Source organism: Methylobacterium gnaphalii, from assembly GCF_007992215.1.
Classification (GTDB): domain Bacteria; phylum Pseudomonadota; class Alphaproteobacteria; order Rhizobiales; family Beijerinckiaceae; genus Methylobacterium; species Methylobacterium gnaphalii.
The window spans coordinates 1-115,343 of record NZ_BJZV01000001.1 but is presented as its reverse complement, the minus strand read 5'-3'; the positions used below and the strand labels follow the sequence as shown (position 1 = coordinate 115,343).

General features: G+C 67.1%; 95 protein-coding genes (1 of these 95 running past the window's edge). 44 read left to right on the top strand and 51 right to left on the bottom strand.

Translation table 11 applies throughout. From position 1 onward, the window contains the following. Together MGN01_RS00465 and MGN01_RS00460 are read right to left on the bottom strand one after the other, a co-directional pair. Nucleotides 1–380, bottom strand: partial view of an acetate--CoA ligase gene (locus MGN01_RS00465; protein ID WP_238257685.1) — the 5' portion only. 1,243 nt of this gene lie to the left of the window's left edge; 380 of the gene's 1,623 nt are visible here — the first part of the coding sequence; the start codon lies at nt 378–380; its stop codon lies off the left edge, out of view. A 22-nt stretch (nt 381–402) separates the two neighbouring features. After that, a complete protein-coding gene (locus MGN01_RS00460; protein ID WP_147044603.1) occupies nt 403–1,005 on the bottom strand; it encodes a nitroreductase family protein in 603 nt (200 codons plus the stop codon). A 151-nt stretch (nt 1,006–1,156) separates the two neighbouring features. Between MGN01_RS00460 and MGN01_RS00455 the strand changes: the two genes are divergently transcribed. Together MGN01_RS00455 and MGN01_RS00450 are read left to right on the top strand one after the other, a co-directional pair. Then, the gene (locus MGN01_RS00455) at nt 1,157–1,945 is read left to right on the top strand and encodes an enoyl-CoA hydratase (RefSeq protein WP_147044602.1); all 789 of its coding nucleotides are present in this window, start codon (nt 1,157–1,159) and stop codon (nt 1,943–1,945) included. 142 nt (nt 1,946–2,087) lie between these two features. Next, a complete protein-coding gene (locus MGN01_RS00450) occupies nt 2,088–2,807 on the top strand; it encodes an endonuclease/exonuclease/phosphatase family protein (RefSeq protein ID WP_373319152.1) in 720 nt (239 codons plus the stop codon). On the opposite strand, the gene MGN01_RS00445 is transcribed toward MGN01_RS00450, so the two are convergent. The 4 genes from MGN01_RS00445 to MGN01_RS00430 all read right to left on the bottom strand — a co-directional run bounded on the left by MGN01_RS00445 (nt 2,698) and on the right by MGN01_RS00430 (nt 7,019). Beyond that, on the bottom strand, nt 2,698–4,134 hold the full coding sequence (locus MGN01_RS00445; RefSeq protein ID WP_147044600.1) for a phospholipase D-like domain-containing protein: 1,437 nt from the start codon (nt 4,132–4,134) through the stop codon (nt 2,698–2,700). The two genes, MGN01_RS00450 and MGN01_RS00445, sit on opposite strands and share 110 nt — an antisense overlap. Before the next feature lie 208 nt (nt 4,135–4,342). After that, nucleotides 4,343–5,101 (bottom strand): anti-sigma factor family protein, encoded by a 759-nt coding sequence (locus MGN01_RS00440; protein WP_147044599.1) that lies wholly within the window; start codon nt 5,099–5,101, stop codon nt 4,343–4,345. 59 nt (nt 5,102–5,160) lie between these two features. Beyond that, the gene (locus MGN01_RS00435) at nt 5,161–5,823 is read right to left on the bottom strand and encodes a sigma-70 family RNA polymerase sigma factor (RefSeq protein WP_147044598.1); all 663 of its coding nucleotides are present in this window, start codon (nt 5,821–5,823) and stop codon (nt 5,161–5,163) included. Nucleotides 5,824–5,891: 68 nt separating this feature from the next. Continuing rightward, nucleotides 5,892–7,019, bottom strand: a complete 1,128-nt coding sequence (locus MGN01_RS00430; RefSeq protein WP_147044597.1) for a patatin-like phospholipase family protein — start codon at nt 7,017–7,019, stop codon at nt 5,892–5,894. Nucleotides 7,020–7,417: 398 nt separating this feature from the next. Between MGN01_RS00430 and ispG the strand changes: the two genes are divergently transcribed. The 6 genes from ispG to MGN01_RS00400 all read left to right on the top strand — a co-directional run bounded on the left by ispG (nt 7,418) and on the right by MGN01_RS00400 (nt 14,575). Beyond that, nucleotides 7,418–8,758 carry a flavodoxin-dependent (E)-4-hydroxy-3-methylbut-2-enyl-diphosphate synthase gene (gene ispG, locus MGN01_RS00425; protein WP_147044596.1) on the top strand — a complete coding sequence of 447 codons (1,341 nt, stop codon included), beginning with the start codon at nt 7,418–7,420 and terminating at the stop codon, nt 8,756–8,758. 220 nt (nt 8,759–8,978) lie between these two features. Beyond that, nucleotides 8,979–10,988, top strand: a complete 2,010-nt coding sequence (locus tag MGN01_RS00420; protein ID WP_147044595.1) for a potassium transporter Kup — start codon at nt 8,979–8,981, stop codon at nt 10,986–10,988. Between the two features lie 217 nt (nt 10,989–11,205). Beyond that, entirely contained in the window at nt 11,206–12,003 is a 798-nt protein-coding gene (dapB, locus tag MGN01_RS00415) for a 4-hydroxy-tetrahydrodipicolinate reductase (RefSeq protein WP_147044869.1), read from the top strand. Nucleotides 12,004–12,154: 151 nt separating this feature from the next. Further along, the gene (locus tag MGN01_RS00410) at nt 12,155–12,784 is read left to right on the top strand and encodes a 2,3-bisphosphoglycerate-dependent phosphoglycerate mutase (RefSeq protein ID WP_147044594.1); all 630 of its coding nucleotides are present in this window, start codon (nt 12,155–12,157) and stop codon (nt 12,782–12,784) included. After that, entirely contained in the window at nt 12,781–13,482 is a 702-nt protein-coding gene (locus tag MGN01_RS00405) for an alpha-ketoglutarate-dependent dioxygenase AlkB family protein (RefSeq protein WP_147044593.1), read from the top strand. Before MGN01_RS00410 ends, MGN01_RS00405 begins: the two co-directional genes overlap by 4 nt. A 73-nt stretch (nt 13,483–13,555) precedes the next feature. Next, the gene (locus MGN01_RS00400; RefSeq protein WP_147044592.1) at nt 13,556–14,575 is read left to right on the top strand and encodes a hypothetical protein; all 1,020 of its coding nucleotides are present in this window, start codon (nt 13,556–13,558) and stop codon (nt 14,573–14,575) included. A gap of 55 nt (nt 14,576–14,630) precedes the next feature. Here MGN01_RS00400 and MGN01_RS00395 read toward each other — a convergent pair whose 3' ends face one another. Next, entirely contained in the window at nt 14,631–15,140 is a 510-nt protein-coding gene (locus tag MGN01_RS00395) for an OsmC family protein (RefSeq protein ID WP_147044591.1), read from the bottom strand. A gap of 248 nt (nt 15,141–15,388) precedes the next feature. After that, nucleotides 15,389–16,174, bottom strand: a complete 786-nt coding sequence (locus MGN01_RS00390) for an ABC transporter ATP-binding protein (protein ID WP_147044590.1) — start codon at nt 16,172–16,174, stop codon at nt 15,389–15,391. Between the two features lie 128 nt (nt 16,175–16,302). On the opposite strand from MGN01_RS00390, the gene MGN01_RS00385 reads away from it, so the two are divergent. Continuing rightward, nucleotides 16,303–16,587: a hypothetical protein gene (locus tag MGN01_RS00385; protein ID WP_147044589.1), complete on the top strand. Its 285-nt coding sequence runs from the start codon at nt 16,303–16,305 to the stop codon at nt 16,585–16,587. Nucleotides 16,588–16,655: 68 nt separating this feature from the next. Here MGN01_RS00385 and MGN01_RS00380 read toward each other — a convergent pair whose 3' ends face one another. Together MGN01_RS00380 and MGN01_RS00375 are read right to left on the bottom strand one after the other, a co-directional pair. Next, nucleotides 16,656–17,414 (bottom strand): ABC transporter permease, encoded by a 759-nt coding sequence (locus MGN01_RS00380; protein ID WP_238257694.1) that lies wholly within the window; start codon nt 17,412–17,414, stop codon nt 16,656–16,658. Nucleotides 17,415–17,541: 127 nt separating this feature from the next. Continuing rightward, nucleotides 17,542–18,516 (bottom strand): aliphatic sulfonate ABC transporter substrate-binding protein, encoded by a 975-nt coding sequence (locus MGN01_RS00375; RefSeq protein WP_147044588.1) that lies wholly within the window; start codon nt 18,514–18,516, stop codon nt 17,542–17,544. A 191-nt stretch (nt 18,517–18,707) separates the two neighbouring features. Between MGN01_RS00375 and MGN01_RS00370 the strand changes: the two genes are divergently transcribed. Both MGN01_RS00370 and grpE read left to right on the top strand, forming a co-directional pair. Beyond that, nucleotides 18,708–21,494, top strand: coding sequence for a [protein-PII] uridylyltransferase (locus MGN01_RS00370; protein ID WP_147044587.1), 2,787 nt, complete (start codon nt 18,708–18,710; stop codon nt 21,492–21,494). 85 nt (nt 21,495–21,579) lie between these two features. Continuing rightward, nucleotides 21,580–22,173: a nucleotide exchange factor GrpE gene (grpE, locus tag MGN01_RS00365; RefSeq protein ID WP_373319154.1), complete on the top strand. Its 594-nt coding sequence runs from the start codon at nt 21,580–21,582 to the stop codon at nt 22,171–22,173. 61 nt (nt 22,174–22,234) lie between these two features. Here the strand turns inward: grpE and MGN01_RS00360 are convergent, their stop codons facing one another. Further along, a complete protein-coding gene (locus MGN01_RS00360; protein ID WP_147044585.1) occupies nt 22,235–23,161 on the bottom strand; it encodes an oxidoreductase in 927 nt (308 codons plus the stop codon). Further along, complete coding sequence (locus MGN01_RS00355) at nt 23,161–24,660, bottom strand: peptidoglycan-binding protein (RefSeq protein ID WP_147044584.1); 1,500 nt, start codon at nt 24,658–24,660, stop codon at nt 23,161–23,163. Before MGN01_RS00355 ends, MGN01_RS00360 begins: the two co-directional genes overlap by 1 nt. A 210-nt stretch (nt 24,661–24,870) precedes the next feature. Here MGN01_RS00355 and MGN01_RS00350 point away from each other — a divergent pair, with 210 nt between their 5' ends. The 3 genes from MGN01_RS00350 to MGN01_RS00340 all read left to right on the top strand — a co-directional run bounded on the left by MGN01_RS00350 (nt 24,871) and on the right by MGN01_RS00340 (nt 32,986). Next, the gene (locus MGN01_RS00350; RefSeq protein ID WP_147044583.1) at nt 24,871–30,183 is read left to right on the top strand and encodes an alpha-2-macroglobulin family protein; all 5,313 of its coding nucleotides are present in this window, start codon (nt 24,871–24,873) and stop codon (nt 30,181–30,183) included. Nucleotides 30,184–30,267: 84 nt separating this feature from the next. Further along, nucleotides 30,268–32,328 (top strand): penicillin-binding protein 1C, encoded by a 2,061-nt coding sequence (pbpC, locus tag MGN01_RS00345; protein ID WP_238257696.1) that lies wholly within the window; start codon nt 30,268–30,270, stop codon nt 32,326–32,328. Nucleotides 32,329–32,392: 64 nt separating this feature from the next. Next, on the top strand, nt 32,393–32,986 hold the full coding sequence (locus MGN01_RS00340) for a histidine phosphatase family protein (protein WP_147044581.1): 594 nt from the start codon (nt 32,393–32,395) through the stop codon (nt 32,984–32,986). Here MGN01_RS00340 and MGN01_RS00335 read toward each other — a convergent pair. From MGN01_RS00335 to MGN01_RS00325, 3 genes are all read right to left on the bottom strand, one after another. After that, nucleotides 32,969–33,691 (bottom strand): hypothetical protein, encoded by a 723-nt coding sequence (locus MGN01_RS00335; protein WP_147044580.1) that lies wholly within the window; start codon nt 33,689–33,691, stop codon nt 32,969–32,971. The genes MGN01_RS00340 and MGN01_RS00335 overlap by 18 nt on opposite strands. A 69-nt stretch (nt 33,692–33,760) precedes the next feature. Further along, nucleotides 33,761–34,777 carry a nickel/cobalt transporter gene (locus MGN01_RS00330; protein WP_147044579.1) on the bottom strand — a complete coding sequence of 339 codons (1,017 nt, stop codon included), beginning with the start codon at nt 34,775–34,777 and terminating at the stop codon, nt 33,761–33,763. Then, nucleotides 34,768–35,427: a DUF1007 family protein gene (locus MGN01_RS00325; RefSeq protein WP_147044866.1), complete on the bottom strand. Its 660-nt coding sequence runs from the start codon at nt 35,425–35,427 to the stop codon at nt 34,768–34,770. The genes MGN01_RS00330 and MGN01_RS00325 overlap by 10 nt, the downstream gene beginning before the upstream one ends. A 186-nt stretch (nt 35,428–35,613) precedes the next feature. Between MGN01_RS00325 and glyS the strand changes: the two genes are divergently transcribed. The 3 genes from glyS (at nt 35,614) to MGN01_RS00310 (ending at nt 40,319) form a co-directional block, all read left to right on the top strand. Next, entirely contained in the window at nt 35,614–37,827 is a 2,214-nt protein-coding gene (glyS, locus tag MGN01_RS00320; RefSeq protein ID WP_147044578.1) for a glycine--tRNA ligase subunit beta, read from the top strand. Nucleotides 37,828–38,020: 193 nt separating this feature from the next. Continuing rightward, nucleotides 38,021–39,229, top strand: a complete 1,209-nt coding sequence (locus MGN01_RS00315; RefSeq protein WP_147044577.1) for a L,D-transpeptidase family protein — start codon at nt 38,021–38,023, stop codon at nt 39,227–39,229. Nucleotides 39,230–39,419: 190 nt separating this feature from the next. Continuing rightward, entirely contained in the window at nt 39,420–40,319 is a 900-nt protein-coding gene (locus MGN01_RS00310) for an MBL fold metallo-hydrolase (RefSeq protein ID WP_147044576.1), read from the top strand. A 13-nt stretch (nt 40,320–40,332) separates the two neighbouring features. Here the strand turns inward: MGN01_RS00310 and MGN01_RS00305 are convergent, their stop codons facing one another. Both MGN01_RS00305 and MGN01_RS00300 read right to left on the bottom strand, forming a co-directional pair. Beyond that, a complete protein-coding gene (locus MGN01_RS00305; protein ID WP_147044864.1) occupies nt 40,333–42,465 on the bottom strand; it encodes a protein-disulfide reductase DsbD family protein in 2,133 nt (710 codons plus the stop codon). An 80-nt stretch (nt 42,466–42,545) separates the two neighbouring features. Beyond that, the gene (locus tag MGN01_RS00300) at nt 42,546–44,423 is read right to left on the bottom strand and encodes an AsmA family protein (RefSeq protein WP_147044575.1); all 1,878 of its coding nucleotides are present in this window, start codon (nt 44,421–44,423) and stop codon (nt 42,546–42,548) included. Nucleotides 44,424–44,713: 290 nt separating this feature from the next. Here MGN01_RS00300 and MGN01_RS00295 point away from each other — a divergent pair, with 290 nt between their 5' ends. The 3 genes from MGN01_RS00295 to MGN01_RS00285 all read left to right on the top strand — a co-directional run bounded on the left by MGN01_RS00295 (nt 44,714) and on the right by MGN01_RS00285 (nt 46,886). Next, entirely contained in the window at nt 44,714–45,451 is a 738-nt protein-coding gene (locus tag MGN01_RS00295; protein WP_147044574.1) for a CoA transferase subunit A, read from the top strand. Between the two features lie 167 nt (nt 45,452–45,618). Continuing rightward, nucleotides 45,619–46,278 carry a 3-oxoacid CoA-transferase subunit B gene (locus tag MGN01_RS00290; RefSeq protein ID WP_147044573.1) on the top strand — a complete coding sequence of 220 codons (660 nt, stop codon included), beginning with the start codon at nt 45,619–45,621 and terminating at the stop codon, nt 46,276–46,278. Between the two features lie 200 nt (nt 46,279–46,478). Further along, nucleotides 46,479–46,886 (top strand): HET domain-containing protein, encoded by a 408-nt coding sequence (locus MGN01_RS00285; RefSeq protein WP_147044572.1) that lies wholly within the window; start codon nt 46,479–46,481, stop codon nt 46,884–46,886. Between the two features lie 134 nt (nt 46,887–47,020). Here MGN01_RS00285 and hisN read toward each other — a convergent pair whose 3' ends face one another. From hisN to zwf, 4 genes are all read right to left on the bottom strand, one after another. Then, nucleotides 47,021–47,812, bottom strand: coding sequence for a histidinol-phosphatase (gene hisN, locus MGN01_RS00280; RefSeq protein ID WP_147044571.1), 792 nt, complete (start codon nt 47,810–47,812; stop codon nt 47,021–47,023). A 113-nt stretch (nt 47,813–47,925) separates the two neighbouring features. Further along, nucleotides 47,926–48,351: a SufE family protein gene (locus MGN01_RS00275; protein WP_147044570.1), complete on the bottom strand. Its 426-nt coding sequence runs from the start codon at nt 48,349–48,351 to the stop codon at nt 47,926–47,928. Nucleotides 48,352–48,436: 85 nt separating this feature from the next. Further along, nucleotides 48,437–49,489, bottom strand: coding sequence for a sensor histidine kinase (locus MGN01_RS00270; RefSeq protein WP_147044569.1), 1,053 nt, complete (start codon nt 49,487–49,489; stop codon nt 48,437–48,439). A 169-nt stretch (nt 49,490–49,658) separates the two neighbouring features. Next, a complete protein-coding gene (gene zwf / locus MGN01_RS00265) occupies nt 49,659–51,137 on the bottom strand; it encodes a glucose-6-phosphate dehydrogenase (RefSeq protein WP_147044568.1) in 1,479 nt (492 codons plus the stop codon). Nucleotides 51,138–51,478: 341 nt separating this feature from the next. Between zwf and MGN01_RS00260 the strand changes: the two genes are divergently transcribed. Continuing rightward, nucleotides 51,479–53,047: a L,D-transpeptidase family protein gene (locus MGN01_RS00260; protein WP_373319156.1), complete on the top strand. Its 1,569-nt coding sequence runs from the start codon at nt 51,479–51,481 to the stop codon at nt 53,045–53,047. A gap of 193 nt (nt 53,048–53,240) precedes the next feature. Next, the gene (locus MGN01_RS00255; protein ID WP_147044566.1) at nt 53,241–54,167 is read left to right on the top strand and encodes a peptidylprolyl isomerase; all 927 of its coding nucleotides are present in this window, start codon (nt 53,241–53,243) and stop codon (nt 54,165–54,167) included. Nucleotides 54,168–54,293: 126 nt separating this feature from the next. On the opposite strand, the gene MGN01_RS00250 is transcribed toward MGN01_RS00255, so the two are convergent. The 4 genes from MGN01_RS00250 to MGN01_RS00235 all read right to left on the bottom strand — a co-directional run bounded on the left by MGN01_RS00250 (nt 54,294) and on the right by MGN01_RS00235 (nt 60,618). Further along, nucleotides 54,294–54,980, bottom strand: coding sequence for a DsbA family protein (locus MGN01_RS00250; RefSeq protein ID WP_147044565.1), 687 nt, complete (start codon nt 54,978–54,980; stop codon nt 54,294–54,296). Between the two features lie 50 nt (nt 54,981–55,030). Continuing rightward, nucleotides 55,031–56,341: an AmpG family muropeptide MFS transporter gene (locus tag MGN01_RS00245; protein WP_147044564.1), complete on the bottom strand. Its 1,311-nt coding sequence runs from the start codon at nt 56,339–56,341 to the stop codon at nt 55,031–55,033. Between the two features lie 109 nt (nt 56,342–56,450). Continuing rightward, complete coding sequence (locus tag MGN01_RS00240; RefSeq protein ID WP_147044563.1) at nt 56,451–57,050, bottom strand: PadR family transcriptional regulator; 600 nt, start codon at nt 57,048–57,050, stop codon at nt 56,451–56,453. Nucleotides 57,051–57,198: 148 nt separating this feature from the next. Beyond that, nucleotides 57,199–60,618 carry an acyl-[ACP]--phospholipid O-acyltransferase gene (locus MGN01_RS00235; protein ID WP_147044562.1) on the bottom strand — a complete coding sequence of 1,140 codons (3,420 nt, stop codon included), beginning with the start codon at nt 60,616–60,618 and terminating at the stop codon, nt 57,199–57,201. Between the two features lie 333 nt (nt 60,619–60,951). Between MGN01_RS00235 and MGN01_RS00230 the strand changes: the two genes are divergently transcribed. After that, nucleotides 60,952–61,509, top strand: a complete 558-nt coding sequence (locus MGN01_RS00230) for a TetR/AcrR family transcriptional regulator (RefSeq protein ID WP_147044863.1) — start codon at nt 60,952–60,954, stop codon at nt 61,507–61,509. Between the two features lie 70 nt (nt 61,510–61,579). Here the strand turns inward: MGN01_RS00230 and MGN01_RS00225 are convergent, their stop codons facing one another. Further along, nucleotides 61,580–62,602 carry a gamma carbonic anhydrase family protein gene (locus MGN01_RS00225; protein WP_147044561.1) on the bottom strand — a complete coding sequence of 341 codons (1,023 nt, stop codon included), beginning with the start codon at nt 62,600–62,602 and terminating at the stop codon, nt 61,580–61,582. Nucleotides 62,603–62,709: 107 nt separating this feature from the next. Here MGN01_RS00225 and MGN01_RS00220 point away from each other — a divergent pair, with 107 nt between their 5' ends. Next, nucleotides 62,710–63,165 carry a molybdenum cofactor biosynthesis protein MoaE gene (locus tag MGN01_RS00220; protein ID WP_147044560.1) on the top strand — a complete coding sequence of 152 codons (456 nt, stop codon included), beginning with the start codon at nt 62,710–62,712 and terminating at the stop codon, nt 63,163–63,165. Between the two features lie 79 nt (nt 63,166–63,244). Then, on the top strand, nt 63,245–64,405 hold the full coding sequence (locus MGN01_RS00215; RefSeq protein ID WP_147044559.1) for an AI-2E family transporter: 1,161 nt from the start codon (nt 63,245–63,247) through the stop codon (nt 64,403–64,405). Between the two features lie 76 nt (nt 64,406–64,481). On the opposite strand, the gene MGN01_RS00210 is transcribed toward MGN01_RS00215, so the two are convergent. Together MGN01_RS00210 and MGN01_RS00205 are read right to left on the bottom strand one after the other, a co-directional pair. Beyond that, nucleotides 64,482–65,702: an LL-diaminopimelate aminotransferase gene (locus MGN01_RS00210; RefSeq protein ID WP_147044558.1), complete on the bottom strand. Its 1,221-nt coding sequence runs from the start codon at nt 65,700–65,702 to the stop codon at nt 64,482–64,484. 157 nt (nt 65,703–65,859) lie between these two features. Further along, entirely contained in the window at nt 65,860–66,219 is a 360-nt protein-coding gene (locus MGN01_RS00205) for a hypothetical protein (protein WP_147044557.1), read from the bottom strand. A 136-nt stretch (nt 66,220–66,355) separates the two neighbouring features. On the opposite strand from MGN01_RS00205, the gene MGN01_RS00200 reads away from it, so the two are divergent. Both MGN01_RS00200 and MGN01_RS00195 read left to right on the top strand, forming a co-directional pair. After that, entirely contained in the window at nt 66,356–68,152 is a 1,797-nt protein-coding gene (locus MGN01_RS00200) for a PHA/PHB synthase family protein (RefSeq protein ID WP_238257689.1), read from the top strand. Between the two features lie 231 nt (nt 68,153–68,383). Continuing rightward, a complete protein-coding gene (locus tag MGN01_RS00195) occupies nt 68,384–68,809 on the top strand; it encodes an organic hydroperoxide resistance protein (RefSeq protein ID WP_147044556.1) in 426 nt (141 codons plus the stop codon). A gap of 126 nt (nt 68,810–68,935) precedes the next feature. Here the strand turns inward: MGN01_RS00195 and MGN01_RS00190 are convergent, their stop codons facing one another. Next, nucleotides 68,936–70,471, bottom strand: coding sequence for an aspartate ammonia-lyase (locus MGN01_RS00190; protein WP_238257747.1), 1,536 nt, complete (start codon nt 70,469–70,471; stop codon nt 68,936–68,938). Nucleotides 70,472–70,617: 146 nt separating this feature from the next. Further along, nucleotides 70,618–71,322, bottom strand: coding sequence for an RlmE family RNA methyltransferase (locus MGN01_RS00185; protein WP_147044555.1), 705 nt, complete (start codon nt 71,320–71,322; stop codon nt 70,618–70,620). Between the two features lie 274 nt (nt 71,323–71,596). On the opposite strand from MGN01_RS00185, the gene MGN01_RS00180 reads away from it, so the two are divergent. The 3 genes from MGN01_RS00180 (at nt 71,597) to MGN01_RS00170 (ending at nt 74,177) form a co-directional block, all read left to right on the top strand. Next, nucleotides 71,597–72,766 (top strand): multidrug effflux MFS transporter, encoded by a 1,170-nt coding sequence (locus MGN01_RS00180; protein ID WP_238257755.1) that lies wholly within the window; start codon nt 71,597–71,599, stop codon nt 72,764–72,766. A 117-nt stretch (nt 72,767–72,883) separates the two neighbouring features. Beyond that, complete coding sequence (locus MGN01_RS00175) at nt 72,884–73,561, top strand: metal ABC transporter permease (protein WP_147044554.1); 678 nt, start codon at nt 72,884–72,886, stop codon at nt 73,559–73,561. Between the two features lie 103 nt (nt 73,562–73,664). Beyond that, nucleotides 73,665–74,177, top strand: a complete 513-nt coding sequence (locus tag MGN01_RS00170; protein ID WP_147044553.1) for a DoxX family protein — start codon at nt 73,665–73,667, stop codon at nt 74,175–74,177. Here the strand turns inward: MGN01_RS00170 and MGN01_RS00165 are convergent. Then, nucleotides 74,134–75,606, bottom strand: coding sequence for an MFS transporter (locus MGN01_RS00165; protein WP_147044552.1), 1,473 nt, complete (start codon nt 75,604–75,606; stop codon nt 74,134–74,136). The genes MGN01_RS00170 and MGN01_RS00165 overlap by 44 nt on opposite strands. A 262-nt stretch (nt 75,607–75,868) precedes the next feature. Between MGN01_RS00165 and MGN01_RS00160 the strand changes: the two genes are divergently transcribed. Next, complete coding sequence (locus MGN01_RS00160; RefSeq protein WP_147044551.1) at nt 75,869–76,756, top strand: DUF3313 domain-containing protein; 888 nt, start codon at nt 75,869–75,871, stop codon at nt 76,754–76,756. 290 nt (nt 76,757–77,046) lie between these two features. Next, the gene (guaB, locus tag MGN01_RS00155; RefSeq protein WP_147044550.1) at nt 77,047–78,537 is read left to right on the top strand and encodes an IMP dehydrogenase; all 1,491 of its coding nucleotides are present in this window, start codon (nt 77,047–77,049) and stop codon (nt 78,535–78,537) included. Here the strand turns inward: guaB and MGN01_RS00150 are convergent. After that, a complete protein-coding gene (locus MGN01_RS00150; RefSeq protein WP_147044549.1) occupies nt 78,522–78,794 on the bottom strand; it encodes a hypothetical protein in 273 nt (90 codons plus the stop codon). The genes guaB and MGN01_RS00150 overlap by 16 nt on opposite strands. Nucleotides 78,795–78,858: 64 nt before the next feature. On the opposite strand from MGN01_RS00150, the gene panE reads away from it, so the two are divergent. Together panE and MGN01_RS00140 are read left to right on the top strand one after the other, a co-directional pair. Then, nucleotides 78,859–79,803 carry a 2-dehydropantoate 2-reductase gene (gene panE, locus MGN01_RS00145; RefSeq protein ID WP_147044548.1) on the top strand — a complete coding sequence of 315 codons (945 nt, stop codon included), beginning with the start codon at nt 78,859–78,861 and terminating at the stop codon, nt 79,801–79,803. 112 nt (nt 79,804–79,915) lie between these two features. Further along, complete coding sequence (locus tag MGN01_RS00140; RefSeq protein ID WP_147044547.1) at nt 79,916–80,191, top strand: hypothetical protein; 276 nt, start codon at nt 79,916–79,918, stop codon at nt 80,189–80,191. 9 nt (nt 80,192–80,200) lie between these two features. Here MGN01_RS00140 and MGN01_RS00135 read toward each other — a convergent pair whose 3' ends face one another. Then, nucleotides 80,201–80,389 (bottom strand): hypothetical protein, encoded by a 189-nt coding sequence (locus MGN01_RS00135; protein ID WP_147044546.1) that lies wholly within the window; start codon nt 80,387–80,389, stop codon nt 80,201–80,203. Between the two features lie 162 nt (nt 80,390–80,551). Between MGN01_RS00135 and MGN01_RS00130 the strand changes: the two genes are divergently transcribed. Beyond that, nucleotides 80,552–81,853 (top strand): RsmB/NOP family class I SAM-dependent RNA methyltransferase, encoded by a 1,302-nt coding sequence (locus MGN01_RS00130; protein WP_147044545.1) that lies wholly within the window; start codon nt 80,552–80,554, stop codon nt 81,851–81,853. A gap of 629 nt (nt 81,854–82,482) precedes the next feature. Here the strand turns inward: MGN01_RS00130 and MGN01_RS00125 are convergent. The 11 genes from MGN01_RS00125 to coxB all read right to left on the bottom strand — a co-directional run bounded on the left by MGN01_RS00125 (nt 82,483) and on the right by coxB (nt 92,477). After that, the gene (locus tag MGN01_RS00125) at nt 82,483–82,713 is read right to left on the bottom strand and encodes a hypothetical protein (protein WP_147044544.1); all 231 of its coding nucleotides are present in this window, start codon (nt 82,711–82,713) and stop codon (nt 82,483–82,485) included. A gap of 228 nt (nt 82,714–82,941) precedes the next feature. Further along, entirely contained in the window at nt 82,942–84,234 is a 1,293-nt protein-coding gene (locus tag MGN01_RS00120; RefSeq protein WP_147044543.1) for a M16 family metallopeptidase, read from the bottom strand. 7 nt (nt 84,235–84,241) lie between these two features. After that, nucleotides 84,242–85,654, bottom strand: a complete 1,413-nt coding sequence (gene thrC / locus MGN01_RS00115) for a threonine synthase (protein WP_147044542.1) — start codon at nt 85,652–85,654, stop codon at nt 84,242–84,244. Nucleotides 85,655–85,766: 112 nt separating this feature from the next. Beyond that, on the bottom strand, nt 85,767–86,537 hold the full coding sequence (locus tag MGN01_RS00110) for an SURF1 family protein (protein WP_147044541.1): 771 nt from the start codon (nt 86,535–86,537) through the stop codon (nt 85,767–85,769). Continuing rightward, complete coding sequence (locus MGN01_RS00105) at nt 86,537–86,905, bottom strand: DUF983 domain-containing protein (protein ID WP_238257749.1); 369 nt, start codon at nt 86,903–86,905, stop codon at nt 86,537–86,539. The genes MGN01_RS00110 and MGN01_RS00105 overlap by 1 nt, the downstream gene beginning before the upstream one ends. 127 nt (nt 86,906–87,032) lie before the next feature. Continuing rightward, entirely contained in the window at nt 87,033–87,893 is an 861-nt protein-coding gene (locus MGN01_RS00100) for a cytochrome c oxidase subunit 3 (RefSeq protein ID WP_147044540.1), read from the bottom strand. 134 nt (nt 87,894–88,027) lie between these two features. Next, entirely contained in the window at nt 88,028–88,642 is a 615-nt protein-coding gene (locus MGN01_RS00095) for a cytochrome c oxidase assembly protein (RefSeq protein ID WP_238257751.1), read from the bottom strand. Continuing rightward, the gene (locus MGN01_RS23370; protein WP_170245817.1) at nt 88,639–88,803 is read right to left on the bottom strand and encodes a cytochrome c oxidase system small membrane protein; all 165 of its coding nucleotides are present in this window, start codon (nt 88,801–88,803) and stop codon (nt 88,639–88,641) included. The genes MGN01_RS00095 and MGN01_RS23370 overlap by 4 nt, the downstream gene beginning before the upstream one ends. 8 nt (nt 88,804–88,811) lie before the next feature. Then, on the bottom strand, nt 88,812–89,768 hold the full coding sequence (locus MGN01_RS00090) for a heme o synthase (protein WP_147044539.1): 957 nt from the start codon (nt 89,766–89,768) through the stop codon (nt 88,812–88,814). Between the two features lie 168 nt (nt 89,769–89,936). Further along, the gene (ctaD, locus tag MGN01_RS00085; RefSeq protein ID WP_147044538.1) at nt 89,937–91,562 is read right to left on the bottom strand and encodes a cytochrome c oxidase subunit I; all 1,626 of its coding nucleotides are present in this window, start codon (nt 91,560–91,562) and stop codon (nt 89,937–89,939) included. Nucleotides 91,563–91,640: 78 nt separating this feature from the next. Then, the gene (gene coxB / locus MGN01_RS00080; protein ID WP_147044537.1) at nt 91,641–92,477 is read right to left on the bottom strand and encodes a cytochrome c oxidase subunit II; all 837 of its coding nucleotides are present in this window, start codon (nt 92,475–92,477) and stop codon (nt 91,641–91,643) included. Nucleotides 92,478–92,760: 283 nt separating this feature from the next. Between coxB and fdhD the strand changes: the two genes are divergently transcribed. Then, nucleotides 92,761–93,621, top strand: a complete 861-nt coding sequence (gene fdhD / locus MGN01_RS00075; protein ID WP_147044536.1) for a formate dehydrogenase accessory sulfurtransferase FdhD — start codon at nt 92,761–92,763, stop codon at nt 93,619–93,621. Nucleotides 93,622–93,682: 61 nt separating this feature from the next. Here the strand turns inward: fdhD and MGN01_RS00070 are convergent, their stop codons facing one another. Further along, nucleotides 93,683–94,879 carry a hypothetical protein gene (locus MGN01_RS00070; RefSeq protein WP_147044535.1) on the bottom strand — a complete coding sequence of 399 codons (1,197 nt, stop codon included), beginning with the start codon at nt 94,877–94,879 and terminating at the stop codon, nt 93,683–93,685. A 629-nt stretch (nt 94,880–95,508) separates the two neighbouring features. Here MGN01_RS00070 and gltB point away from each other — a divergent pair. Together gltB and MGN01_RS00060 are read left to right on the top strand one after the other, a co-directional pair. Then, the gene (gltB, locus tag MGN01_RS00065) at nt 95,509–100,206 is read left to right on the top strand and encodes a glutamate synthase large subunit (RefSeq protein ID WP_147044534.1); all 4,698 of its coding nucleotides are present in this window, start codon (nt 95,509–95,511) and stop codon (nt 100,204–100,206) included. Nucleotides 100,207–100,305: 99 nt separating this feature from the next. Beyond that, entirely contained in the window at nt 100,306–101,739 is a 1,434-nt protein-coding gene (locus tag MGN01_RS00060) for a glutamate synthase subunit beta (protein ID WP_147044533.1), read from the top strand. A 99-nt stretch (nt 101,740–101,838) separates the two neighbouring features. Here MGN01_RS00060 and MGN01_RS00055 read toward each other — a convergent pair whose 3' ends face one another. Both MGN01_RS00055 and MGN01_RS00050 read right to left on the bottom strand, forming a co-directional pair. Then, nucleotides 101,839–103,203 carry an SGNH/GDSL hydrolase family protein gene (locus tag MGN01_RS00055; RefSeq protein WP_147044532.1) on the bottom strand — a complete coding sequence of 455 codons (1,365 nt, stop codon included), beginning with the start codon at nt 103,201–103,203 and terminating at the stop codon, nt 101,839–101,841. Nucleotides 103,204–103,323: 120 nt separating this feature from the next. Further along, nucleotides 103,324–104,007 carry a GntR family transcriptional regulator gene (locus tag MGN01_RS00050; RefSeq protein WP_147044531.1) on the bottom strand — a complete coding sequence of 228 codons (684 nt, stop codon included), beginning with the start codon at nt 104,005–104,007 and terminating at the stop codon, nt 103,324–103,326. 361 nt (nt 104,008–104,368) lie between these two features. Here MGN01_RS00050 and frc point away from each other — a divergent pair, with 361 nt between their 5' ends. Further along, nucleotides 104,369–105,649: a formyl-CoA transferase gene (frc, locus tag MGN01_RS00045; RefSeq protein WP_147044530.1), complete on the top strand. Its 1,281-nt coding sequence runs from the start codon at nt 104,369–104,371 to the stop codon at nt 105,647–105,649. 131 nt (nt 105,650–105,780) lie between these two features. Next, nucleotides 105,781–105,966 (top strand): hypothetical protein, encoded by a 186-nt coding sequence (locus MGN01_RS00040; protein ID WP_147044529.1) that lies wholly within the window; start codon nt 105,781–105,783, stop codon nt 105,964–105,966. Between the two features lie 36 nt (nt 105,967–106,002). Here the strand turns inward: MGN01_RS00040 and MGN01_RS23365 are convergent, their stop codons facing one another. The 4 genes from MGN01_RS23365 to MGN01_RS00025 all read right to left on the bottom strand — a co-directional run bounded on the left by MGN01_RS23365 (nt 106,003) and on the right by MGN01_RS00025 (nt 108,885). Next, nucleotides 106,003–106,164 carry a hypothetical protein gene (locus MGN01_RS23365; RefSeq protein ID WP_170245816.1) on the bottom strand — a complete coding sequence of 54 codons (162 nt, stop codon included), beginning with the start codon at nt 106,162–106,164 and terminating at the stop codon, nt 106,003–106,005. Between the two features lie 179 nt (nt 106,165–106,343). Continuing rightward, nucleotides 106,344–108,134 carry a DEAD/DEAH box helicase family protein gene (locus tag MGN01_RS00035; RefSeq protein ID WP_147044528.1) on the bottom strand — a complete coding sequence of 597 codons (1,791 nt, stop codon included), beginning with the start codon at nt 108,132–108,134 and terminating at the stop codon, nt 106,344–106,346. 33 nt (nt 108,135–108,167) lie between these two features. Further along, a complete protein-coding gene (locus MGN01_RS00030; protein WP_147044527.1) occupies nt 108,168–108,449 on the bottom strand; it encodes a hypothetical protein in 282 nt (93 codons plus the stop codon). A 40-nt stretch (nt 108,450–108,489) separates the two neighbouring features. Then, nucleotides 108,490–108,885: a CBS domain-containing protein gene (locus MGN01_RS00025; RefSeq protein WP_147044526.1), complete on the bottom strand. Its 396-nt coding sequence runs from the start codon at nt 108,883–108,885 to the stop codon at nt 108,490–108,492. A gap of 419 nt (nt 108,886–109,304) precedes the next feature. Here MGN01_RS00025 and oxlT (MGN01_RS00020) point away from each other — a divergent pair, with 419 nt between their 5' ends. From oxlT (MGN01_RS00020) to MGN01_RS00005, 4 genes are all read left to right on the top strand, one after another. Further along, on the top strand, nt 109,305–110,588 hold the full coding sequence (oxlT, locus tag MGN01_RS00020) for an oxalate/formate MFS antiporter (RefSeq protein WP_147044525.1): 1,284 nt from the start codon (nt 109,305–109,307) through the stop codon (nt 110,586–110,588). Nucleotides 110,589–110,899: 311 nt separating this feature from the next. Continuing rightward, a complete protein-coding gene (oxlT, locus tag MGN01_RS00015) occupies nt 110,900–112,228 on the top strand; it encodes an oxalate/formate MFS antiporter (RefSeq protein ID WP_147044524.1) in 1,329 nt (442 codons plus the stop codon). Nucleotides 112,229–112,401: 173 nt separating this feature from the next. After that, nucleotides 112,402–114,144 (top strand): oxalyl-CoA decarboxylase, encoded by a 1,743-nt coding sequence (gene oxc, locus MGN01_RS00010; RefSeq protein WP_147044523.1) that lies wholly within the window; start codon nt 112,402–112,404, stop codon nt 114,142–114,144. An 87-nt stretch (nt 114,145–114,231) separates the two neighbouring features. Then, nucleotides 114,232–114,954 carry an alpha/beta hydrolase gene (locus MGN01_RS00005; RefSeq protein ID WP_147044522.1) on the top strand — a complete coding sequence of 241 codons (723 nt, stop codon included), beginning with the start codon at nt 114,232–114,234 and terminating at the stop codon, nt 114,952–114,954. Nucleotides 114,955–115,343: the final 389 nt, after the last annotated feature.

Below are 115,343 nucleotides of genomic sequence, written 5' to 3'. Positions count from 1 at the left end.
GCGCCGGAATCCGTGAGCCGGTAGCGCAGGGCCTCCGCACCGAACAGACCGGCCAGCGGCAGGGCGATGGCACCGAGCCGATAGGCCGCGAGATGCGCCACCACCACCGCCGACGATTGCGGAAGCAGCACCGCGATGCGGTCTCCAGGCCCGATACCGCGCGCGGCAAGCGCGTTGGCGAGACGGTTGGACTCGTCCCGCAGGCGCCCGTAGCTTACCGGAGTGATGGTGCCCTCCGCCGAGACCTCCATGATCGCCGGGCGATCCGGCTCCGGCACCGCCCAGCGGTCACAGACGTCGGCCGCGATGTTGTAGCGATCGGGGATGTCCCAAGAGAACCCGGTGACGAGCGCCGCATAGTCGGTAGCAGGGGTCAACACGTGCGTCGGGCTCAGTCGGGCTCTACTCGCCCTCGCGCGGCGGAAAACCGCCCCTGAACGCGAAGTCGGTGATCGGGCGACGGCCGTTCGGCTTGGCGCGCTCGCGCTGCTCTTCGGTGAGGCGGTCATGCGGCGTCTTGCGGCCGATGGCGATGGCCGCCTCGATGCGGTGATCGGCCGGCAGGCGCAGGACCTCCGGAGCGCGCTCATGATCGAAGCCAACCATCGCATGTGCGTGCCAGCCCTGCCGGATTGCCTGCAGCGCGAGGCTCTGCCAGGCGGCGCCGGCATCGAAGGAATGGCTGTAGGACGGTTTGATCTCGTCGCCGACCTTCATGTTCTTGTTGGATGCGAGGAACAGGATCGCGCCGGTATCCTGCACCCATTTCTGATTGCCGGGCACGAGCAGGTCGAAGAAGGTCTGCCAATCGGGCGTATCGCGCAGCGCGTAGACGAAGCGCCAGGGCTGCGAGTTGTAGGAGGAGGGTGACCAGCGCGCGGCCTCGAACATCCGCAGCAACTCCGCCGCCGCCAACGGCTCGCCGGTGAAGGTGCGCGGCGACCAGCGCTCAACGAAAAGCGGGTCGATGTCGTGATCGGGCTGGCGCGGGTTCGGCTCTGTCACGGGACGGGATCTCCTCCGCACGGGCGGTAAGCGCACCTATGCCACGGAGAAAGCCGGCTCGACAGGGGCACTTTCGAGCGGTGTCCTTGCCCTCGGCGAGGCGCGGCCCAAGTGTCGGGACAGCGAACGCAATCGACTGGGAAGGCACCCGATGACCGATGCCGCGGAAGCCCTCGTCCTCCGCTCGGACCGGGACGGGGTCGCGACCCTGGTGCTCCATCGCCCGCGAGCGCGCAACGCCCTCTCGCTCGCCCTGCTGGAAGCCCTGCGCGATGCCTTCGCGCGCCTCGCGGCGGACGACGGCATCCGCGCCGTGGTGCTCGCCGCCGAAGGGCCGGCCTTCTGCGCGGGCCATGATCTGAAGGAGATGACCGCCTTCCGCGCCGAGCCGGACAAGGGCGCGGCGCGCTTCGCCCATCTGTTCGAGCTCTGCTCGGCGGTGATGATGGCAATCCCGGCCCTGCCGCAGCCGGTGATCGCCGCGGTCGAGGGCATCGCCACGGCGGCCGGGTGCCAGCTCGTGGCCTCCTGCGATCTCGCCGTCGCGGGCGAGGAGGCACGCTTCGCGACACCCGGCGTGCAGATCGGCCTGTTCTGCTCCACGCCGATGGTGGCGCTCTCACGCAACCTTTCCCGGAAGGCTGCGATGCAGATGCTGCTCACCGCCGAACTCACGGATGCCGCCGAGGCGAAGGCGCTTGGCCTCGTGAACGAGGTGGTGGCGGCGGGGACCGCGTTGGCGGCCGCGCAGGAACTGGCCGCGGGGATCGCCCGGCGCAACGCTTATACCGTCCGTGTCGGCAAGCGCGCCTTCTACGAGCAGCTGGAGATGCCGCTGGCGGAGGCCTATGCCCATGCCGGCCGTGTCATGACCGAGAATATGCTCGCGCGTTCGGCGGAAGAGGGCATCGACGCCTTCCTCAACAAGCGCGCAGGCTGAGCCGCACATGGTCGCGCTGCCTTTCTCATGACACTCGGGGACGAAATCTGCCCGCATGATTCGACGCTTCCGCCCCCGAGAAACCTCCGCTTCACGCGCAGCGGCCGCACCGCCGGCACCGCCACCCGGAACCCGAAAGATCGTGAGCTGGAACCTGCTGCGCCGGACCGGCGCGGCGGTGGAGTGCATCGTCGCCCTGGTCGAGCGCGAGCAGCCCGACCTCGTGCTGATGCAGGAGGCGACCGAGGGCATTGCCGCGATCACCGAGCGCATCGGCGGCGTCTTTTCCCGCGCGCCGCTGCCGGGGCGTATCCACGGTCCGGCGATCTGGAGCCGTGAACCCTGGGAGACGCCTCCGGAGGTCGTCACGCTGCCCGCCGGGATCATCGTCGACCGGGTCTGCCAAGTCCTGAATCTCGGCGAGTTTGGCATCGCCAACGTGCATCTCTCGCACGGGCAGATGATGAACCGGCGCCAGCTTCGGCGGATCGAGCAGCATCTGCCCGACCGCGCCGCGGTGCTCGGCGACTACAATATCGTCGGTCCTGCCCTGCTACCGGGCTTCCGCGACGTCGGCCCGCGCCGACCGACCCATTCCATGGCCGGGCTCGCACCGCTGCGCCTCGATCGTTGCCTGGTGCGCGGCCTCGCCTGCCATTGCCACGCGGTGCTGCCGCGCGGGCTGTCGGACCATCGTCCCATCGTCGTGCATCTCGCCCCCGCGACGGAGGACGCGCCGCAGCGCCTGCGGATCAGAGATATGGCAGCAGCAGTCGCACGGCTGCGTCGCGAAGGCGGACGGGCAATGCGCGCGCGTCGAGATCGGCAAGAGTCAGGCGAGCCGCCTGCTTCGATTGGATGAAGTCGTCGAGGCGCCCCGCGAGCGCCTCGTCGTAGACCTCGATGTTCAGCTCGAAATTCAGCCGGAAGCTGCGCGAATCCCAGTTCGCGCTGCCAATGAAGCTCCAGCACCGGTCGATCACCAGCGCCTTGGAATGGTCGAAGGGCGGATCGTCGAGCCAGATTCTGACGCCCGATTCGAGAAGCGGCGCGACATGCGCCCGCGTGGCATAGTCGACGAAATGATGATCGCTGCGCCGGGGGATGACCACGTCCACGGCGATACCGCGGGCCGCTGCCAGCCCGAGGGCATTGGTGATCAGCTCGTTGGGCAGGAAATACGGCGTCGTCAGGCGGATCGACGAGCGCGCGCAGGAAACCGCCTGCAGGATCACCGTGGCGATCTTCTCGATATCGGCATCCGGCCCCGAGGTGACCACACGCGCGGTGAGGCCGCCGGCCGGTGCCAGGGGCGGCAGCCAGCGTTCGCCCTCCAATTCCTCCCCGGCCACGAAGGCCCAATCGGCCGCGAAGGCCTGGACCAGCTGCTCGACCACGGGCCCTTCGATCCGGAAATGCGTGTCGCGGATCGGGTAGGCCGGCTTCGATGCGAGCCGATTGCCGTCGGAGATGTTGACTCCGCCGGTGAAGGCGAGACGCCCGTCGACGATCAGCAGCTTCTTGTGCGAGCGCAGATTGAGGAACGGCATCCGCCAGGGCAGTGCCGAGTGCATGAACAGTCCGGCCGGGATGCCAGCGCGGGTCAGGTGCCGCCACGCCGCGGGACGGAAGTAGCCGCTGCCGATGCCGTCGATGATGACGCGGACCTCGGCCCCGCGCGCCTTGGCGGCCATCAGCGCCCTGATGAACGCGTTGCCGATCTCGTCGTCGCGAAAGATGTAGCTCGACAGCGCGACGCTGATGCGCGCCTCCTCAATCGCCGCGAGCATGGCCGGATAGGCCTCGTCGCCGTTGCGGAAGACCGCGATGGCTGTGCCGGCGACGGTGGGCAGCCCGGTGATCGAACGCACGGCGAGGTCGAGGGCAGCGTAGGCCTCCGGCACGGCGGCCGTGGGCTGTGGCGTATCATCCATCTGCTGCGACGGCTTCCGCTTGAGCCTGCGCGCCCGCCGCTCGACCCGGTTGATGCCGAAGAGCAGGTACAGGACGCTGCCGAAGACCGGAGCCAACCAGGCGAGTCCGATCCAGCCGATCGCCGCGCCAACCACGCGCTTGCGCAGCAGCACGTGCATGGTGACGGCCATCGACAGGACGAGCCCGAGCACGGCGAGCACATCCGAACGCACGGACGCGGTCGCGGCGAGCCACCGATAGAGGACTTCTTCCAATGCACGCTCGAGCTTGCCGGGATCTCGTGCCTTACGGCAGGCGCGGGCGGTGGGAAATAGAGAGCGCGTGGCTCAGGCCCGATGCCCGGGGCGATGCACTGGAAAAGACGGGAAGCCCTGCGGCGAGGCCGGCATGGCCTCTCGCTGCAAGGGCTCGATATTTGAACGGCCGGTCAGCGGCCGGCAGCGTGCCTCACCGAGTGTACGGCTAGCGGGCGGCCAGCTTCGCCGCTGCAGCGGAGAGATCGACGCCGTCGCGTCCGGCGCTGAGCGCGTAGGCCGTCTGGCCCGAGCCCCAATAGGCGGTGGCGCCGTCGCTCGAGTGGGTGAGCACGTCCGGCCCCGACCCGCCTCCGGCCTTGCGGGTCGCGAACAGCGAGAGATCGCCGAGCGATTCCGCATTGATCGCGATCTCCACGCCCGGGCCGTTGCGCGAGGGGAAGACCTGGACGTCGCGCACGTTCCAGCCGTTCGGCAGCTCCGGCAGCGAGAGCCCGGTGGCCGCTTCGAGGTCGGCGCGATCGTAGGCGGAGACTGCGCGTTGCGAGTGGGTCCTAGCACGGACCAGCACAGCCTGGCGCGCCTGCTGCGCCTCCTCGACCAGAGCTGGATCAATGGTGGAGGCCTGGCTATCCGGCACACCGAAGGTGCCGATCTCGGTATGCGCGAGCCAGCCGGCGCCGACGAGCACAACGATGGCGGCCGCCCGGCGCAGGCGTGCGCCGACCCGCTGCCAGGCCAGCGACCGGTCGAGGCGGCGTGCCTCGGTGCGCAGCCGCTCGGGCCCCGGCCCCGGCAGGCTCGAAAAAACCTCCCGCAGCGCGTCGCGGTCGCGCAGGTCGGCCATCACCCGGGCCGCATCATCGGGATGATGCGCGAGATGATTCTCGACCTCGACCCGGCGCATCGCACCGAGTTCGCCGTCGACATACGCCGCGAGATCGCTTTCCGTGATCGGGTCGACCATCACGCCACTCCACCTTTCCGGATCGCTCCGTCCGATCGATCCACCGCCCGGATCGAGGCTCACGCCTCGCCGACCGCCTGTCTGTGTGCCACGTCTGGATTCTGCCCGGCGAACGCATCCGTATCCGGGCGCCCGGTGCTTGCGACGATGCGCAATTGCGGCCGCCCGCGCTCAGAAGGGCTCGAGGGAGGCCCCGCCTGGCCGCCGCCCTGCCCAGCTCGCGCGGGCTCGTTCTCCTCGAAGGCCCGCAGGGCCGCGCGGCCGCGGCCGAGCCGCGACATCAGCGTGCCGATCGGGATGCCGAGCACGTCGGCCGCCTCCGCATAGGCCATGCCCTCGAGCGTCACGAGGTGCAGCGCCGCGCGTTGCTCCTCCGGCAATGTCTCGAAGGCCCGGCGGATCTGCGAGAGCCTGACCTGCCCCTCCTGCGCCGGCAGCGCGACCTCATCGCTGAGCTGGACCAGCACGTCGGCGTGGCGCGCCTCGACCTTCTTGCGGCGCTGCTCATCGATGAAGACGTTGTGCAGCACCGTCATCATCCAGGTGCGCAGGTTGGTGTTGGCGCGCAGAGACCCCTTGGCCTCCAGCGCCTTCACCAGGGTATCGTGGACGAGGTCATCCGCCTTCAGCGAATCACGCGTGAGCGAGCGCGCGTAGCGCCGCAACGGCGGCAGCAGATCGACGATATCGGGTCGCTTCGAGCGTGATCGGCTGGAGATCATGATGGGTCAACGTGCGGAGCCTGGGCTTTAATCCGAGCCTGGGCTCCTGCCTTCTTAGCATATGAGTGCTATTGATACGCACTCTGCAGATCGAGCGTGCTCTCGTGCCCGACGCTGTCGAAGCGCTCGGCAAGCCAGTGCACGGCCGCCTCGCGGCCACGGTCGCGCAGGCGCTCGAGGCAACGCCAGCGGGCATCGAGCCGCGAGGCGGCGTCGTAATCGTCCAAGGCCTCGGTCCCGTCGATGCGGTGGATGAGGACGCGCTTGGCCGCCGTCCCATCGGGCGCCGTCTCGGCGAGCAGCCCGTGCATCACGTCGATGGCGCGCAATTCCCGCATCAGGTTGGCGTTGAAGGTGATCTCGTTGAGCCGGTTCTGGATCTCCTGCGGCGTACGCGGCGTCTCGCGGCGCTCGACCGGGTTGATCTGGACGATCAGGATGTCGTGGCTGCCCGCCTGTTCGCCCGCCCGCTGGTGCAGCGGATAGAGGGCCGGGTTGCCGAGATAGCCGCCATCCCAGTACGGCACGCCGTCGATCTCCACCGCCTGGAACACCGTGGGCAGGCAGGCCGAGGCCATCAGGTGGTCGGCGGTCAGGCCCTGGCGCTCGAACACCGTGAGCTTGCCCGTCCAGACATTGGTGGCCGAGACGAACACGTCGGCCGTCTCCGCAGCACGCAGCCGCTCGAAATCCACGGTCTGTTCAAGCGCCCTGCGCAGCGGGTTGATGTTGAGCGGGTTGGAGACGTAGGGGCTCGGCGCCAGCGCCTTCAGCCAGAATTCGGCGATGGGGTTGTCCTTGAACGCGCCCACGACGCCGCTGACCATCCCGCGCTGCACCGGCCAGAGGTCGCCGTCGACGCTGGCATGGCGCCAGAACGACTCGAGAGCGGCACGCGCGCCATCAGGACCTCCAGCCAGCCAGCCATCGACCAGCACCACGGCGTTCATGGCGCCCGCGCTCGCCCCCGTCACCGCGTCGAAGCCGAGCCGCCCGTCCTCGATCAGCGCGTCGAGCACGCCCCAGGTGAAGGCGCCGTGCGCGCCGCCACCCTGCAGGGCCAGCGACACCGTCTTCTCCGCCCGCGGCGAGGCCAGGGGCCGACGGCGGCCGGGAGACACAGTCGTTTCGGCCGCCCCGCTCGGGACGACCGTGGACAGAGCTTTGACATCGGAAGTCGTGCCGGTTTGATCCATCCGAACCTCGCGAGCGCATATTGCAACGCAACTCAAAAATGCTGCGTAGCAATAAATAGTGGTGATCTACGGTGGTTCAAAATAGCCGCGCGCATGGCAGCGCGGCGGCAGATTGGCTTGCCGTACCGCGCGACAGCCCAGGTCCGAACTGTCTGCCGCATCGCAGCGAGCGCTCGACATCCCGCGCGGGATGCGACATGAAGCGGGCCGAAGACCGATAGGCGTCGAGGTGACCGTCACCCATGCGCTGTACGCGGTTGACGGTGGTTGTGGCCGCTCACAGCTAAAGCGGTCGCGGGCGTTCGCGCGATCGGCTAGACTGCCACGCAGGATCCCCGCCCACGGCCACGCCCGACGAGACCGACGGAAGCGGCCACGTCTCCGAGCCAAGGTCCCAAATGGAAGCCATGGAAGCCCCTGACGCCCTCTCGAACCCGATCTCCTCCGGGAGCCTCAACATAACGGGGCCGGAGATCGCGGGCCCGTCGCCGCGCCATCGCACAGCGGGCGTGACCGTCGGCCACGGCGAAGGCGCGGTCACCGTCGGCGGCGGCGCGCCGATCGTCGTTCAGTCGATGACGAATACCGATACGGCCGATATCGACGCCACCGTGGCCCAGGTGTCGCAGCTCGCGCGCGCCGGCTCGGAGCTCGTGCGCATCACCGTCGACCGCGACGAGGCGGCAGCCGCGGTGCCGAAGATCCGCGAGCGGCTTGACCGGATCGGCTGCCACGTGCCGCTCGTCGGCGACTTCCACTATATCGGCCACAAGCTTCTGACCGACCATCCGGCCTGCGCCGAGGCGCTCGCCAAGTACCGGATCAATCCGGGCAATGTCGGCTTCAAGAACAAGAAGGATGTCCAGTTCTCGACCATCGTCGAGCAGGCCATCAAGTACGGCAAGACCGTGCGCATCGGCGCGAACTGGGGCTCCCTCGACGGCGAGCTGCTGACGCACCTGATGGACGAGAACGCCAAGCTGCCCCGTCCGATCGACGCGCGGGCCGTGATGCGCGAGGCGATGGTGCAGTCGGCCCTGTCTTCCGCCAATCGGGCCGAGGCCCTCGGCCTCGGCAAGGACAGGATCATCCTGTCCGCGAAAGTCTCGGCGGTGCAGGACCTGATCGCCGTCTACCGCGAGGTGGCGCGCCGCTCCGACTACGCGATCCATCTCGGCCTCACTGAGGCCGGCATGGGCTCGAAGGGCATAGTCGCGGCCTCTGCTGCCATCGGCGTGCTGCTGCAGGAAGGCATCGGCGACACGATCCGCTACTCGCTGACGCCGGAGCCCGGCGGCGACCGGACGGTCGAGGTGAAAGCGGCGCAGGAACTCCTGCAGACCATGGGCTTCCGCACCTTCGTGCCGCTGGTGGCAGCCTGCCCGGGCTGCGGGCGGACGACCTCGACGACCTTCCAGGAGCTGGCCCGCGACATCCAGAACTGGATCACCACGTCGATGCCGGAATGGAAGAAGACCTATCCGGGCGTCGAGGGCCTCAATGTCGCGGTGATGGGCTGCATCGTGAACGGCCCCGGCGAATCGAAGCATGCCGATATCGGCATCTCGCTTCCCGGCACCGGCGAGACCCCGACGGCCCCGGTCTTCATCGACGGCCAGAAGGCGATGACCCTGCGCGGCCCGACGCTCGCGAAGGATTTCGAGGGCATCGTCATCGACTATATCGAGCGCCGCTTCGGCCAGGGCGGTGGCTCGGGCACCCGCGACGCCGCAGAGTGACGGGGTCGGCGTGATCGCCGATTCCATGGTTCTCCCCTCGAGCCGTCTGACGCGCCTTCGTCATGCCGATCCTGCAGAACCCGCGCCTGGATCAGGCTGCGTTTTGATGGATCCGTCGAAACGCAGAAAACATGATCGATTGAAAGAGTTGGAGCAGGCTGTCCGCGAAAGCCGTCTGTTTCGCAGCCTGCTCTAGACTCTTGAGCATAGACCGGACTCCATGACCCAACCCGTCTCGCCGAGCACGCCTGCAGGCCCGGCCGCCAAGGCTGCGTTCGAGGGCGCCGCAGCGGCCGGCCCCGCTCCCGGCGAGGGCGGCCCCGTCGCCGCCTCAGCGGGCTCCGTCGACGCCTCCGAGGAATCCGCTCACGGCCATTCCAAGGCGGGTTTCTTCCCGCTCGCGCTCGGCTCGATCGGCGTCGTCTACGGCGATATCGGCACGAGCCCGCTCTACGCCTTCCGCGAGGCGCTCGCCCCCTCTCGCGCCGACGGCACGCTGACCAGCGAGGAGGTGATCGGCACCACCTCGCTGATCCTCTGGGCGCTGATGCTGATCGTCTCGATCAACTACGTCTCGATTCTGCTGCGCATGGACAACAAGGGCGAGGGCGGCATCCTCTCGCTGATGGCGCAGGCGCGCCACGCGCTCGGCGGCTCGCGCCTCGTCTTCATGCTCGGCCTGCTCGGCGCCGCCCTGTTCTACGGCGACTCGGTGGTGACCCCGGCAATCTCGGTGCTGTCCTCGGTGGAGGGCCTCAAGCTCGTTACCCCGGCCTTCGAGGAATACGTGCTGCCGATCACCGTGGCGATCATCCTCGGCCTGTTCCTAGTTCAGAGCCGGGGCACGGCCAAGGTCGCGACCTTCTTCGGGCCGATCATGGCCTGCTGGTTCCTGTCGCTGGCCATCGCCGCCGTGCCCCATGTCATCAGCAACCCGACGGTGTTCTGGGCCTTCAACCCCTGGCACGCGGTGAACTACCTGCTGAACCACGGCAGCTACGCCCTGGTGGCGCTCGGCGCAGTGTTCCTGGCCGTGACCGGTGCCGAGGCGCTGTTCGCCGATCTCGGCCATTTCGGCCGAAAGCCGATCCAGTTCGCCTGGCTGTTCTTCGTCGGCCCCTGCCTGATGATGAACTATCTCGGCCAGACCGCCCTCGTGCTCGCCAAGCCGGAGACCACCGACCCGTTCTACCAGCTCGTGCCGGGTTGGGCGCTGCTGCCGATGGTGGTCCTGGCGACGCTCGCCACCGTGACCGCCTCACAGGCCGTGATCACCGGCGCCTTCTCGCTGTCGCGGCAGGCGATCCAGCTCGGCATGCTGCCGCGCATGGAGATCCGCCATACCTCGGAGAGCCATTCCGGCCAGATCTATCTGCCGCAGATCAACATGCTGCTCGGCCTCGCCGTGGTGATCCTGGCGATCGTGTTCCGCACCTCCTCGGCGCTCGCCGCTGCCTACGGCATCGCCGTGACCGGCACCATGCTGCTCACCGCCAGCATGGCCTACATCGTGCTCTGGAAGGTGATGCGGCTCGGACCGGCGCTGGCGGCGCTGATCATGATGCCGTTCATCATCTTGGAAACGATGTTCCTGGCCTCGAACCTGCTCAAGCTGCACGAGGGCGGCTACGTGCCCCTGCTGCTCGCCGGCGGGCTGATGCTGATGATGTGGACCTGGGTGCGCGGCGTCGCGATCCTCACCAAGAAGACCCGCAAGACCGACGTGCCGCTCGCCGAGCTCGTCGGCATGCTGGAGAAGAGCTCGTCGTACCATCATGTGAAGGGCACGGCGGTGTTCCTGACCAGCGACCCCGAGATCGCGCCCGCCGCCCTCCTGCACAACATGAAGCACAACAAGGTCGTCCACGAGAAGAACGTGGTCTTGACCATCGAGACCGTCGACACGCCGCGCTTCCCCGATAGCGAGCGGGTGCGGATCGAGCCGATCGGCCCGCATTTCCATCGCGCCGTGATGAGGTTCGGCTACATGGAGACGCCGAACATCCCCAAGGCGCTGGCACTGCTGCGGAAAGAGGGCTTCAAGTTCGACATCATGTCGACCTCGTTCTTCCTGTCGCGCCGCTCGATCCGCCCGGCGGCCCATTCGGGCATGCCGCTCTGGCAGGACCGGATCTTCATCACGCTCGCCAAGAACGCCAACGACGCCACGGACTTCTTCCAGATTCCGACCGGCCGCGTGGTGGAGGTCGGGACGCAAGTGACGGTGTAGGGAGTCGCCAAGTGCTCCCGACTGGCCTTACATCCCTCACCGTCATTCCCGGGCTCGCCGAAGGCGAGAACCCGGAATCCACCCGTGATGCCGCAGGTTTGTCGTGTCGTCGTGCCCCGTCGTGGTTTTCGGGTTCCGCTGCGCGGCCCCGGAGTGACGGCAGTGGGTCTGCCACCGGCCTGACGGTGCCAAGCCAGGAGTTCCCATGAGCTCGACCTTGAAGATCGTGGTCACCGGCGCCGAGGGCCGGATGGGGCGAATGCTGATCCGCGCGGTCGCCGAGGCGGAGCACTGCGTCCTGTCCGGCGCGGTCGAACGCGAGGGCTCGCATGTGGTCGGCCACGATGCGGGGACGCTGGCCGGTCTCAGCCCGCTCGGTGTCGAGGTCAGCGACGATCCGCTGCCGGTCTTCGCCGAAGCCGATGCCGTGCTCGACTTCACCGTCCCGAAGGCGACGGTGGCCTTCGCCGAACTCGCGGCCCAGGCCCGCATCGTCCACGTCGTCGGCACCACCGGCCTGTCGGGCGACGACCTCGAAAAGCTCAAGGCGGCCTCCTACCATGCCCGCATTGTGCGCTCCGGCAACATGTCGCTCGGCGTGAACCTGCTGGCCTCCCTCGTGCGCAAGGTCGCTGCGACGCTCGGCGAGGAATTCGACATCGAGGTGCTGGAGATGCACCATCGCATGAAGGTCGATGCCCCCTCCGGCACTGCGCTTCTCCTCGGCGAGGCCGCCGCCGAGGGCCGGAAGGTCGAGCTCGCGAAAGCCAGCGTCGCGAGCCGCGAGGGCCATACCGGCGCGCGCCGCCCCGGCGATATCGGCTTTGCGACGTTGCGCGGCGGCAGCGTCGTCGGTGACCACAGCGTGATCTTCGCCGGCCCGTCCGAGCGCATCACGCTGAGCCACCACGCCGAGGATCGCGCCATCTTCGCCCGCGGCGCCCTGCGCGCGGCGAGATGGGCCTTCGACAAGTCGCCCGGCCTTTATGGCATGGACGACGTGCTTGGGCTCTGACCCCAATTAAGATGGACCAAAGTCGCAACCTATCGGCCCCTCCAACGCTTGGGACGGCGTTCGGCCTCTGCTAGGAGCCGGCCGTCACGCCGCGTTCAGGCGCGCGACGCTACCTGCCGAGACCACCACCCCTGCGCGGAGTCCCCCGTCTATGGAGCGCCTGCTCGTCCTCGCTCGCCACGGCCAGAGCGAGTGGAACCTCAAGAACCTGTTCACCGGCTGGCGCGACCCCGGCCTGACCGAAAAGGGCGTCGAGGAAGCCCGCATTGCCGGCCGCTGGCTCAAGGAGCAGGGCTACGAGTTCGACCTGGCCTACACGTCCAATCTCGGCCGCGCCCAGCGCACCTGTGCTCTGATGCTCGAAGAGATGGGGCAGACCGGCATCGAAACGATCCGCACCGAAGCCCTGAACGAGCGCGATTACGGCGACCTCTCCGGCCTCAACAAGGACGATGCCCGGCAGCGCTGGGGCAATGAGCAGGTTCGGCTGTGGCGCCGGTCCTATGACGTGCCACCGCCCGGCGGTGAGAGCCTCAAGGACACCGTCGCCCGCGTCCTGCCCTTCTACATCCAGGCCATCCTGCCGAAGGTGCTGGCCGGCAAGCGCGTCCTCGTGGCCGCGCACGGCAATTCCCTGCGGGCCCTCGTGATGGTGCTCGACGGCATGACGACGCAGACCATCGCCGGCCTGGAGATCGCGACCGGCGTTCCACTGGTCTACCACCTCAAGGCCGACGCGACCGTCGAGGCCAAGACCAGCCTCGACAAGGACATCGACTGACCGGGGCACCTCCCATCGAACTGGCACCGGGGCTGATCCACTATCCGGGTTGGCTCGACGCGCACGCGCGGGTCCGTCTCGGTGCCGCGCTGACGGCCGTCTGCGAGGCCGCGCCGCCCTACACCCCGCGCATGCCGCGCACCGGCAAGCCGTTCTCGGTACGCATGACGAATTGCGGGCAGCTCGGCTGGGTCTCCGACCGGGACGGTTACCGCTACCAGCCTCATCATCCCGAGACGGGAACACCCTGGCCGGCGATCCCCGAGACGGCGCTCGCGGCCTGGAACGCACTCGGCGGATACCCCGCGCCGCCCGAGGCCTGCCTGGTGAACCTCTACGAGGCGAGTGCCCGCATGGGCCTGCACCAGGACCGGGACGAGGACGACCTCGCCGCACCCGTGGTCTCCCTGTCGCTCGGTGCGACCGCGCTGTTTCGCTACGGCGGCCTGAAGCGCGGCGATCCGACCCGCTCGATCCGCCTCGCCAGTGGCGACGCCCTCGTGATGGGCGGCCCATCGCGGCTGATCCACCACGGCGTCGACCGCCTGATCGCCGAGCCGCCGCAGCTGTTTGCCGAGGATCACGGGTGCGAGGGCGACCGGCTCGACGCGATCCTGCGGCGCTTCCTGCCTGCCGGCGGCCGCTGCAACCTCACGCTGCGCCGCGTGTCTCGGCCTCCCGGCCCGGCCACCGCTTGACAGCAATGGCATGCGGGCGGACCCATCGCGGGTGAGCGCCCGCCCGTGCGGGCTTTCCGGAGACACGATCCCGATGCCGTTGCGTCCCGCCCTCAGCCGTCTGGCCGTCCTAGGCCTGCTTGTCGCCGGCCTGTCCTGCCCGCCCCTCGACACGGCGGGCGCGCGCGCCGACACGCCGGTCTTTCCGTCGAGCTCGCGCTTCGGCTTCCAGCCCCCCTCCGACATGGCGCCCTCGCGGCGCTTCATGGGCTTCGAGCGCCTGGAGGGCGGCGCCATGGTCTCGGTGGTCGAGCTGCCGGGCGGCGCCTACGGGGAGATCGAGAAGAGCTTCACCGACGAGAATCTCAAGAGCCAGGGCTTCGTGGTGGAATCGCGCGAGGCGGTCAAAGTGAGCGGCGGCCTGGAAGGCGTGCTGCTGGCCGGCGGCCAGTCACCGCCGCCAGCCCCGGCCGCCGATGGCGCCAACGGCACCGCGCCGGCCATGCCCGACCTGCCGACCGTTCGGAAATGGCTGCTCCTCGTGAACGGCCCGGACGTCACCGGCCTCGTCGTCGCGCAGATGACGCCGGGTGCGGAAACCGACGAGACCATGAAGGGCATGCTGCTCGGCGTGACCCTGCGGCCGCCGCTGACTCTCGATCAGCAGGTCGATGCCCTGCCCTTCCGCATCAACGATCTCGCCGGGTTCCGGCCGATCCGGGCGCTCGCCGGCAACTCGCTGCTGATGACCCGTGGCCCGAAGGATCAGCCGGTCAATCTGGAGCAGCCGATCCTGGTCCTGGCCCAGGCCGTTCAGCAGCCGCCGACGGCCGAGCAGCGGGAGGCTTTCGCCCGCGCGGCGCTCTACTCGAACCAGACCATGAAGGACTTCGTGATCGAGCGCTCGCAGAGCTACCGCCAGAATGGCGTCGACTGGCACGAGATCGTGGCCCGCGCCAACGATGTCCCCACCGGCCAGGCCGTGGTGATCACCCAGACGATCCGCTTCGCCCCCGACGGCTACCTGCGCTCGCTCGGCGTGGTGCGCGCGGACCAGCGCGACGAGACGCTGGCCCTGTTCCGGCAGGTGGTGGACAGCGTGCAGCTGCGCTGAGCTTGGCCGTCCTCACACCCGCCGCCAAAGCCTCCCTGCGACGGGAGGAGAGCCATCAGGCCTTGGTCTGCGTCACCGCCAGCTCGGGCTTATTGTTCAACGTCTGGAACACGACGCAGTAGCGCTCGGTGAGCTTGAGAAGCTGGTCGAGCTTGTCCTGGGGCGCGTCGGTGTCGAGGGCGAAGGTGAGACGGATGGCGCGGAAGCCGACCGGCGCCGTCTTGTCGACACCGAGCGTGCCGCGGAAGTCGAGATCACCCTCGGCGCTCACCGTGCCGGCGCGCAGTGGGATTTCGAGGGCGGTGGCCACGGCCTTCACCGTCACGCCGGCGCAGGCGACGAGGGCTTCGAGCAGCATGTCGCCGGAGCACAGCTCCAGGCCCGAGCCGCCGGTGGCCGGATGCAGGCCTGCCACCGCCAGCGCGCGGCCGGTCTCGACCTTGCAGGCGATGGAGGTGTCGTCGAGGGTGCCCTTGGCCTTGAGCGTGATCACCGCCGAATCCGGCGTCTCGCGATACTTGTTCTTGAGCGGGGCCTGCATCTCGCGCAGCGCATTGGCATCCATTCGGCACTCTCCTCGATCGGGCAATCGGGAGCGAGGTAGCCGGGCGCGCCCGGCGGCACAACTGCACCCGGCTCGAATCGCTACTCGCCTCCACGCTCAACCGGGCGGTGCGGAACGCCCGGGGCAACGCCATATCAACCGATCGACTGCCCCTCGGAAAAGACGAAGCTTCTCCCGGCGCACAGGAAGAGGCCGTGGGACGGCCTGGGACAGGCGGGACAACCGTCCCACGGGTGGAACATTTTCCGTTAAAACGAACCGCCGCCCGCGAAAGCCTCCACGACTTTCGGCCGCGTCTCGATCGGGCGCAGGGAGCGGTCGAGCGCCGCGAGGATGTTGCGGGTCGCAGCCTCGCTGCCCGGTGAGGTCGGGTCACGGGGACGCGCCATCGGCAGCGCCAGGGCCTCGTCGAGGCGGCCGGGCTTGGGGCGCATCACCACGGCGCGGTCGGCCAGCGTCACCGCCTCGCCGACGTCGTGGGTGACGATGAGCACCGTCGGACGCACCTCCTCCCAGAGGGCAAGCAAGTGCCTGTGCAGATCCTTGCGGGTGAAGGCGTCGAGCGCCGAGAACGGCTCGTCGAGGAGCAGCACGCGCGGGCTCGCCACGAAGGCGCGCGCGATCGAGACGCGCTGCTGCTGGCCGCCGGAGAGCTCGCGCGGCCAGCGGTGGCCGTGCTCGGAGAGCCCAACCCTGTCGAGTGCGTGGGCGACGCGCTCCTGCCGCTCCCGCCGCGGCCGGTCGGCGAGGCCGAAGCCGACATTGTCGGCGACGCTGAGCCAGGGCAGCAGCCGCGGCTCCTGGAACACCAGCCCGACCCCGGGATGCGGCCCGGCGATGGCCTCGCCGTCGAGGGTGATCCGGCCCATGCTCGGCGTGTCGAGCCCGGCGATGAGGCGCAGCAACGTGGTTTTGCCGCAGCCTGAACCGCCGATCAGCGCAACGATCTCGCCCGCCTCGACCTGCAGGTCGATCCGGTCGAGGGCGTGCGTGCCGTCGGCATAGGTCTTGGAGAGGGTATCGAGGCTGAGCATGGCCGTGCCCCGATAGCATGGCTCGCGCCCGCCGCGCAGGGGATTCCCGGCTGCCGTGTCTCCGGCGGGCCATAGGGGCGGCGCCTGCCCGGTGCTACAGGGCAGCGTCTCTCTGCCGGATTCGGGCCGTGACCGTGATTCTTCGAGGCCTCCTGCTGTCGGCTTTCCTCGCCGGCTCCGCCTCCGCCGCGGACCTGCGCGAGCAAGGCGCGAGGACCGGCCGCTTCCTCGCGACCTGCGAGGACCTCGGCCAGTTCTGCTTCGCCGATGGCTGCGGCGGCAACCAGATCGACGCCGCACTGAACTGCCGGGCTGCCTGCCCGAGCGCGGCGATCCTCAGCGTCGTCCCCGCCGCCTGCCTGCTGCCGCTGCGGGACGGGGGCGTGCGGGTGAGGCTGCGGGCGAAGGGGTAAGGCGCCTGGAGCCGTCCACACTCCTCAGGCTGAGGTTGGTGGTGGCAGGCCGCTTGCCCAACAGGCTCTCAGAGCGTCTCCCGCGCCGTGTCCTGCCAGCGTACCAGCGGGCCTGTGAGAGCAACGAGCAGCGAGTCCGCGAGCTTGCCGACGACGGCGAAGGCGATGATCGCGGCGACGATCTGGTCGGGCTTGCCGAATTGCTGGCCGTCCACCAGCAGGTAGCCGAGCCCCTCCGAGGCCCCCATCAGTTCGGCGGCGACGACGAACAGGAAGCCGAGGCCGAGGCCCGTGCGCAGGGCCGTCAGCGTCGCCGGCAGCACGGCCGGGAGCAGAATGCGGCGGGCGAGCGCCGCCTGCGACAGGCGGAAGATGCGGCCCACCTCGACGAGCTTGCGGTCGACCGAGGCGATGGCGCCAGCGACGCCGACATAGACCGGGAAGAACACGCCGACCGCGATGAGAGCAACCTTCGGCGTTTCAAGGATGCCGAACCACAGAATGAAGAGCGGCACCCAGGCGAGCGAGGGCACGGCGCGCAGGGCCTGAAGTGTCGGATCGATCAACCAGCGCAGCCAGGGCAATGTCGCTGTTGCCGTGCCGGCGAGGATGCCGGCGCCCGCGCCAAAGGCGAAGCCGAGGCCGACACGGATCAGCGTCGCCTCGACATGCGTCCAAAGATCGCCCGAGGCAGCGAGTTCCCAGAGAGTTGCGGCGATCCGGCTCGGCGGCGGGATCAGCCGGCCCTGTACGAGACCGCGGCCGACGGCAAGTTCCCAGCCCACAGCCAGGACGAGCGGCACAGCAAGACCGAGCAACCAGCGCAGCGCGGCTCCGCTGCCGCCGCCCGAGGCCTGGTTTGTGTTCGCCGTCGAGGGCGCCTCGGGTGCGAGCAGCGCGGCGGAGATGTTTCCCTCGGCAGCCAAGGCTCGAACCCAAGAACTCGTGGAAATGTTAGGGAGCCGGCGTCGGGTTGAACTGCGTGTCGATCAGCCCGTCGACGGCAGCGGCGACGTCGGTGGTCGCCGGTATCACGCCAGCCTGCTGCAAGGCTATACCGGCCGCACGGATGGCATCGGCTTGGGTGGGGCCGACGGCCGGCTTGGTGAGGTCGGTGCGCTCGAGCTGACGGGCAATCACCGGATCGGGCAGCTTGGTGGCGCTGACGAGGGCGGCCTTGAGGGCCTCCGGATTGGCACGGGAATAGGCGCGGGCCTGCTCGTAGGCGGCAATCACGGTCTTCACGAGATCCGGATGCTCCTTGGCGAAGGCCTCGCGCACGTCGAGCACGCCCCAGGTGTTGGCGGCCGGGTCACGGAAGAACAGCACGTCGTCGTTCTCGATCTCGGCGGCGGCCATCATCGGGTCGAGCCCGGCCCAGGCGTCGACGTCGCCGCGATCGAGCGCCGTGCGGCCGTCGGGATGCTGCAGGAGGACGAGCTTGGCATCCTTCTCGGTCAAGCCAGCGCCCTGCAGCGCGCGGATCAGGAAGATGTGGGGATCGGTGCCGCGGGTGACCGCAACCCGCTTGCCCTTGAGGTCGGCGACGCTGGCGATGCCGGTGTCCTTGCGGGTCACGAGCGCGGTCCATTCCGGCTGCGAATAGGCGTAGACCACCTTGATCGGGTTGCCATTGATCCGCGCCAGCAATGCAGCGGCACCTGCGGAGGAGCCGAAGTCGATCGCCCCCCCGTTCAGGAATTCCAGCGCCTTGTTGGAGCCGAGCGACTGCACCCAGCGCACCTTGATGCCCTTGTCCTTGAGCGCCTCCTCCAGGAAGCCCTTGTCCTTGAGGACGAGGCTGACCGGATTGTAGGTCGCCCAGTCGAGCCGGATCTCCTTCACGTCGGCGGCCTGAGGCGCGGTCGTCAGACCGAGCAGGGCGAGGGCGCCGGTGAGGGCCGAGAGAACGGTGCGACGGGCGAGCATGAAGGGCTCCGAAGGATCGAGAACGGCGTGGCCGCGGCGGAATTTTCGACCGCTAAGTCAAGGGCGTTCGCCTCGTCAAACGAAAATCCGCGAAAGAGAACAAAGCTCTTCAACTTTCCGCCTTGGTAGACGAAATACTCCGTCTCCCGGCGCCGCTGTCGCGCGGCCCGGAACATGCTAACGGGAGCAGCATGTTTGACGCTGCGGCCGCCCTCGACAAGGTCCTGGAATCACTCGACCGGGACGCGCGCGAGCCGACCCGGCTTCGCGCAGCCCTGGTTCCCGAACTGCGCACTATCATTGATGCCGGGCACAAGGATGCCGAGCGCCAGCTCCTCAAGGATCGCAACGGCGTCGCTTGCGCCCAGCGCATCTCGCGGCTGACCGACCTGGTCGTGAAGGCCATTTTCGATGCGGTGGTCTGGCGGCTCTATCCGAACGACAACCCGTCGACCGGCGAGCAGCTCGCGATCGTCGCCACCGGCGGCTACGGCAGGGGCACGATGGCGCCCGGCTCGGACATCGATCTGCTGTTCCTCCTGCCCTACAAGCAGACGGCCTGGTCCGAGAGCGTCGTCGAGGCGATGCTCTACGTGCTTTGGGACCTCAAGCTGAAGGTCGGCCACGCCACCCGCTCCGTGGAGGAGTGCCTGCGCGAGGGTCGCGCGGATATGACGATCCGCACCGCCCTTCTCGAAGCGCGCTTCCTGTTCGGCTCGCGCATGCTGTTCGAGCAGCTGGTCACGCGCTTCGACAGCGAGCTGGTGGTAGGCACCGCCGCCGAGTTCGTTGATGCGAAGCTGCGCGAACGCGACGGCCGCGTGGCCAAGGCGGGCTCGTCTCGCTACCTCGTCGAGCCCAACGTCAAGGACGGCAAGGGCGGCCTGCGCGACCTCAACACGTTGTTCTGGATCGCGAAATACACCTACCGGGTCCGCGACCAAGTGGAGCTGGTGAATGCCGGCTTGTTCACGGCCGAGGAATACAAGCTGTTCGAACGCTGCGACGAGTTCCTGTGGCGTGTCCGCTGTCACATGCACTTCGTCACCGGCCGCGCCGAGGAGCGCCTATCCTTCGGGCTCCAGCCTAAGATCGCCGAGCGCTTCGGCTTCGGAGGGCGGGGTGGCCTCTCGGGCGTCGAGCGCTTCATGAAGGCCTATTTCCTCGTCGCGAAGGAAGTCGGCGACCTCACGGCCATCGTCTGCTCGGAGCTGGAGGCGCGCCACGCCAAGCGCACGCCGGTCCTCGACCGCTGGATCGGACGTTTTCGCGATCGCTTTCGGGCGACGACGATGGAGGCCGAGGATTTCCTGATCGACAACGGCCGGGTCAATACGCGAAGCGAGGGCGCCTTCGAGCGCGACCCGATCAACCTGATCCGGCTATTCTGGCTTGCCGATCGCTACAACCTGCCGATCCACCCGGATGCCAAGCGCCTGGCCAGCCGCTCGCTGCGGCTGGTCTCCCAGGCTGTGCGCACCGATCCGGAGGCCAACCGGCTCTTCCTCGACATCCTGACCTCGGCCAACGCGCCGGAGACGATCCTCCGCGCGATGAACGAGGCGGGCGTGCTCGGCCGGTTCGTGCCGGATTTCCGGCGCATCGTCGCGATGATGCAGTTCAACATGTACCACCACTTCACGGTGGACGAGCATCTGCTGCGCACGCTGGGTGTGCTCTCGGCCATTGAGGCCGGGCGGCTGGAGGACGAGCACCCCCTCGCGACCCGCCTGATCGGCACGATCCAGAACCGCCGGGCGCTGTACGTCGCGGTGCTGCTGCACGACATCGCCAAAGGGCGGCCGGAGGATCACTCGATCGCCGGCGCGGCCATCGCCAGGAAGATCGGACCCCGTTTCGGCCTGACACAGGCCGAGACCAACACAGTAGCCTGGCTCGTCGAACACCACCTGCTGATGTCGATGGTCGCCCAGAGCCGCGATCTCTCGGACCCGAAAACCATCGAGAAGTTCGCCACCGTCGTGCAGAGTCTGGAGCGGTTGAAGCTGCTCCTGATCCTCACAGTCGCCGACATCAAGGCGGTGGGGCCGGGCACCTGGACGGCCTGGAAGGGCACGCTGCTGCGCACCCTCTACGACGAGACCGAGGTGCATCTCTCGGGCGGACACTCGGAGATCGCCCGCACAGACCGGGTCAAGATGATCCAGATTGCGTTGCGCGAGCGCCTCACCGACTGGGCCCCGGAGGAATTCGACGCCTATGCCCTGCGCCACAACCAGGCCTACTGGCTGAAGGTGGACGGCACGCGCCAGTTCAAAAATGCCGGCTTCATCAAGTCGGTCAACGAACAGGGGCGCACCTCGGCGACCGCCTACGAGACCGACGTGTTCCGCGGCGTCACCGAGCTGACGGTCTATTCGCCCGACCATCCGCGGCTGCTCGCGATTATCACCGGCGCCTGCGCGGCGGCCGGCGGTAACATCGTCGACGCGCAGATCTTCACCACCACCGACGGCTTCGCCCTCGACACGATCTTTATCTCCCGCGCCTTCGAGCGCGACGAGGACGAGCTGCGCCGCGCCAAGCGCATCGCAGCCGCGATCGAGAAGGCGCTCAAGGGCGAGATCAAGATCGCCGAGCTGGTGGCGGACAGGCACCCGAAGCAGCCGCCCAAGACCTTCCTGGTGCCGCCGGACATCTCCATCGATAACGCCCTGTCGAGCCGCGAGACGGTGATCGAGATCACCGGGCTGGACCGGCCCGGCCTGCTCTACGAGCTGACCACCGCGATCAACCGGCTCAATCTGAACATCGTCTCGGCGCATATCGCCACCTTCGGCGAGCGGGCAGTTGACGTGTTCTACGTGGTCGACCTCACCGGCACGCGCGTGGTGCAACCCGACCGGCTTGCCGCGATCCGCAACGCCGTGATGGAGGTGTTTGCCGGGGACGTGGCGGCGCTGAGGGCCGAAGGCCTCGATGCGCTGGTCGACTCGCCGCCGCCGCGCGAGGCCTGAGTGCCGCGAAACTTGATTTCATGGGGCCTGCGCCTGATATCAGCGCCGTTCCCAAAACGATAATGTCGACTGACGAACGGCGATGATGGCAGACCAGAACGAGTACGAGGATCAGCACAACGAGGCCGAGACTGCCTCGCAGCCCGCACCGGCCACGGTTGATGCCGAGACGCTGGCGACCGCCCTGCGCGAACGCGACGAGATGAAGGATCGCCTGCTGCGCACGCTGGCCGAGATGGAGAACCTACGCCGCCGCACCGAGCGCGAGGCAGCCGATGCCCGCACCTACGCCGTCACCAATTTCGCGCGCGATATTGTCGGCTCGGCCGACAACATCCGTCGCGCGTTGGAGAGCGTGCCCGCAGAGGCGCGTGAGCATGCTGATGGGGCACTCAAGGGGCTCATCGAAGGTATCGAGCTGACCGAGCGCGACCTCGCCAAGACGCTCGAGCGCCACGGCGTGAAGGTGGTCGAGCCCATGGGCCAGCGCTTCGACCCGAACCGCCACCAAGCGATGTTCGAGGTGCCGGATACGCAGGTCCCCAACGGTACGGTCGTCCAGGTCGTCCAGACCGGCTACGTCATCGGCGAACGCACGCTGCGCCCCGCCTTGGTCGGCGTTTCGAAGGGCGGCCCGAAACCGGAAGCCGCCAAGGACAAGCCGGTCGACGCCGCGTAAGGATCAAGCGCCCGTCACTGCAAGCGTAACGGAGCCACGACGGAGGCGGCTTGGTGCCGTCTCACAACGGCCAGCGGACCTTCGTCAGCGCTTCCGACTCTGCCCAGAGCCGGCGCGCATCGGCCTCGTCGCGCGCATGAGCGGCGATGACCGACGGTGCGGGCGCGCCCCTCATCTCCCCACGCCCGGCCGGGCCGTGATAGCTACCGCCGGCGGCTTCCGGCGCAGTCGCCGCGTAGAGCAGCGGCAGCGCTCCGCGCGCGGCGGACTGGCCGAGCAGGATCATCACGAGCTCCCCCATCAGCCGCTGCATCGGCCCGGCGGCTCCGCCGAACCGGACAATCGCGGTGCGCGTGATGCCGGGATGCGCCGCGACCGCGCGGATCTCCGAGCCGGAGGCGCGCAGCCGCCGATCGAGCTCGAGCCCGAACATCAGCATCGCGAGCTTCGACTGCCGGTAGGCGGTTCGTGCCGCGTAATCATGGAGTTGCAGATCGTCGAAATGGAGCGATCCGCGCTGGTGGGCGATGCTCGCGACGGGAACGATCCGCGAGCTCGACCCCGGCCGCATCATCGGCAGCAGCAGGCCGGCCAGGGCGAAATGGCCAAGATAGTTCGTGGCGAGCTGTAACTCGAAGCCATCCTCGCTCTCCTGCCGCTTGGGTAACCAGGCGATGCCGGCATTCAGCAGCAGAATATCGATCGGCCTCCCCTGCCCCCGCAGGCGCTCGGCGAAGGCTCGCACGGAGGACAGGCTCGCAGTGTCGAGACGAGCGATCTCCAGATCGGCGACCGGATGAACACGGCGGATCGCGGAGGCCGCGCGCTCTGCCTTGCCCTGATCCCGCGCCGCCAGCACGACTGTCGCCCCAGCCCCGGCCAGCGCCAGGGCGGCCTCGTAGCCGATCCCGCTGGTGGCACCCGTCACGATCGCGAGCCGACCGTGCTGGGACGGGATGTCGGCGCTGCTCCAGGCTTGCTTCGGCACTACCGCCCGCACTCGATGCCGAAGACGGCGCCGAGCACCGGAGCGGCGGCGGCGCCGAGACTCGCAGGAGCCGAAGCCGTGTTCGGCGGTGTCTCGGCAGCGTTGACGCCCGCCTGTGCCAGGAACGCCGCGATGGCACTGCCAGGGATGACGGCATAACTCGCCGGGGGCATCACACCGGCAATGAGCCGGGGCGCGGTGGGAACTTGCGCGACGAGGCCAACGAGGTGCCCGGATCGGTCGAGAACCGGCGCACCGCTCGCGCCGGGTTGGAGCGGCGCAACCACCCTGCCGCTGCCGGCCGTGCCGGGCGCCACCGTTGCCTGGCCCTTCCCACCTGCGGCGACAACGACGAGGGCTTCTCCGGATGATGGAGCCTCGGCGCGGATCGCGGCCAGCGGTGCGGCCGGTGCGTTGCGTGCCTCGGCCTCGAGCAGGGCGAGGCGGCCTGACGCGTCCCGCTTGGCTACCCGGGCTGGCGCGCCGCCGATGCGCGGAGCCGGGCAGCCATCAAGCGCTGCGACAGTGGTGAGGACACGCCCGTTGCCGAGGGCGAGGCCCGTCGCTGCGGCGTGCAAGGCGGAGCCGGGCATAGGCGGCGGAGTGAACGACGCGGCTGGGTTCGCGGCCGGCCGCACGCCGCCGGCATAGGGATTTGCGGTCGCCCCGGGCTTACTCTCCGGCGCCGGCGCAGCCTCGGGGAACGGCAGAAAGCTGTTGGCCACCGCGATCACGAGACGATCGAGCTCCGCGGTCAGCGCCTTGTCGTAGGCCATGGTAAAGCTGCGGATGCCCTGCGGGCCGGCCGCGTGCCGGATGTAGAATCGGCCCGTCGGCGTCTCACCCGTCACCACCAGGAAGTCTGGTTTCTTCAGCTTGTAGGTGACCTTCCGCTCGGGTGTGGCCGCCGTCGCCCGCTCGAACAAACCATCGAGATCGGTGGCACCGGCGGGGTAGGAAGTCGCGTCGAGCGTCACCCGGCCGTCGGCGCTCTGCCAGCGCGTGCCGCGCGGGAGCGAGCTCTTTTTCGCGAGCAGCTTTTCCGGCACGCCGATCACGGCGCCGCTCGCTGGGTCGGCCTGGACGGTGAAGCGGAGCGCCTTGCGCGCCGCGTCGCCCGCAGCGTCGAGGGCGGCGCGTTCCTTGGCATTGAGGACCCCGGTGGGTTCCAGGCCCTGGCGCTTCTGCCAGGCAACTATGCCTTCGTAGGTACGGCGTCCGAAGGTGCCGGCGGTCACTGCGTTGTAGTCGCCGGTCCAGACCAACGCGTCTTGGATCGCCCTGCGCAGGGGCTCGGGCAGCGCCTCGAAGGCAGTCTGCGAGGCAGCATAGGCCGGATCGGCCGCCGCTTGCGGCGGGGCCGGCGGCTTCGGCTTGACCAGAGGGGGCGCGGGTGGCCGCGCCGACGGCGGGAACGGTGAGGGAGCCTGCGCCTGCGCCGCGTGCGCCAGGGACAGGAGGCAACCGAGGGCGAACAGGCGAGCGAGTGGGATCATCATCTCCCCATGGTTGCCGATCGCGCCGGCCGAGTCGCGTATGCCAGCACACGGATCGCAGACAGCTTTCGATGCGAAGAGGCAAGAGAAATCGCGGCCCCGCCAGTATTCGCAGGATTAGGATACTCGGTTAACGAGCGTTGCGGCCGACAATGGCCGTGTTAGCGTGCCTGCGCGCCGGTTCGGCTGCTCTGATGGGGGTGGGACGTGGTCATGTCGCGGGAAAACCTCTTTGCGCGCAGCTTCGGCGCCTGCGCCCTCGTCGCCATCCTGACCTACCCGGCCCAGGCTCAGGCCCCACGCCCGCCGCTGCCGGCGCCGAAATCCGCTACCGCTCCCGTCGCCAAAAGTTACGTGAACGAGGCGCTCGCGAGCCAGGGTGTGCGGCTGGAAGCCTCGCTCAAGAGTGAGGCCCCGGCCAACGGCAAGACCGCCGCCCAGTGGCGGAAAGAGGCAGAAGCCGCGGCCGCCGACGAGTCCGAGGACGCCGATGCCGATGCAGAGATGAATGCCTACGCGGCAGCGATTTCGGCCGATCCGTCCGATCCCCGCAACTGGCTCGGCTATGCTCGCACGGCCAGCACCGCCGGCGCCGATGAGGAGCAGACCGATTACGCCGAGCGCAGCAAGCTGAAGTCGCGCGCCACGGCCGCTGCCTACCAGGCCTATCTCCGCGCAAAGACTCCAGCCGACGAAGCCAAGGCCTTGACCGTGCTCGCGGAAACCTACGTGGCCCAGTCCTCGTGGCGGCTCTCGCTCGAGGCCTACCGTGCCAGCCTCGGCATCAGGGACGATGCCGAGACCCGCGCCGCTTACGAGAAGCTTCGCGAGGAGCACGGCTTCCGTATCACCGACTACAAGGTCGATTCGGATGCCGCCGCGCCGCGGGCCTGCTTCACCTTCTCCGAAGCGCTCGCCCGCAAGACCGACTTCACGCCTTTCGTCGCCGTCTCGGGCGCGGCCAATGCCGCCGTCACGGCGGAGGGCCAGCAGGTCTGCGTCGATGGGTTGAAGCACGGCGAGCGCTACGCCTTCGTGGTGCGCCAGGGCCTGCCCTCCGTCGTCGGCGAAACCCTGCTGAAATCAGCCGATTACGAGATCTACGTCCGGGATCGCTCGCCGCAGGTGCGCTTTACCGGGCGCAACTACGTGCTGCCGCGGACCGGCCAGTCCGGCGTGCCGATCGTCTCGGTAAACGCGGTGAAGCTCGACGTCGAGGTGCTGCGCATCGGCGACCGCGGGCTGCTGCCGGCCTTGCGCTCGGAGGAGTTCCTCGGCCAGCTCAGCGGCTCGACCGCGCAGGCCATCGCCAACGAAAAGGGCGTGCGCGTCTGGAAGGGCTCTCTCGACACGGCCAAGGCCGAAGTGAACCGCGAGACGATCACGGCCTTCCCAGTCCTGCAGGCCGTCGGCAAGCTCGAACCCGGGCTCTACATCATGCTGGCCAAGCCGAGCGGCACCAGTTCGCCATCCGAGGAGGGGGATGGCGGCTACGAGCAGCAGGCCACGCAGTGGTTCGTGGTCTCGGATCTCGGGCTCACCGCCTTCAAGGGCCGCGACGGTGTGCACGTCGTTGCCCGCTCGCTGGCCTCGGCCGCGGCGCTCCCCGGAGTCGATGTCCGGCTCGTCGCCAAGAACAACGACGTGCTCGCCGCGGCGAAGTCCGATGCGAAGGGCCTCGCGAGCTTCCCGGCTGGCCTCGCCCGCGGTGAAGGCGGCCTCGCACCGGGCATCGTGGTAGCCCAGTTGGGCGAGGATTACGGCTTCCTCGACCTCAACCAGACAGCGTTCGATCTCTCCGACCGCGGCGTGAAAGGCCGCGCAGTCACGACCGGCGCAGAGGCGTTCGTGTTTCCCGAGCGTGGGGTCTATCGCTCCGGCGAGACTGTGCAACTCACCGCCCTGCTGCGTGATCCGCAGGGTGTGGCGCTCGCCGGCCTGCCGCTGACGCTGGTGGTGAAGCGGCCGGACGGCGTCGAGTATCGCCGCGTTTCGGTGGCTGACGAGGGGATTGGTGGCCGCTCGCTCTCGCTGCCGTTGATGACAGGCGCCATGCGCGGGACCTGGCGGGTCTCGGCCTATACTGATCCGAAGGCCCCAGCCGTCGGTGAGGCGAGTTGGCTTGTCGAGGATTACGTGCCCGAGCGGCTGGAGGTCAGCCTGACGCCGGAGACGCCCGCGCTCAAGAAGGGCGAAGCGGCAAAGATCGATGTCGCCGCGCGCTACCTCTACGGCGCCCCCGGCTCCGGGCTCGACGTCTCGGGCTCGGTCACGGTGCAGCAGGCGGCCGGCAGCGGGATCAAGGGCCTGGAGGGCTTCGCCATCGGCCTCGACGACGAGGCGGTCGAGGCCACCACCGCCGAGATCGACGGCAAATCGACCACGGACGCGCAGGGCCGCGTCGCGGTAACGGTGCCCGTACAGGAACTCGCGAGCCCGCGTGCGCTGGAGGCAAAGGTCACCCTGAACGTCGGCGAGCCGGGCGGACGGGCGCTCAGCCGCAGCATCACGCTGCCGATCCTGCCCTCCCAGCCGGTTTTCGCCATCCGCAAAGGCTTTTCCGGCGACCTCGCCGAAGGCGCCCCTGCGAGCTTCGACCTTGTCATGGCCGCTCCCGACGGCCGCCGCCTCGCCCAGGGTGGCGTGAGCTGGACGCTGTCGCGGATCGACAAGACCTACCAATGGTATCGCGAGGACGGCCGCTGGCAGTTCGAGCCGGTAAAGGCAACCCGCAAGGTCGCCGATGGCCGCGTCGACCTCGCCGCCGATGCGCCCGCCCGCATCACTGCCCCCGTCACCTTCGGCAACTACCGCCTCGAGGCTTCGGTCGCCGGCCAACCGCTCGCCTCCGCAAGCCTCTCCTTCACAGTCGGCTGGGGTGGCGGTGAGACGGCCGACGTGCCGGATCTCCTCGACCTCACCCTCGACAAGGCGGCCTATGCCTCCGGCGAGCACATCCGCGCCCGGCTCAACCCGAAATTCGCCGGCACCGCGACGCTAGCCATTGTGGGAGAGAAGCTCCACGAAGTCCTCGACGTGCAGGTCGCCGAGGGCGGCTCGACCGTCGACATTCCGGTCAAGGCGGAGTGGGGCGCGGGCGCCTATCTGGTCGCCACGGCCTACCGGCCCCTCGACCAAGCGGCCAAGCGCATGCCGGGCCGAGCGCTCGGCCTCGCTTGGTTCTCGGTCGACAAGGAGAAGCGCGGCCTCTCGGTCTCGATCGGCGCGCCGGAGAAGACGCGTCCGCGCGAGACCCTGACCGTGCCGGTCAAGGTCGCTGGGCTGCAGGCCGGTGAGGAGGCGCGTGTCACGCTCGCCGCCGTCGATGTCGGAATCCTGAATCTGACCCGCTACGAGGCCCCCAATCCCTTTGCCTATTTCTTCGGACAGAAGGCGCTCGGACCGGAGCTGCGCGACCTCTACGGCTTCCTGATCGATGGCATGCAAGGCACGCTCGGCGCCATCCGCTCCGGCGGTGACGGTGGGGGTGGCGAACTCGCCGACACCCCACCGACCCAGGCGCCGCTCGCACTTTATTCGGGCATCGTCACGGTGGGCGCGGACGGCACGGCGCAGGTGCCGCTTTCCCTGCCGGCCTTCAACGGCACGGCCCGGATCATGGTCACCGCATGGACCAAGTCGCGCGTCGGCCAGGCTTCCACCGACATGATCATCCGCGATCCGGTCGTGCTCACGGGTACGATGCCCCGCTTCCTCAACGTCGGTGACCGCTCGCGATTCTTCGTGGCGGTCGACAATGTCGAGGGCGGAGCAGGCGACTACACGGTCGATCTCGACCTGACCGGCCCGGTCGTGGTCGGCGGCGATGCCGTGCATTCGACGATGAAGCTCGCCGCCGGCGCCAAGGGGCAGCTTGTCATCCCGATCACGGCGGCCGGCCCCGGCACCGCGCGCCTTGACGTGAACCTGTCTGGCCCCGGCATCCAGGGCATCGCCGGCCAGAGCTTCAATCTTGCTATCGGCGCCGGCACAGGCGCGCTTGTCCGGCGCAACGTCCGGCCGCTCGATCCGGGCGCCAGCGTCGAGATCACGAGGGAGCTGCTCGCCGACATCCTGCCGGGCACCGGCGCAGTCTCGGTCTCGGCCAGCCGGCTCGCCGGAATCGACGTGCCGGCCCTGCTTCAGGCCCTCGACCGCTACCCCTATGGATGCTCGGAGCAGACGGTCAGCCGCGCAATGCCGCTGCTCTATGTCAACGCGCTGGCAGCTTCCGAAAAGCTCGGTCTCGACGGCAAGCTTGACGAGCGGGTGCGCGAGGCGATCGACCGCGTGCTCTCGCGCCAGGATTCGAGCGGCGCCTTCGGCATGTGGTCGACGGAGAACGCCAGTGACACCTGGCTCAACGCCTACGTGACGGACTTCCTCACCCGGGCCCGCGAACGCGGCTTCACCGTGCCGCAGACCGCCTTCAACAGTGCGCTGGACCGCCTACGCAACACGGTCGCGAACGCCACCAAGGTCGAGCAGGGCGGCATGGACCTCGCCTATGCGGCCTATGTGCTGGCCCGCAACGGCCGCCCGGTGATGGGCGACCTACGCTACCTCGCCGATACAAAACTCGCCGACTTTGCGACCCCACTGGGCAAGGGCCAGCTCGCCGCCGCCCTCGCCCTTCTGGGTGATCGCGGCCGTGCGCAGAAGACTTTCGGCGAGGCATTGAAGGCGCTGCAAAGCGACCGCGACAAGGGCGCCTACCGCGCCGATTACGGGTCACGCCTGCGCGACGGCGCCGGCCTCATCGCGCTCGCCGCCGAGACGGGCATGACGGGCGGCATGATGCAGCCGGTCTCGACGATCCTCAGTGAGGAGCGCGCCAACAACCGCTCCACCAGCACACAGGAGAATGCCTGGATGGTGATGGCGGCCGAGAGCCTGTCGAAGGAATCCGAGGCACTCGCGCTCAGTGTCGACGGCACAGTGGCGAAGGGGCCGCTCGCCCGCCTGTTCAAGGCCCCGGCACTCGAAGAGAAGCCGATCAAGCTGACCAATGCCGGCAGCGAGCCGGTGCAACTGGTCGTTGGCGTCTCGGGCAACCCGATCACGCCGGAGCCGGCGGAATCGCGCGGCTACACGGTAGAGCGGGGCTATTACCGGCTCGACGGCACGCCGGTCGACGCCACCAAGCCGCTCCGCCAGAACGACCGCCTCGTGGTGGTGCTGAAGGTGACGGAGGCCAAGGCCACGGCCGGCCGCCTGCTCCTCGTCGACCGCCTGCCGGCGGGTCTCGAGATCGACAATCCGAAGCTGCTCGACCCGGATGCGCTCTCGGGCCTCGCCTTCGCCAAGAGCGACGTGCAGCCGGACCACACCGAGTTCCGGGACGACCGGTTCGTCGCCTCCTACGATCGCGGCCCGGACCAATCCGCCTTCTTCTCGGCGGCCTACACGGTGCGCGTGGTCTCGCCGGGTACCTACGTGCATCCGGGAGCGATCATTGAGGACATGTACCGGCCCGAGCGGTTCGGACGCACGGCGTTCGGATCGATCGAGGTGGTGGCAAAGTAAGTGGGCACAAGCGACGATAGCTGCGGAGAGCTCCTCCCTCCGCGTGCCAGGAGAAGGGGACACGCGGCCATCATCGCTGCCTGTCTGACCGTCGTCGCGCTGACGCTCGCCATCGCCCTCACTCTGTTCGTTCAAACTCTCCCATCGCTCGACCTGACCCAGTCGAATCTTCGCTCCACCGTCATCCTCGACCGGGACGGCCAGTTGCTGCGCCCCTTCGCCACCGCCGACGGGCGCTGGCGGCTGCCGGCAGGCGCGGCAGACGTAGACCCGCGCTACCTCGCAATGCTCAAGGCGTACGAGGACCGTCGCTTCGAGGATCATCCGGGCATCGACCCGGCGGCGACGCTGCGTGCCGCTTGGCAATGGATTCGGCACGAAAAAATCGTCTCGGGCGGCTCGACGCTATCGATGCAGGTGGCCCGCCTCGTCGAACCGCGCTCCGAGCGCTCGATCACGCAGAAGCTCCGGCAGATGGTGCGCGCGGTCGAGCTAGAGCAGCGGCTCGGCAAGACGGGCGTGCTCGACCTTTACCTGCAGCTCGCCCCCTATGGCGGCCCGGTGGAGGGCGTGCGCGCGGCGAGCCTCGCCTATCTCGGACGCGAGCCGGCGCGGCTCTCCTTTGCCGAGAGTGCGCTGCTGGTCGCCCTGCCGCAATCACCCGAGGCGCGTCGGCCCGACCGGTTTCCGGTTCAAGCCCGCCGCGCCCGCGACCGGGTGCTCGACATCGCCGCCGCACGCGGCGTGATCGACCGGGCCGAGGCGGAGGCCGCCAAGGCCGAGCCGGTACCGCAGGCGCGAAAATCCTTCCCGATGATTGCGGCCCATGCGGCCGAGCAGGCGGTCGCGGCCGATCCGGACGCACGGGTCCAGCGCCTGACCATCGACAAGCGCCTGCAGGCGAGCCTCGAAACGCTCGCCGCAGAGCGCGCCTCTGCCATCGGCCCTGCCCTCTCGGCGGCAATCCTGGCCATCGACAACCGCAGCGGCGCCGTGATCGCCCAGGTCGGTAGCGCCGGCTATCTCGACACGGCCCGGGCGGGCGCGATCGATGCGACGCAGGCGGTGCGCTCGCCCGGCTCGGCGCTGAAGCCTTTCATCTACGCGCTGGCCTTCGAGAACGGCATCGCCCACCCCGAGACGCTGCTCGACGATCGGCCGGTGCGCTTCACCGCATCGTATGCCCCCGAGAATTTCGATCTCGGCTTCCACGGCACGGTGACCGCCCGCATAGCCTTGCAGCAATCGCTGAACGTGCCGGCTGTCGACCTGCTCGAGGTGGTCGGCGCCGCCCGCTTCATCGCCCGCCTGCGCAGCGCCGGCGCGACGATCCTTCTGCCGCGCGACACCGCCCCAGGCCTCCCCGTGGCGCTCGGCGGCCTCGGCATCACGCTCACCGACCTCGCGCGGATATATTCGGGCATAGCGCGAGGCGGCAGCGTGCCGACGCTCGTTCGCCGCGTACAACCCGTCATCGCGAGCGGGGCGAAGGTGGATCAGGCTGCCTCCGAACGCACCATCACAGACCCGGTCTCGGCCTGGTACGTCGCCGACATTCTTCGGGGTGCGCCGCCGCCGGAGAATGCCCTGGCCGGCCGGATCGCCTTCAAGACCGGCACCTCCTACGGCTATCGCGACGCCTGGGCCGTGGGGTTCGACCGGCGCGTCACCATCGCCGTCTGGGTCGGCCGGCCGGACGGTGCCTCGGTGCCGGGCCTCGTCGGCCGCGTTTCGGCCGCTCCGATCCTGTTCGACGCCTTCTCGCGCTACGGTGGCGAGCCGGAACCGCGGCCGCGGCCGACCGACGCCCTCGTCACCGGCACGGCCGGCCTGCCGCCGCCGCTCCGCCACATCCGACGCGACGCGCCGAAGACACTTGAGGCCACGCTCGGCACGCCGCTCAAGATCGCCTACCCGCCCGATGGCTCGCGCGTGGATCTCGGCCTCTCCGACGGCGCCAGGGCGCAGCTCGCCCTGAAGGCTCTGGGCGGCCAGCCGCCGCTGACCTGGATGGTCGACGGGCTACCTGTCTCCGAGGGCATGCGCCGGCAATCGGCCTGGAGCCCGGAGGGCGCCGGCTTCGCGCGAATTTCGGTGATGGACGCCTCCGGTGCCAGCGACAGCGTCGTGGTGCGGATCGAGTAGGCGCGAGGCTGACCTGCGCCGGTGCGTCTGGCAGCGCCGTCAGCCCGACCGTACATGCACGGGCATGGCTCCCACCCGCATCATCGGCATCCGCCACGGCGAATCCACTTTCAACGCGCATCACAGGGCCACCGGCCGCGATCCGGGACATATCGATGCGCGGCTGTCGGAACTCGGCCACCGGCAAGCCGCCGCGGCTCGCGAGGCCATGCGGCAGATCCCGTTCGAGCTGGTGGTGACCTCGCCGCTGACGCGCGCGATTCAGACCACCATGGGCATCTTCGAGGAGCATCCGGCGAAACCGCGAATGCTGGTCGAGGTACTCCATCGGGAGTGCCAGGAGAGTTCTTGCGACGTCGGCCGTGCCGCTTCGGTGCTGGCCGAGGAATTTCCGGATTTCGATGTCGGCCACCTGCCCGAGATCTGGTGGCACGACGCGGATGAGGTCCAGGCCAAGGGTTATCCAGTCGAGCCGCCGCATCTGTTCGACCAGCGCGTCGCGGGTTTTCGCGAGTGGCTGCGGGCGCGGCCCGAGACGACCATCGCCGTCGTCGGGCACTCCACCTTCTTCTACCACCTGACCGGGCAGTGGCTCGCCAACTGCGAGGCGATCGAGATCGACCTCGACGTCGAGCCGCAGCTACGCGCCTACGCTTGAGGCGCGGGCGGCGTCGAGCCGCTCCCGCGCCCGCAGCAAGTCGATCTCGGGCGCCTGCCGGCCGATCGCCAGGGCCTCGTCGAGGATCGCCACCGCCATCAGCCAGATGCCCTCGGCGAAGGGCGCTGCACCCTCGGCGACCTCGGCCGCGCAACGCGCATCCCCGAACGCCCTCACCGCAGCCGTTGCCGTACGCGACACGGCGGCAAGCCGCGCGCCCTGCAGCCAGGCTCGCCGATGGGACGCGGCCTGAGCCAGGACCGCGCCCTGGCTTTCCGCCGTGCGGGCTGCGGCCATGGCGTCGGTGGACCCGGCAGCGATCTCGCAGCGTGCGGCGAGAGCCGGCAATCCGGCCGTGTCGAGGAGCGGGGGCAGGATGCGGCGCACGCTCTCGAGCGCCAGGAACTCTGTGCGCTCCGTCTCGACCACCTCGCTGTCGGCCGAGCCCGAGAGGCGCAGCACGAAGGCCATTAGGCGCGGACGCTCTGCATCCGGCATCGCGTCGTTGATGCCCAGTGCGTAGGCGGCGAGAGGGCGAGAGAAGCAGGGTGGACAGTCTTCCGTCGCCTGGATCGCCTTGTAGGGCAGCCCGGCAGCGACGATCGCCGCCTCGTTGATGCAGGTGCCGCCATCCGGTCCCGGAAAGGCGTGCGACCCGGCGAGCAGCCGCCAGTTCAGGATGTGGTCGAAGGGGCCTGCAGTCACGGGCGCTCCTCTCAGGGATCCGAGGGGGAGACTGACAGGCAATACGAGCTTTGGCGAGTGCGCCCTGTCTCAGCCGCCGATGCCGACCGCGAGCCCGGCCAGCATCGCGACGCCCAGCACCAGCACGAAGGCCGCCGCCGCGAGTTCGAGGCCGCCGACGGCGAGCATCCCGGCCGTACCTCGCCCGCCCGCGAGGCGCAGGGCCAGCGACTTGGCGAAGACCGCGATGCTGGCAAGCGCGCCGGTGGTGAGCGCCGTACCGAGCGCCATGGCGAAGGTCGCGGCGATCCCGGCTGCGAGCATCCCCTGCGACGCCGAGAAAACGAGGATCAGGATGGCGCCGGAGCAGGGCCGCGTGCCGGCAGCGAGCACCACGCCCGCACGCTCGCGCCACGTCTCGAGCCGCGCGACCGTCTCGGCGTCCGAGAGATGGACATGGCCGCAACCGGGCTCGCAGCCGGTCGCCGGCTCGGCCGAGGCGAGTGCCACGAGCCGGCCCGCCTTACGCCACGTCACCGCGCCTCCGACCAGCGCGACGAGGGCGAAGCTCACCGTCTCGATCAGCGTCCCCGCCCGGTTCATACCGGCGGAGGTGGCGTTCAGCACCAACACGCCGACACCCACGATGGCAATGGCGACGAGCGCCTGCATCACCGCCGCCGCGAAGCTCAGACCGAAGCCGCGGCGCAGGGTGCGCTCCCCGGCAACGATGTAGCCGGCGATCACCGCCTTGCCGTGGCCGGGCCCGGCAGCATGGAAAACGCCATAGGCGAAGCCGAGCAGCACCAGCGGGCCCCATTCGCCGCCCTGCTTCAGCGCCGAGACGGCGGTCTGCAGGCTGCGCGAGAAATTCGATTGCACCGTGAGTAGCCAACCGGCGATCCCCGTCGCGGATGGCGTGGCCTCGCGAAACCCCATGCCGAAGGGCGAGCGCGGCGGTGGCGCGGCGACGCCCGGCATCACGAGCCATGCGAACAGGGTCAGCAGCGCAGCGGTCACCGCGATGGCGCCCGCGGCGAAAGCCAGGCGTAGGGCCAGCCGACTGCGCCGCGACCGAGCCGGTTCGAGCGCAATCCCTACGGACATGCAACCAGTGCCCGGTTGGCGTATTGCGCGCCGAAATCGGAGGCGGCGGTCAGCGCCTCGAAGAAGGCCTCCGACATCGGCTTGCCCGCATCCGCCGTCTGCGGGCCGTTGGATTTGGGACGGTTGATGGTGACGGCGCAGCCGGAGGGCGCGCCCCTCAGGCCGACGGCATCGGCTCCCTCGGCGAGCCCGAAGGACACGAAGTAGGTCGGATCGTAGATCTCGATCGCCGCCACACCCCGCCCCTGCGCGGCCGAGGCCTTCAGCGGCAGCAGGAAGCTGAGAGTCACCTTGTCGCCGTCCATCGCCATGCGCGGCTCGCGGGGCTCGGCGAAAGCCTGCTCTTTGCCGGCGACCTTGAGCTTCGTGAAGTAGCCGAATTCCGCGAGGTTCGTGGTGTTCTCTGTGGCGAGGCCCTGCAACTCCTCGGGGGAGAGTTTCCCGTCCTTGTTGGTGTCGAGCCCCTGCGTCACGTAGGCGGAATAGGCCGCGTCGAAGGTCCAGCTGTGCCACACACCGGCGACCTTGCCGCCCTCGTAGGCGAGTTCAGCCTTCGCCACGACCCAGACATGCGGATGCGCCAGCGCCGGGCCAGCCACCGCGATGCCAAGCACGGCGAGCGCGCAGCGAAGAAACGAGGCAGTTGGTATGCGGGTCACGGGTGCTCGTGGCTCGTGAGAGAGTGACGAAGCAGGGCGCGCGAGGGATGCCGCGGCGTTGGGGCGAAAGCGAGGCGCTTCGCGGATCTGCGATCCTCGACAGCCCACCGATGGCTGACTACACGGGCACCGCTGCGTCCGGTCCTGCCGGGCGGCCCGCCGGCTTCCGGATCGTTCATGCCTGACCTCCTCCTCGAACTCCTCTCGGAAGAAATCCCAGCCCGCATGCAGCGGCGTGCGGCCGAGGATCTGAAGAAGCTTGTCACCGACGCGCTGGTGGAACGAGGTTTTCTCTACGAGGGCGCCAAGGCCTTCGCGACGCCGCGCCGGCTGGCGCTGCACGTCGCCGGGCTTCCCGCCCGGGGCGAGGCGGTGCGCGAAGAGCGACGCGGGCCGAAGGTCGGCGCACCGGACGCCGCCGTTCAGGGTTTCCTGAGGAGCGCGGGGCTGACCAGCCTCGATCAGGCGACGACGATCACCGACCCGAAGAAGGGCGAGTTCTATCTCGCCGTGATCGAGCGTGCCGGCCGCGAGACCCTCGACGTGCTGGCCGAGATCCTGCCGCAGATCATCAGGAGCTTCCCCTGGCCGAAATCCATGCGCTGGGGCGCAGCCTCGGCACAGCCGGGCGCCCTGCGCTGGGTGCGGCCGCTGCAATCGATCGTCGCCACCTTCGGCCCCGAGACCGAGACGCCCGAGGTGGTCCCGTTCGAGGTCGACGGCATCAAGGCCGGCACCCTGACCCGAGGCCATCGCTTCCTGGCGCCCGAAACCATCGAGGTGCGCCGCTTCGACGACTACGTGCAGGCGCTTGAGCGCGCCAAGGTCGTGCTCGATGCCGACCGCCGTAAGGACATCATCCTGCACGACGCGCGGGATCTCGCCTTCGCCCGTGGGCTCGACCTCGTCGAGGACGAGGGGCTGCTGGAAGAGGTCGCCGGGCTCGTCGAATGGCCGGTGGTGCTGATGGGCTCGTTCGACGAAGCCTTCCTCGACATCCCGGCCGAGGCGATCCGCGCCACGATCCGCGCCAACCAGAAGTGCTTCGTGCTGCGCAAGAGCGGCTCCGAGGAGCTAGCCCCGGCCTTCCTGCTCGTCTCGAACCTCGTCGCCACCGATGGCGGCGCGGCAATCACCGCTGGCAACGAGCGCGTGGTGCGCGCTCGGCTCTCGGACGCGAAATTCTTCTGGGAGACCGACAAGGCCATCAAGCTGGAAAGCCGGCTCTCGAAGCTCGACACGATCGTTTTCCATGAGAAGCTCGGCACGCAGGGCGAGCGGGTGAAGCGCATCGCGGCGCTCGCCAAGGAGCTCGCCCCACTGGTCAGCGCAGATCCGGCTCTGGCCGAGCGCGCCGCGAATCTTGCCAAGGCCGATCTCGTCACCGAGATGGTCGGGGAGTTTCCCGAGTTGCAGGGCCTGATGGGGCGCAAATATGCCGCGCTCCAGGGCGAGCCGGACAGCGTCGCCGCCGCGATCGAGGAACACTACAAGCCGGTCGGCCCCTCCGACCGCGTGCCGACCGATCCGGTCTCCATCGCCGTGGCCCTGGCCGACAAGCTCGACACGCTGGTAGGTTTTTGGGCAATCGACGAGAAGCCGACAGGGAGCAAGGACCCGTTCGCGCTGCGGCGGGCAGCGCTCGGGGTCATTCGCTCGCTGATCGAGCGCTCCCTGCGCCTGTCGCTGGGCGAGATCGTCGCGCGTCAGTTCGCGATTGCCGAGCGACGCGGGGCACCGCAGGGCTCTGCCGCCGGCGAGATCCGTGAGCAGGATCTCGGCACCTCTGGCTTCCACTTCTCCGGCGTGATCGAGACCGAGGGGCAGGCCGCGCACAGTGCCGTGGCACAGCGGGTCGCGGATCTTCTTGCCTTCTTCGCCGACCGCCTCAAAGTCTACCTGCGCGACCAGGGCGCCCGACACGACCTGATCGACGCCGTCTTCGCCCTGCCCGGCCAGGACGACCTGCTGATGGTGGTCCGCCGCGTCGAGGCCCTCGGCCAGTTCCTCGGTACCGACGACGGCAAGAATCTGCTGGCCGGCGTAAAGCGCGCCTCGAACATCCTGCGCATCGAGGAGAAGAAGGATGGCCGCGCCTACGATGCCGAGCCGGATCCCGCGCTCATCGCATCCTCCGGCCAACCGGAAGAGCAGGCGCTGGCGCAGGCTCTGACGGCGGCGCGGGCCGATGCCTCGGCCGCCGTCGCGGCGGAGGATTTTGCGGGAGCGATGCGGGCCCTGTCGCGGCTGAGGGCGCCCGTGGACGCCTTCTTCGACAAGGTCACCGTCAACGCCGACGATCCGGCCGTGCGCGCCAATCGCTTAGCGCTGCTCAATGCGCTCCGCGCCGCGACGCGCGAAGTGGCAGACTTTTCGCGGATCGAAGGCTGAGCCAGCTGCGACGCGCATTCTCTCTTCCCGCACGCGGGGAGAGGGGAAGGACAATGCCGTTCAAAACCGTGCCGGATTGCGGATTGACCAAGACGCCGATCCCTCAAATCCGCCTCAAAGCACGGCCATTCATTGACAGCTCCGCCCTCACCCCGCGAAGTCTGCGCGATTCGCGCCTGTCCCGGTGCGGTGCATGCGACCCTTGAGCCGGATCCTCCTCAGCCTCCGACCGTTTCTCCGCCTCCTCGCCATCTCGCTCTGCCTCGGCGGCGCAGCGCGGGCGCAGGCGGACAAGGCGTCGGCTCCGATTCCGGCGGCGACGCTTGCGCTGATCAAGGCAAAGGGTAGCAGCGCCGAGGCGCCAATCCTGATCCGGGCCTACAAGAAGGAATCCGAGATCGAACTCTGGAAGCGCAACGGCAGCGGCCGCTTCGTCTTCGTAAAGACCTATCCGATCTGCCGCTGGTCCGGTCAGCTCGGGCCGAAGACCAAGAACGGTGACCGGCAGACGCCGGAGGGGTTCTATACCGTGGCCAAGAGCCAGATGAACCCGAACTCGCGCTACTACCTGTCCTTCGACGTTGGCTACCCGAACGCGTTCGACAAGGCACACGGCTATACCGGCTCCGCCGTGATGGTTCACGGCATCTGCTCGTCGATGGGCTGCTTCGCCATGACCGACGCCGTGGCGGGCGAACTCTTCGCCGTGGCGCGCGAGGCTTTCGCCGGCGGGCAGGCGGCGTTCCAGTTCCAGTCCTTCCCGTTCCGGATGAGCGCCGCCAACATGGCGCGCTACCGCAACGACGCGAACATCGCCTTCTGGCGCCAGCTCAAGGAAGGGTCGGACCGCTTCGATGCAACCGGCCAGGAACCCGTGGTGAGCGTGGCTGCCGGCCGCTACGCCTTCGCGCCCCTGAAGGACAAGGAGCAGGAGGCGCTGGCCAGCGCGCGGGTGAAGGACGAGGCCGCGCATGTCGCGCAGCTCGTCGAGGACGGCGCCGCCGCCATCCGCACCACCTATTCCGACGGTGGCCAGCACCCGTTCTGGGCGGCTCTGATCAACCGGGGCGTGCCCGTGGGCGAGGTCAGCCGGCCCGAGGCCTTGGCCTATGCCGGGCAAGAGGTCGTCCTGATCCCGGCGCGCCGCAAGGCGCCGCCGATCCTGCTTCTGCCGGAGGCGGTCTGGAGCGTGGCAATCGGCCCGGGCGCCCCGCTGTCGAGCATCCGCACCCCCGGCTTCATTGCGCCGCAGGACCGGCCATCGTCCCGGTTCAGCTTCGATCTGCTGCCCACCTATGGCGCTGGCCTGCCGCAGCTCGTGCGAGCCACCTTGGACGACAAGGCCTCGGCCCCCACATTCAGCGGAACCACCATCGTCGCCGATGCCGTTGCTCAATGGTGACACGGCCTGGGAATCGAGGTGGTGAGTCCCGGTGCGGTGTGCGGGCACGCACACGGACCGGAATGGCCGCCGACTATCTCTTGTCTATACATAGATCACAAAGGCACCGGCCCTCGTGGCCGCAGTTGAACCCATGTCGACGCGTCGGAAAGCGCTCACCGGAAACGGCCGGAGCGACTGGTACACACGCATGAACGAAACGAGTTCGGTCTCGGACGGCGCGCTCACCCTGCGTTTCTGGGGTGTACGCGGCTCCACGCCCGTCAGCGGACCCGACTTCGTCGAGTTCGGCGGCAACACGCCATGCCTGGAAATTCGCTGCGGCAATCGCCTATTCGTGATCGACGCTGGATCGGGCATCGGGCCCTTCGGCCGTAGCAATGCCGAGACGCTGCCGCAGGAGATCGACCTGCTGTTCAGCCACCTGCATCTCGACCACACCGCCGGCCTGCCGTTCTTCAAGCCCGCCGTGTTCGATGCGAACCGCACCATCCATACCTATTGCGGCAATCTCGACGGGGCCTGCGCGTCCGAGGCGCTCGGCCGGCTGTTCTCGCCGCCGTTATTTCCGGTCGAGCTCAGCGTGCTGCCCTGCTGCCTCGAGCATCACGGCTTCAAGGCTGGCGAGCCGCTGAGCTTTGTCGACGGCGTGCGTGTCGATACCATCCTGCTGAACCATCCGCAGGGTTCGGTCGGCTACCGCTTCGAGCATGGCGGCAAGCGGCTCTGCGTGATCAGTGACATCGAGCATTCCGATCCGTGGCCGGACGCGGCTCTGCTCGAGTTCGTCCGGGACGCCGACCTTGTCGTCTATGACGGCATGTTCACCGAGGGCGAATATTGCCGCTGCCAGGGCTGGGGTCACTCGACCTGGCAGAAGGGCGTGGAGCTGGCGCAGGCCGCCAACGCCAAGGCGCTGGCGATCATCCACCTCCACCCGGCCCATACCGACGCTCAGCTTCGGCAGGTCGAGGCGGAGATGCAGGCGGTGATGCCCGCCTCCTTCATCGCCCGCGAACGCCAGACCGTCGATGTCGGCGCGGTGATGACCTCGGCGCGTCCCCAGCTCGCGCTGGCGCTGACGGCCTGAACACTGAGCGCAGCTATCGCTGCGCCAGCCCCGGCCGCTTCTCGATCTCCGCCAGCACGATTCCCTCGGTGAGGATCTGCGGCAGCACGACCGCCTCCGCCTTGCCGCGATAGACGAGGTAGAGCGGCACGCCGCTGCGGCCGTAGCGCTCCAGAAGAGCGGTGATCTCGGGGTTCTGGTTGGTCCAGTCGCCGCGCAGCAGCGCGACGTCGTTGGCGTGGAAGGCCCGGCGGACCGCGTCGCGCGAGAGCGTGGTGCGCTCGTTGATCTGGCAGGTGATGCACCAGGCCGCCGTCATGTCGACGAAGACGGTGCGGCCGTCATCGCGCAAGCCGTCGAGCCGCGCCTGGGTGAACAGCTCGAAGCCGCCGGTCGTCAGGCTCGGGCCGGCCGTGGCGCGCTCTCCGTCGAGCACGGTGACGAGACCCGCTACCGCGAGCAGGGCCGCGAGCGCCGTCACGCGGGCAAGACCGCCGCTCCATCCGTCGAAGAACCGCGCGCGCTCCCAGGCCCAGGCTGCAAAGCCGACGAGGACGAGCCCGGCGAGGCCGGCGAGCAGGCCGTTCGGCCCCACCTGCTGGGCCAGCACCCAAACCAGCCAGGCCACGGTGGCGTAGACTGGGAAGGCGAGCACGCCCTTGAGCGTGTCCATCCAGGCACCGGGACGGGGCATCAGGCGCAGCGCGCCCGGCCACACGGTCAGCAGCAGGAAGGGGAGTGCCAGCCCCAGCCCGAGGCTCGCAAAGACCGTGAGGCCGGCAGCCGGCGGCTGCGTCAGCGCGAAGCCCACCGCAGCGCCCATGAACGGCGCGGTGCAGGGCGTCGCAACCAGCGTCGCCAGCACGCCGGTGAAGAAGGAACCCTGGTAGCCGGAGCGCCGGGTCAGCCCGTCGCCGATCCCCGCGACGCCGCCCCCGAGATGCCAGACACCCGACAGGCTCAGTCCCATGGCGAGGAGCCCGTAAGCGAGGAGCGCCACCACGATCGGCGATTGCAACTGGAAGCCCCAGCCGAGTGTCGCGCCGCCGCTCTTCAAGGCCATGAGCAACCCGGCAAGGGCGAGGAAGCTCGCCAGCACGCCCGCGGTATAGGCAAGGCCATGGATACGCACCCTGGCACGGGATTGGCCCGCCTGTTTGACCAGGCTCAGCACCTTGATCGAGAGCACCGGGAAAACGCAGGGCATCAGGTTCAGCACTAGGCCGCCGAGCAGTGCGAACCCAGCCGCGCTCCACAGCGTCAGCGTTTCTTCCGGAGCCGGTACAGGCGCGCTCGCGGGGGCAGGCTCGGCCATTACCGTTGCGGCGGGTGCAGCCGCGGGCGCCACCCCGATCACGAAGGCGCGGCGCGTGCCGTTCTCGCTGAAGGCAAGGACGCCCGGCAATTCGCTCGGCGCGGTGGCGGGATCGGAGGGCTTCAGGGCGAGATGCAGGCCCGTGTCGTCGACCGTGAGCGTCTGCGCGGCAGCGTTGTCGAGGACCGTCTCGCCGTAGGGAAAGAACGCGGCCTCGGCGACCGAGCCTGCCGTCAGGCCGGCATGGTCGAGATGCAGCACAAGCCCGTTGCCCTCACGGGTCAGGCGGGACGGCCACGGCGAGGGTATCGGCAGGGCGGCGCGGGCTTGCGCGAAAAGCGCCGCTTGGGCCGGGTCCGGCAATGGCGTCGTGCCGGGCGCGGCGACGGGGATGTCGAGGGCGAGATCGGAAGAGCCGGGAATGCAGATCTCTTCGCAGACGAGATAGGACAGCTTGCCGCCGACATGCAGTGGCTGCCCAGCGGGGATGTTCTGGGGCACGCTCAGGGGCAGGAGCAGTGTGACCTCGCCCTCGTAGCCGTAATTCATCAGGGTCTGGACCGGCAGGCGCTCGGGCACCGGCCAGTCGATCGCACCGACACGGGCACCGGGCGGCAGCTCCCAGGCCATTTCGGGCGGTAGGCCGGAATCGCCGGGATTGCGCCAGTAGACGTGCCAACCCGGCTTCATTGCCATGTGGATGCCGACCGTCACCGTCGATCCCGGCGCGACGGTCGCGGTTTCGGCGACGAGGCGTGCCCGGACGAGGTCCTTCGGCTGCTTCGGCACCAGGGCTTGGGCGCCGGTGAGGCCGGCCAGCAGAAGGACGAGCGTCGTCAGGATCCGCATCATCACTGTCATCTACCCAAACTCACCCATCAGGTGCATGTCCTCCCTACGTCCCCCGTCGCGGCGAGGTTACGCGAGATCGGTCACGGCGCGTAGGCGCGCACCTGCATCGGCAGACCGGGAGCCGGCGCCTGGGGCGCCCGCACCAGCGCGGCGAGCGGATCGGAGGCCTCGCCCTGGGCGCCCGCGCGCACGGCAACGGCGCTCCAGGGACCGGAAATCTCGAAGAAGGTGGGAGTCGTGGGCGGGCCTGCGTCCCCCGCGCCCTTGCGCGGCAGCAATGCGGCACGCGCCTGGATCGTCCGGTCGGGCAGCGAGACCCGGCCGAGCAGGCGCGCCGCCAGCACCCGTGAGGTCAGCCCGCCCTCCTCGATCTCGCCGATGCCGTCGGTGAAGGTGAGCGAGGCCGTGACGCGCTCGAAGGCGGTGCGGGCGTTGCGGCGGGCCAGTGTTCCCGGCGCTGGGGTGCCTCCGCGATGGATCACGTCGGTGAGGTCGAGCCCGGCGATGGTGCCGCCGTCAATCGCGAAGGCGGTGCGGCCGTTCAGCCGACCCATCAGCCCGGCGGCGTCGCGGCCATGCCCGTCGAAGGCGAAGCTGCCCTGCGTCGCCCCGAGCATCCAGCCCGGCTCGCCGAGATCGACCAGGAGGTTGCCGAGCTCCAGCCCGTCGAACGTGCCCTGAGTCTTGACCTCGATCTCATCGGCGGCGCCCTCCGGCGTGGAGAGTGCAAGGCGGCCCTTCAGTGACCCGCCGCGCAGGTTCGCCCGCCCCAGCGTCACGTCGACACCCTCGGCGCGCACGATCACGCTGGCGGCGAGGTTCTCGAACACGAGCGACCCGAGCCGGGCGCTGCCGCCCGACAGACGCAGGTCGAGATCGCCCCCGGTGAGCGGCCCGAGCGCCAGCGGCTGCCGGCTCCAGCCCTCGTTGCCGTCGAGGCCGGTGACGCGCATAACGCCGCCGAGGACCGGCCCGAGGTTAATTTCCGGCGCGTCGAGCGTCGCACGTATCGAGGGGCGACGGCCGCTTATCTCGGCCGAGCCCGCGCCTTCGAGTAGGGTGCTGCCGGCGCTGACCCGCATCGCAGGCATCCTGACGCTGCCTTTCGACACCTCGAAGCTGCCCTCGATCGAGAACGCATCCAGCAGGGGCGACAAGCCGACATCGCCGCCGATCCAAGCGAGAGTCTCGGGCAGCGAGCGGGTGTCCAGTCGGCCCTGGCCGGCAAGGGTCACGCCGTCCTGCAGGCTTCCGTTGCCATCCGCGCTGAGCGAACCGGCGGGCCACGTCACGGCGGCGGTGAACGGCGTCTCACGGCCGGCGACGAGATCGGCCGGCCGAAGCGAGGTCAGCAAGAGCCGCGCAGAGGCGCCATTCCAAGTCAGGCTGCCAGAGATCGAGGCCTCGGCGCTCCAGAGGGGCCAGGACAGGACGAAGTCAACGTCGCTCGCGCGCTCCGGCCGGCCATCGCGTGGGTCGCGGCCACTCACTGTGGCATGGCTGAGGATGATCCGGCGCGGATGCGGAACCTCGCCGGACAGGCTCTGGGCGATGCGCTTGGCCGGCCCAGCCCAGCGAGTGTCGTCGTCGCTGTCCGGCAGCATGACATGCGCGCCATCGAGGCTGAGCGAGACGACTTCGGCACGGCCGAGGAGTAGGGCAGCGAGACTCAGCTGCACCGTCAGGTTGCCGCCCTCGGTGAGCGCTGGACCGTCTGGCCCACCCGCACTCAGCCGCACGTCGGAGAAGCCAATGCGGGGCAGTGGTAGCAGCGAGACTTCGGTCCGGCCGCGGGCGGTCAGTCCGATGCCGTAGGCCTCGCGCAAGCCCCGGCCGACGAAGCCCGTAGCGCTCGGCAGGTCGAGGAGCCAGGGCACGCAGCCGCCGGCCAGCACGCCGATCGCGAGGCAGATCGCGGCGGCCGGGCCGAAGGACTTGAGGATACGGCGCGGCGTCATGGCACTCCGTGCAGGGTGCGCGATGGCAGGACGGTCCGGAGCGACCGACGGGGCGCCCTCACGCCGGTTTCGAGACGGCGCTCAAGACGAGATCCCTAGCGGGTTCTGGGCGCTGTGTCTCTCCGCCGGCTGTCCCGAGAGCTGCGTCTTCACAGCCTCCGGAGGATGGGACATGGCGCCTCCTCACGCGCAAATGCGTCGCAGGTTTGACGAGAACTACGCTGCGGTGCACATCAGACGCGCGCCCGCGTCATCGCATGTGGGGGACGGAGCTTTCGAGGACGGTGTCGATGAAGAAGGTTTATCCCGATCCGAAGGCGTCGCTCGAAGGCCTCTTGCGCGACGGCATGACAATCATGGCCGGCGGGTTCGGCCTCTGCGGCATTCCCGATGAGCTGATCGCCGCGATCCAGGCCTCGGGCGTCAAGGATCTCACCGTCATCTCGAACAATGCGGGCATTGACGGCGTCGGCCTGGGCAAGCTGCTCGAAACCCGCCAGATCAAGAAGATGATCTCGTCCTATGTCGGCGAGAACAAGGAGTTCGCCCGGCAGTTCCTCGGCGGGGAACTCGAGATCGAGTTCAACCCGCAAGGCACCTTGGCCGAGCGCATTCGCGCAGGCGGCGCCGGCATCCCGGCATTCTACACCAAGACCGGCTACGGCACGCAGGTCGCGGAGGGCAAGGAGACCAAGGAGTTCGACGGCCATCACTACGTGATGGAGCGTGGCCTCTTCGCCGATCTCGCCATCGTCCACGCCTGGAAGGGCGATACCGAGGGCAACCTCGTCTATCGGAAGACTGCGCGGAACTTCAATCCGATGATGGCGACCGCCGCCACCGTGACTGTGGCGCAGGTCGAGCACCTTGTTCAACCGGGTGATCTCGACGCGGATCACATCCACACGCCGGGCATCTTCATCAAGCGTATCATTCACGTGCCGGTCCGCGAGAAGCGGATCGAACAGCGCACCACCCGCAAGCGCCAGGACGCAGCTCCTGCTGCGGCCGGCGGCGGCGCGGTCTGAAGCACCTTCGTCATTCCGGGCTCGCCGCAAGCGAGTGCCCGGAATCCATACGACGCACAGCGCCCCATCGCGGATTCCGGGCTCCGCTTCGCGGCCACGGAATAACGGGGCGGGATCACGAACCGTCGGCCCGAGGCTCGGCGAAGGACGAGGGGAAAGAGCGAAAAATGGCCTGGACCCGTGAGCAGATGGCGGAGCGCGCCGCCAAGGAGCTGAAGGACGGCTTCTACGTGAATCTCGGCATCGGCATCCCGACGCTGGTGTCCAACTACATTCCCGACGGCATGACCGTGCAGCTCCAATCGGAGAACGGGATGCTCGGCATGGGCCCTTTTCCCTACGAGGGCGAGGAGGACCCGGACCTGATCAATGCTGGCAAGCAGACGATCACGGCGCTGCCGACCACGAGCTACTTCACCTCGGCCGATTCGTTCGGGATGATCCGTGGCGGCCACATCAACCTGTCGATCCTCGGCGCCATGCAGGTCGCGGAGAACGGCGACCTCGCCAACTGGATGATCCCCGGCAAGATGGTGAAGGGCATGGGCGGCGCCATGGACCTCGTCGCCGGCGTCAAGAAGGTCGTCGTGGTGATGGAGCACGTCGCCAAGAACAAGGACGGCTCCGAGTCGGCCAAGCTCCTGAAGTCCTGCGACCTGCCGCTGACCGGCACCCGCGTCGTCGACATGGTGATCACCGATCTCGGCGTCTTCACCATCGACAAGGAGGGTGACGGCGGCATGACGCTGATCGAACTCGCCGACGGCGTCACCGAGGAGGAGATCAGGAGCAAGACCGAGGCCGCCTACACGGTGGCGCTCCGCTAATTCCTGGCCGCGCCTCCCTTCGCCGAACCGTTTTCCCCCTTCGGCGGAAAGCGCCCACGATTCCCGCGCCGGGACGATGCGGGACACCCGCTGCCCGGCATGGCTAAGCAGGCATTAAGCCGACTCGGACCATTGTCTCGAACATCGGAAGGGCGCCGCACGAGCGCCTGCCGTCAGTGTTCGAGACGAAGGTGTTGCGTATGCGTAGTGCGGCGGCGACGGACAACGTCATTCCCTTTCGCCGGCCGACCGGCCTGATGGCGGGCACGGCCCGCTCCGCGGAGAGCCTGGCACTGGGAGCCCGCGGCCGCGAACGCGCCCACCAGCGCAGCCTGATGGACGCCGTCTACGCCACCGGCACCCTGGTGATCGCCGCCGATGAGCGCGACACCAAGCTCGTCGCCTCCCGCCTGCAGGTCTACGGCTTCCTCACCATCGAGGAGATCGCCGAGGACGGCACCGCTCGCCGCCTGCGCCCCTCCGAGGCCATCCGCGCCCGCGCCGAGCGCCCCTGGCGGCTCAGCAAGGCCTCCTACGGTGCCGGCCTCGCCGTGACGATCCCCTCCGTGGACGACTTCCTCTTCGAGACCTCCGGCCTGCCGGCCTGACTTTCGGCGTGGGGCGTTCGCCCTACATCTGCCGATCCCCGGCCGCCGTTCGCCTGGCACGCCCATCCGGTCCGTGCCCCGATCGGAGGCCGGATCGGGTCGGAAACGCGTGACGCTCGGCCACGCGTTTCACCTTACGGATTCAACATTGCCAGCGCCTGCTCGTGCAGCCGGCGGTCGCCTGCGGCGATGACGCGACCACCGCCGGTCGCTGGGCCGCCAGCCCACGACGTCACGACCCCGCCGGCGCCCTCGACGATCGGGATCAGCGCGACGATGTCGTAGGGCTGCAGTCCCGCCTCGACCACGAGGTCGATCTGGCCGGCGGCGAGCATGCAATAGGCGTAGCAATCGGCGCCGTAGCGCGACATCCGCACCGAGGCCTCGACCTGGAGGAAGCGCTCGCGCTCCTCGCCCTCCGCGAAGAGGCGCGGATCGGTGGTCGCCAGGATCGCGTCGGCGAGCTTTTCGGTGCGGCGGGTCCGCAGCTTGCGCTCGCCCTTCGCCGTCCGGATCGTGGCGCTGCGGCCGTCGCCCAGGAAGCGTTCACCGAGATAGGGCTGGTGCATCAGGCCGCGCACCGCCGTGCCGTTGCGGGTCAGACCGATCAGCGTGCCCCAGGTCGGCAGGCCGGAGATGAAGGCGCGGGTGCCATCGATCGGATCGAGCACCCAGACGCACTCCGCGTCGGTCCGCTCCGAGCCGAACTCCTCGCCGAGGATGCCGTGCGTCGGGAAGGTCGTGCGGATCATCCGGCGCATCACCGTCTCGGCCGCGCGGTCGGCCTCCGTGACCGGATCGAAGCCGCGGCCGGAGCCGCTCGCCTTGTCGTCCATGCCGAAATGCGCGCGGAAGAACGGCAGGATCGCCACACCCGACTGCGTGGCGAGATCCTCCATGAACCGGGCGAGATCGACGACGCTCATGCAACGCTCATCGGTAAGGCTTCGCGGCAGGCTGACGCGCCTGATCGTGCCGGCCGACGAAGGCGTCTCCGGCCGCGCAGGTCAAGCCGCCGGGCCGAAATTTCGCCGGTCTCTCACGCGGCGGCGAGGCGCCGGGCATCGTGCTGGATGCGCGCCACCATGGCGCGCACGCCGTTCGAGCGCTTCGAGGTGACGTGGGAGCCGAAATCGAGCTGCCGAAAGATGTCGAGCCCGTCGGTCTCGGCGGCATCCTGGGGCGTCTTGCCCTGGTAGAGCGCCACCATCAGGGCGACGAACCCGCGCACGATGCTGGAATCGCTGTCGCCGCGCAGCGCGAGACGCGGCTCCGGGGCGGCCTTGTCGAGGCCGACGTCGAGCCAGACCTGGCTCTCGCAGCCATGCACCCGGTTCTCCTCGGTGTGCAGCGCCTCGGGCAAGGCGTCCATCTCGCGGCCGAGCTCGATAATGTAGCCGTAGCGCTGCTCCCAATCCTCGATCAGCTCGAAGTTCTCGACGATGTCGGCGATGGGCGGAAGCATGGACGGCACGAGGCTCTTCGGGCGGAGGATACCGATGGCGATATAGGTGCTCGGGCTGCGGGACGCGACCCAAGCGCGGTGCGGATCAGCCGGAACCCTGAGCCCGTGCCTCGGGCAATTGCAGTTCGAGCGGATGCGCGCGCGTGGCATCACCGCTCACCGCGATCTCGGCCTGCGCCGCGTAGGCCGCGATCAGGCGTGGCCCGAGCTTCGGCACGCCCGGCCGGCCAGCGGCAGCGGCCTCGCCATGCCCGGACACGATCGAGAGCCTGACCGGCTCACCGAAGCCTGCGGCGATGGTGATGGACACGCTGCAGGTCACCGCATCCGTCGTGGCGTCGAGGCACTCCGCCACCACTTCGGCGACGATCATGCCGAGCGCGTTGGCGGTGCGCGGCTCGACGATGCTGGTTCCGGTCCCGTCGACGGTCACGCCGATGCGTCCGGCCCGGCGCAGCTGGCCGAGCCCCGAGGCGAGGCGGTGCAGGTAGTCGCGCAGGTCGATCGAGGCGATGTGAGGCGCCTCGTGCAGGTGCTGCTGCACCAGGGCGATGGCGCGCACCCGCTGGCCCAGCGCATCGAAGCTGCCGCGGCAGGGCTCCGGCGCGGCGCGGCCGTAGAGCCCGATCAGGCTCACCATGACCTGAAGGTTGTTGCGGACCCGGTGGTAGATCTCGGCGAGCAGGGTCTCCTTCTCGACGAGCGCCGCCTCGGCATGGTCCTCCGCATTCTTGCGGTCGGTGATGTCGAAGCAGGAACCGAGATAGCCGGTGAAGCGACCGTTCTCCGTGAGCGGCCGCGCGGTGTCGAGGACCCAGCGATAGGCCCCGTCATGGCGGCGCAGGCGGAACTCCACGCTGAACGGTTCGCGGGCCTTGAAGGCCTCGGCAACGATCTTGGCATGGCGCTCGAAGTCGTCCGGATGGAGCCCGCGGCGCCAGCCGTCGCCCAACTCTTCCTCCAACGGACGGCCGGTGAATTGCAGCCAGCGCTCGTTGTGGTGGAGCGCCCGACCGTGCTCGTCCGAACGCCACATCATCTGCGGCACGAAATCGGCGAAGCGACGGAAGTCGTCGCCCAGCCCCTGAGACGGGCTGTGGTCCGGTGTCTTGTCCGTCGAGGGTGTGTCCGAATCCATGCCCGCCGTTCGATCCACCACGCTGTGCCAGCCTGCCCTCGTTGGTTGGGACTCGCGGCGGTCAACGTGTTGTCCGTAGGGGCGTTCCGGGAGAAAAGGTCAATGTCTTGTGTGGTTGTAGACGGACTTGTTCACGCTGTACGAAGAGATCTCTTATCGCGACGCGCGATCAGCGAATTTCTTCGTGCCAGGTGCGGCCGTCGCGCTCGATCAGGGCGATGGCCGCCGTCGGTCCCCAGGAGCCTGCGGCGTAGGGGCGCGGCGGCTCGGGCCGGTCGGCCCAGGCCTGAAGCAGCTTGTCGGCCCATTCCCAAGCGGCCTCCACCTCGTCGCGGCGCATGAACAGGGTGGCATTGCCGCGCACGATATCCATCAACAGGCGCTCATAGGCGTCCGGGTAGCGCTGCTTGAAGGTCTCCTCGAAGGAGATGTCGAGGTCGGTCGGGCGCAGGCGCATACCGCCGGGGCCCGGATCCTTGGTCATCACCTCGAGCTTCATGCCCTCCTCGGGCTGAAGACGGATGACGAGGCGGTTCGGCTCGCGCCCGAAAGCTTCCTCAGGGAAGATGGAGAAGGGTGAGGCGCGGAACTGCACGACGATCTCGGAATGCTTGCTCGGAAGGCGCTTGCCCGTCCGCAGGTAGAACGGCACGCCGGCCCAGCGGGCCGAGCGCACTTCGAGCTTCAGGGCGACGAAGGTCTCGGTGCGGCTCGAGGTCTCGCCGCCGAGATCGGCCAGGTAGCTCGGGACGCTTTTCCCGGACACCGCGCCGGCCGCGTATTGCCCGCGCACCGTCACCGCCTGCACTTCCGCCGGCGTGATCGGCTTCAGGGCACGCAGCACCTTCAGCTTCTCGTCGCGCACCGAATCGGCGTCGAGGGAGAGCGGACTCTCCATCGCCGTGAGGCAGAGCAGCTGCAGCAGGTGGTTCTGCACCATGTCGCGCAGTGCGCCGGAGGTGTCGTAGTAACCGCCGCGGCCCTCGACGCCGACGGTCTCGCCCACCGTGATCTGGACGTGATCGATCACGTCGGCGTTCCAGAGCCGCTCGAAGATCGTGTTGGCGAAGCGCAAGGCCAGCAGGTTCTGGACGGTCTCCTTGCCGAGATAGTGGTCGATGCGGAAGATCTGGCCCTCCGGGAAGACCGCGCCGACGGCGTCGTTGATGGCACGCGCCGACTTCAGGTCCTTGCCGATCGGCTTCTCCAGCACGACACGAGTGTTCTCGCCGACGAGGCCGCAGCGCTCGATGTTCCGGCAGATCGCGCCGTAGAGATCGGGCGAGGTGGCGAGATAGAACGGCCGGACCTGGTCGGGCCGCTCGTCGAGCAGTGCCTTCAGCTCGTCCCAGCCGTCCGTGCCAAGGGCATCCACCGCGACGTAGTGGACGTGATCGATGAAGTTCGCCAGCGCGGCCTCGTCGAGATGATGGCTCGGAATGAACTCGCGCAAGGCCTCGCGCGCCCGATCGCGGAACGCCTCCGTCGTGAGCTCCGTGCGTGAGGCGCCGATGATACGGCTGCTGCCGGGGATCTGGCCGTCGCGGAACCGGTAGTACAGGGCCGGCAGGAGCTTGCGTCGGGTCAGATCGCCGGTGGCGCCGAACACCACGTAGTCGAAGGAGGCGACGGGGATGATGGTGGCCAAGGGCTCTTCTCCCGCTTCGGTACGAAGGCAGTCACGCCCGGCGGCGCGATGCAAGGGCGCCGCCAGGGACGGCGCTCACCTCATATGCCGAGCGAAGGCCTCAGCAAAACCCGGCTGCAGGGACCGTGCCGATGCGTTCGCGCCGAGCCTACCTGAATATGAAGATGTTGCGCCCGCCGGCATCCTGGCGAGCGTGCGTCCTCGCACACGCGAAACGGTCGCATCAGCGATTTCCTAACCATCACGCCGCATCCTGCCGGCACGACTCGTTCGAGGCGGTGATGGCGTTGCGTTTCCTTTCCCCGATCTCTCGTCATGCGCTGATCAGCGCCCCTGTCGCCATGACGATGTGCCTCGGCGTTGCACGCGCCGAGCCGGCAGCCGAGTCGAAGACCGCGCCCGCCCCGCTACCACTCTCGGTGCAACCCTCTGCACAAGAGTCCGTCCCTCCGCACCCGGTGCCCTCCCCCGTTCCGGCCATGACCGGGACGCCGCCTGCTGCCGTTGCGGCCCCCGCCCCGAAGAAATCGCGAGAGGTGCCGGCACCTGTCTACGCCAAGGTCTCCGAGGATCCGACGCCGACGCTGACGCCCGCGACCTTCCTCGCCACCATGCGCATGGCCGAGCACTACAAGGCCCTGGCCGACGCTGGCGGCTGGAGCCAGGTTCCGGCTGGGCTTACCCTGAAGCCCGGCGATCGCAATCCGGCCGTCGCGGCCCTGCGCGGCCATCTCGTGATGACCGGCGACCTCGCGGCGGATGCCACGCATTCCGACATCTACGACGACACCCTGGTGGCGGCGGTGAAATCGTTCCAGCAGCGGCATGGCCTGCCGGAATCGGGACTCGTCCAGCGCCTGACCGTCGCGGCGCTGAACGTGCCGGCGAGCGTGCGCCAGCGCCAGCTCGCGGCCACCGTCGAGCGGCTGATCGGCTCGAAGTTTCCGTTCGGTGAGCGCTACGTCGTCGTGAACATTCCTTCCGCCACCGTCGAGACGGTGGAGAACGGCGCGGTTGCGCGCCGCTATGTCGCCGTCGTCGGCAAGCCCGACAAGGCGACGCCCTCGGTCGAGACCCGCGTGACCGACGTCAACCTCAATCCAACCTGGACGTTGCCCGTCTCGGTGATCAAGAACGAGATCATCCCGACGATGCGCAAGAACCCGGGCTATCTCGTCAAGAACCACATCCGCATGCTCGGTCCCGGCGGAGTCGAGGTCGATTCCACGACCTTCGACTGGAGCGGAGAGAAGGCGGTCAACTACACGCTGCGCCAGGATTCCGGCTTCGACAATTCGCTGGGCCAGCTGCGCATCGACATGCCGAACAAGTTCGCCGTCTACATGCACGACACGCCGTCGAAGTCGCTGTTCGCCGGCAATGTCCGCTTCCACTCGCATGGCTGCGTGCGCGTCGGTCAGGTGAAGGAGTTCGCGGCCTGGCTGCTCCAGGGCACCGAGGGCCCGAACGGTCCCGGCTCGACCTGGGGGCCGATCGAGATCGAGAGCGGCATCGCCACCGGGGAGAAGCGTGACATCAAGCTGGTGAAGTCGGTGCCGGTGACCTTCGTCTATCTCACCGGCTATGCCACGCCCGACGGGCGCGCACATTTTCGCGATGACATCTACGGTCTCGACACCCCCGGCACCCCTGCGCCGTCCGCCGCCACCGACGTCGTGACGACCGGCTCGATCACGCCCCGCGCCGTCATCAAGCCGGCTCGCGCCGGGCAGCCCGCGCCGGCCGCCACCGATCTCGTGCCGGCAGCGAGGCCCGTGACGAGCACGAAGCCAGCCTCGGCACCGGCCGCGCGACCCGACACGGGCCACCGTACCCCGGCCGCCACTCCGGTCGAAGGGGCCGTCGAGCGCGCGTTCCTGCCGCCTGGCCTCGTCGGCCGGCGCGGCTGAGGAGCGCCATCCCCCAAGGGAATTCTGCAGCCGGGCTCGAAGGCGATTCCAGCGGCCACGCTTGCGTTTGGCGCGGGGAAATTCCACCTGTCTGGCCGTCTCCCGCGGCCTCTGGCCGCTTCTTCACGCTGCGCGCGCGAGCCTGTCGTCAGAGCGGGCCCGAGGCGGCGACGCCCAAGGACGGACCGCTTTCATGCCGACGTTTACCCGCTTCCTGCGCCCGAGCGCGCTCGCCCTGTCGCTCGTGCTTCCTGCTGCCGCGCTGGCGCAGGAGCCCAGCGCCGCCCCATCGGCACCGGCTGCAGCCGCGGCGACGCCGGCTGCCAAGCCCGCCCCCGACACGGTGGTCGCCAGGGTCAACGGCGCGCCGATCACCCAGGGTGACCTCACGATCGCGGGCGAGGACCCTGCCCTCTCGCTGCCCGGCGTGGACGAGGCCAGCAAGCAGGGCCTGCTCGTCGACTACATGATCGACCTGCGCGTGGGCGCCCAGGCGGCCGATGCCGCGAAGGTCGGTGAAACGCCCGAGTTCAAGCGCAAGCTCGCCTATTTCCGCGACAAGCTGCTGCTCGATGACTACCTCGAGCAGGAGGCGAAGAAGACGGCAACGCCGGACGCCGCCAAGGCGCTCTACGACCAGACCGTCAAGTCGATGAAGCCCGAGGAGGAGGTGCACGCCCGGCACATCCTCGTCGACAACGAGGCCGAGGCCAAGAAGATCGCCGCCCGCGTCAAGGGTGGCGAGGATTTCGCCAAGGCCGCCGGCGAGCTCTCGAAGGATCCGGGCTCCAAGACCGAGGGCGGCGATCTCGGCTGGTTCACCAAGGAGCGCATGGTCGCGCCCTTCGCCGAGGCCGCCTTCAAGATGAGCCCGGGCCAGGTCTCCGACCCGGTGAAGACCCAGTTCGGCTGGCACGTCATCAAGGTCGAGGAGAAGCGCACCAAGCCGATCCCGAGCTTCGACGAGATGAAGGAGCAGGTCGACCAGTACCTGACCCGCAAGGCCCAGCAGGACGTGATCCTGAAGCTGCGCGAGGCCGCCAAGGTCGAGCGTACCGACGCCGTGCCGACCGCGCCGGCTCCCATCACCGCGCCGCCGGCCGACGCGAAGAAGCCCTGAGGGAAGCCCGTCCCGTCATTGCGGGGCGAAGCCGAAGCCCTCCTGGACCCCACCCGCGACGGCGGTGCACCTGGATGGCTTGGCTACGCTCGCAGTGACGGCGGTCTGGATCGCCCCGACATCCGCCTATCCGCAGGCGATCTGGTCGCAGCGGCGCATGGCGGCGATCATCCGGGCGAGCGACTTCGGCCCCGGATGGCCGAGGATGCCGATATTGCCGAGCACATAGGACGGCGTCGCGGTGAGGCCGAGATTGGCCGCCAGGCGCATCTGCGCGGTGAGCGCCTCGCGGATCTCGTCGCTGTTGCCGATCTCTTCCAGCTCCGCACGCGGGACACCGGACTTGGCCGCAACGGTGAGAGCCTTGATCCCGTCGATCTGGCCGGGCGTGCCGAGGAGTTGAGTGTAGAGCTTGAACGCGGCCGCCGAGCCGAGCTTGCGCTGGACGGCGAGCGCCACCTTGGCGGCTTGCGCCGACATCGGCGAGAGGATCGGGTTGTTCACGAGGCCGATCCGGAGCGCCGGATCGCTGGCGGAGAGCGCCTGGATGTCCGCGGCGGCCTTCCGGCAATACGGGCAATTGTAGTCGAAATACTCGTAGAGCACGACCTCGGCATCGCGCGGGCCGATATAGGTCACGCCCTTGAGCTCCATCGCCTGGCCGGTGAGTTCGCCCGGCAGGCGCATGTTGGCGATCGGGCGCCCATCGTCGTTCTCGACCTTGAAGGTCTGCCCGTAACCCTGAGCCCAGGCCGGCCCGGCGAGGGCGAGGCCGGCGGAGACAGCAAGGAAGCGGCGGCGGTCGAAGGTCATGGAGGGGCTCGTAGGTCGAGACGATGGCTGAAGTTCGGTCGCCGAACGGCTCAGGTTACGCTCTGGACCTGCCGGCTCTGCCACCACCAGATCCAGCCGCAGAGCAACGCTACCGGAATGCCGATCACCGAGGTGCCGACGAAGAACCAGGCGAAACCGACGGCCTTGACCGCGACGCCGGAGGTCATGGCCAGCAGGTTGCCGGGCAGCGCCACCAGCGAGGTCATCAGCGCGAACTGGCTCGCCGCATAGCCGTCCGAGGTCAGCGTCGACATGTAGGTGATCAGGACGATCGAGGCGAAGGCATAGGCAAAGGCCTCGATCCCGACCGCCATCACGAAGGTCCAGTAGGCGCCGTCGTTGTGGTCCCCGTAAAGCGCGAGATAGGCGAGCGCGAGATGCGCGGCCGAGCCGAACACGGTGCCGAAGAGCAGCGTCGGCATCAGGCCGAACCGCGGGATCATCCAGCCGCCGAGGATGGTGGCGCCGAGCGCCAGCCAGAAGCCGTAAACCTTCACCACCGTGGCGATGTCGACGTCCGAATAGTGCAGCGTCACGAAGAGCGGGTTCGCCATCGCGGTGGAAACGTAGCCCGACATGCGGAATCCCGCGATCATGATCAGGATCGGGATGCCGAGCGGCCCGAGCCGGTCGAGCAGGTCCTTGATCGGCGCCCAGATCGTGGCGCCGAAATTCAGCGGCTCGCGGATCGGGTCCCTGTCGGATTTCGGTTCGGGCGCGAACCATGCTGCGATCATGCTCGGGAACATGATCGCTGCCATGACAACGTAGGCAACCTTCCAGCCGTGCTCGCCGGCCACGATGAGAGCCCCCGCCCCGGCGACGAGTGTACCCATCCGCCAGCCGATCTCAGCCCAGGAGGACATCAGCGGCAGCTCCGCCTTCGAGACCACGGCGATGCGCCAGCCATCGACGGTAATGTCCTGTGTCGCCCCGGCGACACCCAGTGCTAGGGAGAAGGCGATCGTCCACCCGAGCCAGTTGGCCGGATCTCCGAAGGCAATCCCCACGAGACCCGCCGCGACGCCAAGCTGCGCCAGCAGGATCCAGCCGCGCCGCCGCCCGAGCCAGGCGCCGATCAGCGGCGGGTCGTAGCGGTCGAGGAACGGCGCCCAGAGGAACTTGAGCTTGTAGGGAAAGGTCAGACCGAACAGCCAGCCGATCGTCTCGATCGGCACGCCCGCCCGCGTCAGCCAGACTGACTGTGTCGCGTAGATCAGCGGGAAGGCCATCCCCGAGCCAACGCCGAGGAAGAGCCCAGCCGCGATGCGGCGATCGCGAAACAACGGTTTGAGGAACGACGCGCCGCGCGCTTTGGCTTCGATGGCAGGAGCCTGCATGCGGTTCGGGCCTCGCTGTCCTTTGGCGAGACCCTGCATCGGGGATTCGGCGATGCGGTCAAGGCCCGCGATACCGTTCTCCTCCCGAGCGGGTCATCTGGGGATTCAACTAGACGCGCTCGACCGCAGTGGCCGCCGCATCGATCGCAGCCGCGACGGCATTGATCTGCTCCTCGTCCAGCGCGCCGCGCGAGAGGCGCATCCGCAGGGCCATGCGTAGGTTCTCCATGGCGCGCACGACCTGGGGAGCCGAGCTGCCGCCATGACGACGGCCGGTCTCGTCCATGCGGGCGATCAGCGCATCGAGTGTCGGACGGTGGGCATCAAGGTAGGCACGTCCTTCCTCGGTGATGGTGTGCAGCTTCTTGGCGCCCTCGCCGTCACTGACTGTCACATGCCCGAGGTCCTGCAGCATGGTCAGGGTCGGGTAGATCGTGCCGGGGCTCGGGCTGTAGGCGCCGGCGACCCGCTCCTCGATCGCCTTGATGATCTCGTAGCCGTAGCGCGGCTGCTGGCCGATGAGGTGGAGCACGACGAGGCGCAGATCGCCGTGGCCGAAGAAGCGGCCGGGAGCACCATGACGTGCATTGCCGCGATGCTGCCCGCCGCGACCGAACGGGCTGTACCCGTACTCGTCGCCACGCTCGTTGCGGGCAAAGACCCACTCGTCGCGGAGGTCGTGACCGCGGTGGTGAAAGCGTCCAAACATCTGTTATTCCGATCGTGTTTCGATATGTCGTTTATTTAGATATATCGAAACACGATCGAAGTTCAAGCGCCATGACGAATGAATTGCAAAAAGCCTGACCCGCACCGCGGATCAGGCTTTTCTGCCGTCGAGGTTGCGAGAAGCGCTGTCAGGCGGCTTCGGCCTCCGCAGCCCGCTCTTTGGCGAACTTGGTCACACCGACCTGATCGACCTTACCGGTACCTAGCATCGGTAGCCTGTCGAGGATCACCACCTCCGCCGGCACGGCGATCTCCGGCGCACCCTTCGACTTGGCGAAAGCCTGGTAAGCGGGGCGCGTCGCGCCTTTGGCCTCGGTGAACAGGATCAGCCGCTCGCCCTTGCGGGCATCGGGAACGGCGGCCACAGCGCTCGGGGCATCCGGCCAGAGTTCGGCGGCCAGCGACTCAACGGTGGCGAGCGAGACCATCTCGCCAGCGATCTTGGCGAAGCGCTTGGCGCGGCCCTTGATTGCGACGAAACCTTCCGCATCGATCGCGACGATGTCGCCGGTATCGTGCCAGCCTTGCGGAGGCTGTTCGAGCACGCCGGGTTTCTCGGCGCGGTAGTAGCCGAGCATGATGTTTGGCCCCTTCACGAAGAGCCGGCCGCCCTCGTCGATGCCAGGCACGGCCTCCAGGCGGTATTCCATCCCAGGCAGGATGCGGCCAACCGTGCCGAAGCGGTTGAACATCGGTGTATTGAGGGCGACCACGGGACCGCACTCGCTCACGCCGTAGCCTTCGAGGATGCGCAGGCCGAACTTTTCCGCCCAGGTCTTCCGGGTAGATTCCTTCACCTTCTCGGCACCAGCCACAACGTAGCGCAGCGAGCGCAGATCGTACGGGTGCGCGGCCTTGGCGTAGCCGGCGAGGAAGGTGTCCGTCCCGAACAGCACTGTGGAGTTGGTGCCGTAGATCAGCTCAGGCACGATCCGGTAGTGCAGCGGCGATGGGTAGAGATAGACCGGTACACCCGAGACCAGCGGGAGCACGAGGCCGGCCGTAAGGCCGAAGGCGTGGAAGACAGGCAGAGCGTTGAACACCTTGTCCTGGCGTCCGAAATCGATGCGCGCGGCGGCCTGGGCGGTATTCGCCAGCATGTTGCGATGAGCGAGCACCACGCCCTTCGGCGTGCCCTCGGAGCCGGAGGTGAACAGAACGGCGACGGGATCGTCGCCCCTACGCTTCACTAATGACTTGCGGGGTGCCAGCAGGCCCTTGAGCTTGTCGCCCTTGGTCACGGTGGCGCGCAGGTCCTCCAGATAGACAAGCCGCACCTTGCCTTCGAGGCCCTCGATCAGGCCGCCGAGACGGCCCTTCTCGATGAAGGCGCGTGAGGTGAGGATGGTCTCGACCTCAGCCGCCTTGCAGGCCGAGAGTACGTTGGCGGCACCGGCCGAGAAGTTGATCATCGCCGGGATCCGGCCCGCGCTTGCCAGGGCGAAAAAGGTGACGGCGGCGCCGTTCGCGTTGGGCAGCATCAGCCCGATCGTCTTACCCTCAGGGGCCAGCGGCATGAGCTTGCGGCCGAGGATGTTGGCGCCCATCACGAGGCGCGAATAGGTCATCGCGCCGGTGACCGGGTCCTCGAGGGCGATGCGGCCCCAGCCGTGGCGCTCGCCGGCCTCGATCAACGCGGACATCACGCTGCGGTCGATGTCCGTCGTATCGAAGACGAGATCCGACATGATGTCGTAGAGGGCGGCGCCCGCCGCGCGCCGACGGTTCCTGCCCTTCAGTTCCGGATCGATCTCGAGCTTCACCGGCTCCATGATCGTCACGGTCACCTTGGGCCACCAGCGGCGGCGGACCTGGCTGCGCGAGAGGCGCGAGAACGCGGTCTGTTCGAGCCCCTCGATCTTTACCGGCACGATCATCGCACCGGACTTGTCGGCGATCAGGCCAGCACCGTCATAGACCTTCATCAGGCTGCCGGTGACAGTGAGGCGCCCCTCGGGAAAGATGATCAGCGTCTCGCCGTCCTTCACCGCGTTGATCAGCGAACGGGTTGCGAGGGGCCGTGTCGGGTCGAGCGGCATCGCCTTGGTGATCTTGAGGAAGGGCTTCACCCACCAGCGCTGCGCGATGCCGTGGTCGATGGCGAAGACTGGTTCGGTATCGAGCAGCGACAGGGCGAGCGGCGCGTCGAGAAAGGAGACATGGTTGAGCGCGATGATCGCGTTCGGGCCAGCCTTCTCGACGTTCTCAAGCCCCTTGACCTTGAGGCGGTAGAAGGCGCGGAACAGGATGGAGAGGAAGTCGCGGAACGGGCTCGTCGGCATGATCTTGAAGACGATCACGCCCACGACGAGGTTAAGCACCGCGACTAGGGCTAGGAGCTGAGCCATCGACAGCCCGGCGGCCTGAAGCCCGGCCAGAGCCAGGGTGCCGCCGACCATGAAGGCGGCGGTCAGCACGTTGACCGCGCCGATCACACGCGCGCGCTTCTCCTTCGGCGTCCAGGCTTGCACGGCGGCGAAGGACGGCACAATGTAGAGGCCGCCCGCGATGGCGAGCCCGGCGAAATCGACCACGAGGCGGATGCCCGTGCCACTGCCGACGAAGGCGAGCGCGCCGATTGGCTCACCGGCAGCGGGCACGGCATGAGAGACTGTCCAAGCGAGGTCGAGGCCGAACAGACCCATCAGGATCGCGCCGACAGGAGTCGGCAGCAGGACGATACGGCCGCTGGCGAGCCAGGAGGCGAGACCTGAACCGGCCGCGATACCGATGGAAAACACGGCAAGCAGCGTCGTTGCGACGATCTCGGTGCCATTGAGGGTCTGGCGCACCAGCACCGGCAGCAGCGAGAGCACCACGACGCCAACGAGCCAGAACCAGCTCACGATCACCGAGCCGCGCCACAGCCGCGTATCGGCCCAGAGGTCGCGCAGCAACTCGACGGTGGAGCGGGCGACGTTGGCATCGACCTTGAGGTTGGGATCGCCCTCTCCCGTCCGCGGGATCTGGCGAGCGGCGAGCCAGCAAAGGACCGCGAAGGTCATCAGGCCGGCACCGAGGCCGAGGGCATGGCCGCCCATCGCCATGGCAAGGCCGGCGGTGATGGTGCCGAGCAGAATCGCGAGAAAGGTCGCAGCTTCCACCAGCGCGTTGCCGGCGGTGAGTTCCTCGCGCTTCAGATGATCGGGCAGGATGCCATACTTGATCGGGCCGAACAGCGCGGCGATCACTCCAAAGGAGCCGAGCGCGGCGAAGAGCAGCGGCACCGATTGCAGCCAGAAGCCGAGCACCGAGAGCATGGCAGCAAAAATCTCGGCGAACTTCAGACGCTTGGCGAGAACTGCCTTGTCGTAGCGGTCTGCGAGCTGCCCACCGAGGCCCGACAGAATGAAGAACGGGCCGATAAAAACGGCGCTTGCCAGCGTCACCAGCACGCCGCCATGACCGGCATCCGCGCCGCCTTCGCCGACTTTGAACAGGATCAGCAGTGCCAGGGCGTTCTTGAGAAAGTTGTCGTTGAAGGCCGAGAAGAACTGGCACCAGAACAGCGGGGCGAAGCGCCGCGTCGTCATCAGGGAAGCGAACATGGACCTCTCTCCCGGCTGGTTCATGACTGCCCGGCGATAGCTTGGGCGTCAAATCCAGCCATCTGACCTCCCGGCGACCCGAGCCATCAGATAGTTTGCACGACGTTCAAGATATTTAGTCGGAGGTAGGGCGCAACATCGATTTTGCACACCGTGCAACAGCGATAAGCCATGACGTGTGGGGGCACACGCGGATCCGCATTAGAACAACGATGCGTGCGATATCCTAACGTTCTGTTGTAACGCGATATTTGGCGTTCGGGAGGCGATGTGACCAGGGGCAAGGGGACCGCAGGGCCGCGGGGCAAACACGACCGTGAGGGTTTCACCGAGATGGTCGCCCAGGCGGCCGAGAGCCTCGTGCGCAACGAGGGCTTTCGCGGGCTCGGAATGAGACGACTCGCCGCCGCGATCGGCTACGCGCCGAACTCAATTTACAACGCGGTCGGCGACCTCGATCAGGTTATCCTACGGATCAATGCGCGTACCTTTCAGCGCCTGTACGCGACGCTGCAGAAGGCGATCGACCCGCAAAAGCCCGCAGGTGACAACGCCCTGGCGCTCGCCGACGCCTATCTTGTCTTCGTCGCCGCGGACCCACGGGTATGGAGCCTCGTCTTCGAGCACGTTGCTGCACCAGACGTGCCGTTTCCCGACTGGTATTCCGAAGCCTTGGCGGAGGCGGTCGGCCTCGTCGACCAAGTGCTGACGCCCCTGCTGCCCGATTCCATAGAACGGCGACAGGCCGTGGCAACACTCTGGGCCGGCCTGCACGGCCTCGCCTCGCTCTCGACCTCCAACAAGCTCGGGGTGTTGGTTCCGGACTCGCCGCGTGTGCTGGCGCGAATGCTGGTGGGCCGGTTTCTTGGAGATGCCCAAGCAGCGACGTAGCTGGACAGACGCGGCTTGGCTGCCTCGATCACCATGCGCCTCCGCATCGAGAGGCTCCGGATTGCGAAAGCTAAACCGCGTCGACCGCCTGCGCCTGCCGGTACTCATTGCCGTGCGCGCAATAGCCCTCGACGATCCGCGCCATCATCGTGCGCTTGGCAGCGTCGAGCGGCGCGAGGATGCGAGCCGGGCGGCCGCCCCAGAGGTATCCACTGTCGAGGAGTTGACCTGGATCAGTTGTGGCACCTCCGGCAAGCATTACGTCGTCGGCGATAACAGTGCCGGGAGCGATCACGCTGCCGATCCCGATGAGGCTGCGCGCGCCGATCCGGCAATCTGCCATGCGGACGTTGTGGGCGATCGTGGTGTCGCGGCCGATCACGACGCCCTCGCCGCGGGTGCGAATGACCGTGTTGTCCTGGATGTTGGTGTCCGCCCCGACCACGATTGGTCCAACTTCGGCGCTGAGCGCGCAGGAGAACAGTACGCTCGACCCAGCCCCGAGCATGATCCGGCCCGAGAGCCGCGCGGTACGCGCAACGAACACCGTCTCGTCCGTTTCGGGCGCATCGCCCTGTGCGGGTGCTGGAGCAGCGGCGGCGGCTTCGCGCAGACGCTCGGCGCGTTCAGCCAGGTCTTCGCCAGTGATCGGGCGCTGCTTCTTAGCGGGGCTGCCGGCGTAGACGTGGCCCGCCTCTAGACGCGAGCGCGGGAAGACCGTTGCGCCGGCCTCGATCAACACCCTATCGCCCACCACCGAGCCGTCCAGCACGATGACGTCGTCCTCAATCACCACGTCAGAGCCGACCGTGCAGGCATGCACCACAGCGTTCCGGCCGACGGTGACACGGTCGCCGATGACCGTAGGATGGGTCTCGGTCGCGATGTGGACCGTCGAACGGCTGCCGAGCCAGAAGCGGTCTCCAATGGTGACGGTCTGGCCATCAGCCCGGATCACGCTGTCGTCGCCGAGCCAAGCCTGCGCGCCGATTGTCGCCACACCGATCGCGGTGCTGCCCGTACCGCACCAGACCGGCCGCGTGGAAAACACCGGCAGCACGCCGTCGTAGGGGAGGATCAGGTCAGGAGTCACGCAAGCGTCCTCAGCGGAAGCAGACGCGCAATGGCGCCCGAGGCCGAGCAGGGACATATAGGCGCATGAGCGGCAGGGTAAGCCGTGCCTTTCGTTTCGAGGAGCCCATGAGCCGCGTCAGCATCCAGCCCGAGCCGTTCGACGTGGCCGCGGAACTCGCGCGGATCGAGGCCGAGTTGCGGGGCCGCGCCGGAGCGGTGGTAAGCTTCACTGGCCTATGCCGCGATGAGGATGGCCGGCTCGATGCACTCGAACTGGAGCATTATCCCGGCATGGCCGAGGCCGAGATCGAGCGGGTCATCGCCGAGGCCACTGAGCGTTGGCCAATCCAGGCATCCCGGGTGGTCCACCGCCACGGGCTGATACGGCCGGGCGAAGGCATCGTTCTTGTCGTCACGGCCTCGGCTCATCGCCGCGCGGCTTTCGAGGCTGCGAGTTTCTTGATGGACTACCTGAAGGCACGCGCCCCGTTCTGGAAGCGCGAGCATCTCGCAGACGGCACGACGGGGGGCTGGGTCGAGGCGACGGAGGCGGATGCGAAGGCTGCCCAGAGCTGGGCATAGCAATCGGCAGGCGGCAATGGACGCCGCCTGATTTTCCGTCCATGCCGCAGGCACCGGCGCCGCCGGCCGGAGGATGCGCATGGCGAACCACAATAACGAGACCGCCACCGCCGAACCGGCCGTCCGCCCGCGTGGCACGCGCTCGCTCGTCGGCGCCGGCCTTGCCGTGGTGGCCGTCATTGCCGCGCTGGCCCTCGCCTGGACGGCCTCTGCGACGCTCTTGCTGATCTTCGCCGGCATTCTGCTCGGCGTGTTTCTCGATGGGCTGACGCGTGGCCTCGGCCATGTGGTGCCGCTTCCGCGGGCCGTGCGGCTGACCGTCGTCAGCGTCGCCGTCGCCGGCCTCCTCCTCGGGATGAGCGCTTTCGGGGGCGCGACAATTGCCCAGCAAGCCCGCGATCTCGGCCAGACCATCCAGAGCCAGTCGGGCACGGTTCGCGACTGGCTGAAGGATCACGGCGTCGATATCGGCAAGCTCGAAACTTTGCAGGAGACCGGGGAGGCCGGGCAGGCCAAGTCGGGCGGCTATGAGGAGCAGAAGGGCGGCCTCGACAGCATCGCCTCGGGCGTGCTCAAGAGCCCGGGCTCTCTCCTCTCCGGCGCGCGTAACGTGCTCGGACCGGCAGCGGCCGTGCTGCTCGAACTGTTCAATGCCCTGGGAAATGTTCTTGTAATCGTCTTCCTCGGTCTCTCGGTAGCCGCCGATCCCAGCGCCTACCGCAACGGCGCCGTGCGCTTCCTGCCGCCGCGTCACCGCGAGCGCGGCGGAGAAGTGCTCGACGGCATGGGCGACACCCTGCGGCACTGGCTGTTCGGCCAGCTCATCACAATGGCCGTGATCTTCCTCTGCACCTGGGCCGGCCTGGCCTTCCTCGGCATCGGTGGCTCGCTGATCCTTGGCCTGCAGGCGGGGCTTCTCGCCTTCATCCCGACGATCGGCCCGCTGGTGGCGGGCGCGATCATCCTGCTGGCAAGCCTCGCCTCAGGCTTCAACGCGCTGCTCGGAGCGCTCGGCGTCTATCTCGTGGTGCAGACGCTGGAGAGCTACGGACTCACGCCCTTCATTCAGAAGCGCGCGCTGGACATCCCGCCGGCCACGATTTTCGCCGGACAGCTCCTACTCGGCGTTCTATTCGGGCTTTGGGGCATCGCACTGGCTCTGCCCCTGATGGCAGTGATCAAGGTACTGCTCGAGCAGCTCTACATCGAGGAGACGCTAGGGGAGCAGCCGGAAATGTGAGGGCCGCGCTCGTCTCAGCGCGGTCCATTCCGCGTCATCCCCCCTCCCCACGTGCGGGGCGACGGAATGACGAACCTCACACAGCCTGCTGCAGCGGCACCACGTTGTGCAGCGTTTTGTCCGCCGCATCGAAGAAGCGGCGCACGTTACGAGCCGCCTGACGGATGCGCTGTTCGTTCTCGACGAGCGCGATGCGTACGAAATCGTCGCCGTGCTCGCCGAAGCCGATGCCCGGTGCAACCGCGACGTCCGACTTCTCAAGGAGCAGCTTCGAAAAGCCGAGGCTGCCCATCGGCTTGAACTTCTCCGGGATCGGAACCCAGGCAAACATCGACGCCTGGGGCGGAGGAATCACCCAGCCGGCCTTACCGAAGGACTCGACCATCACGTCGCGCCGCTTCTTGTAGACAGCGCGCATCTCCTTGATGCAGTCGTCCGGCCCGTTGATCGCGGCAGTGGCGGCAACCTGGATCGGCGTGAAGGCGCCGTAGTCGAGATAGGACTTCACCCGGGTCAGCGCGGCGAGCAGCCGCTCGTTGCCGACCGCGAAGCCCATGCGCCAGCCGGCCATCGAATAGGTCTTCGACAGCGAGGTGAACTCCACCGTCACGTCGATGGCGCCAGGCACCTGCAGCACCGAGGGTGGCGGGTTGTTGTCGTCGAAATAGACCTCGGCATAGGCGAGGTCGGAGAGCAGGATGATCTCGTGCTTCTTCGCGAAGGCGACGAGGTCCGTGTAGAAATCCAGGCTCGCGACGTAGGAGGTCGGGTTCGACGGGTAGCAGACGACCAGAGCCACGGGCTTCGGGATCGAGTGCAGCATCGCCCGTTCCAGGATCGAGAACATCGCGGGCGTTGGCTCAGCCGGCACCGAGCGGACCACGCCGCCTGCCATCAGGAAGCCAAAGGCATGGATCGGGTAGCTCGGGTTCGGCACGATCACCACGTCGCCCGGCGCGGTGATCGCCTGCGCCATGTTCGCGAAGCCCTCCTTGGAGCCCAACGTCGCCACGACCTGCGTGTCGGGGTTCAGGCTCACGCCGAAGCGGCGCTGATAGTAGCCGGCCTGGGCGCGGCGCAGACCGGCGATGCCCTTGGAGGCTGAATAGCGGTCGGTGCGCGGACGGCCAGCCGTCTCGATGAGCTTGGCGATCACGTGCTTGGGGGCATCGAGGTCCGGGTTGCCCATGCCGAGATCGATGATGTCGGCGCCACGGGCTCGGGCGGCGGCCTTGATCCGGTTGACCTGCTCGAAGACGTAGGGCGGGAGGCGCTTGATGCGGTGAAAATCGGTCATGGCGTTCTTGGCGTCCAGAGCACGCGGGTCATCGACAGTGAGCCCGTTCATCGCGCAGGGCGATGAACCTTCCCTCTAGCACTTTCGGCAGCGAACGCCGACCCCTAAGCGGCCGTCGCTTCGCTCGACGTCGAGCCTGTGTCGTCGAGGCCGCCAGCTACTCCGCAGGTGGCACGGCCGGCTTGAGGCCCTTCGCGATCCCTTTGCCCGCGCCTTCCGCGATCTTGCCGCGGGCCTCGTTACGCGTGCGCGCCGCTTCGAGATCCGCCTCGAGGGATTTCTGGGCCGTCGAATTGCGGGCACGGATCGCGGGCTTGGCCGCATCCTGCCCGATCGGCATATAGGTGCTGTCCCTGCGGCGCGACGTCTCGACGAAGTCCGGCGTCTCGACGGCTTTCGGCCCGTAGCCGGCGCCGACCATGGCGGCCTTCATCGGATTGACGTCGCTGGAGCATGCCGCTGCGCTCAAGGCGACGAGCAGGACGGCAGCAAGACCTGGTAGTCTGGACGAAAGCATGGGGTACGCGATCTGGACAATGCCTGGCGGACTGACGACATGTTCGGGTGAAGCGCTAATTTGTCCGAAACGAGGCCCACCGTCGCGCGGTTGACGTGAGAGTACGGGAGAGAGCCGGTCAGGGAGGATCAAACGCGTGTCGGACGTTCCGAAGCCGGCGGCACCGGATCTCGAGGCGATCTCGCGCAATGCGGCGGCGCTGGCCGAGGGTTTCGGACGCATGTCCGCGAGCTATCTCGCCCCCCTCGACGTCAAGCCGAACGGGCGCGGCGGGCCGGCCGACGAGATGGGCGAGATGACCCGGACGCTTACCAAGGTCGCCGAGACCTGGATGAGCGACCCGCAGCGGGCCATGCAGGCGCAGGCGCAGCTCGGCCAAGCCTTCATGTCCTTGTGGAACTCGACCTGGAACCGGATGCAGGGCGTTGACGCCGAGCCGGCCATCGCCACTGACCCGAAGGACAAGCGCTTTGCCGACCCGGAATGGTCGACAAACCCGATCTTCGACCTGATCAAGCAGAGCTACCTGATCACGGCGCGATGGGCCGAAGGCCTCGTCGAGAACGCCGAGGGAATCGACGCGCATACCCGTCACAAGGCGGAGTTCTACCTACGCCAACTGCTCGCCGCCTACTCGCCCTCCAACTTCGTGATGACCAATCCTGAGTTGCTGCGACACACGCTCGCCGAGAATGGCGAGAACCTCGTGCGCGGTCTCAAGATGCTGGAGGAGGATCTCCAGGCCGGCGGCGGCGAATTGCGCGTGCGCCAGACCGACGTCACCGCCTTTAAGTTCGGCGAGGACGTCGCGGTGACGCCTGGCGAGGTGGTCTACCGCAACGATCTGATGGAGCTGATCCAGTACGCGCCCAAGACCGAGACGGTGCTAAAGCGCCCGTTCCTGATCGTGCCGCCCTGGATCAACAAGTTCTACATCCTCGACCTCAACCCAGCCAAAAGCTTCATCGGTTGGATGGTCAGCCAAGGGCTGACGGTCTTCGTGATCTCCTGGGTGAACCCGGACGAGCGCCACCGCGACAAGGACTTCGAATCCTACATGCGCGAGGGCATCGAGACGGCGATCGACCAGATCGGCGTCGCAACCGGCGAGAACGAAGTCTCGGCGGCAGGCTACTGCGTCGGCGGCACGCTCCTCGCCGTGACGCTGGCGATGCAGGCGGCCACCGGCAACACCCGCATCAAGAGCGCGACCTTCCTGACGACGCAGGTCGACTTCACCCATGCCGGCGACCTCAAGGTCTTCGCTGACGAGGAGCAGATCAAGGTCATCGAGGAGCGCATGAAGGAGCGCGGCTACCTCGACGGCTCGCGCATGGCGAGCGCCTTCAACATGCTCAGGCCGAGCGATCTGATCTGGTCTTACGTGGTCAACAACTACGTGAAGGGGAAGGCACCGCTGCCCTTCGACCTGCTCTACTGGAACGCCGATTCCACGCGCATGCCCGAGGCGAACCACTCGTTCTACCTGCGCAACTGCTACCTCAAGAACAATCTGGCCAAGGGCAAGATGGTGCTCGGCAACGTCAAGCTCGACCTGAAGAAGGTGAAGGTGCCGATCTTCAACCTCGCCACTCGCGAGGATCACATCGCGCCGGCGCTCTCGGTGTTCGAGGGCTCCTCGAAATTCGGCGGTCCGATCGACTTTGTACTGGCCGGGTCTGGTCACATCGCCGGCGTCGTCAATCCGCCGGGCAAGAAGGCGAAGTACGGATTCCGCATCGGTGGTCCGGCCAAGGGCCGGTTCGAGGATTGGGTCCAGGCCGCGACCGAGCATGAGGGCTCGTGGTGGCCCTACTGGTTCTCCTGGCTCGAGGCCCAGGCGCCCGAGCGCGTCCCGGCCCGCGTGCCGGGCGAAGGCGCTTTGCCCTCCCTCGGCCCGGCTCCGGGGACCTATGTGCGGATGAAGTGCTGAGAGTGCTTGGCAGCAGTCCTATTTCAGTCGATTGAAGCGCTCTTCCCAGACGCAGGACGACGCGTTTTGGCTTCGCCAGACGACCCACATGCCGAACCGACGGCTTCATGTGCGCCAGCACACGTCTATAGATTGCGCGCAATCTATATTCATCTCAGGAAGGGGCGTCGGCCGCATAGAATTCAATCGGCAACCGCATCATCTTCCAACTGAACCGACAAGGAGCACCCGATGAGCGTCGACGTGAAATACCGGACCTCGGCCACGGCAACTGGTGGCCGCGACGGCAGCGCGAAGACCGACGACGGGGGCTTCCAGGTGAAGCTCTCGACGCCGAAGGAACTCGGCGGCGCGGGCGGCGACGGCGCCAATCCGGAGCAGCTCTTCGCTTCCGGCTATGCGGCCTGCTTTCTCGGCGCATTGAAGGTCGCCGGCGCCCAGGCCAAGGTGAAGATCCCGGCCGAGACGACCGTGAACGCCAAGGTCGGCATCGGCCCGCGCTCGGAAGGCGGCTTCGGCATCACCGCCGACCTTACCGTGACGCTGCCGGGTGTCGATAAGGCAGAAGCGCAGAAGCTCGTCGAAGCCGCGCACCAGATCTGCCCGTACTCAAACGCTACTCGCGGCAACGTCGACGTAGGCCTGACAGTCGCCTGAGCGCGTCCACTTCCCTTTGCGAGAGGGACGAGGAGTGGGGGTTCAGGATCGAGCGTTGCGGTGCCTCCTGAACCGCCACCCCCAATTCCTCCCGCAGGGGACAGCAGGGTCTGCCGTAGGAAGGTCTTAGGTCGTGCTCTTCTTCTGTCGGCGGGTCGGGTGAGTCATCGCCTCCAACTCCAGCAATTGGTTGAGCTGGACTTCGGTCAGTAGCCTCTCCTCCAGCACAAGGTCGGCGACAGAACGGTTCTCCTTGAGCGCGCGCTGGGCGATGCGCGAGCTCGCCTCGTAGCCCAGCGTCGGTGCGAGCGCCGTCACGAGGCCGATGGAGCCCTGAACGAGCGCTCGGCATCGCTCCCGGTCCGCCTCGATGCCCTCGACGCAGCGCTTCGTCAGCGTCTCGATCGCTGCCGTCAGCATGCGGATCGAGGAGAGCACGCAATAGCCGATCGTCGGCTCGAAAGCGTTGAGCTGGAGCTGTCCGCCCTCAGCGCAGAGGGTCACAGTGAGATCCTGCCCGATCACCATGTAGGCGACCTGGTTCACGACCTCAGGAATCACCGGATTGACCTTGCCCGGCATGATCGAGGAACCGGCCTGGACGGTGGGCAGCCGAATCTCGCCGAAGCCTGTGCGCGGACCGGACGAGAGCAGCCGCAGGTCGTTGCAGATCTTCGAGAGCTTCACGGCGACACGCTTGAGCACGCCGGAGAACAGCACGAAGGCGCCGAGATCCGAGGTCGCCTCGATCAGGTTTCCAGCGAGCACCATTGGCTGTCCCGAGACCCGCGACAGCTCTTCCACAGCCAGCGCCGCGTAGCGCGGATCGGCGTTGATGCCGGTACCGATGGCCGTGGCACCGAGATTGACCTCGCGGAACAGCGCACTGGTCTCGGTGAGCCGGCCGACATCCTCCTTGATGGTGGCGTGGAAGCCGTCGAATTCCTGCCCAAGCGTCATCGGCACGGCGTCCTGGAGCTGGGTACGGCCCATCTTGAGCACGTCGGCAAATTCCACGGCCTTGCCCTTGAACGCATAGGCCAGGTCGTCGAGCGCTCGTGTCAGGGGTTGCGTCGCGATGATCACGGCCAGCCGCAGGGCCGTTGGATAGGCATCGTTGGTCGACTGGGCCATGTTGACGTCGTCGTTCGGATGCAGCTTGCCGTAGGCGCCCGGCGCGTGGCCCATCAGGCCGAGCGCGACGTTGGCGATCACCTCGTTGGTGTTCATGTTGGTCGAGGTGCCTGCCCCGCCCTGGATCGCATCGACCACGAAGGCCTCGGCATAGGCCCTGTCGGTGGCAACGAGGGTGCAGGCTCGGTCGATGGCATCGGCCTTGGCCGGATCGAGATAGCCGAGCCGCTTGTTGGCGCGCGCCGCTGCCTGCTTCACCAGGGCCAATGCCCGCACGAACTCCGGAAAATGGCCGACCGGCACGCCGGTGATTGGGAAGTTCGTGACAGCACGCTTGGTGTGAATGCCCCACAGCGCTTTCGCCGGCACCTCGTCGTAACCGAGCAGGTCATGCTCGATGCGGGTCTCAGCCGTCTCCATGTCGACAGTGCGAACCGTCGCGACGGCGATGTCGTCGGAAGTGGTCCTGTCGTCGACGGGAGCCGTCCTGCCCGTTTTGCCCTTGGCTGCTACCTTCGCCTTGGTCATCGCCGGCCTCCGTCCGTCGTCGAAGACGGAAGGCTAGGCTGAGTCATACGGATGCACGAGCATTTTGTCCGGGCAGCCGCCGCGCTCGCGAAAGCATGATCACGGCTGCAGTCGGCCCAGCACCAGTGCCTTCCGGATGCCGGTGCCTACTCCTCGGCTTCGGCCGCCCGCCCGCGAAACCCTGTCGCCAGCACGTAGAGCTCGCTCGAATCCGCCCGGCTCGCATTGGGCTTCACATGGCGGACGGTGGTGAAGTCGCGCTTCAGATCGTTGAGCAAGTCGCCCTCGGTGCCGCCCTGGAAAACCTTGGCGAGGTAGCTGCCCCCGGGCGCCAGGATCTCACGGGCGAATTCGGCGGCGACTTCGGCAAGGCCGATAATGCGCAGATGGTCAGTCTTCTTGTGGCCGGTGGTGTTGGCCGCCATGTCCGACATCACGAAGTCGGCCGGGCCACCGAGCAGGTCGGTGAGGATGCCCGGAGCGGTCGGGTCAAGGAAGTCGAGAGCGATGAACTCGACGCCGGTCATCGGCTCGATCTCAAGCAAATCGATGCCGACGATCTTGCCCGCCGCGCCGATTTTCTTGGCAGCCACCTGGGACCAGCCGCCCGGAGCCGCGCCGAGATCGACGATCTTCTGGCCCGGTTTCAGCAGGTTGAAACGCTCGTCGATCTCGATGAGCTTGAATGCGGCCCGCGAGCGGTAGCCCTCACGCTTGGCACGCGCCACATAGGGGTCGTTGAGCTGGCGCTCGAGCCAACGCTTCTGAGACAGGGTGCGCCCGCGCCCGGTCTTCACCCGCTGCTTCAGGTCGCCCCGCAGGCCGCCGCTGGCACCGCGCCGGTCGGTCATCCCAAGTCCTTTTCGATCATTGGCCGCCCAACCTACCCGAATATCCCTCGCCGAGTCCGTGGCAAGCATAAGCGGAGCCGAAGCGAGGGTGAGGGAGAGCCCACGGAGCAGACATGACATCTGCTTGGTACCGGCTCGTTACCTGGCAGCCTACAGCACCAACCACCCCATCCTGCAAGGCGCGATCGTGACAGCACCCATCCGGCCCGACACCGTGACCGCCACTGCGGCGGAGCGTCCGGGCTTCCGCGAGTTCGTCGGCATCGTCGCCCTGATGATGGCAGTGACAGCGATCTCGATCGACAATCTGCTGCCAGCCTTCCCCATAATCGGGGAGCAGTTCTCGATAGCCGATCCCAACCGGCTGCAGCTTCTGATCTACATCTACATGCTCGGGTTCGGCGCCGGTCAGATCCTGTACGGGCCGCTCTCGGACTCGCTGGGGCGGCGCACCACTTTGCTCGCAAGTCTCGCGATCTATCTGGGCGCGACGGTGATCGCGATGTTCAGCCCGTCCTTCGGCTGGCTGCTTGCCGCGCGCTTCGCGCAGGGCATCGGGGCGGCAGGCGGACGCGTCCTGTCGCTCGCCATCGTGCGTGACCGCTACGCAGGGCGTGCCATGGCGCGCGTCATGTCCCTGACCATGATGGTCTTCCTGATCGTGCCGATGCTCGCGCCGGCAGCCGGTCAGGGCATGCTGCTGTTCGGCTCCTGGATCTGGGTCTTCGTCTCGATGCTGGTGCTCGGCGGCGTGCTCGCAGTCTGGTTTTCGGTGCGGATGCCGGAGACTCTGCATCCGGACCGTCGTCGGCCGCTCTCCCTCGGCGCGATGGCAGGCGCGCTTCGACTCACCGTGACCACCCGTGCCACGATCGGCTACGGCACGGCGCTCGGCCTGATGGTCGGCTGCATCATGGGCTATGTCGGCTCGGCCCAGCAGCTCTTCGATTCCGGGCTTTATCACCTCGGCGGCTGGTTCCCCCTCGCCTTCGCGGTGGTGGCGGGCGCAATGGGCGCCTCGACTTTGGTAAATTCGCGCCTCGTCGAACGGCTCGGCATGCGCTGGCTGTCGCATGTCGGGCTCATCGCCTTCCTCGCCGTCGCCCTGGTGCAGGTGGTGATCGGCCTCGCCTGGCATGGGCAGCCGCCCCTCTGGCTATTCCTGGCGGTGCTCTGCCTCAACCAGTTCCTGATCAGCTTCACCATGCCGAACTTCCAGGCGCTTGCCATGCAGCCGATGGGCGAGGTGGCCGGCACCGCCTCGTCCTTCCTCGGGTTCTATACGACCCTGCTCGGCGCCGCCTTCGGCGCCATGATTGGCCAGAGCTTCGACGGCTCCGTGATTCCGGTGGCGGCCGGCTATGCCGGCCTGTCGGCCCTGGCACTCCTAGTCGTGTTCTGGACCGAACGAGGCCGGCTTTTCCGCGCTGGCGGCACCGGCTGAGTGCGACCGATGCGACGAGAGGTAACCTGCACACCGCTCGTAGCGAAAGGTCAGGCGACCGCCCCTTCACATTGGCGATCACGTCGAACTCAGACAAAGCCATAATGGGAAAACGACATGCTTCGCTTCACCATGGTCGCTGCGGCACTCGTCGTGTCGACGGCCGCGATCGCGGCGCCTCCGGAACGGGTCCGCGGCACGATCGAGAGCACCGACGGCACGACGTTGACGCTCAAGCAGGATGACGGCACCTCGAAGACGGTGAGCCTCGCGCAGGACACCACGTACTCGTCCGTGGTGAAGGCGAGCCTCGATCAGATCAAGGACGGGGTCTTCGTCGGCACGGCGACGAAGGGTGACAATCCGCCTACGGCGCTGGAGGTCGTGCTGTTTCCCGAGGCGCTGCGCGGCACCGGCGAAGGTCACTATGCGTGGGACGAGATCCAGGACACCACCGCGAGCGGCACGTCCAAGGTGAAAAGTTCCAGGACCAACGGTACCGTCAAGGCTGCCACCGGCGGCGCGCCGAAGGTGAAGAGCTCCATGACCAACGGAACCGTCGCGAAGAGCTCCGGCGCATCCGGCACCAAAACCCTCACCGTCACCTACGGCAAGGATGGCGGAACCCAGACGATCACCGTGCCGCCTTCTGCCCCAATCGTGACCTTCGAGCCGGCCGACGCGACAGTGCTGAAGCCGGGCGCCAAGGTGTTCGTCGTCGCCGCCAGCGAGGACGGCAAGCTCAGCGCCAAGCGGGTCGCGGTCGGCAAGGACGGCTTGCGTCCACCGATGTAAGACACCGATCCGCTACGATGTCCGGAGTCAGGCCGGTATTTAACCGGACCTTCAGGAGAACGTCGGAAGCTGAGCCTTATCGCCCGCTTCCGGAGTACCCGCTGTGACCGATCGCGCCCGCAACGGTGCCTTTCTCGCCGCACGCCTGTTCATGGCCGCGGCACTGCTTCCTACCGGGATCGGACGCGCGCTCAACGTTTCTGGCTTCGCCGTGACGCTTGCCAGCGCCGGCCTGCCCGCGCCGAACGCGCTCGCTACTGCCGCGGTCATCGTCCAGGTCTTTGGGCCGCTGGCGCTGATTCTCGGGGTGATGCCGCGGATCACCGGACTTGCCATGGCCGGCTTCGTGGCGGCGTTTGCGGCGCTGCTGCACCCGTTCTGGATGTTTTCGGGAGCCGCCGCCGTCACCGAGCGCACCTTCCTGCTCTCCGATCTCGGCCTCGCCGGTGCCTTCCTGATCTACGCCATGGCCGGTCCCGGCGGCTGGAGCTGGCAGGGCTGGCGTTCGGGTTCATCCGCGCCGGCGAAGCCGCGGGCGAGCGCGGCCAAAGCCCCGCCGAAGAAGGCGCCGGTCAAGCGCTCGGGCGGCCGGGCTCCGATGCGTGAAGCGGCGTGATCGGTGCCAGTGTCGCCGGTGAGCCGTCGGCAGGCTTCGTCATCAGGGTGCGCTGACCGGACACCTCTGCCCCCGCATCCGGCGCGAGGCGCGAAAAGGGCCAGATCGCCGACGCCGAGACCAGGGCAACGGTGAAGAAGGCCGGCGCGAAATCTGCCGCCGTGATCCCAGCATGGCAATGGAAGGCTGCAGAGGTCTCCAGCGCCAGCGCGCCGATGGTCACGCCGAGGCTGAGCGAGACCTGTTGCGCCACGCTGGCAAGGCTCGTCGCGGCGCTCATCTCGCGATTGTCGAGATCGGCATAGGCGATGGCGTTCACGCAGGTAAATTGCAGCGAGCGGAAACAGCCGCCGAACAACAGCGCGCAGACGATCAGCCAATGCGGCGTGCCGGCCGTGAACAGGCCGTTCAAGGCCAGGAATCCTGAGGCGATCAGTGCGTTCGTCAGCATGACCTGGCGAAATCCGTACAGGCGCAGGATGCGTGGACCGATGATCTTGATGAGAAGCGCCCCGACTGCCGAGGCGAAGGTGATCAGCCCCGAATTCAGCGGATCGAGCCCAAAGCCGATTTGAAGCATCAGCGGCAGGAGGAAGGGGATCGCACTGGTGCCGATCCGGAACAGGCTCCCTCCAGTCACTGAGGCGCGGAAGGTCGCATGGCGTAGGAGATCAAGCCGGATGACAGGGCTCGCCATGCCGCGCGAGTGCCGAAGATAGATCACAAGCAGCGCCGCACCGGCAGCGACACTGCCCCAGGACAGCCAGTCCGGCAGCAGATGCCGCCCGGTTGAGGCGAGACCGAGCATTAGAAGGGCGAGCCCGGTGCCGGACAGCAGGAAGCCCAGGACATCGAGCGGCGGCCGCTCCGGTTCCTTGAGGTTCTCGAAATAGATTGTCGCCAGCACGATGCCCGCGAGTCCGATCGGAATGTTGATGAAAAAGATCCAGCGCCAGTCGAAATAGGTGGTGACGAAGCCACCCACTGGTGGTCCGAGCACCGGCCCAATCAGCGCGGGAATCGTGAGGTAGGCGAGCGCTCCGACAAGCTCGTTCTTCGGCACGCTGCGCAGGATAACCAGACGCCCCACCGGCACCATCATCGCGCCGCCTATGCCTTGTAGGAAGCGCGCAGCGACAAAGCCGGCGAGCGAACTCGATCCTGCGCAGGCAAGCGAACCTGCCATGAACACGCAGAGCGCAACGCGAAATACCGTGCGTGCGCCGTAGCGGTCCGCGGCCCAACCGGAGACGGGAATGAAAATGGCGAGGCTGACGAGATAGGAGGTCAGAGCCAGCTTCAGTGCGATGGGATCTTCGCCGAGACTCTTGGCGATCACCGGTAGCGCGGTGGCGATCACCGTGGAATCGGTGTTCTCCATGAACAGGGCCGTGGCGACGACGAGAGGGACGATCTGGGAGGGACGCATTGGGGCTGCAGATAGCGCCAAGAGCTCCTGCGTGGATTCCCTGAGGATGAATTCAACCCCTGAATCGTGTTTCAGAATCGTGTCTGACGGGCCACAGGGAGCCTAGCTTCGACAGCTCGCGGCATGCTCGACCCTTTCATATCCCCCAAGCGCAGCTTTAAATTCGGGAACAAGTCGGAGTGGCGCGGGCGGGCGCTGCAGCTCCGCGCGACCGTCCCCATCGATCGAGGACGATCCGACATCGATCCAAGAAAGGCATCGGATGCCCTCTCGGCACCATAAGCCAGGATTTGCCCTGAGCATCGCCCTGGCAACGGCTTTGCTCGCCTCTGTTGCCGGTTGCGGCAAGGTCGTGCTGACCGACGGCCGCTCGCTGACGCGCCAAGACCGTCTCTCCGGCAGCGACGCCGTTGCCTCGGATGCACGTCTATTCGTCGATCAGGGCGCGCTGGCCCGCACGCGCACGGTGCGCATTATCCCGACGGCCTTCCCGGCCGATGCCGTCGGCGCGTCGGCGCTGACGCCGGAGCAGCGGGCACTCACGGCGAACGCAGCCGACCGCGCCATGTGCTACGAGTTGTCGCTGAAATACGACGTTGTCTCGACGCCGAACGCCGACCTCACGGTGCGCTCGCGGATCACCCGCGTCGACCCGACTGATCTTCTCGGAGCCGGCTCGACCATTGGCGTCTCGGCCGCGATCTCCATCGCCGGCCAGCTCGGCGTCAGCGCGGCCGAAGGCCTTGGCCGCATCCCGGTGCCGCGCATTCCGATCGGCCTCGGCAGCCTTACGGTGGAAGCCGAGGCGATCGACCGGCACCGCCAGCAGCGCGCTGCGATGATCTGGGGCGGTGCGGCCAACTCCTTTACCAGCCAGCCGCGCTTCTCGAAGGACAGCGATGCCTACGACCTCGCCGGCGAGTTCGGCCAGGATTTCGGCTTCTTCATCGCCACCGGCAAAGACCCATTCAAGTCCGAGCTGTTCATCCCGGACTGGAACCGCATCCGGGTCACCATGCTCGGAGAGGCGCCTCTCGACCCTGATTGCGCGCGCTTCGGCCGGGCACCGGGCGTCGACGGCGTCCTGACCGATTATTTCGGCCTGCCGCCGGAATACGGTGACAAGGGCACGGCCGGGCGGAGCGAGTAAGACGCTCGCCCGCTTCTCGCCGCTTCGGCTCTCGAGGCCGCCACCGCTACACTCCTCATGCTGAGGCGCCGCGGAGTGGCCTCGATGCCCGAGGATCATAACGGGTGCCCAGGCCGACTTCGCTCAGGAGCGGTGCGGAGCGCGTCATTTCCCCGTGTCCAGAACATGGCATCCGCGCATTCGCGTCTTTGCGCCTGCCCGTTCCGCATGATACTGGCACGCGCCAACCTGAGACCGTCGACGCAAGCGAAACCCGCGCGGCCGACCATCATGAAAACCGGAGTTGGCACATGGCCCTGATCAGCGCGGATTCCATCATCGAGGGCCTGACCTTCGACGATGTCCTTCTGCGTCCCGCCGCCTCTTCCGTGATGCCAGGCGAGGTCGACATCGCGTCGCGGCTCACCCGGACCATCCGGCTTAACCTCCCGATCGTCTCTTCGGCCATGGACACGGTGACCGAGGCGCCGATGGCGATCGCCATGGCGCAGAACGGCGGTCTCGGCGTGATCCACCGCAACCTCGAGCCACCGGAGCAGGCCGAGCAGGTTCGTCTCGTGAAGAAGTACGAGTCGGGCATGGTGCTGAACCCGATCACGATCCATCCCGACGAGACCCTGGCCGAGGCCTTCGAGGTGATGAAGGCCAACCGTATCTCCGGCATCCCGGTAGTGGAGCGCGGCCCCAATGGCTCGCGTGGCAAGCTCGTCGGCATCCTGACAAACCGCGACTGCCGCTTCGCCACCAATACGGGCCAGCCCGTTGCGGACCTGATGACGAAGGACCGGCTTATCACCGTGCGCGAAGGTGTGACGCAGGATGAGGCAAAGCGCCTGCTGCATCAGTTCCGCATCGAGAAGCTGCTGGTGGTCGACGATCATTACCGCTGCATCGGCCTGATCACCGTCAAGGACATCGAGAAGCAGGTTGCCTACCCGAACGCCGTGAAGGACGAGCAGGGGCGACTGCGCGTCGCCGCCGCAACGACCACAGGTGATGGCGGCTTCGAGCGGGCCGAGCGCCTCATCGATGCCGGCTGCGACGTGGTTGTGGTGGATACCGCCCACGGCCACTCGATCAAAGTGCTCGACGCCGTGCGCCGTGTGAAGGCGCTCTCCAACGCCGTGCAGATCGTCGCCGGCAATGTCGCGACCCGAGACGGCGCAAAGGCGCTGATCGATGCCGGCGCGGACGCCATCAAGGTCGGTATCGGCCCGGGCTCGATCTGCACCACCCGCATCGTCGCGGGCGTCGGCGTCCCGCAGCTCACCGCGCTGATGGAGGCGGTGGAAGCCGCCCACGACGCCGACGTGCCGGTGATCGCCGATGGCGGCATCAAGTATTCGGGCGATCTTGCCAAGGCGATCGCGGCCGGCGCTTCGGTGGCGATGCTGGGCTCGCTGCTTGCCGGCACCGACGAGGCGCCCGGCGACGTCTTCCTGTACCAGGGCCGCTCCTACAAGAGCTATCGTGGTATGGGATCGGTGGGCGCCATGGCCCGCGGCTCGGCCGACCGTTACTTCCAGGCCGAGGTCAACGACACCCACAAGCTCGTGCCAGAGGGCATCGAGGGCCAGGTTCCCTACAAGGGTCCGGTCTCGGCCGTGCTGCACCAGCTCGCTGGCGGCCTGCGGGCGGCAATGGGCTATGTCGGCGCGCCGACCGTGCCGGAGCTACAGCAGCGGGCGCAGTTCATCCGCATCACCAATGCAGGCCTGCGCGAGAGCCACGTCCACGACGTGACCATCACCCGCGAGACGCCGAACTACCCGAGCCGGTAAACCCAAGTTCCAGCGATCCGGCGGACGGAGACCCGACCGCCGGATCCTTGCGACGATACCGACTTCGCCGTCGCCAGCAGTTCGTCATAGGCTTGGTCGGCCTGGGCGTTGCTGTTCGCTGCGGAGAGTTTTGCGCCGACCTCTTGGAATTGCTCCGTCAACTCCTGGCTGCCGATAGGATCGACGACGACTTTCTGCTGAAGCCGCGGATCATGGCCCGAATCCGGGTTCTCGCCTCCGGCGGGCCCTGGAACCACGAGGATGTCATTGCGCCAGCGCCCGGACGGCGCATACAGGCACGGAAACAGGCGGAGGATGGCGATGCGGGTTCTCGTGGTCGGCGCAGGCGCGACGGGCGGCTATTTCGGCGCACGGCTCGCCCAGATCGGGCGTGACGTCACCTTCCTGGTCCGAAAGGCGCGTGCCGAGAAGCTCGCCGCCGAAGGCCTCCAGGTCCGAAGCCCGGTCGGGGACTACAAGATCGATGCGCCGCAGACCGTGACCGCCGATGCGCTGGCAGGCGCCGGTCCGTTCGATCTCGTGCTCCTATCCTGCAAGGCCTACGACCTCGACACCGCCATCGCCGATGTTGCTCCCGCCGTCGGCCAGCGGACCGCGGTGCTGCCGATCCTCAACGGCATGAAGCATCTCGACGTCCTCGACAGACAGATCGGAGCGGAGCGCGTGCTCGGAGGAAGCTGTGCCATCGTCGCGACGCTGACCAAGGGCGGCGAGATCCGTCAGATGACCGAGCTGCACTCGCTCACCTACGGCGAGCGTGATGGTTCACGTTCAGAGCGCATCCAAGCGATCGAAGCGTTGATGGATGGTGTCCGCTTCCAGACGCGGTCGAGCGACAAGGTTCTGCTCGAGATGTGGGAGAAGTGGGTGTTTCTGGCGACACTCGCTGGCAGCACGACCCTGATGCGTGCCACGATCGGCGACATCGTCGCCGCGCCGGGTGGGAGGGCTTTCCTGGAAGCGCTGCACGACGAGTGCCGGGCGGTGGCCGTCGCCGCCGGCTACGGTCCGCGTGAGAAGGTTTTCGAGGGCGCGCGCAAGACGCTGACCACGGAAGGCTCGCCGATGACCGCTTCCATGCTGCGCGACATAGAGGGCGGGGCCCGCATCGAGGCGGACCACATCATCGGCGACCTGATCGCCCGCGGAGACAAGGCGGCGCCGGACTCACGCCGGCCTTTCCTGCAACTCGTCTATACGGGGTTGCGCAGCTATCAGAGCCGCCGCGAACGCGAGGCGTCTTGAGCGCTGGCGAGCCGATCGCTCGGTTCCATTTGCACGGCCTCCCCACACGGTTAGGGTACGGTGCAACGTTCGGCGCTCGTCCGGCACATGCGACCTGGGAAACGCCGACAGAATGACCAAGGCTCAATGCATCGAGACGCTGCGCGGGCTCATCGCGCGCAGCGACCGAACCGAACTCGCACAGGCACAGGCCGCGATCATCGAGTTCGCGCTCGCCTCACCGGATCTGGACCGCCGCAGCGAGGCGATGAGCGATCTGCAGGCCACCCTCGCCGCCGAAGCGCAGGCGGCCGGACTGGAGCCGATGCAGGCGGCTTATCATTCCGTACTTGGGGCGATGATCGACCGAACGCGCGACGCCGTGATCAGCCTACCGGCCAAGCCTTAGTTGCCGTGATCAGTAGCGCTGCGGCGGGACTGGAGGACGCGGATCGCCGTATTCGAGTTGGGTCTTGGCGTCGTAGGGACGGCGCGGCGGCGGGACCGGATCGGCAATCGGCTCGGCCGGCGCCCGCGAGCAAGCTGCGGCAGCCAGCGCAAAGAGGCAGGCGGCAGCGAGAGGATAGAGGGGCGATCTCGGCTTCATTGTACTCTCCCGCTTGAACTCATACGGGAACCGTTGACGCCAACGGCTCGTCGCCTGTCTTGAGGGGCGAACGCGCTCTAAGCTCGGCCTTATCATGGCCAAGTCCCGAATTAAGCGTGGCCGCATGATGGCAGAGTCAACGACATCTTTCCGGAGCCCATCCTGACCCCTTCCGCCCGCCTTTCCGCCGCCATCGAGGTGCTTGCCGACATCGCCGAGCGCCGCCGCCCTGCTGCCGATGCCCTCAAGGACTGGGGCCTCGCCCACCGTTTCGCCGGATCGGGTGACCGCGCCGCCATCGCCAGCCTCGTCTATGATGGCCTGCGCCGCCGCGCCTCCGCCGCCTGGATCATGGGTCAGGAAACGCCGCGCGCGGTGCTGATCGGTATGCTGCGGCTGCAGCGCGGGCTCGCCGCACCGACTATCGCCAGTCTGTTCAACGGGGGACGTTTCGCGCCTGAGCCGCTGAGCGCGCAGGAGCAGGAGCGCCTTGCCAACGGCAGCCTCGACGATGCGCCGCCAGAGATCGCAGGCGATGCACCGGATTGGGTGCTGCCCTCGCTGCAGGGCGTGTTCGGGGGCGATCTGTTGCCGGAGTTGCGGGCGCTCGGTCGGCGGGCGCCGCTCGACATCCGGGTCAACAGGCTGAAGCTCGATCGTGACGAGGCATTGAGTCGGCTCGCCCATCTCGCACCGGAGCTGACGCCACATGCGCCGATGGGCTTGCGCATTCCGCTCGGCGAGGACGGGCGCGGACCGGCGCTGCATATCGAGCCGGAGTTCATCGAAGGCCTCTATGAGATCCAGGACGAGGGTTCGCAGCTCGCGACGCTGCTCTCCGGCGCGAGGCCCGGTGAGACAATCGTCGATCTCTGCGCCGGCGGCGGCGGCAAGACGCTGGGCTTGGCCGCATTGACGCGAAACAAGGGCCGCATCATCGCAACCGATGCTGACCCGCGCCGGCTCGCGCCGATCCACGAACGCCTGCGCCGTTCCGGCGCCGAGGCCGAAATCCGCACGCCTCGCGCCGGCCGCGCAAGGGCCGACGTGCTGACCGACCTCGACGGCACAGTCGACCGCGTGCTGGTCGACGCGCCCTGCACGGGTACCGGCACCTGGCGCCGCAACCCGGACGCCAAGTGGCGCCTGCGCCCGGGAAGCTTGGCACTGCGCGTCTCGGAGCAGGCACAAGTGCTCGATCGAGCGGCCGAACTCGTGCGCCCGGGCGGACGCATCGTCTACGTAACCTGCTCGCTGCTGCCAGAGGAGAACGACGCCGCGGTCGCGGGTCTGTTGAAGCGCCAGGGCGAACGCTTCGCAGTCGTGGCAGCAGATGAGGTGCTGGCGGCGGGCACCCCTGGCCTAGCGCCATTCGTACGGCTGACGCAGCAGGGGCTGCAGATGAGCCCGGCCCTGACCGGTACCGACGGCTTCTACGTCGCGGCGCTGGAGCGGAGGGCGTAAGGCAACCGGGGAAAGGGGCAGGCGAGCGCTCCCCGGTGCAGCAGCATCAAGAATCACAAGTGCTTCTGAGCCGTTTGTCAGGCGAGCCCTCGCGCGGAGGTGAGCACCAGCTAACACGGTCATGACGCTCGATCGCAGAGCGCTGCTCGCCGCTACCGCGGCGGTGTTGACCGTCAGCCAGGCGCGCTCAAGCTGATCCGAGCAATCCTGCCGCAAGGGCCATTCCGCAGGCCCCGTGGTCCAGCGGCTCATCACGAGATCGTGCAGCCGCTGCCGAACCGGCGCCGGGCGCGGAATTCGGGGTCGTCGATTTAGGGCTGATACCCAGGTCACTAAGCGGTCCCCGCCGGCCTTCCTGGCTCGAGCGGCGGGCGATGCCATCTGCGCCGTCGCCCCCGTGCAGATGGATCATGCCATGGGCACGGCCGGGGTGCTGGTGGGAAGTACCTGTTCAAGCGCGGCGGCCACGGTTTCGGGCTCGGGGTGCTGGGTGCATCCACGGCCGCTGGCGTCGCCCTATTCCTGACTTGGATCCGCGCCCGCACCTTCATGTGCAAGGTCTGAACCGCGAGCGCGGGAGCTTTAGTTACGCAGACGCTGCTAGCGCCGGCATGCCATCTCTCAGTCGATCAGAAGCACTCACGCTTGCGCACGACCACGACGCGGCCGAACGGCCCACGACGCTTCGTGACGACGGTCCGGCAACGCGGGCCGCGAACCACCGTGCGGGACACGACACGGGCCTGTTCGACACCGTTGCCCGGCGTGAGGCTGCCGGCAAATGGCAGCGCCGAGGCGGGCGAGGCGACAGCGAGGCTGCCGAAGGCGAGGGCGGCGATACCGAGGAGAGGTGCTCTCATGGTGCTAGGCTCCTTGCTTTTGGGGACCGTGCCTGTCGCAGGGAAAGCGTGAACCTCGGGTTAATGCCAAGCTTACAATCCGGAATCAGAACAAGTCGCAAAGCCGGCAAAATGGATCGGACGGCAAAGCGTTTTCGGCAGCCAGTCACGCAACGCCAGCGGCTTGCTGCTCGCGCGACACACCGTCTTCGAGGCCGCAGCACAGGTCGAACACAGATGCGTAGCCAGCTACGCCACGAGCGAGGCGGCAACCTGCTTCAGCGTCTGTAGCTTTCGGATAGGGCCGATTGCCGCGAGTGTCGGTGCCCCAGCAATAACGGCACGACCGGCCGCACGGACATCGTCCACCGTCACCGCATCGACCTTGGCGATCACCTCGCCAGAGGGGATCACGCGGCCCCAGGACAGGAGCTGACGGGCGTTGCGCTCGACGCGGCCGCCAGGAGTTTCCAGAGCCGAGAGCAGCGAAACCTTGAGCTGCGCCTTGGCGCGGGCCAGCTCCGTTTCGTCGAGCTCCTCCGTCGCGGTGCGCGTGGTGGCGATAGAGACGTCGACCAGTTCGCGCAGATCCGCGCCGGAGGTGCCAGCGCCAATCCCGAACAGGCCGCAATCCGAGAAGGGCCAGTGGAAGGCCTGGATGTCATAGGCGAGGCCGCGGGTCTCGCGCACTTCATGCCAGAGTCGGGAGGTCAGGCCGCCACCGAGTATCTGCGCGAAGAGATGCAGCGCATAGTAGCCATCGTCGCGGAACGAGAGGCCGGGCAGCCCGAGCACCAGGTTCGCCTGTTCGAGCTTTTTCTGCAGCCGTCGCTCGCCCCCACCGTAGAGGCCAGGCACGATAGGCGGCAGCGGCGCGGGCTTCAAGCTGCCGAAGAGCCGCTCACCGGCCTCGACGAGTTCTTCGTGCGATACGGCGCCGGCCGCAGCCAGAACGATGCGCTCGGGCACATATTCGCGGGCGATGAAGGCCTCGATCCCAGCGCGGTCGAAGCTCGCGATGGTATCCGGGCGGCCCAGGATCGGCCGGCCGAGCGGCTGGTCGGGAAAGGCCGTCTCGACGAATGCGTCGTAGACGACGTCGTCCGGAGTATCCTCGACCGCGGCGTATTCCTGCAGAATCACGCCCTTCTCACGGGCAAGTTCGCCGGCCTCGAATGTCGAATTGGTCAGGATGTCGCCGAGCACGTCGAGGGCGACGCCGACATCCTCGCCAAGCATGCGGGCGGTGTAGCTGGTGCTCTCGGTCGAGGTCGCCGCGTTGATCTCGCCGCCGACATTCTCGATGTCCTCGGCGATACGCCGGGCCGAGCGGGTCTGCGTGCCCTTGAACGCCATGTGCTCGATGAGATGGCTGAGGCCATGCTCCTCGGGCCGCTCATGGCGCGAGCCAGCGCCGACATAGACGCCGAGCGAGGCCGTCGCGACGCCGGGGATCGCCTCGGTGGCGATGGTTAGGCCGTTGGCAAGCCGCGCGATCTTCAAGTCGGGCGAAGCGCCGAACGTCGTGAAATGCTCGTTCATGCTCGGATCAGGCACCTGCCGTGATGCGGGCGCGCTCGCGGATGTAGCGCTCCACAGCCGCCTGATCGTTGGGGAGATTGGCGACAAGCTCCGGCCGATCGAGAAGATCGGCGAGATGGGGGGGCAATGCCGGGCGCCCGGCGCCGGTGGCGAGCGAGACCGCATCCGGGAATTTTGCAGGATGCGCCGTCGCGAGCGCAACGACGGGCGTCGCGGGATCCTTCCGCAGAAGGTTACGGCCAGCGCGCACGCCGATGGCGCTGTGCGGATCCAGCACCACACCGGTCTTGCGGTAGGTGCCAGCGATCTCTTCGACCACTTCCGGCTCGTGAACGGCCGTGGCATCGAACTCGTCGCGCACGGTCTGCAACACAGACGGCTCGAGACTGAAGCCGCCCGATTGCTTCAGGCCGTCCATCAGGCGCCCGAGCGAAGAGGGATCGCGCCCCAGCGCCTCGAACAGAAGCCGCTCGAAATTGGAGGAAATCTGGATATCCATTGAGGGCGACGTGGTTGGCTGCACGCCGCGCAACTCGTAGGAGCCATGCTCAAGCGTGCGCGCCAGGATGTCGTTGGCGTTAGTGCCGATCATCAGACGGTCGATCGGCAGGCCCATGCGCTTTGCGACCCAGCCGGCGAGGATGTCGCCGAAATTGCCCGTAGGGACCGCGAAGGAGACCGGGCGGAGCGGCCCGCCCAGCGAGACGGCGCTGGTGAAGTAGTAGACCGCCTGTGCCGCCACGCGCGCCCAGTTGATCGAATTCACGCCCGAGAGATGGACGTCACGCGCGAAGTCGCCGTGCTGGAACATCGACTTCACGATGTTCTGGCAATCGTCGAAGGTGCCGTCGATGGCAAGCGCATGGACGTTCGGCGAGGACACAGTCGTCATCTGACGACGCTGGACCTCGGACACGCGGCCATGCGGATACAGGATGAAGACGTCGACCTGATCGAGCCCCTTGAACGCCTCGACGGCCGCCGAGCCGGTATCGCCCGAGGTCGCCCCGACGATGGTCGCCCGCGAGCCGCGCTGGCGCAGGACATGGTCCATCAGTCGCCCGAGCAGCTGCATCGCCACATCCTTGAAGGCGAGCGTCGGGCCATGGAAGAGCTCGAGCAGGAAGAGGTTGTCGTCGAGCTGGGTCAGCGGGCAGATCGCCGGGTGGCGGAAGCTCGCATAGGCATCCTCGATCATGCCATCGAGCGCCGCATCTGCAATCTCACCGTCGATGAGCGGACGCAGCACGCGCTTGGCCGCATCGGCGTAGCGTACGCCGCTCAAGCCCGCGATCTCGGCTTTCGAGATCTGCGGCCAGCTCTCCGGCACGTAGAGGCCGCCATCGCGGGCAAGCCCCGCGAGAAGGGCATCGGAAAAGCTCAAGGGCGCAGCGGCGCCGCGGGTCGAGACGTGCAGCAAAGGGGCCTCCGGGAAGGCGCCCGCTCTACACGATCGCGGTTCGACTGTCGAAGTCGATCAGGCACGGGTGCCCGGCGCCTTCTTCAACCGGCAGCCCGTGATCCGCCATTTGTCAGTTTCCAGGCTCCCCCGCTGGTTCGTGCAGACGGCGCCAGGCAAAAACTGCGAATACACCGACCAAGCAGGCGGCGATGCCGAACCAGGTGAAGGCGTATTGGAGGTGGTTATTGGGTAGATCGACGCGGAGCTGCCCCCCGCGGGGCCAGCCGCCGGGATTGGCCGTGGCGTCCGCCTCGATCAGGTAGGGAGGAACCTCACCGAGGCCGTGCGCGGCGGCAATGCCGGCGATGTCGCGGTTGAACCATTCTCCACGGGCGGGATCGGGAGCCGGTACGAACATCGTGCGCGGCTCCGAGGCGCGCAGCATGCCGGTAACAGTGGTCTCGCCGGAGATCTGACCGGCGCGCCGGTCGGCAGGGTTTCTCAGCTCGGTCGGGATGAAGCCGCGGTTGACCAGGATCGTCGGCCCATCCCTGCGGGCGAGTGGCGTGATGACGTAGTAGCCCTGCAGGGCACGGCCGGGTGTGTCCCCGGGTGCGAGGCCGTGGACGAGGGTCTCCTTGTCGTTCTGGAAGGTACCGGTGACCCGCACGCGCCGGAACTCGTCGGCCTTGGCATCCCAAGTGCCGGGTGCGGGCAGCGCGCCGGGCGGCTCCTCATGCGCACGCTCGACGATGCGGGCGATCAACGCCTCCTTCTCGCCCTTGCGTTCGATCTGCCAGATGCCAAGTCCGAGCAGGATCGCAAGGCAGATGAGGGAGGCGAGGCCCGGCGCAATCAAGCCGCGCCAGCTGCGTTGCTGCAGAGGACTCGTCGCACCCACTACCGGAAACGTCCTTGCGCGGCCTTGTTGTGGTACTGCAGCGCCGCGAGCATTCCCTTGAGCGGGCGCACCAGGACCAGGCTCAGGCCTATCGAGAGCGACCCGGCAACGAGGGCATGGACCCAGATCGGCGGCTCGAAGGTGATCTCCATCCAGAGCGCCAGCCCGACTACGACGATGCCGACGATCGACATGACGAAGAAGGCAGGCCCGTCAGCGGAATCGAAGGCCGAGAAATCGAGGCCGCAAGCCTCGCAGGTCGGCCGAAAGTGCAGGAAGCCATCGAACATGTGCCCCTCGCCGCAGCGCGGGCATCGGCCTCGCAGGCCTGTCGGGATCGGCGGGGGATTGTTGGCGGGTGCAGGCACGGACAAGGGCTTCCTCTTCTCGTCCCCTCATATGGGCAAGAGGCCGGTGTCGGGCATGAAAAAGGGCGGCTCGCGCCGCCCTTCAAGGTTGCCCAGCGCGCATGGCGCCAGACTTGGTCGATATGCCTCAGCCGTGGGCAGCGTGGCCGAAGCCCGAACCCCAGACGTAAATGGCGGCGAACAGGAACAGCCAGACCACATCGACGAAGTGCCAGTACCAGGCGGCGAACTCGAAGCCGAGGTGCTGCTTGGGAGTGAAGTCACCGGCATAGGCACGCAGCAGGCAGATCGCGAGGAAGATCGTGCCGATGATGACGTGGGCGCCGTGGAAGCCCGTCGCCATGAAGAAGGTCGACGAATAGATCGAGCCCGAAAAGCCGAAATGGGCATGGCTGTACTCGTAGGCCTGGCAGGCGGTGAACAGCACGCCGAGGATGATCGTCAGCCACAGGCCGTATTTCAGGCCCTTGCGGTCACCGTGCAGCAGCGCGTGGTGCGCCCAGGTGATCGTGGTGCCAGAGGTCAGCAGGATCAGGGTGTTGAGCAGCGGCAGGTGCCAGGGGTCGAAGGCCTCGATGCCCTTCGGCGGCCAAGTGCCACCGGTGAATTCGACGCGCTGCGTCTGGATCGGATCCGCGGTGTAGAGCGCGGCCTCGAAATAGGCCCAGAACCAGGCAACGAAGAACATCACCTCGGAGGCGATGAACATCATCATGCCGTAGCGGTGGTGAAGCTGCACGACGCGGGTATGGTCGCCGCTATTGGCCTCGTGGGTGACGTCCTTCCACCAGGAGAGCATGGTGTAGAGGATGCCGAGGAAGCCGGCGCTGAACATGTACGGGCCGACCGCAAGGCCGCCAAGCGTCATGCCCTTCATCCAAAAGACAGCGCCGGTCGTGGTGATGAAGCCGGAGAAGGCGCCGATCAGAGGCCACGGGCTCGGATTGAGGATGTGGTAGTCGTGATTCTTGGCGTGCGCCTCAGCCATCGAAAAGCTCTCCTCACCCCCGGCCTTCGCCATCGCCGGCGGGCCCTGTTTCACCTTGTCGACGATCGGCTTAACGCCAGTCCCCGAACTCGAAGCTCTATCGCGGGCGAAAGCCCGTTGTCACGCTTGCGCGCCTAAAAATTGGTCCGCGTCCCCGCACCGGTACCCTTCCCCTCGGCGGCCACCTGGGGTGAGCCGTTGCGCGAGGCGAAATAGGTATAGGACAGGGTCATCTCGCCGAGATCGCCGATATCGGGATCTTTGCGGAGGCCCTTGTCGACGTAGAACACCAGCGGGTAGTCCGCGCTTTCGCCCGGCTGGAGCGTATGCTCGCTGAAGCAGAAGCACTCGACCTTCACGAAGTAGCTGCCCATGAGCCCAGGCTGCACGTTGAAGGCCGCGATGCCCGTCGCGGGCTTGGACCCCGTATTCGTCACCTTGAAGAACACGGTCTTGGTCTCGCCCGGCACGGCGTCAACGCTCGTGACCTCGGGCTGGAAGCGCCAGGTCAAGTTCGGTGCGACGTTCGTGTCGAAATGGACGCGCAGGGCTTTGGCGGAGGCCGTATCAGCCGAGGCCATCGGCGCGGTGCCGACACGCGGTGTGCCGTCGTAGCCGGTTGCCTTGCAGAACAGGTCGTAGAGCGGCACCGAGGCGAAGGCGAGTCCCGTCATGCAGGCGACCACGCCGACGCAGGCGAGCGCTGTCCAGCGCGCTCCGTTCTGCGGAGGTCGTCCCGCGGCGCTCACAGCGGTCGCTCCAGGATCTGGGGGCCGAGCTTGGCGATCGTCAGCACGAAGAACAGGATCACCAGAGCGCCGAGCGTCAGCGCAATGGCAATGGAGCGCTTGCGGCGCGCCCTCTCCTCGTCGGGCGTCAGCGGTCTGATTTGGATGTTCGGATCGATCATGGCGCGCGTCAGACGATGACGGCGCGGAACAGGCCGAAGCCGTGTTCCACCAGCAGGCCCGCGAAGAGCAGGAGCAGGTAGAGGATCGAGAAGCCGAACAAACCCATGGCCGCGCGGCGCTCCGGCTCGCCCTCGCGCAGGCGGTAGACCTGCACGGCGCCAGCAAGCATGCCAAGGCCGCCGAGCGCGGCGATGACCGCGTAAAGCCAGCCGCCGAAGCCCATTGCGACGGGCGCGAGGCCGAGCGGAGCGAGGAGCAGCGTGTACCAGACGATCTGGCGGCGGGTGGAATCCGGGCCGGCGACGTTCGGCATCATCGGGATGCCGGCCTTGGCGTAGTCACCGCTCTTCACGAGCGCCAGCGCCCAGAAATGGGGAGGCGTCCAGATGAAGATGATAAGGAACAGCACCACGGAGTCGAGGCTGACATGGCCGGTTACCGCGGCCTGTCCGACGATCGGGGGGAGCGCGCCGGCCGCACCGCCAATGACGATGTTCTGCGCGGTAGCCCGCTTCAGCCACATCGAATAGACGACGGCGTAGAACACGATGGTGAAGGCGAGGAGCCCCGCGGCGAGCCAGTTCGAGGCGAGCCCGAGGATCAGCACTGAGCCGACCGAGAGCACCATGCCGAAGGCGAGTGCCTCGTTCGGCAGGATGCGGCCGTCGGGGATCGGGCGCTTGGCGGTGCGCGTCATCAGCGCATCGATGTCGGCATCCCACCACATATTCAGACACCCGGAGGCGCCAGCGCCCACGGCGATCATCAGCAGCGAGATGCCGGCGATGATCGGGCTAACGCTCGGGTGCGAGATCACCATGCCGACGAGGGCGGTGAAGATTACCAGCACCATCACCCGCGGCTTCAGCAGCGCGAAGAAGTCCGAGACCTCGCCGCCGGCCGCGCTAGCGGTCGGGTTGAAGGCTTGGGCCTCGCTAGAGAGGCTGTTCGACAGACTCGACATGAAAACCGCGTTTCGGATCGCTTGACCAAAGTCCTTTCAGGCTCGCGCGGCCCTTAAGGGCCGTACCGCCCTTTCCAGGAGACCACTGGCGCATCGGCGAGAGGCATCCGGGAAAGAGCGAGGACCGCCGCAGCGGTCCTCGCGATGATCGTTCGTCGGGTGAGCGGCTTAGTGAGCCGGCTCGTCGACGATCTGGGGCAGCGTCTCGTACTGGTGGAAGGGCGGTGGCGATGACAGCGTCCATTCCAGCGTCGTGGCGCCCTCGCCCCACGGATTGTCCGCAGCGCGGCGGCTCGACCGGAAGGCCAGGATCACGCCGATGATGAAGACCACCATGCCGAGCGCGAAGATGTGGCCGCCCCAGGTCGCCACCTTGTGCCAGGGGGCGAAGGCCTCCGGGTAGTCAGCGTAGCGACGCGGCATGCCGGCAAGACCGAGGAAGTGCATCGGGAAGAACAGGATGTTCGCGCCGATGAAGGCCAGCCAGAAGTGCAGCTTGCCGGCCCATTCCGGGATTACACGGCCGGTCATCTTCGGGAACCAGTAGTAGATGCCGCAGAAGATGATGAACACAGCGCCGAGCGACAGCACGTAGTGGAAGTGCGCGACCACGTAGTAGGTATCGTGCAGGTACTTATCGACTGCCGAGTTCGCGAGCACGACGCCGGTAACGCCGCCGACCGTGAACAGGAAGATGAAGCCCACTGCCCAGTGCATGGCGGCGGTGAAGCGGATCGAGCCGCCCCACATCGTCGCGATCCACGAGAAGATCTTCACGCCGGTCGGGACGGCGATCACCATCGTGGCGAACACGAAGTAGGACTGCGTCTGGAGCGACAGGCCGACCGTGTACATGTGGTGCGCCCACACGACGAAGCCGACGACGCCGATAGCGACCATGGCGTAGGCCATGGCGAGGTAGCCGAAGACGGGCTTCTTCGAGAAGGTGGCAATGACGTGGGACACGATGCCGAAGGCCGGCAGGATCATCACGTACACTTCGGGATGGCCGAAGAACCAGAACAGATGCTGGTAGAGAACCGGGTCACCACCGCCTTCGGGCGCAAAGAAGGTCGTGCCGAAGTTGCGGTCCGTGAGCAGCATGGTGATCGCGCCGGCGAGAACCGGAAGCGACAGCAGCAGCAGGAAGGCGGTGACGAGCTCGGCCCAGGCGAAGAGCGGCATCTTGTGCAGCGTCATGCCCGGAGCGCGCATGTTCAGGATCGTGGTGATGAAGTTGATCGCACCGAGGATCGAGCCGGCACCGGCAAGGTGCAGCGAGAAGATCGCGAAATCGACCGCGGGGCCGGGATGGCCCGAGGAGGAAAGCGGCGGATAGACCGTCCAGCCCGTGCCTGCGCCGGCGGCGCCGGGAGCGCCCTCGACGAAGAGCGAGCAGACCAGGCTGCAGAAGCCAGCCACCGTCAGCCAGAACGAGATGTTGTTCATGCGCGGGAACGCCATATCCGGCGCACCGATCATCAGGGGCACGAACCAGTTGCCGAAGCCGCCGATCAGCGCCGGCATCACCATGAAGAACACCATGATGAGGCCGTGGCCCGTCACGAAGACGTTATAGGTCTGCGGGTTGGAGAAGTACTGCAGGCCCGGGGCCTCCATCTCCATGCGGATGCCGAAGGAGAGAAACGCGCCCACGCAGCCCGCGAAGAACGCGAACAGCAGGTAGAGCGTGCCGATGTCCTTATGGTTGGTCGAGAGGAACCAACGAGCAAAGAAGGAGGGCGCGTGATCGTGGTGGGCATCATGCCCGGCATGTGCTGTGGCGGTTGCCATCGGGTCTGACCTTAACTTTGATATCGCGTGATCAGGCGAGAGGGCCGGCGCGCAATCGCGCCCGCCCTGCGTGCATCCTTATTTAGCCGAAGCCAACTTCGAACCGCCGTCAATCGCGGCGAACTTGGTTTTGGCCTCCTTGAGCCACTCGGCATAGGCCTGGTCGCTGACCACCTTCACAACGATCGGCATGTAGGCGTGGCGCATGCCGCAGAGCTCCGAGCACTGGCCGTGATAGGTGCCCTCGCGCTCGGCCTTGAACCAGGTCTCGTTGAGACGGCCGGGAATCGCGTCGATCTTGCCGCCGAAGGACGGCATGGCCCAAGAGTGGATCACGTCGGTCGAGGTCACCTGGACCTTCACGATCTTATTGACCGGGACAACCATCTCGTTGTCCGTCTGGAGGAGCTTGGGCTCCTTCTCTTCGTCGATGTTGGCGTCGAAGGTGAAGCCGCCAACCTCACCGACCTTCGGGTAATCGTAGGTCCAGTACCAGGCATGGCCCGTGACCTTCACCGTCACGTCGGCATTCGGCACGATCAGCTGGGTGCGCAGCATGCGGAACGAGGGAATCGCAATGGCGACGAGGATCAGGACCGGGATAATCGTCCAGGCCACCTCGATCGCCGTGTTGTGCGTGGTGCGCGACGGGTTCGGGTTGGACTTCTCGTTGAACTTGACGATGCAGTAGATCAGCAGCGCCAGCACGAAGAGCGAGATACCGAAGGCGAGCCAGTGCAGGTACTGCTCGAACACCATCAGATCGGAGGCTTCCGCAGTCACCGGCGTCTGCCGGGACATCTGCCACGGCACGGGAACGCCCGGCTCAGCGAGCGCGGAAGTGGACGACACGAGCAGGGCGCCGAGCGCGGCGATCCCCCATTTAGAACGATGTTGCGCCTGCGCCGTCCGCATCTGCTCTCTCTTGGCTCCCCGTTATTCTCTTGATTTCGCGCCGGCCCATTCGCAAGTAGCGGATGTGCGTCGCGAGATCCGACCGCGCGGGGACAGCCCAAGAGGAGGCTATCGCTGCGAGACTGTCAGACCGCGACGTAGAACCATACTGATCACAATCGTGCAACCACCAAGAGCGTCGCACGGCCAAGTTCCGGGCATGACTTAGGGCGAATGCCGCGGGCATCTCCAGGACGCGTCGGTCTTTGTTGGAATTTGCGCTCTGGGATGCGAGCCTGACGCGATGGCATCAATCGAGTTGGCCGCTTCTGAGTCCGAACGCTGCGATACGACGCAGCCTGCCACGAGCGTGCGCGTGTCGACCCTCGTCGTCGCGTACGACGATCCCGAGCCGCGCGAGGACAGCCGGCCGCTCGCGGTCGAGATGCCGGTCAACGTCGTCTACGGCAGCGTGCCCTACGCGGTGATGATGACAAGCCCGGCGGATCTCGAGGATTTCGCCTATGGCTTCAGCCTTACCGAGGGCATCGTCGCGGCTGCGGAAGAAATACGCTCGGCTCGGGTCGAGCCTGGCGATGGCGGCCTGCGGCTTCTCGTCGAGCTCGCGCCGGGGCGCCTGCGCGAGCACCTCGCCCGCAAGCGTGCGATCAGCGGCCGGACCGGTTGCGGCGTCTGCGGCATCGACGATCTCGCGGCGCTCCCCCTGGCCTCACCGCGTAGCGGCAAGGGACCGGACGTCGCGATCTCCGCGATCAAGGCGGCACTCGACGCGCTTCATGACAAACAGAGCCTCAACCGGGAGACGCGCGCGGTGCATGCCGCGGCCTGGGCGCGGCTCGACGGGACGCTCGTCGCGGTGCGCGAGGATGTCGGCCGCCACAACGCCCTCGACAAGCTGATCGGGGCGTTGATGCAGGCGAGCGAGGATCCGGACCAGGGCTTCGTCGTCATCACGAGCCGCTGCTCGTTCGAGATGGCCGAGAAGGCTGCAACCTTCGGCGCCTCGGTCATCGTGGCGATCTCGGCACCGACCTCGCTGGCGATCGAGCGTGCCAGGCGCCATGACTTGACGCTCTGCGCCATCGCCCGCTCCGACACGCTCACCGTCTTCTCCGGCCGCGAACGAATACTGCTCGGCGCTTGATCCCGAGCCAACGTCAGGAAGGAAGGCTCGCGCGGGGGTTACCGTGCGAGCCTTTCGGTTTTCAGTTGGCAGCCGGCGCTGCCGTTTCGCCGCTCGAAGCGCCAGTTCCCGGCACCGTGGAGGTGCCACCGATCACGCGGACCTTGCGGCGGGCTTCGCCGGTCGGCGGGTCCTGCCACATCTGATTCGCGGCCTCCTTGGCCTCCGGCCTCGGCGCCTCCTGGGGCACCTCGACGACTGGTGTAGCCGTCGCCGGCCTATCGGTGGAAACCTGTTTGGTAGGCTTCTCGGCAGCCGGCTTGTCTGCGGCCGGTGCCGCAGCGGCCTTCTCCTCGGCCGGAGCCGGTGTCTCGGCAGGCTTGTCCGTGACCTGAGGTGCGGCCGACGTCTCCGCCGCCTTCCCCTCGTCGACCGGGAGCTTGGCTGCCGGCAGCAGCGGAGCGGTGTCGGCCTTTGGTAGATCGGCCGGCGCTGTCACGGCATGCGGTGCCTTAACGACGTCCGGAACCTTCGCAGGCTCGGGCGTCACGGCGGCATTCGGGGCGGCCTGGTCGGCCGGCGCAACCGTCGGCACTGGGGCTTCGGGAGCGACGCGCGGCGCGGCCGGTTTTGCCGGCGGTGCGAGCTTGGCGGTCTTGCGCGGTGCGGCCTTGTCGGCCTTTCGCGGATCGGCCTTGGCACCGGGGCGCGCATCCGGGTTCACGCCGAATGGGCCGGCATCACCAGGGCGCGCGGCAAGTTTGGGAGCACGGTCGACCTCCGTGCTCAGCGACGGGCGCGGCAGCGGGATGTCGCCTGGCGGCAGTAGCCCTTCGGGGTTGTGGGCGCGACGATGCCCGGCAGCATCGTCCTCGGTCCAGCCGTAGCCAGGCGCAGCGCGGGCGACACGCGCCGGAGGCGGCATGTCGAGGCGCTGGCGGCCGAAGATGGAGCCGTCACCGGCATCGACATAGAGCCGGACACGGTTGCCTGCCGGGCTCGTCGCGTCAACGATGTAGGCGCGGCCATCGAAACGCGGGCGGCTGATCTCGGCAAAACCACGATCCTGCAACCGATAGACGACGGCCCGTGGCGGCATCGGCGCCATCTCGTCCTCATAGATCGGCGCCCGATAGGTGCCGACATAGCCGTAGGCGAATTGCGCGGAGGCGCCGCCCGCACCGAAGAGCGACAGGGCGGCTCCGAGCGATAATGCGCGAAGCAGGCGGGTCTGGTGGGGAATGGCGCGGAATGTCCGCGTTCGGCGCATGGATGCCATGTGGCTTCTCTTTGCCCCTCGGTTGCTCGTCTACTCTCGACCGGCAGCGAGTCGTGATCGACCTTATGGGCTTCCGGTCCGATCGGCGGAGACAGGGCCCCGCATTCCCTTGTGATCGGCAAGCTCGCTTCAAGCAGCCGATCGGGGCAGAAATGCGGGACGAATGAGGCAGGCGGCCGCAGCACTTCATTCACGGTCCGCCAAATCTAAAATGAGGGCGCAGCGATTCACTCGGCGGAAGCGCGGTTACCGTTGCGACCGGGCTCTTGCTGGAGTTGATAAAATCTGGCAACGTCACCTTATAGGACAGTGAGACTGTCCTTTTCTCGAACTGCCGATTTCGGCAAGAGCGGTTGGCGTGAACGACACATCGTCGAAACGTACCGAGATGCCGATTGCCGACGTGGCGATCAGGGCGAACGCTGGCTGAGCGAGACAGCCGGTGGGACGCCCGCGGGTTGCGGGTGCCCCCTTTCGAGATGGTGCCGAGCCGACCCGATCGCGACGACTGAACGATCCCCGGCCGCTTCTCTGGCGTTCGGGCACGAAACATGCTCGCATCCCCGCCAGATCCGGCGGGACGATCGGAGAACGGTTTGGACATGAGCGGAATCGCATCCGGAGGGTCGATGTCCCACGCCGCTGAGAGCGAGCGCGTCGCGCCGTCGCGCCACGAGGGCCTGGCCCCGATGATCGTGCGCGACCCGGCGATGCCGAAAGCGCAGGGGATGTACGACCCGGCCCATGAACGCGATGCCTGCGGCCTCGGTTTCGTGGCCGACATGCACGACCGCCGTACGCACACCATCGTGCAGCAGGGTCTCAAGATCCTGGAGAACATCGACCATCGCGGCGCGGTCGGCGCTGACCCGACCATGGGCGACGGGTGCGGCATCCTCACCCAGATCCCGCATGATTTCTTCGCGCAGGAATGCGCGCGGCTCGGCTTCGAGCTGCCGCCGGCAGGCCAATACGCGATCGGCCAGTTCTTCATGCCGAAGAACGATCAGGCACGCGCCGTCATCGAGGACATTGTCGAGAAGGTGCTCGCCGAGGAAGGCCTGCCCCTGCTTGGCTGGCGCGACGTCCCGGTGGATTCGGACGATCTCGGCCTAGCGGTCAAGGAGACCGAGCCGCATCATCGCCAGGTCTTCATCGGCATGCCCGGCTCGATGAGCGACCAGGACGCCTTCGAGCGGCGCGTCTACATCGCCCGCAAGGTGATCTCGAACAAGGTCTACGCCCTCGACGACCAGCGGGTGAAGGAATTCTACCCGGTTTCCGTCTCGAGCCGGACCATCACCTACAAGGGCATGGTGCTGGTGCACCAGCTCGGCCACTACTACCTCGACCTGAAGGATGAGCGCTTCGTCTCGGCGATCGCGCTCGTGCACCAGCGCTTCGCCACCAACACCTTCCCGACCTGGCGCCTGTCGCATCCTTACCGGATGGTCGCACACAACGGCGAGATCAACACGCTGCGCGGCAACGTGAATTGGATGAAGGCGCGGCAGGCGAGTGTCGATTCCGAGCTGTTCGGCAACGACATCTCGAAGCTCTGGCCGATTTCCTATGAGGGTCAGTCCGACACCGCCTGCTTCGACAACGCCCTCGAATTCCTCGTGCAGGGCGGCTACTCGCTCGCCCACGCGATGATGATGCTCATCCCCGAAGCCTGGGCAGGCAACCCGCTGATGAGCGATGAGCGCCGCGCCTTCTACGAGTATCACGCCGCGCTGATGGAGCCGTGGGACGGCCCCGCCGCCGTCGCCTTCACCGATGGCCGACAGATCGGCGCGACGCTGGACCGCAACGGCCTGCGTCCGGCCCGCTACATCGTCACCGATGATGGGCTCGTCGTGCTCGCCTCCGAGATGGGCGTGCTGCCGATCCCGGACGAGAAGATCGTACAGTCCTGGCGCCTCCAGCCGGGCCGCATGCTGCTGATCGACCTTGAGAAGGGCCGCATCGTCTCGGACGACGAGCTCAAGAAGGAGCTCGCTGCCGCGCATCCATACGCGCAGTGGGTGAAGAACACCCAGATCGTGCTGGAGGACCTGCACCCGATCCAGCCGCGCGCCTCGCGCATGGACGTAACCCTGCTCGATCGCCAGCAGGCCTTCGGCTACACTCAGGAAGACCTCAAGCTGCTGATGGCGCCCATGGCCGTGACCGGCCAGGAGGCTGTCGGCTCGATGGGCTCCGACACGCCGATCGCGCCGCTCTCGGACAAGCCGAAGCCGCTCTACTCCTACTTCAAGCAGAACTTCGCGCAGGTCACCAACCCGCCGATCGACCCGATCCGCGAGGAGGCCGTGATGAGCCTCGTCTCGTTCATTGGGCCGCGTCCGAACCTGCTCGACATGGAGGGTGCCTCCCGCCGCAAGCGGCTCGAGGTGCGCCAGCCGATCCTGACGAATGGCGATCTCGAGAAGATCCGCTCGATCTCCCACTTCGAAGACCGCTTCGACACCAAGACGCTCGACATCACCTATCCCGCCGAGACCGGTGCGGATGCGATGGACGGCGCCCTCAACCGGCTTTGCGACCGGGCCGAGGTGGCAGTGCGCGGCGGTTACAACATCATCATCTTGTCAGACCGCGCGGTCGGCCCGGATCGCATCCCGATCCCAGCGCTGCTCGCGACGGCTGCCGTACACAACTACCTGATCCGCAAGGGGCTTCGCACCTCGGTCGGCCTCGTGGTCGAGTCCGGCGAGCCGCGCGAGGTCCATCATTTCGCGTGCTTGGCCGGCTACGGCGCGGAGGCGATCAACCCGTATCTCGCCTTCGAGACGCTGATCGACATGAAGGACGAGTTCCCGCCGGACGTCACCGCCGACGAGATCGTCTACCGCTACATCAAGTCGATCGATAAGGGCCTGCTGAAGGTCATGTCCAAGATGGGCATCTCGACCTACCAGTCCTATTGTGGCGCCCAGATCTTCGACGCCATCGGCCTGAATTCCGAGTTCGTCGCCCGCGACTTCTTCGGAACCGCGACCACGATCGAGGGCATCGGCATGGCCGAGGTCGCGCAGGAGACGGCGCTGCGCCACCGCGACGCCTTCGGCGACGCCCCGATCTACCGCAACGCCTTGGATGTTGGCGGCGAGTACGCCTACCGCCTGCGCGGCGAGACCCATACTTGGACGCCTGACACCGTCGCGACACTCCAGCACGCGGTGCGCCTCGGCGCGAGCGAGCGCTACCGCGAATATGCGCGGCTGGTGAACGAGCAGGAGAACCATCTCAAGACCCTGCGCGGCCTATTCCGCATCAAGGGCGCCGAGGAACTCGGCCGTCAGCCGGTCGACCTCTCGGAGGTCGAGCCCGCCTCCGAGATCGTGAAGCGGTTCGCCACCGGCGCGATGTCCTACGGCTCGATCTCGAAGGAGGCGCACGAGACGCTGGCTATCGCGATGAACTCGTTCGGCGGCCGCTCGAATTCGGGCGAAGGCGGCGAGGAGCCGCGCCGCTTCATCACGGGACCCGATGGCCGTTCGCGCCGCTCGTCGATCAAGCAGGTCGCCTCGGGCCGCTTCGGCGTGACCACCGAGTACCTCGTCAACGCCGACATGATGCAGATCAAGGTAGCGCAGGGTGCCAAGCCCGGCGAGGGCGGCCAGCTGCCCGGCCACAAGGTCGACGCCAAGATCGCCAAGGTCCGCTACGCCACCCCAGGCGTCGGCCTGATCTCGCCGCCGCCGCATCACGACATCTACTCGATCGAAGATCTTGCGCAGCTCATCTTCGACCTGAAGAACGTGAATCCGGCGGCCGACGTCTCCGTAAAGCTTGTCTCCGAGGTCGGCGTCGGCACCGTCGCAGCCGGCGTCGCCAAGGCACGCGCCGACCACATCACGATCTCGGGCTTCGATGGCGGCACCGGTGCCGCGCCGCTGACCTCGATCAAGCATGCCGGCGGCCCCTGGGAGACCGGTCTGGCCGAGACGCAGCAGACGCTCGTCATCAACGGTCTGCGCGGGCGCGTGGCCCTGCAGGCCGATGGCGGCATCCGTACCGGTAAGGACGCGATGATCGCCGTGCTGCTCGGGGCCGATCAGATCGGCTTCTCGACCGCGCCGCTGATCGCGGCCGGCTGCATCATGATGCGCAAGTGCCACCTCAACACCTGTCCGGTCGGCGTCGCGACCCAGGATCCAGTGCTGAGGAAGCGCTTCAAGGGCACGCCCGAGCACGTCATCAACTACTTCTTCTTCGTCGCCGAAGAGCTGCGCGAGCTGATGGCCTCGATGGGCTTCACCAAGCTCGAGGACCTCGTCGGCCGCTCCGACCTTCTCGACAAGCGCGAGGCGATCGAGCACTGGAAGGCGAGAGGGCTCGACTTCAGCAAGATGTTCCACCGGCCCGACGTCGGCGAGAACGTCGCGATCCGCTGGGTCGAGCGGCAGCACCATCCGATCGACACGGTACTCGACCGCCGCCTAATCGAGAGCGCGAAAAGCGCCATCGAGACCGGCGAGCCGGTAATCGTGACCGACGTCATCAAGAACTCGGACCGCGCTGCAGGCGCCATGCTCTCCGGTGCCGTCGCCAAGGCACATGGTCACGAGGGGCTGCCCGACGACACCATCATGGTGAAGCTCACCGGTACCGCAGGCCAGAGCTTCGGCGCCTGGCTCGCCGCTGGCGTGACCATCGAGCTGACCGGCCACGGCAACGACTACATCGGCAAGGGCCTGTCAGGCGGAAAGCTGATCATCCGTCCGAGCGAGGCGCTGAAGTCTCCGTCCGGGCACACGATCATGGCGGGCAACACGGTGCTCTACGGAGCCATCGCCGGTGAGTGCTACATCCGCGGCTCCGCGGGAGAGCGCTTCGCCGTTCGAAACTCCGGCGCCATCGCGGTGGTCGAGGGCATGGGCGACCATGGCTGCGAGTACATGACCGGTGGTGTCGTAGTGTCGATTGGCGAGACCGGACGCAACTTCGCGGCCGGCATGTCCGGTGGCATCGCCTACGTGCTCGACGAGGACGGCTCGTTCACCGCGCGCTGCAACCTCTCGATGGTCGATCTGGAACCCGTGGAGGAGGAGGACGACATCATGCGTCGCTTCCACCAGGACGGCGACCTCGAGACCAAAGGCCGCGTCGACCTGCTCGGCGACATGTCGGGCAACGACGAGGAGCGGCTGAGCCAGCTCCTTACCAACCACTTCAAGTACACCGGCTCGCCTAAGGCCAAGGCGATCCTCGACGACTGGGCCGGCTACCGGACCAAGTTCGTCAAGGTCATGCCGGTCGAGTACCGCCGGGCGCTCCGCGAGATGGAAGCCGCCCGGATGCCGATCGCGGCGGAGTGAGATCGTCTGCGCTGCCGGGCCGTCCGGCAGCGCCAACAATGGGGTTGACGCGGCGAGCCGCGCTAGAGGCGCAAGCGCGCGTCCGCGAAGGACTGATCGATGGGTAAGATCACGGGTTTCCTCGAATTCGACCGGCAGGAGCAGAAGTATCAGCTCGCCGCCGATCGTGTTCGCCACTTCCGCGAGTTCACGCTGCCGCTCGACGAGCACGACCTCGCCAAGCAGGCCGCGCGCTGCATGGATTGCGGCATCCCGTTCTGCCACGGCCCGACCGGCTGCCCGGTGCACAACCAGATTCCAGATTGGAACGACCTGGTCTTCCAATCGGATTGGGAGGAGGCTGCGCGCAACCTGCACTCCACCAACAATTTTCCGGAGTTCACTGGCCGCGTCTGCCCCGCACCCTGCGAGGAGGCCTGCACGCTGAACCTCGAGAACCAGCCGGTGGCGATCAAGACCATCGAGCAGGCCATCGCCGACCGAGCCTGGAACATGGGCTGGGTGAAGCCCGAGCCCTCCGCCATCCGCACCGGCAAGCGCGTCGCCATCGTCGGCTCGGGCCCAGCCGGCATGGCGGCGGCTCAGCAGCTCGCCCGGGTCGGCCACGACGTCCACGTCTTCGAGCGCGAGCCGAAGGCCGGCGGCCTGCTCCGCTACGGCATCCCCGACTTCAAGATGGAGAAGCGCCACATCGACCGGCGCGTGAAGCAGATGGAGGCCGAGGGCGTCGTCTTCCACTACAAGGTCAATGTCGGCGTCAACAAAGCCGTCGACGAGCTGACGGCCGAGTTCGACGCCGTGCTCTTCGCCGGCGGCGCCGAGGAACCGCGCAATCCTCAGTTGCCCGGTCAGGATCTCGACGGCGTGCACTACGCCATGCCCTACCTCGTGCAGTCGAACCGGCGCGTCAGCGCCGAGCCGATGCCGGGCAACGGCGAGTTGCCGATCCTCGCTGCCAGCAAGAACGTCGTGGTCATCGGCGGCGGCGACACGGCATCCGACTGCGTCGGCACAGCCTTCCGCCAGGGTGCGCTCTCGGTGACCCAGCTCGACATCCGCCCGCGTCCGCCCGAGCGCGAGGACAAGCTCACGGTCTGGCCGTATTGGCCAACCAAGATGCGGACCTCGTCCTCGCAGGCCGAGGGTGCCGAGCGCGAATTCCAGGCGGCGACGCTTGGCCTCGAAGGCGACCGCAAGGGCCGGCTCACCGGTGTGCGCTGCGCACGTGTCGACGACAAGCGCCAGCCGATTGCCGGCACCGAGTTCGTGCTGCCGGCCGACCTCGTCTTCATGGCAATCGGCTTCGCGAGTCCCGTGCACAAGGGCCTCGTCGAAGAGTCCGGAGTCACCCTGGACAAGCGCGGCAATGTGCTTGCCAACGAGCAGGACTATCGGACCTCGCATCCGAAGATCTACTCGGCCGGTGACATGCGCCGTGGCCAGTCGCTCATCGTCTGGGCGATCCGCGAGGGCCGGCAGGCTGCCCGCTCGATCGACGAAGCCCTGATGGGCGAGAGCCTCCTGCCGCGATAGACGATCGCCTCCGGCGATCGTCGGCGGTGATACCGCCGTTAACGCAGAGTGCCGCGCCGTTGGCCGCTGGGGAGAGCGGGCTCGCGAGGTAAGCCGCTGCTATCCCGGCGGCCACTTGAAGTCGTCGGCGCGGCCGGGCTGCGGCATCGGGGCAGCGCCCCGCTGGAGGGTGCGCTCCACCGTTCCGGCGGCATCGCCCTCCCGGGTGCGGCCGGTGGCAAGCACCCCGCCGGGCGAGACCTCGGCACGGCCCAGCGGCACCACGGGGCCGGCGGCGGGCTTCACCGGCAGGCTCGGGATGCCGGGCGGTTCGGGCAGGCTCGGCAGCATCGCCGTGATCTTGCGGTCGATCGCCGAGCTGTCATCGAGGGTCGGCCCGGTCTCGGTGGGCACGCCCGAGGGTAGCGTCGCCACGGTGGGCTGCTCGGGCTGCAGCGTCCCGTTGGCCCCCATCAACCGCTTCAGCTCGATATCGGCGAAATGGGCAGCCTTGCGGGCGCCGGGGAAGGTGAAGTGGATGCCGTCGGCGGTACGCAGGGTCGCGCGCTGGCCGTCGAGGTCCGGGCCCGTCGCGGTGTAGCGGTTGCGATCGTCGACGAAGCCCGGCCAGATGTCGACATAGGTCTGGCCGGCCTTCTGGACGCGCTCGCGCACGATGTCGTTGATCGACGCGAGGTCCTTGGCCAGCATCTCGGAACGCACGGGCGGCACGCCGACCCAGACCAGCGGAATCTTGTGGTCGGCGAAGACCTTGATCACGGCATCGATCCGCGCGCCATAGACCTCGCGCCACTTGTCGGTGAGCGGCTCGAGGCTGTCGCTCCCCTCGCGGATGGCCTGACGGTCGTTCACGCCGACCATGAACAAGGCATAGGCGACCTTCGGGTTGGCCTTGAGATAGTCCTCCGCCGCCTTCGACCAGTCGACCACGTCCTTGCGCACGATGCCGCTATCGCCGCGGGAGCGGTCGACCACCGCGACGTCGGCATTCTCGCGGAAGGCGTCGTCGAGACCCTTGGCGAGGTAGGAGGCCAGGGAATCGCCGAACACCGCGACCTGGACGTTCGGCGAGGTCTTGGCCGGTGCGGGCGGCGCCGGCCGTGCGACGCTCGGTGCAGATGCCGGGGTGCGCCGACGGGCCGATGGCCTCTCCTGCCCGCGAGACCCGATCGACGGCGGGCGGGGGTGGGAAGGCCGGCTATAGGTGCGAGACGGCGCCGGGCGCTGCGGTTCCACCTGCGGCTGAGGGCGCTCCTCCCAAGGCCAGTAGAACTGGCGCGGCGCCTCCTGCGGCGGCGCGTAACGACGATCTTCGCGGGCGGCACGGCGGCGCGGCGCGTAGTAGGAGTCGCGCGGCGTGTCGTAGCTGTCACCCCATTGCGCCCTCGCCTCCTGCGCCGGGCTCAGGAGGAGGGTGAGCGCGAGCAGCGCGCATGCGGCGATCGATTTCGGCGCGAAGGCCATCGGGCTCCTGAATCTGCCTGCTGGAGCGATGCCAGGACATGGTGTCCCGGCTCGCTCGTCATGGGCCGCGATCATAGTCAGGAACAACGTCGAGTCGAATACCGGAGCCGGCCGACGCAATCAGTCCAGATGGTGGCCGTAGCGCTCGACATGGATGGCGAGGCCGAGCCCGTGGTCACGAACGAGGCGTTCGGACAGGTCTGCGTCACGTGCCTCCAGCGCCTCGATGATCTGGACGTGCTCCGCAATCGAGGTCGAGGCACGGTCGCCCTCGCGCAGCGAGATGTTGCGAATGCCTTTCACGTGCATCAGCAGATTGCTGCACAGATCCTGGATCACCTCGCAATGCCCGAGCGAGATGATCTTCTGATGGAAGCGGATATTCGCCTCGGAATACTCTGCGAGATGCTCCGCTGGTCGGCCTTCAAAGAACTCCGGAAACATCTTGCGCATGCATTGGAGGTCTTCGTCAGAGGCGCGCGTGCAGGCGAGCCGCGCGGCCATGCTCTCCAGCGCCGCCCAGGCCTGGATCATGCCGACGATCTCGCGCTTCGTCTTCCTGACGACGAAGACGCCGCGGCGGGGCTCGTTGCGCACGAAGCCTTCCTGCTCCAGCACGGTCAGCGCTTCGCGGATAGGCGTACGGCTGACACCCAGTGTCTGGGACAGGCCACGCTCGTCCAGGCGGATATCCCCGCTCTGGCCGTAGATATCCATATTCGTGATGGCCGACTTCAGCGCCTCGTAGGCCAGGGTCCGCAGACTTGTCGCCGGGACGAGCGGCTTGATCGTAAAGTTCTGCATGGAATCAGTAATCGATCTGGGACTGGCTTCGGATCGGTGGTGTCGGCATCAAGTTCCAGCGCGGACCATGGCGAGTCGCCCTGGGAAACACAAGCTGACCGGCAAGCATAGCCGGGTATGACCAGGCCCATGTCCGGTCCCGTGCGACCGCGACGGAACCAGACTTCAGCCAGCAAAATTGACCATTGGTATTTGGTATGCCAATATCGCGCCGTCGTCAAAAGGGAAGGTTTCGCCCCACGCCGTGTTCTTGAGGCGCAGGTGTTCAGGGCTCCCGCTTCCAGGTGGCGCACGGCTCGGTACGGGATCACTGAAGTCTCGGCCGGAGGACGATAAGAGCAGCATCTCCTGGGAGGAGACGATGACGAGCACGCCGCTCCACGGAGTCAGGATCCTGGACTTCACGCATGTCCAGTCGGGTCCGACCTGTACGCAGCTTCTCGCCTGGTTCGGCGCCGACGTCATCAAGATCGAGCGGCCGGGCACGGGTGATGCCACGCGCCAGCAGCTTCAGGATCTTCCGGGGGTCGACAGCCTCTATTTCACGATGCTGAACCACAACAAGCGCTCGATCACGATCGACGCGAAGAACGTGCATGGCAAGGAAGTCCTCTGGCGGCTCATCCGCGAATGCGACGTGCTGGTCGAGAACTTCGCCCCCGGCGCCCTCGACCGGATGGGCTTCACCTGGGAGAAGCTGCAGGAGGCGAATCCAGGTCTGATCCTCGCCTCCGTGAAAGGCTTCGGGCCGGGCCGCTATCAAGATTGCAAGGTCTACGAGAACGTCGCGCAATGCGCGGGCGGCGCCGCTTCCACGACGGGCTGGCGCGACGGCGTACCGATGGTGACCGGTGCTCAGATCGGTGATTCCGGTACCGGGCTGCACCTGGCGCTCGGTATCGTCACGGCACTCTTTCACCGCACGCAGACGGGCCAGGGCCAGCGTGTCGACTGCTCCATGCAGGATGGTGTGCTCAATCTCTGCCGCGTCAAGCTTCGCGACCAGCAGCGCCTCCAACACGGTCCGCTGAAGGAATACAGCCAGTTCGGCGAAGGCGTGGAGTTCGGCGAATCCGTGCCGCGTGCCGGCAACGATTCCGGCGGAGGCCAACCCGGTCGCATCCTGAAGTGCAAGGGCTGGGAGCAGGACCCCAACGCCTACATCTACTTCATCACGCAGGGCGCCGTCTGGGATCCGATCTGCGACATCATCGGCGAACCCGGCTGGAAGGCCGATCCAGACTATATGACGCCGAAGGCGCGCCTTCCGCACTTGAACGAAATCTTCACGCGCATCGAGGCGTGGACGATGAAGCACGACAAGTTCGAGGCGATGGACATCCTCAACCAGTACGACATCCCCTGCGGGCCGATCCTCTCGATGAAGGAAATTGCCGAGGACGAGGCTCTGCGCGCGAGCGGCACGGTCGTCGAGGTCGAGCATCCGACCCGCGGCCGCTATCTGACGGTGGGCAACCCGATCAAGCTGTCGGCAAATCCCGTCGCGATCACGCGCTCGCCCCTGCTCGGCGAGCATACAGACGAGATTCTGCGTGAGGTGCTCGGCTGTTCCGAGGCAGAGGTCGATGCGATTCTGGGCTCAGGCGCGACCGGTCCGGTTCAGCGCGTTGCGGCCGAGTAGGCGACGCGTCACGCCAAAGGCAGGCACGTCTTCAGCCGATAATTTTCCGTCCGATAGGCCAGATATCAACAGCGATGAGCGGCGATATTGCCCGTGATCGTCGAGCAGCACTGAAACCATCGGAGATGGTGATGATCGATCTTGCACTCGACGAACCGCTGGCTCTCCTCGTCGAGGCGTTCGGGCAGGAGCCTAATGGTGCCGCCCTCCTCCGCTTCGATCGCGAAGGCGCCCCTACGATGACGGTGCCGAGTGCTGTTGTCGTTGCCGCAGCGGCGCAAGCCGAGACCGGGATATACGCCGCACACGCCGATTGATGATCGGCAGCCGTTTCGAGGCCGCCGGTATGATCCTTAAGCAGCGAGCTGCGTGTAGCGGCCAGCATCCTGGAGCTTGCCGTTGCGGCCGTCCTGGCTGGCAACAGCGCCAGCAGTCAGCTTGTCAGCGACCTTGACCACGAGCAGAGCCTGGAGGGCGAACAGGAGAACGAGAGTGACGAGAGCGGTGCTGAGCATGGTGGCCTCTGGCAGCAATGTTGCGTTGCGACAGAGATAGCCCGTCCGTTTTGTATCTGAAGTACAAAATACCAGATACCCTCATGCAATAAACGCATGTCGCGGCACTTTTTTGCCAGTTCCGATGCATTTCAGGACAAATTGCCCCGCTTCATGCATTGCAGTGCAAAAAATCGCCCCTACTGGTTGAAGTCGCTTTGCGTGTTCCCCCAGGCACCGAGCGTTGAAGCCTCCGAACAGTGCAGGGTCTCGGTCATCGCCGCCGCGTCGGCCTGACTGGGATTGAGCCCCGCGGCCGTCACCGCTGCACGCATCTCGCCATCTTCGCAGACACGGTCGAACACGGCGCGATCGAGACCGGTCAATCGCCGGTTCTCGAACCGAGCGAAGACGCGCCCGGTCCCCTGCTCCGCGAAGCGGACGCTCGATAAACGCGAGAGGCAGTCGCGCAGAAAGCCGGCATTGTGTTCCGCCGCGAGATCGGCACCGGCATAGACTTCATCCGGCGCACGCGCATGGATGTTGATCCGGCGAAACCGGTCGATGTCGATCAGCCTGCGGGCGTCAAGAATGGTGATGGCGCCGCTGCTGCCGAAAGCGATCGTGCGCGGCGTCTCGCCCAAGGGCACGGTATTGTCGAGAAACTCGAACACCACGGCCTTGTCGGTCCGCAGCGCCCAGAGGAAGAACAGGCGCGGCATACCGGCGAAGGCCTCGACATTGTGTGCGAGCAGGTCCTCCACCGCCTTGTAGCGGCCGAATTGCTCGCCGCGCTTCCAGGCTCGCTCCACCGTCGCCTCGGGCGGCGTCACCATGAACTGCAGATAGATCCTGTGGCCGAAGCGGGTCAGCAACTGGCTGGTGCCGTCACCGCGCGAATCGGCCGAAAAGCTGTCGAAGCGGAAGCGGTCGATCAGCAGGTGCGAGATCCGACCCTCTGCCGCCTTGCGCGTCATGTAGCGGTCGAGCTTGGAATCGATGACTTCGACTTCGTGGCCGGTCAGCGGGCCGGCATAGCGCCGCGCCGGACCGAGACCGTCGTAATTGAGCAGGAATTTGCGCCAGACGTCGGGCGTGATCACCGCGAAGTCGAACCAATCCGTGCCGTTCCGCTCGGCGAGATCGCGCTGATAGGGGCGGATCGTGCTTTTGCCGGAGGCCGAAGCGCCCTTCACATTCATCACCACCGGCTCGCTTTGGGCGCCGACGCGGCGATAGCCTTCGCGCGCAACGATCTCGGCAATCCAAGGGTCGATGAGCTCACCGATCCGCCGACTGCCATAGGCGTTCGAGACGAGAATGGAGGCAAGTTTGCGCAGGAGCGCCCTGTCACGGATCAGGAAGCCCTGGCGGCCAATGAGTCCGGCTGCGACGCTGCGCAGGGCCTCTCGCACCTCCTGATCAAGGCTGCCCAACGGCCCCGCAGTCTCGTTCAGGCGGCGGCAGGCCCGTGTCTGCCAATCCTCGATCGAGACTGGTGCCTGACTTCGCCCAAAGGGCCAGAGGCCGCGCCGGGGAGCGGGGGATGCCTCTGGCGGGTCGAGGAGCACGGCGATTTCGCGCTCGATTAGCGCGTCGGCCTCGGCGCGAACCGCCCGCAGCGTCTCGGCGACCTGCGGCATCCGGTCGCCGATCCCATCGCGCAGGATCGTCGCAACCATCCGACGGAAATTGACGCCGAGATCCGCGTAAACGGCGCCAAGCGGCACCGAGAGATCGGCCATCACGCGGATCAGCACCGCATGGACCACGAGCCGCTCGGGACGGAACAGCGCGAGTTGAGTGGCCGGCAAGCCACTGAAGTCACTGAGTTCCTGGATCTCTGCGTAGGCGTTCTCGATGTTCTCGGCACGAAAGATCGTGGCGAGCGGCCGGACATGGCGCGGCAGACCGGAGACGATGCCCGGGTTCCAGGCGTGGAACGGAGCGCTCTCGGCTTCGGTATCGAGGGCGGAGGCTAGCGCCGGCATCGTCGTCGCACCAGCCTCCATATCCCGGCTGGATCAGGCCGCCGAGGCGTCGTCGATCGGCTCGAAGCGTGTCTGGTAGGCATTGCCCCAGACATCATTGGCCTTCTTGTGCCAGTCCTTGTCGAAGAACCGCTTGGCGTTGAACTCGCTGTCCCAGATGCAGACTGCGGTGATGCGGTTGTCCAGGACCCGCACGTGACGGCTCTCGAGGCCGGCGGTGACACCGGCACGAGGCAGCATGTCCTTGCTCGAAAATCCGTATTCGTTCTCGGCCGGGAACACCACCGGGCATTCCACGACGGTCAGATACTTCATCGGATGCTCTTTCGGCTTTCTCGATTGATCGGGTAGGCGCTCATGCGCGCAGGCCGGCGCCAGCACAATCCCAGATACTAAGAACTCCGCTGACCCGAAATCCATCCATCAGTGCGATATGATCGACTTTTCTGTCGCAGAAGGCCTTCAGCCGGTCGCGCGGCGAGGCCGTGACATCGATCGCGGGAAAGTCGTGCTCGGTGATGAGCCAGACACAGTGCCCGTAGACGTCGGGTCCACGCGCCGAGAGTGCCCGGAAAATGTCGCGCTCGGTCAACAGACCGACGACCGTCGCCTCCGGACCATGGCCGTCGACCACCAGAAGCACACCCGTGCCCGACCGCGCGAGCAGCCTGGCAGCGTCTCCGACCGACCCGTCCATGTGAATACGCGGTACGCCAGCAGCGTCGCGCGCTTGGCCCGTCTCTCGGTCCATGGCGCATCTCCCCTGGTCGTCGCCTCGCAAGGGGGACGATCCATGCTTTTCACACTGGTATACAACATACCTGTTGTCAATTCTGGATTTTGAATTATGGTGCCGGAGTCGGTCGCCGCAAGCGGAAGAATACAGCCGCCTACGATGATCGAAGCATTCCTATGTTTCGTCTCGGCTCAAAAAGATTGATCGAGCCAAAGCCCTCGTTCTTCGGCAATATGGCGAAGACGATCACGAAAGATGCAGGAGGAGTTCACCAAGTTCATCTTGAAACGGCTTCTCGCCCCGGGCGCCTGCGCTGGGACCGAGTGAGCCGACGCACTATCAGGACTTCGACGACAGAAACCGATCGAAGCCAAAAAACACAGAAATATTGGCCCAATAACGCCAGAAATTCCAAAGGCCTACGGAGAAAAGCAATGGCTACCCCTTCTGTAACGGCGAGCTCGCCACCAAGCAGCCGATGGCTGCAACTGATCTTCGGCGTCATCTGCATGTGCATGATTGCCAACATGCAGTACGGCTGGACCTTCTTCGTGAATCCGATCCAGGAACGCCACGGCTGGGATCGCGCCGCGATCCAGGTGGCCTTCACGATGTTCGTCGTCACCGAGACCTGGCTGGTCCCGATCGAGGGTTGGTTCGTCGATAAATACGGCCCGCGCATCGTCGCGCTCGTCGGCGGCCTGCTCTGCGCCATTGGCTGGGTGCTGAACTCCTACGCCGACTCGCTCACCATGCTCTATGTCGCTGCTGCGATCGGCGGCACGGGCGCCGGCGCCGTCTATGGCACCTGCGTCGGCAACTCGCTGAAGTGGTTCCCGGATCGCCGCGGCCTCGCTGCCGGCATCACAGCGATGGGCTTCGGCGCCGGCTCGGCCCTCACGGTCGTGCCGATCCAGGCCATGATCAAGAACTACGGCTACGAGTCGGCCTTCTTCTACTTCGGCATCGGCCAGGGCGCGATCGTGATGCTCCTGGCGCTGTTCCTCGTTGCCCCGAAGAAGGGTCAGGTCCCGGAAGTCGCCAAGGTCAGCCAGAGCAAGCGCGACTTCACCCCCGGCGAGATGGTGCGCACGCCCATCTTCTGGATCATGTACGCCATGTTCGTGATGATGGCGGCCGGCGGCCTGATGGCCACCGCCCAACTTGGCCCGATTGCCAAGGACTTCCACATCATCGACACCCCGGTGAGCCTGCTGGGCATCACGCTGCCAGCCCTCACCTTCGCCGCAACCATCGACCGCGTCCTCAACGGCGTCACCCGTCCGTTCTTCGGCTGGGTCTCCGACCATATCGGTCGCGAGAACACGATGTTCCTCTCCTTCGCCATCGAAGGTGTTGGCATCTACCTCCTGAGCGTGTTCGGCAATGACCCGTTCATGTTCGTGATCCTGACCGGTCTCGTCTTCTTCGCCTGGGGTGAGATCTACTCGCTCTTCCCGGCGACTTGCGGCGATACGTTCGGCTCGAAGTATGCCGCTACCAATGCGGGCTTGCTCTACACGGCTAAGGGAACGGCCGCGCTCATCGTGCCCTTCACCAGCGTCCTGACGACGATGACGGGCAGCTGGCACGCGGTGTTTCTGGCCGCAGCCGGACTGAACATCTTCGCCGCTCTGATGGCGCTGTTCGTGCTCAAGCCAATGCGTGCCTCATACACCAAGGAGCCGGCTCCGCTGCAGGCGGTCCAGACCGCCTAAGCTACCGTCGACGACCTGTTGCCGGTCGACAAGACCGGCAGCGCAATCAGATCAGCAACGCGCGCCGTGGCGGAGACGCTCGGCGCGCGTTGTCGTATCTACCGCCCAACCCGCGGCGTGATCCGCGTCCACCGCCCCTAAAATTCAAGCGAAAAGCAATCCACCGCGATAAGGCGCGATGCCTTCACATCGAGTTGCAGGATAGTACGTTCAGCTCACAACTTTAATCCTGGTATATTGCATACCTAGTCGTCTCGTGCATGATGGCGCCGGTAAGGGTTCGAGAAGACCCCCAACGGAAGGAATTCGGGATGGAACGCCAGGACCGGCTGACCCCAGCCGCTGCCTCCGCAGCCGCGCCGCAAGATGCACCATCGGCCAAATGGTGGCAGCTCGCCTTCGGCGTGCTCTGCATGGCGATGATCGCCAACCTCCAATACGGCTGGACACTGTTCGTCGATCCAATCGACCAAAAATTTCACTGGGGCCGCGCCGCCATCCAGTTCGCCTTCACCCTCTTCGTGGCCACCGAGACCTGGCTCGTTCCGGTCGAGACCTGGTTCGTCGACAAGTATGGCCCACGCGTCGTCGTATTCTTCGGCGGCGTGATGATCGGCCTCGCTTGGATCCTCAACTCACACGCTGATTCGCTCGCCCTTCTGTATGTCGCGGCGGTATGCGGCGGCATCGGCGCGGGCTCGGTCTACGGCACCTGCGTCGGCAACGCACTCAAGTGGTTCCCTGACCGCCGCGGACTCGCCGCTGGTGCTACGGCTGCTGGCTTCGGCGCAGGCGCGGCCATTACCGTCGTGCCGATCGCCAAGATGATCGCCACCAGCGGCTACCAGGACGCCTTTCTGTATTTCGGCGTCGGCCAGGGCCTCGTGGTCGTTTTGCTCTCGCTTCTGCTGCGTAAGCCGTCCGTTGCAGTGCCGGTGAAGCGCAAGAGCCTGCGCCTGCCTCAGAGCAAGGTAGACCGTACGCCCAAGGAGGCAGTGCGCACGCCGGTGTTCTGGGTCATGTACGCGATGTTCGTCATGGTCGCTTCAGGCGGCCTGATGGCGGCGGCGCAGATCGCGCCAATCGCCCACGACTACAAAGTTGCGGACGTTCCGGTGAGCCTGTTCGGGCTGCAAATGGCGGCACTGACCTTTGCGATCTCGCTGGACCGCATCTTCGACGGCTTCGGGCGGCCGTTCTTCGGCTGGGTCTCGGACAATATCGGTCGTGAGAACACGATGTTCATCGCCTTCGCCACGGCGGCGATCGCAATTATCATGATGCTGAACTTCGGCACCAACCCCTATGTGTTCGTGTTCGCGACGGCAGTGTATTTCGGCGTCTTCGGCGAGATTTACTCACTGTTCCCGGCGACCTGCGGCGACACCTTTGGCTCGAAGTTCGCGGCCAGCAATGCCGGCCTGCTCTACACGGCGAAGGGCACCGCAGCCTTCCTCGTACCCTTCGCCAGCATGCTTTCGGCGGCTTACGGATGGTCAGCAGTCTTCGCGCTGATCATCATCCTGAATGCTATCGCCGCCTCGCTCGCGATCTTCGTCCTGAAGCCGCTGCGTCGCCGCTACCTTCTGCAGGGTACGGAGACCACCGACGGCAAGGTCAGCTCCCTCACACTCGCCTGATCGCGTAGCCCCTTAGATCTTCACGCCGGCGGGACTCGTCCCGCCGGCGTTTTCGTTGACGCTCATTTGGTATCTGGTATACCAACAGTCTGGCCAGAAGCCGTGGACGTCGATTCGGTCGTTTCGAACCGGCAAGCGCGGTACGCCGATAAAAGCACTCGGGAGGAAATGACATGTCCGCAGTGGCACAGCTCGTCGATACGTCCGCATCCGCCGAAGCCGAACTGACCGACGGCTTCCACCTCGTCATCGATGCGCTCAAGCTCAATGGCATCGAGACCATCTACGGCGTCCCCGGCATTCCGATCACCGATCTCGGCCGCATGTGCCAGGCCGAGGGCATCCGTGTCGTCTCCTTTCGCCACGAGCAGAATGCCGGCAACGCCGCCGCCATCGCCGGCTTCCTCACCAAGAAGCCCGGCATCTGCCTCACCGTCTCGGCGCCCGGCTTCCTCAACGGCCTGACCGCGCTCGCCAACGCCACCACCAACTGCTTCCCGATGATCCTGATCTCGGGCTCCTCCGAGCGTGAGATCGTCGACCTGCAGCAGGGCGACTACGAGGAGATGGACCAGCTCGCCATCGCCAAGCCCCTCTGCAAGGCCGCCTTCCGCGTGCTGCACGCCGCCGATATCGGCATCGGCGTCGCCCGCGCCATCCGCGCTGCCGTCTCCGGCCGTCCGGGCGGCGTCTACCTCGACCTGCCCGCCAAGCTCTTCTCCCAGGTGATGGACGCCGAGGCCGGCGCCAAGTCGCTGGTGAAGGTAATCGACGCCGCTCCCGCCCAGATCCCCGCCCCGTCGGCGATCACCCGCGCGCTCGACGTCCTCAAGAGCGCCAAGCGACCACTCATCGTCCTCGGCAAGGGTGCTGCCTATGCCCAGGCCGACGAGACCATCCGTCAGTTCGTCGAGACCAGCGGCATTCCCTACGTGCCGATGAGCATGGCCAAGGGCCTGCTGCCGGACACGCACCCGCTCTCGGCCGGTGCCGCCCGCTCCACGGCGCTTAAGGATTCCGACGTTGTCCTGCTGATCGGCGCCCGCCTGAACTGGCTGCTCTCGCACGGCAAGGGCAAGACCTGGGGTGAGCCCCACTCGACCAAGTTCATCCAGATCGACATCGAGCCGCGTGAGATGGACTCGAACGTCGAGATCGTCGCTCCGATCGTCGGCGATATCGGCTCCTGCGTGCAGGCGCTGCTTGACGGCCTCGGCAAGGCCTCCTGGCAGGGCGCTCCGTCCGACTGGACCGAGACGCTGAAGTCCAAGAAGGAAGCCAACATCGCCAAGATGGCGACGAAGCTCGGCAAGAACTCCACGCCGATGGACTTCCACTCGGCCCTCAGCGCCCTGCGCACCGTGATCAAGGAGCGTCCGGACGCCATCCTCGTCAACGAGGGCGCCAATACCCTCGATCTCGCCCGCGGCGTCATCGACATGTACCAGCCGCGCAAGCGCCTGGACGTCGGCACCTGGGGCGTGATGGGCATCGGCATGGGCTTCGCTGTCGCCGCCGCCATCGAGACCGGCAAGCCGGTTCTCGCCGTCGAGGGTGACTCCGCCTTCGGCTTCTCGGGCATGGAGGTCGAGACGATCTGCCGGTACAACCTGCCGGTCTGCATCGTGATCTTCAACAACAATGGCATCTACCGCGGCACCGACACCGACCCGACGGGTCGGGACCCGGGTACCACGGTGTTCGTGCCAGGCTCGCGCTACGACAAGATGATGGAGGCCTTCGGCGGCGTCGGCGTGAACGTCACGACCCCCGACGAGCTGAAGCGTGCGGTCGATGCCGCGATGGATTCGGGCAAGCCGACCCTCATCAACGCCGAGATCGACCCAGCCGCCGGCAGCGAGAGCGGCAACATCGGCAGCCTCAACCCGCAGAGCGTGGTCAAGAAGAAGAACTAAGGCGGCGCATCGGCACCGCCTGAACCGGGGCCGCAGCGTCACGCGCTGCGGCCCTTTCCATTTCATTCACCAGCGCAAGGGACGGCCATGAGCTCCACTGCGACGGAAACCCCTCCCCTCGATCCTCATCTCGCTGGACGCCTCGGCTTCCTTCACAGGTTGCCGACGGCCGAGCCCATTCCTCCGGGCCGTCATGAGCTCGGCCTCTTCACCGAACGGGACGCGGTCCTCGTCGTCCCGGAGGGGATCGATGCGCGCAAGCCGGTGCCGATCGTCGTCCTGTTCCATGGCGGCGGCGGTAGTGCTGAAAAGATTCTGCCGATGTTGCAGGGACATGCGGAGGCCCGCGGCTTCCTCCTGCTCGCGCCGCAGTCGATGCATCCGACGTGGGATCTGGTCATTGCCGGAAACGGGCCGGATCGTGCGCGCCTCGACCTGACGCTAGCAGTAGTCGCCCGGCACTTCCTGCTCGATCCGTCGCGCTTTGCCTTCGCAGGCCATTCGGACGGCGGCAGCTACGCCATGTCGATCGGCATCACCAATGGCGACATCGTCAGCCACGTGATCGTATCGTCGGCTGGCTTCATGTCCGTCCAGGCTCAGGCTGGGTCGCCGCGCATCTTCATCTCGCACGGTACGCAGGATGAGCAGATCCCGATCGACCGCAGCGGCCGCACGCATTCCCGTGTGCTGCGTGAGGCGGGCTACGACGTGACCTATGTCGAGTATGACGGGCCGCACGCCTACAATCCGGGCGTCGTGCGCCAAGCCGTCGACTTCTTCCTCCAGGCTCGGCCCGACTTGAGCTGACGTCGTCAGTCAGATCACGCCGTGTTTCGGCCGGATTGATCGAACAGCAGCAAACTTGAGCCGAGTCACGAGTATAGCAGGCTGTCACCGACTGCGCCTGTTCGTAGTCGCACGAGTTCGCCATTGTCGGCGGGCACCACGCGCACCAGCGACATCCGGCTAGGCGACGACACAAGCCAAGCCTAGCATTCGACGCGATGCTGCCCACGGCCGAACAACGCGCTCCCGCATGATGTCCGGTGGGCAGTTTAGCCGTGAAACGGGTAAGAAGACGCCCGGCATCCGCGGCGACCTCGGCCCTGCGGATGATGATCTCGCAACAAGGTCTCGTCACTCGTCACGCGAGCGTACGCAACGCCCGAAATGATGCCATCACATGACCGAAAAAA

Bases quoted from the DNA above. Each gene is read 5' to 3' on its own strand.
- MGN01_RS00455 (WP_147044602.1), top strand. From the start codon at position 1,157: ATGACCGATGCCGCGGAAGCCCTCGTCCTCCGCTCGGACCGGGACGGG.
- MGN01_RS00440 (WP_147044599.1), bottom strand. From the start codon at position 5,101: ATGGTCGACCCGATCACGGAAAGCGATCTCGCGGCGTATGTCGACGGC.
- MGN01_RS00435 (WP_147044598.1), bottom strand. From the start codon at position 5,823: ATGATCTCCAGCCGATCACGCTCGAAGCGACCCGATATCGTCGATCTG.
- MGN01_RS00430 (WP_147044597.1), bottom strand. From the start codon at position 7,019: ATGGATCAAACCGGCACGACTTCCGATGTCAAAGCTCTGTCCACGGTC.
- ispG (WP_147044596.1), top strand. From the start codon at position 7,418: ATGGAAGCCATGGAAGCCCCTGACGCCCTCTCGAACCCGATCTCCTCC.
- MGN01_RS00420 (WP_147044595.1), top strand. From the start codon at position 8,979: ATGACCCAACCCGTCTCGCCGAGCACGCCTGCAGGCCCGGCCGCCAAG.
- MGN01_RS00410 (WP_147044594.1), top strand. From the start codon at position 12,155: ATGGAGCGCCTGCTCGTCCTCGCTCGCCACGGCCAGAGCGAGTGGAAC.
- MGN01_RS00400 (WP_147044592.1), top strand. From the start codon at position 13,556: ATGCCGTTGCGTCCCGCCCTCAGCCGTCTGGCCGTCCTAGGCCTGCTT.
- MGN01_RS00395 (WP_147044591.1), bottom strand. From the start codon at position 15,140: ATGGATGCCAATGCGCTGCGCGAGATGCAGGCCCCGCTCAAGAACAAG.
- MGN01_RS00390 (WP_147044590.1), bottom strand. From the start codon at position 16,174: ATGCTCAGCCTCGATACCCTCTCCAAGACCTATGCCGACGGCACGCAC.
- MGN01_RS00375 (WP_147044588.1), bottom strand. From the start codon at position 18,516: ATGCTCGCCCGTCGCACCGTTCTCTCGGCCCTCACCGGCGCCCTCGCC.
- MGN01_RS00370 (WP_147044587.1), top strand. From the start codon at position 18,708: ATGTTTGACGCTGCGGCCGCCCTCGACAAGGTCCTGGAATCACTCGAC.
- grpE (WP_373319154.1), top strand. From the start codon at position 21,580: ATGGCAGACCAGAACGAGTACGAGGATCAGCACAACGAGGCCGAGACT.
- MGN01_RS00355 (WP_147044584.1), bottom strand. From the start codon at position 24,660: ATGATGATCCCACTCGCTCGCCTGTTCGCCCTCGGTTGCCTCCTGTCC.
- MGN01_RS00350 (WP_147044583.1), top strand. From the start codon at position 24,871: ATGTCGCGGGAAAACCTCTTTGCGCGCAGCTTCGGCGCCTGCGCCCTC.
- MGN01_RS00340 (WP_147044581.1), top strand. From the start codon at position 32,393: ATGGCTCCCACCCGCATCATCGGCATCCGCCACGGCGAATCCACTTTC.
- MGN01_RS00330 (WP_147044579.1), bottom strand. From the start codon at position 34,777: ATGTCCGTAGGGATTGCGCTCGAACCGGCTCGGTCGCGGCGCAGTCGG.
- glyS (WP_147044578.1), top strand. From the start codon at position 35,614: ATGCCTGACCTCCTCCTCGAACTCCTCTCGGAAGAAATCCCAGCCCGC.
- MGN01_RS00315 (WP_147044577.1), top strand. From the start codon at position 38,021: ATGCGACCCTTGAGCCGGATCCTCCTCAGCCTCCGACCGTTTCTCCGC.
- MGN01_RS00310 (WP_147044576.1), top strand. From the start codon at position 39,420: ATGAACGAAACGAGTTCGGTCTCGGACGGCGCGCTCACCCTGCGTTTC.
- MGN01_RS00305 (WP_147044864.1), bottom strand. From the start codon at position 42,465: ATGATGCGGATCCTGACGACGCTCGTCCTTCTGCTGGCCGGCCTCACC.
- MGN01_RS00300 (WP_147044575.1), bottom strand. From the start codon at position 44,423: ATGACGCCGCGCCGTATCCTCAAGTCCTTCGGCCCGGCCGCCGCGATC.
- MGN01_RS00295 (WP_147044574.1), top strand. From the start codon at position 44,714: ATGAAGAAGGTTTATCCCGATCCGAAGGCGTCGCTCGAAGGCCTCTTG.
- MGN01_RS00290 (WP_147044573.1), top strand. From the start codon at position 45,619: ATGGCCTGGACCCGTGAGCAGATGGCGGAGCGCGCCGCCAAGGAGCTG.
- MGN01_RS00285 (WP_147044572.1), top strand. From the start codon at position 46,479: ATGCGTAGTGCGGCGGCGACGGACAACGTCATTCCCTTTCGCCGGCCG.
- hisN (WP_147044571.1), bottom strand. From the start codon at position 47,812: ATGAGCGTCGTCGATCTCGCCCGGTTCATGGAGGATCTCGCCACGCAG.
- MGN01_RS00275 (WP_147044570.1), bottom strand. From the start codon at position 48,351: ATGCTTCCGCCCATCGCCGACATCGTCGAGAACTTCGAGCTGATCGAG.
- MGN01_RS00270 (WP_147044569.1), bottom strand. From the start codon at position 49,489: ATGGATTCGGACACACCCTCGACGGACAAGACACCGGACCACAGCCCG.
- MGN01_RS00260 (WP_373319156.1), top strand. From the start codon at position 51,479: ATGACGATGTGCCTCGGCGTTGCACGCGCCGAGCCGGCAGCCGAGTCG.
- MGN01_RS00255 (WP_147044566.1), top strand. From the start codon at position 53,241: ATGCCGACGTTTACCCGCTTCCTGCGCCCGAGCGCGCTCGCCCTGTCG.
- MGN01_RS00250 (WP_147044565.1), bottom strand. From the start codon at position 54,980: ATGACCTTCGACCGCCGCCGCTTCCTTGCTGTCTCCGCCGGCCTCGCC.
- MGN01_RS00245 (WP_147044564.1), bottom strand. From the start codon at position 56,341: ATGCAGGCTCCTGCCATCGAAGCCAAAGCGCGCGGCGCGTCGTTCCTC.
- MGN01_RS00240 (WP_147044563.1), bottom strand. From the start codon at position 57,050: ATGTTTGGACGCTTTCACCACCGCGGTCACGACCTCCGCGACGAGTGG.
- MGN01_RS00235 (WP_147044562.1), bottom strand. From the start codon at position 60,618: ATGTTCGCTTCCCTGATGACGACGCGGCGCTTCGCCCCGCTGTTCTGG.
- MGN01_RS00230 (WP_147044863.1), top strand. From the start codon at position 60,952: ATGGTCGCCCAGGCGGCCGAGAGCCTCGTGCGCAACGAGGGCTTTCGC.
- MGN01_RS00220 (WP_147044560.1), top strand. From the start codon at position 62,710: ATGAGCCGCGTCAGCATCCAGCCCGAGCCGTTCGACGTGGCCGCGGAA.
- MGN01_RS00215 (WP_147044559.1), top strand. From the start codon at position 63,245: ATGGCGAACCACAATAACGAGACCGCCACCGCCGAACCGGCCGTCCGC.
- MGN01_RS00210 (WP_147044558.1), bottom strand. From the start codon at position 65,702: ATGACCGATTTTCACCGCATCAAGCGCCTCCCGCCCTACGTCTTCGAG.
- MGN01_RS00205 (WP_147044557.1), bottom strand. From the start codon at position 66,219: ATGCTTTCGTCCAGACTACCAGGTCTTGCTGCCGTCCTGCTCGTCGCC.
- MGN01_RS00195 (WP_147044556.1), top strand. From the start codon at position 68,384: ATGAGCGTCGACGTGAAATACCGGACCTCGGCCACGGCAACTGGTGGC.
- MGN01_RS00190 (WP_238257747.1), bottom strand. From the start codon at position 70,471: ATGACCAAGGCGAAGGTAGCAGCCAAGGGCAAAACGGGCAGGACGGCT.
- MGN01_RS00185 (WP_147044555.1), bottom strand. From the start codon at position 71,322: ATGACCGACCGGCGCGGTGCCAGCGGCGGCCTGCGGGGCGACCTGAAG.
- MGN01_RS00180 (WP_238257755.1), top strand. From the start codon at position 71,597: ATGATGGCAGTGACAGCGATCTCGATCGACAATCTGCTGCCAGCCTTC.
- MGN01_RS00175 (WP_147044554.1), top strand. From the start codon at position 72,884: ATGCTTCGCTTCACCATGGTCGCTGCGGCACTCGTCGTGTCGACGGCC.
- MGN01_RS00165 (WP_147044552.1), bottom strand. From the start codon at position 75,606: ATGCGTCCCTCCCAGATCGTCCCTCTCGTCGTCGCCACGGCCCTGTTC.
- MGN01_RS00160 (WP_147044551.1), top strand. From the start codon at position 75,869: ATGCCCTCTCGGCACCATAAGCCAGGATTTGCCCTGAGCATCGCCCTG.
- guaB (WP_147044550.1), top strand. From the start codon at position 77,047: ATGGCCCTGATCAGCGCGGATTCCATCATCGAGGGCCTGACCTTCGAC.
- panE (WP_147044548.1), top strand. From the start codon at position 78,859: ATGCGGGTTCTCGTGGTCGGCGCAGGCGCGACGGGCGGCTATTTCGGC.
- MGN01_RS00140 (WP_147044547.1), top strand. From the start codon at position 79,916: ATGACCAAGGCTCAATGCATCGAGACGCTGCGCGGGCTCATCGCGCGC.
- MGN01_RS00135 (WP_147044546.1), bottom strand. From the start codon at position 80,389: ATGAAGCCGAGATCGCCCCTCTATCCTCTCGCTGCCGCCTGCCTCTTT.
- MGN01_RS00125 (WP_147044544.1), bottom strand. From the start codon at position 82,713: ATGAGAGCACCTCTCCTCGGTATCGCCGCCCTCGCCTTCGGCAGCCTC.
- MGN01_RS00120 (WP_147044543.1), bottom strand. From the start codon at position 84,234: ATGAACGAGCATTTCACGACGTTCGGCGCTTCGCCCGACTTGAAGATC.
- MGN01_RS00100 (WP_147044540.1), bottom strand. From the start codon at position 87,893: ATGGCTGAGGCGCACGCCAAGAATCACGACTACCACATCCTCAATCCG.
- MGN01_RS23370 (WP_170245817.1), bottom strand. From the start codon at position 88,803: ATGATCGATCCGAACATCCAAATCAGACCGCTGACGCCCGACGAGGAG.
- MGN01_RS00090 (WP_147044539.1), bottom strand. From the start codon at position 89,768: ATGTCGAGTCTGTCGAACAGCCTCTCTAGCGAGGCCCAAGCCTTCAAC.
- ctaD (WP_147044538.1), bottom strand. From the start codon at position 91,562: ATGGCAACCGCCACAGCACATGCCGGGCATGATGCCCACCACGATCAC.
- coxB (WP_147044537.1), bottom strand. From the start codon at position 92,477: ATGCGGACGGCGCAGGCGCAACATCGTTCTAAATGGGGGATCGCCGCG.
- fdhD (WP_147044536.1), top strand. From the start codon at position 92,761: ATGGCATCAATCGAGTTGGCCGCTTCTGAGTCCGAACGCTGCGATACG.
- MGN01_RS00070 (WP_147044535.1), bottom strand. From the start codon at position 94,879: ATGGCATCCATGCGCCGAACGCGGACATTCCGCGCCATTCCCCACCAG.
- gltB (WP_147044534.1), top strand. From the start codon at position 95,509: ATGTCCCACGCCGCTGAGAGCGAGCGCGTCGCGCCGTCGCGCCACGAG.
- MGN01_RS00060 (WP_147044533.1), top strand. From the start codon at position 100,306: ATGGGTAAGATCACGGGTTTCCTCGAATTCGACCGGCAGGAGCAGAAG.
- MGN01_RS00055 (WP_147044532.1), bottom strand. From the start codon at position 103,203: ATGGCCTTCGCGCCGAAATCGATCGCCGCATGCGCGCTGCTCGCGCTC.
- MGN01_RS00050 (WP_147044531.1), bottom strand. From the start codon at position 104,007: ATGCAGAACTTTACGATCAAGCCGCTCGTCCCGGCGACAAGTCTGCGG.
- frc (WP_147044530.1), top strand. From the start codon at position 104,369: ATGACGAGCACGCCGCTCCACGGAGTCAGGATCCTGGACTTCACGCAT.
- MGN01_RS00040 (WP_147044529.1), top strand. From the start codon at position 105,781: ATGATCGATCTTGCACTCGACGAACCGCTGGCTCTCCTCGTCGAGGCG.
- MGN01_RS23365 (WP_170245816.1), bottom strand. From the start codon at position 106,164: ATGCTCAGCACCGCTCTCGTCACTCTCGTTCTCCTGTTCGCCCTCCAG.
- MGN01_RS00035 (WP_147044528.1), bottom strand. From the start codon at position 108,134: ATGCCGGCGCTAGCCTCCGCCCTCGATACCGAAGCCGAGAGCGCTCCG.
- MGN01_RS00030 (WP_147044527.1), bottom strand. From the start codon at position 108,449: ATGAAGTATCTGACCGTCGTGGAATGCCCGGTGGTGTTCCCGGCCGAG.
- MGN01_RS00025 (WP_147044526.1), bottom strand. From the start codon at position 108,885: ATGGACCGAGAGACGGGCCAAGCGCGCGACGCTGCTGGCGTACCGCGT.
- oxlT (WP_147044525.1), top strand. From the start codon at position 109,305: ATGGCTACCCCTTCTGTAACGGCGAGCTCGCCACCAAGCAGCCGATGG.
- oxlT (WP_147044524.1), top strand. From the start codon at position 110,900: ATGGAACGCCAGGACCGGCTGACCCCAGCCGCTGCCTCCGCAGCCGCG.
- oxc (WP_147044523.1), top strand. From the start codon at position 112,402: ATGTCCGCAGTGGCACAGCTCGTCGATACGTCCGCATCCGCCGAAGCC.
- MGN01_RS00005 (WP_147044522.1), top strand. From the start codon at position 114,232: ATGAGCTCCACTGCGACGGAAACCCCTCCCCTCGATCCTCATCTCGCT.